The following is a 115,343-nucleotide window of genomic DNA, read 5'->3' as shown; positions in this document are numbered from 1 at the left end:
TATCTGGGGGAAGCCCTGTTCATGAGCAGCCGTATGTATTTTGAACTGGCTTACAATTACGGGAACGACAAAGCTGGTGTACCTATTGTAGACCGGACTAAAGAACCGGATCCAAACCCAATCCCAAGAGCAGCCAATGTAATGGAAAATTACAATTACATTGTTCAGGACCTGAAAAAAGCTGCAGACCTGCTGCCTTTCCAGGAACAGCTTCCTGCAAAGGATTATGGAAGGCCACATAAAGCGGCAGCATGGGCATTACTGGCGAAAGTCTATCTGTTTATGAAAGACTGGCAGAATGCAGCATATTGGGCTAATGAGGTAATGACCAAAGGAAACAGGAATCTTCTTGCCAATTATACCGATGTTTTCAAAGCAGAAAATAATTACAGTTCAGAATACATATGGTCTGTACCAAGCACTCCGAAATTCAATTCCATCGGAAGTATCCTTCCTGGCGTAATGCTCGAAAATAAGGGCTGGGGACAATACAACGGCTGGGGCTATTTTCAGCCTACCAAAGAACTCTATGATGAATATGAAATGGGAGACCTGAGGAGAAGTGCCACCATCCTGAAAATCGGGGACAAGTTTACGTTCAATGGAACAGAAAGGACATATGCCTCCACCAACTCCCTTACCGGCTATCAGTTCAATAAATATATGGATGCCTTTAAATATCCCTTGAATAGCGGTCATGTAAGTGCCAACGGTGATTATCCGTGTACGGACCTTGCAGTTCCTATTATGAGATATGCTGAGGTGATCCTTATCAAAGCGGAAGCAATGCTGATGATGGGCCAGAATGCTGATCAGGAAATCAACAGAATCAGGATCCGTGCAGGTTTAGCACCGAAAACAGGATGCACTTTAGCTGACCTTAAACATGAAAGACGCTGTGAGCTGGCCGGAGAATGGGCAGACCGTCACAGGGATCTTGTACGTTGGGGAGATGCGCAGGCGAATTATGCAAAACCTTTGCATGGCATCAACGGACAGGTTGTATGGGCGGCAAGGAACTTTAATCCTTCGGTACACAATGTATGGGCGGTTCCGCAGGTGGAAATCGTCAACAGCAAAGGGATAATCAAACAAAATGAAGGCTGGTAACTGGAATTAATATACGCCGATCATCACGGGATTCTGCGATGATATGGTTTTTAAAGAGGTAATATGAAGATATTAAAAATTTGGGCGGCATTAGCTGTCGCGGTCTGTGCTCAGGTTCAGGCGCAGAATTATGTAAACTATAGTGTAGCCAATGCGCATTCGCACAATGATTATATGCAGGATATCCCTTTCTGGGAAGCCTATTATGCTCATTTCGGTTCTATTGAGGCTGATGTTTTCCTGGTAAAAAACCATTTGTGGGTAGCGCATACGGAAAAAGACCTTAGCCCGGACAGAACTCTGGAAAGCCTTTATCTGGATAATATTTCAAAACAGATTAAACTGAATAAAGGAAATATTTACCCTGATGGGCAGAAAAAGCTTCAGCTGCTGATTGATATTAAACAGGATTATCAGACAAGTCTTGCAGCCTTAGTCAGCATATTGAAAAAATATCCGGAAATTACCGGAAATCCGGAAATTAAAATTGTCATTACAGGTGACCGGCCAAAGCCGGAGAACTTTAAAAGCTATCCGGAATATCTGTATTTTGATGGTGACCTTAATCAGGCCTATACTTCAGACCAGCTGAAAAGGGTAGGGATGTTCAGTGCCTCATTTACAGATCTGGTGAAATGGAGCGGTAAAGGCATTCCGAGGGATGAAGAAAAGGAACGGATCACAAAAGCGATTGAAAAAGCACATGCTTTACATAAGCCGGTACGTTTTTACGGAGCTCCCGATTTTACCAACGCATGGGTAAACCTGATCGATATGGGCGTGGACTATATCAATACAGACCATATTCCTGACCTTAAGAAATTCATGAATTCGATTCCGAAGAATTTTTATAAAAACACAAAAAACTATATACCCTATACGCCTGCTTATGCAACAGACGGAATCCGGAAGAAAGTAAAGAATGTTATCCTGCTGATCCCGGACGGCACTGCTTTACCGCAGTATTATGCAGCCTTTACGGCTAATCGAGGAAAGTTGAATATATTCAATATGAAGGCCACCGGACTGTCCAAAACCAATTCCTATAATGCGTATATCACCGATTCGGCTCCCGGTTCTACGGCATTTGCTACCGGGATAAAGACAAAAAATACATTTGTAGGGGTGGATGCTTCAGGAAAGGCATTAGCCCAGATCCCGGATATTATTGCCGGTAAAGGAATGGTTTCGGGATTGATTTCCACCGGTGACGTGACTGATGCCACCCCGGCAGATTTTTATGCCCATTCGGATAACAGGAACAGCTCAGCATCCATTCTGAAAGATTTCATTGCCTCCAAAACAAAAATCCTGATCGGAGGACCGACCAGCGGATTGACACCGGAAACCGAACAGAAATTTAAAGACGCTAACATTGACATTTACCGTGACCTGAAATCAGCAGGAAAGCTCAATAACCGAACGGTCATTATGGACCCACTGGCATCACAGAGAATAACCAATGGAAGAGGAAACTGGCTGTCGGATGCTTTTGACCTAACTTTAAACACCCTGAAATCCAATGATAAAGGGTTTTTCATGATGGTTGAAGCTTCCCAGACTGACGGAGGCGGGCACAGCAATAATATAGAACAGCTGGTTACCGAACTTCTGGACTTTGATACTGTCGTTGGGAAAGCGCTTAAATTCGCTGATGAGAATGAGGAAACCCTGGTGATTGTTCTCGGAGATCATGAAACCGGAGGGCTTACCCTTCTGGACGGAAGCCTGAAAGAAGGCTGGGTTCTCGGTAACTTCAGCACGAATGACCACACCTCAATTCCTGCAAGCGTATTCGCCTATGGCCCGAATTCTGGAGAATTCACCGGTGTCTTTGAAAATACGGAAATCTTTAACAAGATATTGTCCGCATACGGAATTCAGAAATAAACGATCAAACGTTTTATGTATAAATACCAAAGGCTACCGGATAAGGGTAGCCTTTGGTATTTTTAGCTTACAGAAAAGGTCATTCAGTCAGAAGGCTGTGGAGATCTTCCCAGAATGTGGGATATGATTTTTCAACGACTGCTTCGTCTTCGATGTTTAATTCCTGTATCAGGCAGAAAGGGGCGAAGCTCATGGCCATCCTGTGATCCTGGTAGGTTTTAATGGAGATATCATTCTGGGGTTCACTGAAACTCACGGAGGCAATGGTAGAGTCCGTAATTTCCGTTTCTGTACCCAGTTTTTTTAGTTCATGGTACAAAGCTAAAAGGCGGTCGGTTTCCTTTACCCTAAGTGTTCCAAGCCCTGAAATCTCAAACGGAATATGCAGTGCTGCTGCGGTCACGCAAAGCGTCTGGGCAATATCCGGGCAATTGTTCATATCCAGTACAATCTTTTCCGGGAAGATGAATGCCTGCACAGGTTCGAGGGTCACCTTATGCTCCTCTTCAGTAAATGTAGTATTGATTCCAAAAAATTCCTTATAAATTGCTGCGATTGCCGAGTCTCCTTGTGTCGATTCCCTGTAGAAACTTTTCAGGTGAATGGTTTTTCTCCCTAAGGCTGCAAAAGAATAGAAATAAGAAGCAGAGCTCCAGTCGCTTTCCACTTCGTAATCTATTATTCCTGACGGATCCCCGGCGAATGGCTCCACTTTAATCGTATTTCCGGTAAAATTGTTCTGAATTCCGGCTTTTGTCAGGATATCCAGGGTCATTTCAATATATGACCTTGACGTTATCTCACCCACAAGATGTATTTCCAGTCCGTTTTCCAGCTTCCCGGCAATCAGCAGAAGCGATGTGATGAACTGGCTTGAAATATGGGCAGGAACGTCCACCGCAGTTTTAACGATCTTCTTTCCGGTGATTTTTAAGGGTGGGAAGCCTTCATTTTCAAGATATTCTATTTCAGCACCCAAATCCCTTAATGCGTTGACTAGATATCCGATGGGTCTTTCCTTCATTCGTTTTGATCCCGTAAGCACGGTTGTTTTGCCGTCTATAATAGAATAATACGATGTCAGGAATCGCATAGCGGTACCTGCATGGTGGATATCTACCGTTTCCGTATTTTCGGATAATGCTTTTTTCAGCAATTGAGTGTCCTGGGAATTGGAGAGGTTTCCAATCCGTATATTTTTGAACAGGTTTTCAAGGATCAGCAAACGATTCGAAATACTTTTCGAGCCCGTGATCTGTATAACCATGTTTTCTTTTAATTCTGATTTTCCTAACTTCATTATTGTTTTTTTAAAAAAAAGACTGTTAGATAGCAGATATCAGATTCCAGATGTCTTTGTAAACTTTAAGTGATTAACTACCATCTATTATCTGATGTCTAAATCTAACATCTATCTCAACTTTTCATTATTCTGATGCCGTTCCTTATCGCGATCAGTTTTTACCTTCATTTTTCTGTCGAATGCTTCCTGGAGATTTACGCCGGTCTGGTTGGCCAGGCAAAGCGTCACAAACAGGACATCGGCCAGTTCTTCGCCCAGGTCTTTGGTTTTATCGCTTTCCTTTTCGCTTTGCTCACCGTATCTCCGGGCGATAATCCGCGCCACTTCGCCTACCTCTTCGGTAAGCATGGCCATATTGGTCAGTTCATTGAAATAGCGTACACCAATAGTCTTGATCCATTCGTCTACTTGCTGCTGCAGATGGGTGATTTCCATTATTGATAGGCGCCTAGGGTAGGGTTTGAAGTTCTGGATGCATTTACGATATCAAGAGGGACGGTTGCGGCTACGGAAACATTTCCTTTTCCGCGCGCTGGTGAGTTTTGCCGTACCCGTAAGTTCTGGTGGGCTATGAAATAGTTCACGAAAAGCGGATCCTGGTTTTTAAGGCTCTGTACCACATTCGGATTATTATCGAATGTGAAGCCGGCTTCTGATGTGCCTGAATATTTCAGGAGGGAATTCTGGATCAGAAAGTTAAACTGCTGTCCCATCGTAGGTTCGAAATTCACGGCATTATCCCGGTCAGAATAGACGATGCAGTTCCTGATATTCAGTTGTTGCAAAGCGCCCTGTTCTGTCTGTCCGGCATCATTTTTCCATTCATTGCCGGCAAAAATACCGTTCCTGTTGCGTGAACCCATGGTTCCGGAATAGTTGGCAATAGTGGCATGGGTATAGCTATGATTTCCGCCTTTGAAAATGCCGATGCAGGATTCCCCGCAGTTATTCATCACCAGGTTTCTGGCATTTACGGTAGACGCTACGGCATACAGCCCGTAATCCTGGAACGTATGGATAAACGAATTGCTGATGTTGGCATTCGCCTGTCTCATTTCAATACCATTCGTACCTCCGAAAAGCCTGGCGAAATTCATGTTGAGGTTGGAGTTGGCCTGCATCCGTATCGAATTCCAGTTTTTAGGGATCGTATCATAATAAGGATCGTTGCGGTCGCCGCGGAGGACCACTTCATTATTCAGGGCACCATTGATGTTCAGGGTGGCACCTGAAGAGACTTTCATCCCGCTGTTTTTATGGAAATATACTTTGGTTCCGGCCTGGATGTCTAATGTTACGCCAGAATTGATCGTCAGGTCACCATAAATGATTTTCGCTTTGTTATTGGTCCAAGTTGTATTTCCGCTGATGGTATTGGAATTGTTGGGCGTCTGGATAAAAAATTCTGCATCCTGAACTACAGAGAACAAGGTCACGTGCTGTTGTCCGGCGGGGCTGTCAAATAAGATCCTGTCTTCAGCAATCGCCTGGGGACCGGAAGCTTCAGGTGCAATTTCAACAAAAATATAAAGGCTGTCTTTCTTCCTCAGCGGAACATTTTTAAAATCATAACCGGATTTCCCGTCTACATTGATCTTATAAAGAGAGGATGCTCCTTTTTCAAGATTGATTCTTGGGATCAGCACATCTTTGTCTTCATTGTTATAAACCTTTACGGCATACGTTTCAGAACGTACCTGATGGTATACTGTATCACAGAAGACCGTATCCTTGGAAAACCTCAGTGCCTGGGAAGGCGTATCAAAATTAATGTCATCCTTATTACAGGATACCGCCATAACAAGCATCCAGAAAGAAAAAGCCAGTAATAGTTTGAATTTCATTGAAATTATGTTTAAACAGATTTCAAATGTAACGAAAATACTTTGAATTTCTTATTATGAAAAAATTATTGAATCGGCCGTTTGGATATTTAAAAAAATGTTGTACTTTTGCAACCTAAAATTAGCAGAGAAATATCCATTACTATTTCGAAAGCAAAATTTAATTTTTTCAAAGATTTTAAAAATTGTATTATGAAAAACGGAATTCACCCAGAAAATTATAGACTTGTTGTTTTCAAAGATATGAGTAACGACGAGGTGTTTCTTTGCAAATCTACTGCAGAAACAAAAGATACCATTGAATATGAAGGACAGGAGTACCCATTGATCAAAATGGAGATCTCTTCTACTTCTCACCCATTCTACACAGGAAAAGTGAAGTTGGTTGATACTGCAGGTAGAGTAGATAAGTTCATGAACAAATACAAAAAATTCGCTAAGTAATTTTTTGATGTTACCATATAAAAGTCTTCCGGATTCCGGGAGACTTTTTTGTTTCCGGATAATTCTCATCCAGGCAGGAAATTAGCGATAGTATTCGTATTTTTGTTTCTGCCGTAAAGCAGGAAGAACAGCAGCTATTATGAATGATCATGCTTCATTTTTTGTTTCAGGCTTAAAAATATTAAATATCTAACTTCTAATTTCAATAACATGCAATTGGTATTTTCAGATGCTCAATACTGGGAAGATTTTCTTCCACTGACTTTCACCCGCCCTGTGGCAGCCATGCGCTGCGGGATCCTCACATTTGCGGAAAGATGGCAGAAAATCCTCGATACCACAGAGGTGTCTTATTTTACGGAAACGTACCTTCAGAAGAAATTCCCGGAACCGGAAAAAAAGGAGAGCCTTTTCCTCGTAACCAATTTTTTACCGACAGAAACGGTGATCCGGCAGATCAAAGACCTGAAGCAGGGAGAAGCTCTGGTATACGAAGATGAACTGATTGCTGCAAAAATCAATATGGAAGGTTTTTCACTCCATCAGATTGAAAAAATGACGGATATTAAAGAGGAGCTGATCTTCTTTAAAAAACCCTCCGACCTTTTTACCTATAATAAACAAGCGATTGATTTTGATTTTGAATTGCTGACCAACGGGCGGACTTCACAGAAACTGTCATCAACCAATGGATTTTTAGGCGATAAGAAAGACCTGTTTATTGAAGAAGGTGCGGAAATCGAGTTTTCTACCCTCAATACGAAAACCGGGAAAATCTATATCGGGAAAAATGCAGAAGTGATGGAGGGCTGCCATCTCCGTGGCCCGATTGTTCTGGGTGAAGAATCCAAGTTTAACCTTGGGGCTAAAATTTATGGCGCCACAACCATTGGTCCGCATTGCAAAGTAGGCGGTGAGGTGAACAACATCATTATTTTCGGATATACCAGCAAAGGCCACGACGGATTCATCGGGAATTCCGTGATCGGGGAGTGGTGCAACTTCGGCGCCGATACCAATTCCTCCAACCTGAAAAACAACTACAGCCACGTAAGGCTCTGGAGTTACCGTACCAAAGCATTTGAAGATACAGGCCTCCAGTTTGCCGGCCTGATCATGGGCGACCATTCCAAAACGGCCATCAATACCCAGCTGAATACCGGAACCGTAGTTGGCGTAGCCTCCAATATCTTCCGGGAAGGCTTCCCGCCGAACCTGGTAGAAAACTTTTCCTGGGGCGGAAGGAAGGAAGATGAACGCTTCAAGCTGGATAAAGCCTACGAAGTGGCGGAACGTGCCATGGCGAGGAGGAAAGTCGCTTTAACGGAAGAAGACAAAGCGATTTTCAAGCATATTTTTGATACGTACCATTAACAGATAAAAAACCTCAGGATTGCTGAGGTTTTCTTTTTTATTTTGAATAGAGTAGATAAAGTTGATCTATAGATGTGTCCTGTGAAATAATGTCGGCTGCTTTTCCTTCAAATACAAAATACGGATATTCGGGGTTTTCTTTGTGCAGCTGTTCAAATTTTATTTGATCCATTCTTTTACCGTTAAAGTAATAATAGTTCGGGGGCGGGTCTTTTACGATGAATACTGCTCCCATTTCAAATACTTTATGGCCAACCTGAAATAGTCTGTTTTCAATGCGTTCATTTTTTGAAAAAATGATTGTTTGATCCCCGTAATTATGTCCGATTATCGTATCTTTTTCGTTGTGTTCTTTTCTTCGTTTCTCGTTTAAATTATCGAAATTAAGATACAATACATTTTCATCTTCCAAAAGATCATCGGGGATTTCTAATGAAAAATAGCCATTTTCATTTGTCGTTGATTTTAAAAATCTGTGTTTTGTAATAAAAAAAGCATCAGCATTTGGAATAGGTTGTTGGGTCTCTCCGAAAATTAACCTGCCTGAAATTTTCGTCATATGGGATGACGTGGCTTCTGTAAGAAATTCAGGATTACTCTTAGTCTGGGCTTGTACCAGGCTGAGATGAGTCACAAGAATTATTCCTGCCGCCACAATAGATAGGGGCTTTGTATAAATCCTGCCGCATATTTCTCTTTCCCCAGCATCTCCAATAATCTTATGTACCTGCTGATCTGTTTTATTTGTAAAATCAACCACGCATTTGGAGCACTTTTCGCAGAATTTTCCGTCAGGAGTATCCTGCATATGGTCCCAGACTTCAGGGCAGGGAGTTTGAATTTTAAACTGTTTTTTCATCGAATGTGGATAATAAGAGATTCAACTTTCACTTTGAAAATAGCAACTGGACAGTTTCGAGATAATTCTTTCCTGCTATTACTTCAGCCTCTTTACCATTGAAAGTGAAAAACTGATAGTCCGGATTTCCTTTTTTCAACTTTTCAAACTTGTTTTTACTGATGCTTTTCCCATCAAAATAATAGTAATCAGGTGGCCTTTCTTCCATAACAGCAATGCCTCCTACATAGGCATGCTGTGAATCTATCTGAAATTCCCTTTCTTTAATTTGTTCCTTTTTAGTAAAAATAACAGATGTATTTTCATAAATATCACCATTCATCAGACTGGAAGGTGCTCTGTCTAAATTTTTATAGGTTTCATCATTTAATTGGTTAAAACTAAAGTACAAAACATTTTTTCTCCTGATCAAATCATTTGGAATGTTTAAAACGAAATTTCCGTCTTTATCCGTTTTTGTTTTAATGTATTTCGATTTACAGATAAAGAATACCTCAGCATCCGCTATCCCCTTTTTAGCCCTTTTAAAAGTAAGCTTACCCGAAACTTTTGTAATACGGTCTATCTTTTGTTCAGTATTAACTCCGGGATTACTTTTAGTTTGAGCCTGTATGAATGTAAGATTGGTAATAAGAACAATTCCTGCTGTTGCCACAGATAATGACCGAATGGAAATTCTGCCGCATATTTCTCTTCCTCCAGCATCTCCTATAATCTTCTCTACCTGCTCATCTGTTTTATCTGTAAAATCAACCACGCATTTGGAGCATTTTTCGCAGAATTTTCCGTCAGAAGTATTCTGCATATGGTCCCAGTTTTCAGGGCAGGGAGTTTGAATTCTAATTTGTTTTTTCATTACGTCTGTATTTGTACTATACAAAAATTATTGCACTGAATAATAATATTTACATTTATTAAATGAAGCCCCATTTCAGGAGATTCGCATTATTGTCTTGTCAAAATAATATTTGAAGGCAGAGGTTCTGGTCTTTGTGAATAAGGAAGGCCATGATAAAAACATTCATTTTCTACCCAGTCATTATCTTGGGAATATTTCCATTCCAGCTTTGTTTTAGTTGCATCTGTAAAACTAATTCTTGCGCTGCCTGTCATATGACATAAATCAGGGTCAATATATATCAAAGAATATTTAGTCCCATATTTTCTAAAACTTACGCCTTCAATTTTAGCTTGATCATCAGAAAGATTTGTATTGTCAAATAAAATATTTCCATTAGAATCTTTTACAATAAACTTTCCTATTAAGTAATCTCTATAATGCTTAAAAGTCGTGTCATATTTATTAGTAATTTTCTTAAAAGTGATGGTAATAATTTTATTGTTCCAAGTTCCTACATAATCTAGAAGTTCATTATTAGTATCTTTTTCATAAGAATTTTCTGGAAGATCTATTTCTTTAGGTCTTAGAGAATAAATTTGTTGAGCTTTGCAAGATAAAGCAAAACTAAATAGTATTAATAAAAATATAATTTTCATCATCAGACAAAGCCCCATTTCCGGGGCTTCACATTATTGTTTAGTTAAAATAATTTCTTTAGGCAGCGGCTGGGGAAATTGATTGGCATTATAATATTGACATGAAGAATCAATAATATCGGTTGTATCTGAAAACTTCCAGTCTAATTGTGTTGAAGCATTATTTAAAAACTTTATTAATATATCACCAGTAGAATTACAAATATCTGGATCCAAATAAAATAACGAATATTTCTTATATGGTATAGAAAAAAAACGAGTTCCTTCAATCTTAGCATCATTATCAGATAGATTAGTGTTATCAAATAAAACTTGGCCATTGGAATCTATAACTTTGAATTTTCCAATTAATATATCTTTGTAATAAGGATTGTTTTCCCTATGATCCAAATATTTTTTTATTTTTTTTAAATAAATAAAAATGGTCTTATTGTCCCATGTACCTTTCCAGGTTCCTTCATATGGGATAAGTTCGTTATTAAGATCCTTAATATAAGCATCGGTTGGTACATCAGTATTGGTGTTCAAAGGGTACACCTGAGCACAACTTAAGAGTATCAAGTGAATGGATATGATTATAAGTATTTTTTTCATAATAATTTTTTTACTTTTAGGGACATGGAATAGAGACTACAGTATTATCATTATTCAGATTCAATTTTTGAGCCTGGCCTGTTGTCTTAGCTATCTGGTATAATTCTATACCATCTATTTTTACTTTTTCTTTTAAAAATCTTAAAAATAGGTTTTCAACTTTATTTTGATTGATTGTTCCATCTTCATCTTGAATTGCTTTTATTTCTCTTTCATACCATAACTTCCAAAACTTAATAGTATTGGATCCAATTCCAAAGCCAGAAGAACTACCAGTATACTGTAACATATAATTTCCTTCAGAAGTAACTACCATTGCAAAAGCGTCTCCAATACTTCCATGTGCATCTGCGTTAGCGACACAACTAGTTAAGAAAGTAGCTAAATCGGCAGGGGAAAAGATCTTTACAGGAATTCCTCCATTACTTTCGTTGTTATGTGTATGCATGAATCCAAAATATTGGTTGCCATCTGGTAATGAGACAGAATGTGAGCCTAATGTATTTTCCATAGGAGGATATTGTGTCCCGGTAACGCCTGTGTTAGCAGGCGGATATCCTGCGGCGTAACCCATTTCATGATCATAATTTAATACTTCAGGTTTATCCAATGCAGCTACTTTATTTTTAAAAGCCTGGTTCTGTGATTGATTCTTCAACTTATCACAGGGATTTTTAGGATTCTGCGGGCTTGTGCTTCCTCCTCCTCCCGGATAAGGGTAGGTAGGCTGTTCTCCGCCTCCGTTTCCGTCTCCATCGGTTGGCTCAGGAGGACAGGTAACAATATAATTGGTTTCCCAATGCCCGGCATTGGATCCGTATTCATCTGCAGGATACCACATGGATACCGCAGAGATCTGGCACTCTGTAATTCCTTTACTTTCAGCTGAACTGTAAGGCTCTGATTTTACAGCTTTTCTTTTTTTAGAAGCAATATACCTCTGGAAGAATTTAATATGTTCAGAGTCACGATCCTCCAGGAAAGTAACGTGATCTCCGTTTCTTGGAACCTGAAGACAGGCGGTAACTTTTCCTCCTTCTGCCAAAGGGACAATTAAAAAGCTTTCATCATAGTTTCCCATGGTCATGGCATAGTCCCATAAAGGTACGGCATTTCCTTTTTTAATCTCAGCTTCATGTTCAAAATAGATCTGCATTACATTTTTAATGTATTTTTCATCTTCTCTGAAGACACTTTTGGAATGGTATTCCTTAGAAGCCGGATCAGAGGCCGTATAGATCTCATCATGGACGCAGGAAAGCAGTACAAGGGAGAAGGCCATCATGAAAGACAGCCACGAAATTAATTTTCTCATCATAAGTTTTGGTTTTTAGTAGGTTAAAGATATATTATTTTTCTTATTCTACAAAGGTGTGAAAAACAATCTGAGAAAATACAGTAAAAAATTACTGATTTCCGTAGCCTTTTTCTGAAAGAAAAAAATATGTACTTTTGATAAAAATACATTATGCTATGACACTGGGAGAAAAACTGAAAAAAGCGAGGATCAATAAAAACTTTACGCAGGAATACCTGGCAGAAGTGCTCCAGGTTTCCCAGAAGACCTATTCCAATTTTGAAAATGATAAAACCAAACCGGATTTTCATCAGGTGGAAGATATTGCAAAGGCGCTGGAAGTCAGTGTGCTGGATTTCCTGAGCGGTGATAATATTACTATTAACAGTACTAATGGAGATCATAGTGGATTTATTTATCAAAATCAACACCCAGAAAAGCTAGTAGAACAGTATGAGCAGCGGCTTAAGGATAAAGATGAGGAGATTGCATTCCTCAGAAAATTGCTCGGTAAATAAAAAAAAACTTCAATTTTTTTGAAGTTTTTTTTATTTATGGTGTAATAAGATCTTACTTCTAATTGTCTTACCTATAGAAGCAAAACTCATGACCCAGGAAATTTTCAAGGCTACGGTATTTATTCTCAAAGACGATATGTATCGTTTTGCGAAAAGATTCGTCATGAGCAGTGATGAGGCAGAAGATGTGGTACAGGACCTTATGATTAAATTCTGGCAGAAAAAGGATGAACTGGGGCAGTTTGGGAATCTGAAATCCTATGCCCTGAAGGCGGTCCGCAATGAATGCCTGAATCGTCTCAAGCACCATGAAGTAAAGCAGGGTTTTGCAGACCTTCAGTTGCACCGGTCTGAACTGTACAGTATGGATGTGAATAACCTGAAGGAGCAGATCATAGGGTTTATCAGCCAGCTTCCGGAAAAGCAGAAAATGGTGATACACCTGAAAGACGTAGAAGAATACGAGGTTTCTGAAATTTCCGAAATCCTCGATATGGAAGAAAACGCTGTAAGAGTGAACCTTATGCGTGCAAGACAGAAAGTAAAAGAACAAATCTCACAACTGATGAGCTATGAGCAAAGACCAATTTCAAGATAAATACAACGAAATCTTCCAGAGTATCAAGGAAGAAAAAATGGACTGGGATTTTGATGACTTCCTGGAAAAAGCGGAAGGAACCCATCAGGATGATCCGGGGACGCCAATCATCACAATCGGAACTAAAAGTAAACCTTCCTTTCCGAAATGGTTCTGGATGGCTGCAGCATTAGCTTTGCTGTTAGGGACAGGCTTTGTGGTAAGCTACCTCCAGAAAACGGATATTGATGACCGATCAAAAATGGTGGAACACCAGATCAGGCAGCAGAAAAATACCTTTATAGAAGAAAATAATGAACATCAGGAACAGGTAGCGGTCAACACTGTCAGCGATTCCGTTTCAGGAGCCAAAAAAGATTCTGTTTTTCAGGAGAACAGTATTGCCGAGAATGATGTGATGGATAAAATCCTTTCTAAAAGAGGACGGCTTAAAAAAGAAAAGAAGCCGAAATTTGTGAAAAATACTACTTATTATGCTCCGGCAAAAGATTCTACAGGCTATAATGCCAATTATGTGATTGTTAATGGTAAGCGTATTGAAAATGTGGAAGAAGCGATTAACGTAACCAAATATTCATTCCAGGTATTTGCCAACCACGTCAGTAAAAAACTGGCGCAAACGAAGGTAGTGGATGATAATTATTAAACTTAAATAAGGTAATGCAACCTGATCAGGGCATACTTACTCATAAATAAAATTGACTCATGAAAAAATTACTGATAATATTTGCATTAGCCTTTTCACACTTTTTCAATGTGTACGGGCAGGAAGATAAATTTGATAAACTTTTTGATAAGTATCAGGAGGTGGAAGGGGTAACCACGATTAAAATCGCGAAACCTATGTTTGGCATGCTGAGCAGCCTCAATATCGATGATTCACAGTTGGATCAGATCAAACCGCTGCTCTCAAAGATCAATGGATTGAAGATCCTCATTACGGAAGGTTCGGAAACGGGAACCGGAAAAAATAACCTTGTGAATCTGTCTGAGCTAAACAGGGATATAGCATCGTACTTGTCCAATCTGAAGTACAATGAAATCATGGCGGTTAAAAGTTCAGGAAGCAAAATCAAATTCCTTTCTTCAGAAGCCAAGAACGGCATTATGGACGACCTTCTTTTAAGCATTGACAGCGGGCAAGGTGAAAACATCCTGATCAAACTGGATGGGAAACTCTCCATGGATGATATCAATAAGATCATCAATTCAAGCGAAACCAATACCAGTACAAGAACAAATACCAAAACCAGCGTCTCTTCCGGTGATACGACTTCTTACCTTAACGGTGAGGCCAGGAATGTGCCGCAGTTCAGCGGGATCCAGGTAAGCACTGGCGTGAATGTGGTTTTCAGGCAGGAAGGCCAGACCAGTGTAAAAGTAATCGCAGATGCGGATAAGCTTCAGTATATCATTACGAAGGTTGAGGGCGGCATCCTTAAAGTTTATATCGATAATAAAGGTGTGAAAAACCTCAAGTTTAAGAATATCAGCGTTAATGTATCCTCTCCGAGGCTGAATGAGATTAAAACCTCTTCAGGAGCAAGTTTTGCCACTTTGAATACTATTGAAGAAAAAGATCTTGTTCTTGATGCATCTTCCGGATCCGTAATTAAAGGAAACTTCAATATTTCGGGTGCAGCAAGGGTTGAAGCCTCTTCAGGTTCAGATTTGAAAGCCGATATTAATGCAGGCACTATCACTGTAAAGGGTTCCAGTGGTTCCAGCACCTCTCTAAGCGGGGAAGCCCTTTCCGGAAGCCTTGATATCAGCAGCGGTGCAGTATGTAAAGCCGAAGGACTTAGAATAGAAAATGTGGAAGCGGAATCTACTTCAGGAGCGAGCCTGGGTGTCTTTGCTACCCGCAGACTTAAAGTTAAGGCATCTTCCGGTGGATCTGTGAGGTATTAAAGGAAATCCTGAGATCCGTTCTGATATCAGCAAAACGTCCGGCGGAAGTTTAAGATCAATCGACTAATACCCAAGTTATGAAAACATTTAAAAATTTAGTACTGGCCCTACTTGCTTTCTGGATGCTTCAGTCCTGTATGGTTTCAGAAAAGCCCAATATGGCTTTCTTTAATGATTCCGGCTATGATTTTAAAGAGGCTAAGTTTGTAAGCATCAATGTCCCGATGTTTCTGGCTAAACCATACATCAGGAAAGCTTTAAAAGAAGACGCGGACGATGAAGAGTTGTGGAAGATGGTGAAAAAAATCTCAAAAATAAGGGTAATGACTGTAGAAAATGGTGACCGGAAAATGCTGAAGGATTTTGCAGGCTATCTGAACAATAATCATTATGAAGATTGGGCGACGATAAAGCATGATGGAGATAATGTTAACATCAGGGTGAAACAAAAAGGAAATGCTATCAAGAATATGCTGATTACCATTAATTCAGATAAAGATCTTGTATTTGTAGATGTAAGAGGGAGTTTTACAGCCAATGATATTTCAAAAATGATCAATTCGGTTTCTGACAAATAATCTTACATTTACCAAAACTACATTGGTTATGGAAAGATTACTTAAAGAAATACGCATTCTTAAATTGTATTCTGCTGCACTTACCTTAGTGTGCATTGTATTCATTTTTCTGGCATTCAGGGGCAGTTCGGAACCGCATTTTAAAGAAATTGATGTCGAAAGGATTAATATTGTAGAAAAAGACGGGACGCTGAAAATGGTCATCAGTAATAAAGAAAGGCAGCATCCGGGAATGGTAAATCACACGATGATGAAACCCAGGGAAAGAGAAGCCGGTATGATTTTTTTTAATTCCAAAGGGGATGAATGCGGCGGTCTCGTTTATGATGGTGATGAAAAAGGATCCGGGATGGCATACTCTATAGATCAGAGAAATACGGATCAGATCATGCAGCTGCAGTATTCTGAAACAGTTGGAAAGGAGAAGAGAAGAATTTACGGGCTGAAGCTCTGGGACAGACCGGATGATTTCACCTTGGAAAAACTGATAAAAGTTGACGATTCACTGAAGAAACTTAATGATCCTGTACTGTACAAAAAAGCATTTGCTAAGCTGAATGAGGAAGGGAAACTGGGTAGTGAGCGTTTTTTCGCCGGCAAAACGGCAGATGGTGATGTAGGTCTGTTCCTGCGGGATAATAAAGGAAAAGTCCGCCTAAGGATTTATGTTGACAAAAATGACAAGACCCATTTAGAGTCACTGGATGAAAACGGAAATGTTGTAAAGAATAATTTATAGCACGCCGGCCATATTTTAAGCATATAAATATTTTGTTGAAACCATTCGCTGCGGATGGTTTTTTCATTTAAATCATTGATTATTAAGTTTTATTTAAACTATTAAAAAGCATTTTCGTATGTCAGCAAAATACCTTAATTTTGCAAGAAAGTAAAGATGTCTATTCATAACAAAATTGTAGAGACAGCCATCACTTTCGATGACGTTCTTCTAGTCCCTTCTTATTCAGAAGTTTTACCTAATCAGGTTTCATTAAAATCAAGACTTACCGACAAAATTACCCTCAATGTTCCGATTGTTTCCGCTGCTATGGATACGGTTACGGAAGCTGAGCTGGCTATTGCTCTGGCAAGAGTGGGAGGATTGGGTTTCATCCATAAAAATATGACCATCGCTGAACAGGCAGCACAGGTGAACAGGGTAAAGCGTTCAGAAAACGGAATGATTTCAGATCCTGTTACACTTTCTAAAGATCACACGCTTGGAGAAGCCAGGGAACTGATGGCAAAATATAAAATTTCCGGATTGCCTGTAGTGGATACAGAAAATACCCTGATCGGGATTATTACCAACAGGGACGTGAAATATCAGGAAAATCTTGATATGAAGGTGGAAGAGATCATGACCAAAGAAAATCTGATTACTTCCGATAAAAATACGAACCTGGAGAAAGCTAAGGAAATTCTTCTGAAGAACAGAGTGGAAAAACTTCCGATTGTAGATTCAGCCAATAAACTGGTGGGATTGATTACCATTAAAGATATTGATAATCAGCTTGAATATCCTAATGCCAATAAAGACCAGAACGGGCGCCTTATTGTAGGAGCCGGCGTTGGAGTAGGTGAAGATACCCTTGAAAGAATCGAAGCTTTAGTGAAAGCCGGAGTGGATATCATCGGGATTGACTCTGCTCACGGCCATTCAAAAGGCGTACTGGATAAAATTTCTGAGATCAGAAAAGCGTATCCGGATCTTGACATTGTAGGTGGGAATATCGTAACAGCTGAAGCTGCCGAAGACCTTATTAAAGCCGGAGCCAACGTGCTTAAAGTAGGAGTAGGGCCTGGTTCCATCTGTACGACAAGAGTAGTTGCCGGAGTAGGGGTACCTCAGTTATCCGCTATTTATAATGTATATGAGTATGCACAGTCTAAAAATGTAGCTGTAATTGCTGATGGGGGAATCAAACTTTCAGGCGATATCGTCAAAGCGATTGCAAGTGGTGCCGGAGCAGTAATGCTGGGATCACTCCTGGCCGGGACAGATGAAGCACCGGGTGAAGAAATAATCTTCCAGGGCAGGAAGTTCAAGACCTATCAGGGCATGGGAAGCCTTTCAGCTATGAAAAGAGGCGGAAAAGAAAGGTATTTCCAGAGTGAAGCCAAGAAATTCGTACCGGAAGGAATTGAAGGACGTGTACCGAGCAAGGGAAAATTGGAAGATGTTATTTTCCAGCTGACGGGCGGATTAAGAGCCGGAATGGGGTATTGCGGAGCTAAAGATATCGAAGCATTGCAAAAAGACACCAAAATGGTAATGATTACGGGAAGCGGATTGAAAGAATCCCATCCTCATGATGTAATTATTACTCAGGAAGCTCCTAATTATTCTTTGTAGTAAGTAAAAGTAAATAATAGATCAGGCTGTATGGTACTACCATACAGCCTTTTTTATTTTACGACTATCGCTAAAATGTGTTAATATCTTTAAGTCTTTATTTCTGAATGTAGAAGAGGATGCATTTTGATATGTTGTTCAGTTAATTTTATTATTGTCGACGTTTATACTGTTTTTAAGGAAAAGAAAATTTTTGTAACCAATATTTAATTTTTGTTGTCTTTAGTTATAGAAATAAAATAAATATGAGGTTTATCACCGGAGCCGGGAGTGCAGATCTGATAAAAAAGGCAGATGTCATTAAAGTTCTAGAGTAATAAGCTAAATGTTATTAGTTTTTAGTAATAGCTAGCTGACCCCCTTAGTGTCAGCCAGATCTCAAAACATAAAAAATATTAATACAAATATTATCATGAAAAAGTATCTACTTACTGTAGCCTCTTTAATGGCTATCATAATCAACGCCCAGGATAAAAATGAGATCCTTAAAAAAGATTTTGCAAAACAGAATCAGGAAAATAACCGGAAATTTGATACTTACGTGGCTAAAAAGTATGGGAATGACAAATCTCCGGAATTACTACGGTCTTTAGAAGAAAAAAGAAGCAATCTAGCAGGATTTACACCCGATGGAAAGCCTTTCTTTTATAAATCACAGGATATCCGTCAGGGAAAGAATGCCAATGCAGACCTTATCAATACAGCAGGAGGCGTAACCGGCCTTACCAATGCCTATAATGGTGAAGGCATAAAGTATACTATTTTTGATGGCGGCAGGGTTTATGCAGCTCATACTGCATTTGATAATATTCCAGGAAGAATTACGAACAAAGAAGCTTCCTCCCAGATTTACAGTTCGCACTCTACCAGCGTAGCCGGATTTATCGGTGCCAAAAGTAAGACTATAAGCGGTACCATCAATGGAACACCTGTTTCAGGTGACATCAAGGGAGTTGCTTCCTCATCTACTATGGATTCGTATATGTTTGCCACCACCATTTTACCTGGAAACACAGCTCCAAGCACAGTATTTGATAAAATCCTGACTGCACAGCCTGCTATTTCCAACCATTCCTATGGAAGCAATCTTGGTTGGGACATCGGCATGGTCAACGGCACTGTTGCCTGGATATGGATGGGGGACTTCACCAGTCCTTCAACATCTTATGACCTTCAGGGAACATATTTGGATAGTGACCAAAATTATGATAATATCGTCTATCAAAACCCTTCTTATGTTATCGTGAAATCTGCCGGGAACACATACGGTATGGGACCGGATTATCCTAACGCGGGTTCACTTCCTAAATATTACGAAGACGAGAATGGAAACGCTGCGCAGTTTACATCCACCGATGTACTGCCACAGACCAACTGTGCACAGGGCTTCGATTGCATTGGGCCTGGTTCACTGGCTAAAAACATTATTGTTGTAGGAGCTACGGATGTGATCTCTACCAATAACTACAGATATACCTCTGCTGCAGATGTAGTACATTCCAGCTACAGCAGTGCAGGGCCAAGGGATGACGGTGCTATAAAACCGGATATTGCTACTACCGGTACCGATGTATTCTCTCCGGCAACGGCAGAAAATACTACAGGAAGTAATACATATGATTATGGCAGCGGGACCTCATATTCTGCACCGGTAGTGACAGGGGTTATTGGGCTCTGGATGCAGATCAGCAAAGATCTTTTCTCCGGCCAGTCGCTCAATGCCGCCAGTGCCAAGACCCTGATGGTGCATTCTGCTTCCGAAGCAGGTAATATAGGTCCTGATCCATGGTTCGGATGGGGATACATCAATGCCAAAAAAGGTGCTGAAATCCTGGTAGGAAAAGCAAACAACACCGTTATTTTCAAGGATGAAACCTTAACCAGCGGTACGGTCAATGCCAAAAATATCATTGCATCAGGCAGCGAACCGATTAAAGCTACCATTTCATGGATTGATCCTGAATATGTAATATCTCCCAATTTAGATTGGCAGACCGCCCATAATGATAGGAGTTCAAGGCTTGTCAATGATCTTGACGTAAGGATCATCGATACGACAACCAATACCGTGTATTACCCATGGAAGCTGGATGCCAACAACCCGATGACTCCTGCCACCAAAGCAGACAATAAAGTCGACAATGTAGAACAGGTAGTTATCGACAACCCGGTAGCCGGAAGGAAATACAGGATAGAGATTACCAACAAAGGTACTTTGGTGAACAATTCAGGAGCTGCCGCACCACAAAACTATTCTGTTATCGTAACGGGATACAGCCAGTTGCTGGGAACAAACGACACCGGCACGGTAAAAGATGGCATAGCTATAGCCCCATCCGTCACCCATGATGTGGTTAATATTTTAAAAGCACCTGAAAAATCTGTATTCAATGTATATGACACATCAGGTAAAAAGCTACAGAGCGGAAGCATCCGTAACAGCAAGGAGCCAGTTGACCTGTCATCCTATCCTAAAGGTATTTACATCATTGAAATTAAGACAGAGCAGGGCACTGTTTCAAAGAAAGTGATCAAAGAATAATTAGAGATTTTTATATAGTTAATCATATAAAACAGATTTCATACAGAAGTTATACATAAGCAAGCAATTGTTTAACTAAAGAGTCCGGTACTTTGCCGGGCTCTTTTATTATATGTTCCCTATATTGTTTAAAATCGTATTTGTAGCAACATCTGCCTAAACAGAATACATTATTCTAAAAGCCTGATAAAAAACTTTAAAATTTGATTAATGAAAAGAACAATTATTTATGGAGCACTTTTATTCAACGGCTCAGCAACAACAGAGGCTTTTGCTTTTAATATGTTTGTAAAAGATCAATATTATGCTGATCCTTACTTGTTAAGGGTATCTTTAAAATCATCAATCCGGTATTCCGTAAGGGCATTGCCTTTTTCAATTTTCTCTTTAGCATAGAGACGGAAATCGTTTTCGGTTTTTTCCAGCAGATAATCATAAGGACCAATGTGAGAAATCAGCTTAACCAAAACCGGGGATATTTCCAGGCAGATGAAAAGTCCCATAATGAAAGTGGCTGCGAGACCTATAATTGCAGAATTCTTTCCCAGCTCGTCCAACGCCTGAAGCCTTGCAGCAAATCCGTTGAATTTATCCTCAAAAGTTTCCGTAGACTTCCTTTCCGTTTCCAGGTTAGTATATACCTTTGAGATTTCCTGATCAAGATAGGCCAGTCGCGGAGCGGCCTGTTTCTGATAATTTTCAAGGTCCTGTCTTCTCTGCTCTTTCAGTTCCTGTTTCCTTTTGGCATTCGGCCCGAAACCTTCTTTTCCGCTGGTCAGACCCGATTGTTTTCCCAAAATTTCCTTTTCCAACTCTACAGATGCAGAATCATAAGATTTCTGGTATTGTGCGATCTTATCCGAGATCTGTTTTTTCTCGGTCTCAAAAGGCCCGCTTTGCTGAAGGATCCTTCCGTTCATTTCCACCTGAAGCTGCTTTTTGTTTCTCTGGATAATGGTATTCAGCTGTTTGTTCACTTCTTTCTCAAAAATCTTAAGCTCAAGCGGCTTAGAGATGATAATCCCCAAAAAAGTAGCCAGGATTAGTCTTGGTATGGCCATCAGGATCTGGTTCCACCATGTTCCCGTCTTTTTGATGGAAGAAACAATATAACGGTCCAAATTGAAGATCATAAGTCCCCACAGGGCACCAAAACCAATGGATGCCCAGATAGTATCGAAAACTGTATACATGGCATAGCCGGCGGAAAGTGTAGCAAACACTGCCGTAAAAAGTACAATGCCTCCGATACCGGCAAATTTATTCCATTCACTGGGTGTTTTTCGCATGATGTGAATGTTTCCTCCGGAGCAGATCATTAGAAATTTCTGAAACCAATTAATGGAATGACTGGGTTGATTTATAGTTTGTTGGCTGTTTTTCATAATTGAAAATTTAGAACAAAGGTAATACAAAAAAAGATACCAATGCAAAAGATAGTATTATGTTTTACCAAGTATGCTGTGGCTTTTATTCTTTACGGCTTAAATGCTTCATGAATGATGATTCAAAATTCCAGAATTCTAAATAAAGTGAATTTTTTGAGATTTATTTTTATACGTCAAGTTTTGTCGTTACACACGCTGATATTTGCTTCAGAAAAATACAGACAATGAAACTCGATATCAAAATATAAGGTGGATATCTTCGCCGGAAACCACCTAAAAAAATAAGGCTAAAACCTGAATGGGCTTAATGAAAAAGCCTTTCAAATCTTAACCTCAAAAATATCAAAACAAATTTACAAAATGTCAACAAATAATACAACATATACAGAATTTACTGTAGGAGAGTCTGTTATTGGGAAAGGCATTATCAACACATCAAACAATAGTATGGAACCAGTAAATAATGCGTCGCAGACGCTTTTCAGATTTGTCAGCTTGAGAAATCCACAGTTGACCGAGACTAAAAAAAGAAACCTTGGATTTATTCACAGGCCAAAGGAAGTAACAGGTGATTTTGATACGGCCGTAAGTACAAGAGCTGCCAAAACCTTAAAATTAGGCGCCATGCAAAGGACTGCCGCCAGTTTCAGCACAGCCGGATTCGAAACGGAAAAAGTGATTGAAGAAGGGGTTTTCGGGCAGCTTCTCATCGCTGGACGTAAAATATCGAAACGGGAAGCATTGAGTGATAATGACTGGATGTATATCAAGAATTATTACGCAAACCTTATCGATTCCAATAAAGAGCTTACTGCTGATGGTATTAAAATTTTCAAAACGCTCTGGGATAATTATATTTTCCAGATTGTAACCCAGCGTGATTTCTACGTAAAGGAAGCCATCAGCCATATTTTAATGGCGCTTCATCTTGCCTTTGCCAACACTCTTGATATTTCTTCTGATGAAATGATCAAAATCAATGGTGAAAAGCCCATGGAAAAAGCGAAAGAAGCTAAGATTGTCCTTCCTCAATCGCTTTTTGTAGAGGATGACGGAGTTGCAGGATCGGGCAGTACTTCCAGAGGCTCAGGAGAGATTGATGGTTTTATTCCGGACGCATTACCTGCTTTATCTGCAAGAACGATTCAGAGGCTTGAATCTGAAGCCAGAGCCAACGGATTGGTTAGCAAGGCTGTTCAAAGAAAAGCCGCTTTAGAGAAACTGAATTCAGAACTCGAAAAGGCCCAGAAGAAATACTATAAATCCAGCCATCAGGCTTATCAGGAGGCGTATGCTGCTTATATTACAGAAAACGGAGCCCGTTTGGAAGAATACAAAAAGAGACTGCAGGAAGTGGAAGATCAGATCAAGCCTGAAATGACCGAAGAAGAAAAGGATAAGCTGTATGAAGGCCTCTTAAAGTATGTAGTAGAGCCATTTCAATTTACCTATAAGAAAGAAATTAACCTGTCAGATTTACAAAGGCAGCTTACACCAGAGTCCTATGATCTCTTCCTGGAGCTTTTCGCTGAATCTGACGGAGAGCTGAAATTCGATGCATCAGAGGCGTCAAAAGCCGAGATCGTTTCTGACGATACGATGAGAATCGGTACCCAAAGCCTGGTCCTGGATAGTGATGTAGCGACTTACGCAGATGCCATGAATGCGGTCAATACTCATATTTCCGATTCAATACAGACCGCATTGGAGAATTCTGTTTTACCGGAGCAACAGTATGTTAATGTAGGTGGTGCTTCCGTACCTGTTAATAATGCAAGAGCAGTAACACCGATGGCCTACAGTTTTTGGGCCCACAACAACGCCAGCCTTTTCGGGAGCAGAGGATTTGTGGATTTTTCTTTTGAAGTGGAAGATGTTTCATGGAATGTCACCAGTGTTAAAATTATCGCCACTACGGATACTGCGGGATCGTTTGTGGAATATTTTAATGACATCCCGGTCGTTGACAACAAAATTACCATACCTGCAAGTGTAATTAACAAATTCAGGGGCAGCCTGGCTTTCAGGATAGAAATTATCTTTGAAAACGGAAGAGAAGCGTATGCAGATCTCGGCCAGATGTATCCTAAAGAAGATATCCTGCGTACCGGTATGCTGACTTTAAAACCCGTTGCAAATGATGCTGAACCGGTTACCGTTCAAAAGCGTAAAAACTTCGGGATCAAGAGACTTGGAGTGGCAGATTACCTGAAAGTGGTACAGAGTGTCCATGCGTACGTTCCCGGGGAAGTTTCCAATGTGGAAAACGTTATGGCCAGCGAGCTGAGGCATAAATCTTCCGTATCAAGAGAATATTCTGAAATTACGGATACCACATCCAAATCTCAGGAAACCGAGAAAATTTCTGATACTACCAAGACTTCCAGAACGGACATGCAGACAGAAGTTGCCAAGGAAATTGATAAACAGCAGAGTATTACAGCATATACAAGATTCAGCTACGGTAATGATAGTGGCATGAAGTTTGAGATCGGAGCTGATTATGCTAACAATACCGCACAACATGACAGTACCAGACAGGCCATGATGAAATCTCAGGAAATTACGGAAAGGGCCATGGAAAGGGTTCTGACTAAAATTTCAGAGGAAAGGGTTCAGAAAATCATCAAAGAATACACCGAAACTAATGTGCATGAATATGATAACAGAGGTAAGATAACCGCTACTACGGATTCTTCAAATGCAGCCCCAAAACACATTACCGGTGTATACCGATGGATCGACGTCAAATATAAAAACCAGATCTATAACTATGGTATGCGGACCATGTTTGAATTTATGGTTCCTGAACCTTCAAGATTACACCGTCTGGCGCTTACCGTAGCGAAAGCCCAGGTGCTTACGGCACCGGTAGATCCCCGAAGAGCGCCGGAACCGTGGACGATGGCTGACCCGAAGTCTGCTACAGTCCCACAAATCCAGCACTGGGCGGACATCTATGGAGTACAACTGGAAGCATTCTTACCTGCAACCAAACAAATCATCCATAATGCGGCGAGCGTCCCTCAAACCAATGATGATTTCGGAGTAGATTATACAAGTTTTGTGATCCCGGATAATTATGCTGCAAAAAATGCGAGCTTCCATTGTGATTCTGCCCGAAACAGAGGTGGCGGTTGGTCAGGAGCCCGTTATTCCGAAGTGACTTGTTCTGATTTGAAAGGAGGATTTACAGGAGACAGTTATTATGGTGATATTGTCTTTGACCGGTCATCATCCGGACTAAACCTTACAGGAACAGTTTCTTTCCAGGTTAAAGGGCATAACGTCAGACATTATAACGTGAAAGCAACGGTTAACTGTGAGCTGAGTGAAGACTACATCAATAAATGGAAGACAGAGAGCTTCAATGCCATTATCAAGGCCTACGAAGATGCTTATGCTAAATTCCAGGAAGAGCAGGCCAAACTGGATGCTGAACAAAAAGAAAAAGAAGCAGCAGCGAAAGAAAGACAGGGGAATTTCTACCGCTATATGGAACATGATACACTGAAGCATAACTGTATTGCTTACCTGTTGCAAAATTACCTGGATTCAACAACATTAGGCAGGGAAACCACCAATGCAACAGCAGATACGACCAGAATGGATAATTTCCAGGTATACCTGGGTGAAGAGCTTGATAAATATACTGCACTGGCAAAATTCATGGAACAGGCTTTTGAGTGGGAGATCATGGACTATACGTTCTATCCTTACTACTGGGCCAACCGTAAGAGCTGGCAGGAATTCTACCTGACGGAAAGCATGGACCCATTGTTCAGAAGTTTCTTACAGGCAGGAATGGCCAGGATTATCGTAACTGTGAAGCCCGGTTTTGAAGCCGCTGTACAGTTGTTTATGGAAACCGGACTGATCTGGAACGGAGGAGCGGTTCCGGTAATCGGAGACCCGATGTACATGAGTATCGTTGACGAGATGAGAAAACCTACCGGAGAACCTCAAGGGAAATACTGGATCACCAGAATGCCGACTACATTGACCATCCTTCAGGAATCTTCTACAGGTTTACCGGTGAAGCAACCGCTTCCGATTTTCCCTGAAGATGATCCGAAGAACTGTGAGAATCCGAAAGAACTGGAATTTGAAACAAGTTTCACTTTGGATACGACTGCGCAGCTGTCGCATAGTGGTGATTCTACAACATTACCAAGAGAATTAACAACAATCATCAATAAATAATTAATCTAATCTTTTCAAAACCTCTTTTAAAAGGAGGTTTTGGAAGGATAAAAAAATGAAATTATGTATAATTATAAACCAATAGGAATATATGCTGCTAAGGCTTTGGCTGATGAAGAAAAGAGAAGTAATAGTATCTCTGTCCAAGGTGAAAAAAAAGTTATTAATGTTTATTTTTCTATACCTACAATTAGCGATTCTGAAAATAGCACAGCTGGACAACTGAAGCAAAAAAAGTTTTTTCCTGAAATCCATAAAGCTAATTTAGGTGAAGAAATATTTTTGGTCGCAATAACAGAAAACTTGATAGGCAAAAAGCTTAAAATTGAAATAAGGCAAGCAAAAGAAAACCAGATTACAGATAAAGATAAGCCTATAGTTTTTAAGAATCAAGACAGAGTTGGAAGTATTATTATTACTGTAGGAAAAGGTACAAAAGATAAAGATGAAAATGGACAAGACTATTTTTCTAAATATGCAAATGCTAATAGATTGGAAAACTTAGCTTGGAAAAGTTTTTTGTTAAAACCTGAAAGTGACAGTGAATTCGAAAGATGGAAAAAAGTTATAGAAAACTCAAGAGAAAAGAAACTATATTTGTATTTTCATGCAGAGGTACTGGATGAGCCAAATACGGAGATTAAATTCTCTAACTTTGATCATTCTCAGGGAGAGCAAAATTTTTCTAATTCTGAAGGAACTTATTTTGAGATAGGGAACGGAAGTGAAATTATAACGCTGAAACAACTTGAAGATATTTTTGGTATTTATTCTAAACATCGAAAAATTAGACAAGAAATAGTAAACTTTTTAAATACGTTTGGTGGCAGCCCAATTCATTTGGATACGCCTTTAAGAAAAGCTCATTTTTTTGCTCAAGTAGGTGCAGAAACTTTAGGAATTAACCCAGATTGGATGGTCGAAACTGATGTACATAGATATACAGTAGCTAATTGTAAAGCCGTGTTTGGAGATAGGGCAAAAAAATTAGAAGCAAAAGGATTATTAAAAATTTATTGTAATGATAATCCTCAGAAAAGGCTATTGAACTTTATGTATGCTGCGGAAAATGGTAAAGGTAATGGTAATGGTAATGAAGCAAGCGGAGATGGCTATAAATATAGAGGGAGAGGCTTAAAACAACTTACCGGAAGGGGGAATTATGAGGATGCTTCTGAGATTTTACAAGAAATTTTCCCAACAGAATATATTGATTTGGAAAAATTTCCGGATAAAATCAAAGAACCAAAATATGCCGTACTTTCAGCATTAGCATTTTGGGAAAAGCATACAATATGGAAAACAGCAGATACACTTAAAATTTCAAGTGAAGAAAATATAAAAAAAATAAGACGAAGAGTTAATGGTGCTACTACAGGCTGGAAGGATGCTAAAATATTCTTTGAAAAAGGATTAAGAGTTTTTAAGGTTTAAATAAAATTGATATTTATGAAGAAAATTATTTTTTCTATTTTAATTATGGTCTCATTTACTGGTAAATCTCAAGAAAAATTAAGTAATGGTGAGTACAAGTTGAATTGTAATAATCCGTATCAAATATTAGATATTTCCAACGATAAAGCTTATATATCTGTGTACAATAATATATTTGTTAATGCAATAGTAAAGAAAAATAAAATGATTTATGAATTATTTTATTCTTATAATGAACCTATTCCTAAATGGGAGAAAGAAATTGATTCATTAAATATTTCCAAGACAGTTTCATTTGCAACTATAAAAAAAACAAAAGGAGGAATAATTATGCAATGGAAAGGATTATATAATACTCAGACAGGAAAGAGAGATTTTTTTAATAATGCAATATTTGTAGAGGATAATGATAATCATAAAAAGACTATATTTTTAAAAAAATGTAAATAATTATCATGGATAATTTTTAATATAATTTTTTCAAAGCTAAATATTAAATTTAGTTTTATACTTTATTTCTATAAGCTGCTAATGGAATATGCTGAAACATGGCAGAATTATCTGCTATAAAATTATTATTAAAATAATTTAAACAAGCTTATAGATTTATGAGAAAAATTATACGTCATGAAAAATATAGTTTTAGTTCTTATGCTCATTCCATATGCATATTTTTCACAAGAAAAAACTTTACAGGATTTAAGAAGGTCTTATTGTATCAAAGACTGTAATAAGTTTCAAATAGAACAGAATTGGATAAAGCAAAATAATCCACCTCCACTGCCTAAAGTTGGTGTTTATCCAAAATTGAAAAGAATATTTAATATCCAATTTAATGATAGGATGAAACTTTATCCATTCAATAAGTATGATTCAATTTATGTTGTAAATCCTGTTTATGTAAAAAATGTCAATGAACCTAGAAACTACATAGATGAAAAATACCACAATGTAAAACGACTACTTTCAAAAACCGAAAGAGATAGACTTTCTGATATTTTATTTAATCATTATTATTTGAATTCCTTCGGAGCAGTAACTAGCTTTCATGAAGATATTGGTTGTGACTGTATTCAGTTTGAATATCCTAAAATAATTTTCTTATTTAAGAAGAATGGAAAATTTGAAAAATATATGGCGTTTCCGGATAATGGTTTAAATAGATATAATTTCTCTAATGATGAATGGAATTATATAGATTGGTCGATGGAAAAAGAAAATCTGATTTTGAAAATGTTTAAAAAAGACATTTTACCAGATGAAAATTGTAAGGGAAAAGTGTATACTCCGCCGCCTTCACCAAATAAATAATAGATTTTAAACCGCAACTTTCCCAGTTGCGGTTTTTTCAAAGAAGGCATCAAAATATAAAAACAAGTTTGCTCAAATTATATAATATGCTTGATAAAGACGATGTTTTGACAGTTGAAAAAATTAACGGCTATAGTATCGAAATTTGTACATTTATCAGCAAGTTATACGGGAAGATTAACAAAAGATCAAATGGATAAGTACTTCGGCAGTACAATCTCTGATAGGCTTGATCATATCGGAAGGTTATATGCTAATGAACCTCGATTTAATGAAAACCAAAATGAACGTGCAATACAACCTTACAAACGTTTATTCTACACACCGAAATTATGTAAATAAGATAAAATTAACTCTCATTAGTGCCTTTCTTACTGTGAGTTGTAGTAAAAATACTGAAAAACAAATTCCTGCAGACCATTACAATTGGTCTGCAGGAATTTCTGCTCCAAAATTTTACCCTGCGAGCAATATACTTGTAAAGTTTAACCAAGGAGGTGCTACGGCAAGTGTCCTAACAGGAATAGATCCCGGTTGGGGGGATACTGCAGGAAATTTTATAACAGGAGATAAATACAAAGTATTACCTGAAAATGTATATATACATTATTCTAGCGGAGAAAACAATTTTATTTATGAAGGAGTATTGCAATTGCCTAAGAAGAAAATTTTTTCTCTTTTTAATGAGCGATCTCGTATTAAACACAAAATAGATAATAAAGCGAAAAAATTAGATAACTCTAATTTTCAGTTGATTGTAGGAATGGCGCCTAAAGGTTGGATAAAAATTTGGTTCGAAGGAAATGGAGACTTTGACAAGGTAGAAATTTTAAAAGCACAATTAAAAGGGCGATACGATAGTACTGCTAATGATGAATACCAGTTAAGAAATTTTAAGAATTGGGGTAAATATTATACCTATTGGCAACATCATGGAACACCAGCCAAGGCTTGGGCTAATAATGAAAAAGAATATTATTATGACATAAAATTTGTGACACAAAATAAGGATGCAAAATTAGATAGGAGTTACGTTGTTTCAGCAGATGGATGGTATTCTTCATTTTATACAGAAAAACTATCAGAAGATATTAATGACTTTAGTAATAATGGTTCCAAAGGTAAAATTCCAGTACATTTATCAGTTTCATGGCAGGATAAATCCACTGGAACGTATTATGATACTAACATAGTAATGCCTGAAACATTAAAAAGATTATTTGATGAAACTTATCAGGCTAATGAGAAATTTGCGTATAGTAATTTCATTATCGAGTTAGAAAAGGATAAACAACATGCTGTTGTTTATTTAAAAACAAAAGATAAAATCATAAAACTTTTAAGATTCAAGGGAGAAATCTCATCTAAAGACAATCAGGATTTTGGCGACTATGCTTATGCTAAAGAAATAGAATACTTTATTCCTTAATAAATAAATAGCTGTCTTACAGTCCGAATCTTATAGATTTTAATTTATTTTAGCATAGTATTATTCTCCTGTCTGAAGGAAGGCAAGGGTTTAAAATTTAAAATTAAATCTTATTTCAGGTAATGCAATCTTTTTTTTCTTATTGAAGATATGGATTTTCACAAATAGCATATCAGCATTTCTTTTTGTTTGGGTAAATGACTATGGTATCCATGGCGTTGTGAATTATGATACAATTCTATTTAAAAAAGAGTTTTGGCAGGCTGTTCTTTTTATTGCCATGATGGGTTTAATGTATTCAATCCCGGCAATGCTGATTTTAGGTTTACTCATTAGATTGTGGACAAGAAATAAAGTGATATTAGCTTTTATTTCTATACTCTTAGTTGTGGGTACTTTTTACTGTACAGGTTCTATGGCTTTAAAAAATCCTGAAATGCATATTCCCAGTCCCCCTATTATATATGCCATAGTTACTTCAATATTAGTTTTGATTATAGGATTGGACAAGAAACATACTAAATAATTGTAATAACCTCCAACTCATACCTATCCGCAGAATTTTTCTTATCTTTAGTCATCAATCCACAAAAATCAGAGTATGAAAAATTTAATCAGGGTTTCGGCGGCCTGTCTGGTGTTGGCCTTAACCTCTTGTACCAAGGAAAAGGCTATTGATGATGAACTGAAAGAAGCGGCAGCCAATATGAACAAGCTTACCCCCCAGGTGCTGAGTGATGGCATCCGTTTCGACAGCGTTACGACGGGAAATAAGACATTGAAGTACAATTACACGCTTACTGAAGATACCAAAGAACAGGTAACACCGGAGGAGATCGGGGATTTCAAGCAGGAAGCTAAAAACGGTGCACTAAACAGTTTGAAAACTTCTGCCGAAATGAAGGACCTGAAAGACTATGGGGTAACCTTCAAATACTCTTACTACGACAAAAACGGCAAGCCACTAACTGATTTTACCGTCAGTCCGGAGGAATATAAAGGTAAGGAAAAATAAATCCTGAATCCGGACTGTTATTTAAGGCGGTCCGGATTCTGTTTTAAGAAACTTTCCCATCCCGTATAGGATTTCGTATCTGCAATGGTTCCGGAGTTAAAATGATGGCAAACCGCTACGGCCAGTCCGTCTGAGGCATCAAGGTACTTGGTTGGAAATTCTTTCAATTTCAGGAGGTTTTGCAGCATGCCTGCCACCTGTTCCTTACTTGCATTTCCGTTGCCTGTGATGGCCATTTTGATTTTTTTTGGTGAATATTCCGTAATCGGGATATTCCTGTATAAACTTGCAGCCATGGCTACTCCCTGCGCGCGCCCAAGTTTGAGCATACTCTGGACATTCTTTCCGAAGAACGGAGCTTCCAGGGCTACCTCATCCGGGTGGAATTCGTCGATAAGGGCCAGGGTCTTATCAAAAATATATTTGAGTTTCGTTTCGTGGTTAGGGTATTTTTTCAGCAACAGTTCATGAATGGACACCATTTCCATTACGCCTTTTTTTACTGAAATAAGGCCAAAACCCATCACTGTAGTCCCGGGGTCAATTCCTAAAATTATTTTTTCTGCAATCACTGTCCAAAGATAGTACATCTGTTTTTCTGCTGAAAGTATTCTTTATTGTATCCTTCTATCTTGTTGATTATCAATTCATAAATAATAATTTTTGAAAATAATATATGCATAAGAAAATTATGCATATATTTGTAAGGTATTGATCCAGAATGAAAAAGAATAGTCTCTATAAAGGAACGCTTCAGAATATCATTTTAAAACTTCTCTCCAGAGAAGTAAAAATGTATGGCTACCAGATTACGCAACGCGCTAAAGAGCTTACGGAAGGTGAGCTTCAGATGACGGAAGGTGCTTTATACCCGCTGCTTCATAAACTGGAAAGTGAAGGCATGATCATGTCTGAGGTAAAAGAAATCAATGGGAGAAGCAGGAAATACTATTTGCTGACTGAAAAAGGTAAAACGCAACAGGCGGAACAGGAAACGGAAATGAAGAACTACCTACTGAATTTAGGAAACATTTTTAATATTCAATAATTTAACAACTATGCGCCAAGAAGAAATTCTTCAAATCGAACAGTATTTGAAAAAGAGAAAACTGAGTTCCCAGCTTTACGATGAAGTTCTGGATCACTTTATTATTCAGATCTCAGAAAATATGGATTGTGAGGACATAAGTTTTCAAAAAGCTTTTTATCAGGTACAGCTGGATTGGGCATATGAGCTTGAAATGGTAAAGGCAGATATTTTTTCTTTCAGGAAAATTACCCGTCTAGAAAAGAATACCTTACAGCTGAGATTCAGGAATATCCTCATTTCTTCATTGCTGATATCAATATTGGCCGAATGGATGTCTGTTAGATTTCCTGATACACAATTCTATGTTCAGATAGCTTTGCTATTGACTTTGACTGGTTTTTTAATCTTCAATTTCGCATTCAGGAAAATGAAGTTTTCAGATTATATACAATTGAGTTTCCATCCTCTTCTTATACGGAATATCGTTCTGATTTTTCTTTGTATAGGGACAAGATTTTTCATACTGCCTTACCTGGGAGTTTCCAAAAATCTATTCGGTCATATACCTATGGTTTTCGGACTGATTGTTCAGATACAGCTGCTGTATTTCAATTCCAAAAAGATAAATGTGCTGATATAAAAGTCAAAAAAGAAATATCATTCTAATGATTAACCAAATGAGAACTTTTGTTTAAATACCGGACACAAAAAGGACGGAATCCTATAGCTTTGAAAATCAACATTACATTATTCTGTAAAATATATTTACATTTGATTCTGTTGATGAACATTCATTTCTGAAATAACATTTTCCAAAGCATCGGTAATTTTCTTAATTTCCACATGCGGTCTGAAAGTAAATCCTTTCCCTCTTTCTTCATCCGCGATATTAGACAGGATGATAACAGAAGTTTTTGTTTTAGGATAAAAAATATTTAAAGACGGGGAGCCTTTTACGTAACCGCTGTGAAAATATGTGGCGGGTGTTCCGGGATTGGTCATAATTCCGTCACCATAGCCCATCTTTCCGAAAATAGCATGGTGTCTTTCTGCACTATTGGCCACGAACATCTTCAGGGTTTCAGGACGGAGGATTTTTCCGCTATATAAGGCATTGTTCCATTGATGAAGATCATCGATACTGGACAGGACACCGCCTGCGGGAATACCAATCTCTCTACTGGCAAGCCTTTCCGGCATAGGATGTACCTCTTCAACGATCTTTCCGTTACCCAGATGAGCACCGGCAAAGTTTCCGTTTTGATTTTTAAGTGAACTGCCGGTAGAAGAATGGTTCATGCCTGCTTTTTTAAACAGTTCAGAAATATTTTCGTCATAGGATTTTCCGGTCACCTTTTCCAGAACTTTCCCCAGGGCATTAAACCCGTCATTGGAGTATAGGAATCCTGTACCGCTTTTAAAATGAAGTTTTCCGCCCATGGTATTGAGTCCGGAAGTATGGTTTAAAAGCTGACGGATAGTAATGTTTTCATATTCTTTATTCTGAAAAGCCGTTAAGTATTTTGAAACCTTATCCTCAACATTGAGTTTGCCCTGTTCTTCCTGAAGCAGGATCAATACAGCCGTAAACTGCTTGCTGACCGATCCTATTGCAAAAATGGTCTGGTCATCAATGTCTATTTTTTGTTTGAAATCTGAGAAGCCCTGGTTTTTTCGGTAAAGTTCAACAGAATCTTTGAAAACGGCAACACTTCCGTTAAACTGATATTTCTTAAAAACGGAATCAATCTGATTTCGAAGGAGAGCTTTTTCAAAGGCTGTAACAGTACTGTCGATCAAAAGCTTTCTGTTTGTATCCGAAATTTTTGCAGGCTTAATCTCCTGTTGACAGCTTGTTAATGCGTTCAACAGAAAAATAAATGCAGTAAGTAAGGATAATCTTTTAATCATTGGGTGTTTTCAATCTTCCAGCAATATGTATGCCCTGAAAACTTTATGACTTTTAATCAGGATTTATTCAACGAGAAACTTAGTTGCAATCGTAGTGTTCATATTAACTTTTCCCGTCTAATCACTTTTTATAAGATCACTAAACCAGAAAACATACTCTCCTGATTCTTCGTCTTCATGAGATTTTGGTTTAGGATAGGTTTTTCTGACGGTTTCTCCGATATCAAATGCAACAGGATTTTTAAAAATAGGGCCGTCAAAAGTGAAGGTGTGGAATTCTCCGTTTTCCCCGCATGGATCAACATCATCAGGAAGGTCTTTAAGGAAATCCTGATCAATGATCCTTCCTGCAAAACCTGAATCCAGATAGGTTTCATTGACACAGGTAACAATCGTTTTGAATCCTAAGTCAAGAAATTCATGGATCAGCCGGGTGGTATCCTGCTGCCACAGCGGAAAAACAGCCTGTATCCCCATAGCCTGTAACTGGTTTTCCCGGTATTTCCTCAGGTCTTCCAGGAAAATATCACCAAATATCGAATGGGTAACTCCCATATTCAGGACTTCTTTCATCGTGGTATCCATAATCTGCCGGTATTCCTCCATGGATGGTTCTTTAGGAAGTTCAATTTTGATAAGGGGAAATCCCAGGCTTTCTGCCTGCTGCTCCAAAAGAGCCACCGGAAGGCCATGCATCGAAACACGCCGGAATTCTTTGTTGATACTGGTCAGCAAAGCGGTCATTTCATACCGGTCTTCCTGTAATATCTTGTATAAAGCAAGGGCAGAATCTTTTCCGCTGCTCCAGTTGAAAACAGCTTTTGGCTTCATATTAAATTTTTTAAGGCTTTTTAAACTTACGGCTGGGGAGCGGTTCTTTTATTACCAACCTCTTTGAGCGGTATGAAACCTCCGTTCATATAGTCCAGTTTCTGTTCGAACAGGGTTGAAGAAGGCCCTGAAGCAATCAATCCACCGATAATTCCGAAAAATGCCGATGCCAGTACCACATCTCCTGTTTTCGCCGTAGATTTTATTTTTCCGGTAAAGTAAAAATCTCCATCCTTTTTTTCTGCTGGCGTGAAGGCATCTTCTATGGGAAGATGCAGATAAGGAGTGCCTTTATATACGATCGCATAGATATTATTTTTCCTGATTTCTTTTTCCTTTCCCTCTTCTGCCTCATAGATTTTGATGATTTTAGACGATTTACCGTAAAATTTTACATTGGCAATTTCCTTTGCAGGCTTTTGATCTCTGAATGAAGCATAATCAGGGTAGATTCCGTCCTGAAGTTCAGAAGCATTGTACAGAGTTAATTTCTGTTTTTCTATGTTATCGAAGTTTTTGAGATCGGTAAAAGAATACTGATCTGTTGTTGCTGCTTTCTTTGAAATATTGCGGCTGATAAAATTGCTTACCATATCACTGCCCTTTTTCATGGTGGCTTTAGTTACATCCATAGAAGAATGATCGATCACAGAATCTATTTTATCCAGGTACGAATAGGTGCCGTCGTCATTTTTAGCAAACAGATAGGCCTGGAAGTAACAGTAGCCATGCTCGCTGAATGCTCCCGTAAGTTCTGCAAAATACAGCTGTTTTAAATACATGACAACCGTTCCGTCTTCAGCATTTCCATTATCAAGATCAGTCAGTAAATTCTGGAACTGTCCCGAAAGAGGTGTTGCGGGAACTACTTTTGCCTTGGTATTAAACGCCCCTTTCTGAACGATTCCCAGTGAAGTGGTATCAGTTCTGGCATCGATCAGTTTGAGTTTTTTGTAATAACTTTTTTCCGGTTTCTGATCAGGAAGGCTGATGGAAAAATCCTCGGTTTTTTTCTGGGCAGTCGTAAAAGATGCGGTGATAATACCGCAGAAAAGCAGAATGTTTTTTAAAGAATACTTCATATTGCCTTGAGTTTAATGATTAGCTGTTTTATATTACACAAAAATAGGATTTATATTTTGTATGGCTATCTGCTGTATCTAATATAAAAGTGTTTATTTAAACCTTCAAGATTTTCAAAACCTTGAAGGTTTAAGATGAGGTTAAAATTCAATAATAAGTTCATTTATATCTGAATAATCTTTATGATCAGCATGATAAAGCCTGAAGTATTCCTCACTTTTAAAAAGTTGATAAACAAATTTTCTATTAAGTTTAGTGGGGCTATGGGAAATGATGCTTTTGTAAGAACTCCACGGGTAATCCCAGGTATAGTCTGAAAATCCGTGTTTGACAGGGTTAAAATGGATGTAATGTATTAATTTTTTGAGATAGGCTGGTGAAGAAACTTCTTTTCTCTCAAAATTTTTTTCCAGTAAACTTCCAGTCCTGTTATATCTTTTATTGACAGCTTTAGCGTAAGAATTGAAAAAGTGTCCGAATTGTAAATGGATGTCAATTCTTTTCGGTTTTTAGGTAGCTGTATAGTGCAATTTTTCAATATTAATTTCCTCTGTAGGTTTTACGTAAATGAGCAGGTGAAAGTGGTTTTTCAGTAAAACCCAGGCAATTGTATCACAAAGTGGTGATAGGTACTGGTCATACCGGTTGAGGAAAAATGTATAGTTTTCATTATCAAAGAAAATATTCTGTCCATTATTGCCTCTGTTGTAAATATGATAATATTTCCCTGCTTCCAGAAGAGGTTTGTGATTCATTTTTATTCATGTATTTGTGTGTAAAGTAACCCTTCAAGATTTTCAAAACCTTAAAGGGTTGTATTAAAATTAGCCAGTCTGGCTAAGTACTACATATTTCTTCTATACTTTCCACCCACTTCAAACAGGGCAATTGGTAATCTGGCCTAATGAACAGTATTTTACGGCGTCCATCATCACCTCAAACAGGTTCTGCTGATTGATGGCGGCATACTGTAAATTTTTCAGGGCTTCCTCAGATTTACCGGAATTGGCATTCTGGAAATTATGCAGGGCTTCAATCTGTGCCTGTTTCTCTTCTTCCGTAGAACGGATAACCTCTCCCGGGCGGACTGTTGGTGAACCGTCTTTTCCTAAGAACGTATTTACCCCGATAATCGGATACTCGCCGGTATGTTTCAGCCATTCGTAATGCATGGATTCCTCCTGGATTTTGGAACGCTGGTACATGGTTTCCATGGCACCCAGTACGCCGCCTCTTTCCGTAATACGGTCGAATTCAGCATAAACGGCTTCTTCAACCAGGTCTGTTAATTCTTCAATAATAAATGAGCCCTGAAGCGGGTTTTCATTTTTGGCCAGTCCCAGTTCTTTGTTGATGATCAGCTGGATGGCCATTGCCCTTCGCACGGATTGTTCCGTAGGTGTCGTGATTGCTTCATCATACGCATTCGTGTGCAAGGAATTACAGTTGTCATAGATGGCATAAAGTGCCTGTAAGGTAGTTCTGATATCATTAAAATCAATTTCCTGGGCATGAAGTGAACGTCCGGAAGTCTGGATGTGGTATTTCAGCATCTGACTTCTTTCATCGGCGCCGTATTTCAGCTTCATGGCTTTGGCCCAGATCCTTCTGGCCACACGGCCGATCACAGAATATTCAGGATCGATTCCATTGGAGAAGAAGAAAGACAGGTTAGGGGCAAAGTCGTTGATATCCATGCCTCTGGAAAGGTAATATTCCACATAGGTGAATCCATTAGCGAGGGTAAAAGCAAGCTGGGAAACCGGATTGGCGCCCGCTTCTGCAATATGGTATCCTGAAATGGAAACGGAATAAAAGTTCCTCACTTTTTCTTTGATGAAGTATTCCTGAACATCACCCATAAGCCTCAGTGCAAATTCAGTGGAGAAGATACAGGTATTCTGAGCCTGGTCTTCTTTTAAGATATCCGCCTGAACTGTACCGCGAACCGTTGCAATGGTTTTGGCCTTGATTTCAGCATATGCCTCTGCCGGGATGATTTCATCTCCGGTGATGCCTAAAAGTTGTAAACCTAAACCATTGTTGGAAGGGGGAAGTTCCCCATTATATTTCGGTCTTGCCAATCCTTTCTCATCGAATTTTGCTTTTAAAACATCTTCAACTTTAGATTCCAGTCCGTTTTCTACAATATATTTCTCTACATTCTGGTCAATGGCTGCATTCATGAAAAATGCCAGCAGCATCGGTGCAGGTCCGTTAATGGTCATCGAAACGGAAGTCAGGGCATTTACCAGGTCGAAGCCCGAATATAGTTTTTTGGCGTCATCCAGAGTGGCGATGGAAACTCCTGCATTTCCGATTTTTCCGTAAATGTCCGGCGGAAGGGCAGGGTCCTGTCCATATAAGGTAACAGAATCGAATGCAGTGGAAAGACGTTTGGCCGGCATTTCAGCAGAAACGTAATGAAATCTCCTGTTTGTCCTTTCGGGACCGCCTTCCCCGGCGAACATCCGGGTGGGGTCTTCTCCGGTTCTTTTGAACGGATAAATTCCCGCGGTGTAAGGAAAGCTTCCCGGAAGGTTTTCCTGGCCTTTCCATTTGATCAGGTCGCCCCAGTCGTTGTATTTGGGCAAGGCTATTTTAGGGATTCTCAAATGTGACAGGGATTCAGTTGAAGTCTCTACTTTGATTTCTTTCCCTCTAACAAAATAAGAATAGAACTCAGCATGAAAAGCTTTTTTAGTGTCGTCCCAGGTTTTCAGGAAGTCGATATTCTCCTGCTGAAGCTCCTTTTCAGCCTTCTGGTACTCGGCATCCAGAGTTTCGCTGGAAATAATTTTCTTTACTCCGTCAATATGATACAGGGTTCTCGCCAGTTCTGCCTGTTTTTCAACGGCAGCGTCATATTGCCTGTTGTTTTCCACAATTTCAGAAAGGTAGCGCACCCTTTTTGGAGGGATAATCGTTACCTCTTCCGTGATTTCCTGTTCTGAAAAAGGTTTCAGATTTAAATCAGCAAATTTATCGTTGATTTTAGAAACCAGCCTATTGTAAAGTTCCGTAGTCCCATGGTCATTAAACTGGGAGGCCTTGGTAGCATAAACCGGCATTTCATCCAATGGCTGTTCCCATAAAAGATGGTTTCTCTGGAACTGCTTTCTTACGGCCTGCAGGGCATCCAGCGCGCCTCTTTTGTCAGATTTATTTAAAGCGACCAGGTCTGCATAATCCAGCATGTCGATTTTCTCCAGCTGTGTGGAAGCTCCGTATTCAGGCGTCATCACATACATGGAAACATCGGCAAAATCAGAAACTTCCGAACCTGATTGTCCGATACCCGAAGTTTCCAGGATGATTACATCCGGATGGGCCAGTTTCAGGACATTGAGTGCCGACTGAATGAATGGGGAGACGGAAACATTGTTTTCCCTGGTTGCCATGGAACGCATGTAGACTCTCGGATCATTGATTGCATTCATACGGATTCGGTCTCCTAAAAGTGCCCCTCCTGTTTTCTTTTTGGAAGGGTCAATGGAAATAATGGCGATCTTTTTATCGGTATTGGAGCGTAAGAAACGTCGTACCAGTTCATCTGTTAAAGAAGACTTTCCGGCACCTCCTGTACCGGTAATCCCGATTATCGGGATATGCAGGTCTTTCGACTGCTCATCAATGGCTTTTACCAGCTCCGGTTTTTCATCGGAGAAATTCTCAACCGCTGAAATGATTTTGGCAATGCTTGTCGGGTTTTCAAAGCTGATGGAGTTGAGATCTTCCGCTGTTACTTCCTTACCCGTTGCGAAATCTGACCTGTTTACCAGATCGTCAATCATCCCCTGAAGGCCCAGCTCACGGCCGTCATCCGGGGAATAAATCCTGTCGATTCCGTAATCCATGAGGTCTTTTATCTCTTCAGGAAGGATTACCCCGCCGCCACCGCCGAAAATCTTGATCTGCGGTGAATTCTTCTCCCTGAGAAGGTCATAAATATATTTGAAATATTCATTATGCCCTCCCTGGTAGGAAGTCAGGGCAATTGCATTAGCATCTTCCTGAATGGCAGTGTTTACCACTTCTTCAGCGGATTTGTCGTGACCGAGGTGTATGACTTCACATCCTGTTCCCTGGATGACACGGCGCATGATATTGATGGCAGCATCATGGCCATCAAATAGCGATGCAGCCGTTACAATTCTTACTTTATTGTTTGGAGTATATTTTTGGGTTTCCATAAAAATCTAAAACATTTCTGAATTCTCAAATATAATAATAAAATAACAACCTTTGTTTTATGTTTAATATGTTAATTTTCAATTTGTTATATGTGTAATTGTTTGCGTCTGTTGACCGTTAACAAACATTTGTTAGAAGTGGGAACCTGAAATACACCATGGAATCAGAACTGTTTTAATAAAACCGTCAGTTCATTCTAAATATCTATTCTCAGATTAATTTCTCTATTTTTGCATCCTATTAATATGGGTATGAAAAAGGCTTTATTATATTTTGCTTTGGGCACAGTGATCAGTTTTCTGATCAATTATTTCTTTTACAGTTCAGAGAATATCGCACTGGATATTTTTTATGCAGTTGCTTTCGGCTTTGCCTGGGGTATTGCCTATTATCTGGATACGCCAGATTTTACATTGCCTCAGAAACTTGGGCTTTCATTCGCGGCTATGGCAATATTGGTTTTGATCGGTACCCTTATATTTAATCTTGAGCTGGCTATCCCATCCATCCTGAAATTCTCAACAGTATTTGTCGCCTACTATCTTATTGCAAGCTTCAGGGGCAATAAATCACTTAGAGGCTAAGCCGTAATTTTCCAGATCATGTCCTGCATACCCTGGTCAGATTTAAGACATTACTTTCTTATGATTTGAATGCTTATCATTAGGTTTTAATTTCCAGCTTTCATGTCTGTCATCAGGTTGAAATCTGATCCTATGTCAGCCAATACATAAAATAAGTTTTTTCGTTACAAAAATAATTCATACCTTTGCACACCCTTTTAGGGGGAAATTATGTTTAATCTTTAACTAAAACGTGTGAATACATTAAGTTACAAAACTGTTTCAGCGAACAAAGCTACTGCGAATAAAGAATGGGTTGTGGTAGACGCTGAAGGACAGCCGTTAGGAAGACTAGCTTCTACGGTTGCAAAGATTTTGAGAGGTAAGCACAAAACAAACTTTACACCTCACGTAGATTGTGGTGATAACGTTATCGTTTTGAACGCTGGGAAAGTTACCCTTTCCGGAAACAAGTGGGACGACAAGACTTACATCTGGCATACAGGATATCCTGGAGGACAGAAGTCTATGACTGCGGCTGAACTTCAAAAGAAAGATTCTTTAAAAGTATTGGAAAAATCTGTAAAAGGGATGTTGCCTAAAAACAGATTGGGAGCTGCTTTACTGAAGAACCTTTACTTATATGAAGGAACTGAGCACAAACATGAAGCTCAACAGCCTAAAACAATTAATGTTAACGAATTTAAATAATTAATATGTCTACAGTTCACAAAATCGGAAGAAGAAAAACTTCTGTAGCAAGAGTTTACGTAAAGCCAGGAACTGGTAACATTACAGTAAACGGTAAAGATGCTAAGGAATACTTCTCTACAGATGTAATGGTTTACAAATTAAACCAACCATTTATCCTTTCTGAGACTGTTGGTCAGTATGACGTTACCGTAAACGTATTCGGTGGTGGAAATACAGGACAGGCAGAAGCAATCAGATTAGGGATTTCAAGAGCTTTATGCGAAATCAACGCTGAGTTCAGATTAGCATTGAAACCAGCTGGTTTACTTACAAGAGACGCAAGAATGGTGGAAAGAAAGAAGCCAGGTCAGAAAAAAGCGAGAAAGAGATTCCAATTCTCAAAACGTTAAGAATTGCGATAAGCTTAAAGCAATATGCAATAAGCTTTTTGAAAAACTTATTAAAATTTTTAATTCGCTTCAAAGCCTACGGCTTACTGCCTGAAGCTTAAAGCAACAATTGCCCGTTACGTTTAGCATCCAAACGCTTCTCCCATCTAAAGAAGTTGTTGATTGTTTAAAAGACGGAAAGTAAACTAACAAAAAACAAAGACATGGCAAAAGCAAATGTAAAAGACCTTTTAGAGGCTGGTGTACACTTCGGTCACATGACCAGAAAGTGGAACCCAAATATGGCTCCATACATTTTCATGGAGAAAAATGGTATTCACATCGTAGATTTACATAAAACAGCTGTTAAATTGGATGAAGCTTGCAGCGCTTTAGAAAAATTAACTTCTGCAGGTAAAAAAGTTCTTTTCGTAGCTACTAAGAAGCAGGCGAAAGAAGTGGTGGCAAAACACGCTTCTGAACTGAATATGCCTTATATTACAGAAAGATGGCCGGGTGGTATGTTAACGAACTTCGTTACGATCAGAAAGGCTGTTAAGAAAATGAACTCTATCGACAAAATGAAAAAAGACGGTACGTTCGAAACTTTATCTAAAAAAGAAAGATTACAGGTAGACAGACAAAGAGCTAACCTAGAGAAGAACTTAGGTTCTATCGCTGACATGGTGAGACTTCCTTCTGCAATCTTCGTTGTAGATATCATGAGAGAACATATCGCTGTAACAGAAGCTAAGAAATTAGGTATTCCTGTTTTCGGTATTGTTGATACAAACTCTGACCCAAGAAAAGTTGATTTCGTAATCCCAGGAAACGATGATGCTTCTAAATCTATTGATATGATCCTGAATATTGTTTCAGATTCTATCAAAGAAGGTCAGTCTCAGAGAAAAGCTGACAAAGAAAAATCTAAAGAAGAAGGAGAAGTAGTATCTGCTGATAAAGATGCTGACTTTGATGCTGAATAATTAAAGATTTTCTTTAAAATATTAAAACCATTGGATCAATCCAATGGTTTTTTTGTGATTGAGTAATTCAGAAAATAAGAGAAATGTTCTTCGCATTGAATGCATTTCTGGTCTGCGGTCAGTTTGATAATGTAATGCGGGATGGGCCTGTTATCAGCTTAGTTTTCTGATATACAGCATCACAAACCATTCCCGAAAGATTATAAGTCTGGTTTTTAGGGACCATGACTACTCCGTTTTTCCCGGCCCCAATCGGAATCTTTTTAAAATAATTATTGCCACTGATGGTTAACACAATATTACACCGGGATTTATTTTCGATCATAAAAGACGTTGTGATGCTGTTGGGAGAATCATTTAACAGATCTGTCAGCACAGCGGCTGTTTCAGGCTTATAGGTCTTGCTGAGGTTCTGGTATTCTCGTTCTACCTGGGCTGCAGGAGAGGTGCTGCTACCGGTACTATACGTCCTTGTGACAGGTTTTCTTACAGGATACGTTCTCACGGGAGTATTTTTATTGCCACAGCCGTATGCTATTGCAGCGGCAATGATATAGAGACAAAAACTGAAATGCTTTTTCATAAACTTGCTTTATCAAGTAAATGTAAGCTTTTACTTTTTTATTTCAGCATGTGCGTTTCCGGATGGTGCAGGATTTTGGATCGTAAGTAGCAGGCTTGATGTAATATTTTTGCTGGAAGAGTATATAACATCGCATACATTGCTGGTAAGCTTATAATTTCCTTTGTTGATGACCATAAAATTATCGCCCTTTGCCGGAACGGCCAGATTATAAAAATCCTTTCCCTGGATTCTTAAAATCATATTACAGTCTGAGAGATTCCTGAACAGGATGATAACTTCCTTACTGCTTATATCCTGGTCAAAAAGCGTATTGAGAAGCTTTAGGGTCTTAGCGGTATGCCCTTGTGATGTTGCAGTGATCAGGCGCTTAAACTCTTCTGCTTCAGCAGAACCGGAATTTTTAATGGCATTGCCGGAGATTTCATACATCACAGGCCTGGCTTCCATAGGTTTGGCATCTTTCCTGCCTTTTGTCCATGCCGCATTCTTTAACGCAATGAGCTTAGGCTTCAGGATGCTTCTTCTGGGATCATCAGGATAGGTAGATGCAAGATATTTTTCAATCCTGCTGATGTCTGTTGTCGTCAGAATATCCTCGTTTTCCTTTCTGGCTTTGGTAGGGGAACAGGCTGCCAGTAAAGAAATGAGAACCATCAAAATTGTATTTTTCATCAAATGTTATTTCATCAGTGGATCCGGAATTTTATATAGGTTATGGTTTTGCCTTTCGATGAGAACAGTTCTTCGTAATATGTCCTGATGTCTCGCAGGTGTTCTGTTTTCGGATCGTATTCCGGAGCACCGTAAATATCATGGTGAGCCGTGATGATCTCATGTCCTGCACCCTGAAGATAACCCAATGTATATCCGTGAAGGAATTCGGAGTCGGTCTTTAAATGGATAATTCCGCCTGGCTTAAGAAATTTCTTATAACGTGCTAAAAAATCCGGGTGCGTCAATCTGTGTTTTGTACGCTTGTACTTGATCTGCGGATCCGGGAACGTGATCCAGATTTCATCCACTTCGTTTTCTGCAAAGAAATAATCTACAAGCTCAATCTGGGTTCTTAAGAAGGCAACATTATGCATATTGTTTTCCACTGCTTCCTTAGCACCGAACCAGAACCTTGCGCCTTTAATGTCTATTCCGATAAAGTTCTTTTCAGGAAAAGTCTTGGCAAGACCTACGGAATATTCTCCCTTCCCGCATCCCAGCTCCAGAACGATGGGATGGTCATTTTTAAAGAAATCAGTTCTCCATTTGCCCTTCAGGTCAAAGCCCTGTAAAGCTTCTTCCCGGGTTGGCTGGATGACATTCGGTAATATTTTATTTTCGGCAAACCTTGCTAATTTATTCTTTCCCATGATTGTATAAAAACCCTGCAAAAGTACTAAAATTTATGCACATATGGTCATTACCGATAGGTACAGGATTATTTTGAGGCTGATGTGCCGAGAGAAACCATCACGGGTTTCTGAATGGTTTTCTGGGAAGCATACTGAGCACCACATACGATACTGGTAAACAGGTAGTCACCTTTTTGCACTACTATGGAATTATCACTGCGGGCAGGGATAGGAAGCCTGTATTTAATGGTACCGATACCTTCCATCCGCATGATAATGTTACAGTCTGATTTATTTTCTATCAGGACAATACATTCTTTGCTCATCGGATCATTATCAAACAGGGAATTAAGGATCTTAACCGTTTTATTTTTGTGTTCTACCGGAGATACGGTCATCAGCATATTGAATTCTTCTGCTTCTGCATCCGGTATAGCCGCAGTACTCGCTGCTTCTGCCCCGGTAACAATGGCATTGCTGGGATTGCTGGGCGTGTATGCTACTGTAGGCTGTTTGGCAGCCAGCTCAGCTTTATACTTGGCGATCTGTTTCTGCCTAATGATCGCATTCATCTCATCAAAGGTAATTTTTGTGGACGGCCTTCTTTTGAGCATCGCCAGCCATTCCTGCATCTGTTTGACTTTCTGGTCGGCAGGATGGGCATTTTTGATATACTCCTTCATCATTTCCATTACCCGTGGCTTTAGGACAGACCTGCGGGGATCATCGGGATGGGCATCCCTGAGAAAGGCATTGATTTCGTAGATATTTTTGCTTTTTAAGATATCACTGTAGTCCTTGCCCTTTTTCTGGGCAGAAAGACCGGTAAACAGTACCGTGCTGAAGATTAAAATAAATTTTCTCATTCAGGTCAAATTTTAAGAGATTAAAAAGCCTTGTATTTTTGACCATAGTTTTAAAAGCAACAGTAATCAATGACAGTTTTACATCCCTTCGGTTGAACAAATTTAAAAAAATAATCTTTATGCCAGACAAGTTAACAGTAAATTACATGACAGGACATCAATTCATCAATTCAATACCCTTAAGGTTTACTGATCACTTCCTGAAGGTGAGAGTTCTTTAATCTCCGCTGATAGATCGGTATATATTTTTCGATAGGGACCTTTACGGCTTCAAAATTTCCCACCGATACATAAGGTTCAATATTTTCTGAAGTGTATACAAACTGAAGGAAATTGTCAATAAGATTCTCCGGTATTTTGAATTTAACAAAATAATCCTTGCCCAGATAGTTTTTAATCTGTGTAATGGAGGTATTCATTTTTTCGTAAGCCATATACCGCTGTTTTTTCTTTCTTTCCCCTGAAAGAATGTCATAGATGCTTTCCAGACTGAAAGTCAGTCCGCCATCCCTCAGTCCTGCCACAGGCAGCTGAGGCGGTGTACCGTCTCCTTTAGGTTCAGGCAGCCCGATGACTTTTTTAATGGCCAGTCCTTTATCTTCTTTTCTCAGTGCATTCACATCATATCTGAGGTTGCCGGTAGGTTTGAATCTGCTGATGACAACTTCCTGGATATCGTGGTAGGCAATTTTCAACTCAATCAGGTTCTTCTGATCCAGCATCTGTGGGGATAGTTTAACATCTTTCCTTTCCGTAACAATAGAGGTAAAGCGTATGACATCTCCCGGAGCAGCAGCTAGGGTAAAATTTCCGTTGTAATTGGTCAGAACGGTTTTCTGGGTGTTAAGATTTGTAACATATACCTGATTGAGATAGAAGACAGAATTGTCTTTCATAAAAACTTCTCCGGAAAATTGTTGCGCATTGATTTTGATCAGAAAAATCAGCAGCAGTAGGGTGATACACTTGTTCATATAATGTGGCAAAATTACACAGAAATCCATCAAGTTATATGCATTGAAAACTTTTACAACGGTTAAAGTTATATTAAACTTTTTCCGGTAAATGTTAACGTATGTTATGAGAATGCATACTGTTTACGGATTGATGCAAATTCCCGACCAATAAAGACTTATCTATGTTTTACCAGCAGCCAGCTGGTATATTTAACCGTGGTGGTTCCGCCAAGTTCCGTCCAGCTGATAAAGTACCAGTATGTTGCTGTATTTACAGGTCTTCCGCCCATATTGCCATCCCATGTATACCAGTTAGAAGGTGTGCCCCTGAAAACTTCTGCACCATACCGGTCAAAAATTCTGAATTCAAGGTTTTTATTGTTCATCAGGGCAGAATAGTCTATGTCATCATTAGTACCGTCACCATTAGGCGTGATGGTATTGATCAGGTTAATGATCACGAAGGTTCTTGTCACATCCTCGCAGCGTTTGGAATCCCTGACATACAACGTATGGTTTCCTCTCGGTACATTATTGAAAACGTTCGAACTCTGCCATGTCACTCCGTCCAGTGAATATTCATACGGAGGATTACCGCCGCTTGCGCCTACCGTTACTACCTGGCCATTGATTTCTATAGACGTAATTACCGGAAGCTGAGATTCGGTAACCGATACATGTTGCCGGTATACACATCCCTGATAGGTAAGGTCTACCCAATAATTTCCGGCAGGAACATTGGTGATAGACTGTGACGTCGCTCCTGTGCTCCAATGATAGCTTTCAAAATTTGGTCCTGCATCCAGGTTGGTCTTAGCTTTGGGGCAGATCACCTGGTCAGTGAGAAGATCGGATTTTTTAGGGATTTTAATGGTAACATTAATGGAAGCAATATTAGGGCAGACACCGGTTTTTTCAAATCTTACATATATAGTCTGTGATCCTGTCAGATTGATAGGATTGTTCAGCGGATTCACATCATTCTGTGCTTCCTGAAGACTTCCATGATAAGTTACTGTAACGGCGGGGTCTGTAGTAAACTGGCTGATATAAGACGAAAGGCTGACCTGTTTTATCCCATCCAGGTCATCATCACAGACACTTATGGACAGAGAGGTTTTCTGTAATGGAATTTTCGATCCTATCGTAAAATTCAGTGGTTTAATTACCGGTGCACATCCGTTCGGAGACTCTACCCGGATGTAAATCGTTGTCGCTGTCGTATAGCTCCAGGTATTGGGCAGGATATTATTATTGCCTGCTGTAGCGTCGCTAAGATTAGCATAATACCGGACATTGGTAAAATACGAAGGGTTGTTCAGGACAATAGCAGTAATGTCTGATAGTGTTATGGTAACGGTTCCGTCAAGGTTATCATCGCAAAATGCTCCTGTGTAGTTTTCTGTTACTACTGCCAGAGGGAAGAGGGTAAGGGTAATCTGGGCAATGCTTTTACAGTCCAGGTTATTTTTTACCACTGCATATATGATCGTACCGTTAGCGGCTGTGTACGCTGTAGGGGTTGTGATCAGTGCAGCTGGATTTTCGTTCTGTGCATCTGTTAATGTAGGGTAATAAGTAACGGTTGTCCCGGAACTGGAGGTGACATTGGCGGTAGTCAGGTTAAAAGTTCCCTGGCCATTGACTGTGCAGGCAGAGAGTGAAGCGTTGGTTACGGTTAGGACCTGAATATTGATGTTTACAGTAACCGTTTCACAATCCGGAAAGTCGATGTTATTACCGCAGAAAGTGTAGGTAAAAGTGTCGGTTCCGGTTGTTCCCGGATTATTTACGATGTAGGTGATAACACCTGTCGCTGGATTTACGGTAGCTGTTCCCAACGTTGGAGCTGTGGTAATCGCAGCTGTGGAAGGAACCGGAGTCTGTGTTGAACTGCTGAATGCCGGAGTTATGGTTTTGGAAGTACATACATCATAGATGGCAGTACTCTGTTTGGTGCAATTTAAGACCTTAAATTTTTCAGTGATCAGCGGGGCACAGCTTCCCATGGTTACCGAACAGGTATAATATCCGGATTGGGTAGGCGTGTAGGAAGATGATGTAGCCCCGGGGATGGGCGTATTGTTTACAAACCACTGGTACGTGTCGTAGATTATAGGGTCTACAGTAAGAACTATCCCCGGCGCACAATCGCCACCGGATTTCAGGATGACTGGCTGGGTAGGAAAGCCCGCAAAGAAACCGCCGTAACCCACAGCGTCTGTTCCTGCCGTAATTCCTGCTGTAATCGCTTTGGTTGAAGTAATCGTAAGTGTCCCTGTTACATTGGGGATTCCGTAGGTAACCCAATTATTGGTTCCTGTCATATCAAAGGGACCTGTAGAAACAGGAGGTACGGCACCATTGACGTTAACGACAGCGCCTCTTTCGGTGATCAGGTTCAGCTTAGTGGGAATATTCAGGATACCAGAAGGGTTATTGATAGAGTAGACAAAATTTTCATTGATCAGTCCCAATTCGTCAATCTTCTTGGGCAGGTAACAGTTGAGCGCAGGAATAAAATTAAAGCCGCCGGTGGCCACTTCATTGGAAGGATTGGAATCGCCAGCCAGGATCTGATACACATAAGCATTTTTGGAGGTCCTGATGTACAGGTTGTAGTGACTGCTGCCGTGAAGCTGGTATTTTGAATCCGGGACAACAAAATACTGCCCCGTATTTAAAGTGGTCAGCGCAACCGTTTCGTTATTGACGAATATTTGGGTATTATCTTCTGTAGCAATGATGATGGCACCTTCCATATTGGAGCCTATACTTCCGTTTCCTTTTACCAGGGCAAATTCATTCCCCAGCCTTTCCACAGGGACGGACTGGTCCATCAGGATGTCCGAATTGTTCTGGAAACTTCCTGCATATTGACCGTTAAAATTTCCGTTCGTAATATTGACCGGCTTGGTGGAAGTAATATGCGCTCCGATAAAGCCATTGAAATTTCCTGCAATAGTACCAATACCGTCTATAATGTAAGACTGGCCTTTATTCAAAGTAAATGTAAGCGTGGGATTGGTTGCTCCGGTTGTTCCGTTGGAAAACTGAACCGTATTTTTATAGCCGGTTATGGTTACCGTGGTATTGTCCTCCGTTGCCAGCACGCTGGTCATAAAATTCAGGATCTGGTTGTTTACGCTGATAGGAGCAGTAGCTACATAGAAATTTTTACCGGTAGAAGGAATTCCTTTGGATGTAATGATTTCGGCATGATTCATAACAGAAAACCGGAGGTTGGCGTAAAAAGGAAACTCCGCTTTCAGATACAGTCCTTTTGTTGTAGGAGTAAAAAGGTCCGTCTGTAAAGTAGTAATGATATAATTCCTGAGTACGTCAAATTTCTGAGGATTGTTTTTACTGATTGTTACCGTACCGATTAGGATATTATTGTTATAAATGCTTACCGGAAACGGTGTTGTTCTGTTGGTGGACAGGTACAGTCTCTGGTAAGGATTCGTCGCTGTAGTCCTGTCTACCATAGGTGCAAACCAGTGTTCCCTGTCCAGCTGGGCAAAAGTACAGATGAAAACAAAAAACAGGAATATAAAAGATAGAATTTTCTTCATTCAGTGACCGCTTTTGTCACAAATTTAATAATAAAAACGGTTGATCGCCTGAAAAATAATAAAAAACCGCGGTAGGTATACCGCGGTTTTTAAAAGTAAGGGGAATATTTTCAATCCCTGTTTTTCACCATGATCCATCCGGTGTATTTTACAGGTGTCTTTTTGTCATTATTTTCATTCCAGCTGATGTCAAACCAGTAGTTTCCGGTAGATACCTTCTTTTGTCCGTTGATGTGCCCGTTCCATTGGTATCCGTTGGTTTTATTGCCCTCGTGGATTTTGGTTCCGTAACGGTCATAGATGCTGAACTTGAAATTCGGTTTATGCGCCAGTGCCGAATAATCCAGGATATCGTTGATACCATCGCTGTTAGGGGTAATCACATTAATAAGATTAGGAACTGTGATGGTTACATGGATGGGCTCACAGTCATAGGCATCTTTTACATACACGGTTCCATCTCCTCGCGGTACTTCGTTAAAAACATTAGACTGCTGCCAGTGGATATTATCCAGTGAGTATTGGTATGGTGCAGTACCGCCTACAGTATATACCGTGACGGTGCTATTGCTGATTTCTATATTTGAAATCACAGGCTGCTCTGAAGCATATACTTTGACCGTCTGAACAGCTACACAGTCTCCGGTTTTAAGCTTTACCCAGTAAGTTCCTACGCCCACATTACTTATGGAAGATGTTGTGGCCCCTGTGCTCCATTCATAGGCAGCAAACCCTGTACCTGCATCCAACGTCGTTTTGTCTTCTATGCAAATAATTTTATCCATAAGCACACTGGAGGTTACCGGAGGGAGAACCACAAGGGTAACTTCAGCGACCCTGTAACAGCCATTGGCATTGATCACTTTGACATATACGACTCCATTAGGAGCAATATAGTTGGCCGGATTGCCGATCTCATTGGTCCCATTAACGGCGTCTGTAGGAGATGGATAATATTTTTTGGTGATGCCGTTTTCAGTAGTTACTCCTGCAGCGGTAAGATTGAACAATGCCGTAGCCGGATTGCTTTCTATAAAGCATGACCTTAGCGTAGCATTGTTGACAACAGGGCTTTTGGAAACGGTAAGGGTTAAGGTCACCTGTTCACAGTCGACAAACTCAGGGGCATTGCCGCAGAATTTATACACAAATGTATCATTTCCGAAATAACCGAAATTCGGTATATAAGTGATGACGCCATTAGGATCAATGCTAGCTGTCCCGTTTGCAGGAGGAGTTACGATGGTTACCGATCCTGGCACATAGGTTTGTGTAGAATTTGTGAAATCAGGAACGATTGTTTGATATCCTTCACATACCGTCATAGACTTATTCGTTTTCTGGAGGCAGGTAAATACCTTATATACCGGCGTAATGGCGGGCGGGCAGGATCCTACCGTAATTTTAACGGTATAATTCCCTGCGACTGTCGGCGTGTAAGTATTACCGGTTGCCCCGGAAATAGGGTTTCCGTTCAGGTACCATTGGTAGGTATCATAACTGTCATCCACTTCCAGCTTAATTCCGGGAATACAATCTCCGGTTTGTTTAGAGATTAACGGAATAGAGGAGAACCCGGCAAAATATCCGCCATATCCTGCAGTGCTGTAACCGCCGTTGACTCCTGCTGTTACAGCTTTTGTGGAAGTAATGGTTACATTTCCTGTAATTCCCTGCATGGCATATGTCACCCATTGAGTATTTCCCGTAAGAGGAAAAGGCCCTTGGGCCGCTGTAGGTGTAACACCGTTTACAGTTACTGCTGCACCGGCTTCTGTAAGAATGTTGAGCTTTAATGTTACATTGCCGTTGTATGAAGGCATTTCGTTGATCTTTCCTATTTCATCGATTTTTCTGGGAAGGAAGCAGTTTAATGGTGGAATATAATTATATCCTCCGGTATTATTGGCAGAGCCCGCTCCTATAAGCTGATATAGATATACATTCTTTGTGGTACGGATGTATATATTGGAGTGACCTCCTGCCTGTGTAGCATATGCATTGGCTAGAATACGGTAGTATTCGCCTTCATCAATCGTGGCGATAGGGGTTGTGGAATTGTTGATATAAATCCCTGTATTATTTTCCGTAGCAATAATGATCCCGCCTTCCATATTGCTGGGGCTCGTAGATATGCTTTTTACCATGGCAAATTCGTTACCCAGACGCTGGGTCGGGACAGACTGGTCCATAATAAGGTCCGAGCCGTCACTGGAAGTGGTTGTTGCATAAAATCCGTTGGAATTACCATTAGTAACAGATATAGGTTTATCGGCAACAATTTTAGCACCAATGAAACCTTCCCGGTTGGCAATTACATTTCCCAGGCCGGCTAAGATATACGATTGCCCTTTATTAAGGGTAATAGTAAACGTAAGCGGTGTAGGTTGGGATACATTGATAAACTGTATATTAGGATCATACCCGGAAACGGTTACTGTCGTATTGTCTTCTGTAGCCATGATCCCTGTAGTGAAATTATTCGAAGAGGAGCTTACGGTCATGGGTGTCGCAGCAGCATAAAACTGTGTTCCGATGCCTGCTTTACCCTTGGAAGTAATAATCTCGCCATGAGAAGAGTTATAAATCCTGAGGGATGCAAAATAAGGTCTATCCCCTTTTGTATATACCCCGAGATTAGTAGGTACTGCAGCGCTTGAAGAAGCTATTGTCCGTATGTACTGAGCCCCTAATGAAAACATCTGAGGATTTCCCTTGCTTATGTTTACCGTTCCTATTACAGCATTATTGCTGTAAATCTTTACTTCAAACGGTGTGGTGGAGTCTGTAGAGAAGTACAGTCCATGGATGTAATTGGTTGAAGAGGTAGACGAGCTGTCATAATAGGGAGCAAACCAATGGTCAGTATCCCTTTGGGCAAAAAGTATATTAGCAGTAAAAAAAATACATAGAAAAGTGAATAAAAATTTTTTCATAGGCTGGAATTAGGATTTGTATTGTATTTGATAATTTACGTATAGTAATAAAAACCACGATTGGTGTAATCGTGGTTTTTATTTTAGTGGTTATTCTATGTTTTTCACCAGGATCCATCCGGTATATTTCACCGGAGTTTTCTGTTTATTCGGTTCAGTCCAGTTAATGTGATACCAATAGGTTCCGGTAGAGATCTTTTTCCCGAAATGCTTACCGTCCCACTTGTAATTATTGAACCGGTCTCCGGTAAATATTTTATTACCGTATCGGTCATAGATTACAAAAGAAAGGTTGTCCTTGTAGCCGAGCTCACTATAATCAATATAATCATTTTTGTTATCCCCATTCGGAGTAATGACATTGATGAGGTTCGGTACTGTTATTTCAACGGAAATCGGAGTAGTACAGTCATAGGCATCTTTAACATGGAAGGTATGCTGACCTCGGGTAAGCCCAGTGAAAACATTGGATTCCTGCCATGTGGTCATATTGTCTACGGAATATTTATACGGTGCTTTTCCGCCCGTTACTATTACAGTAGCTGTGTTGTTGGAAATTTCTATTTCCTTGATTACCGGATCTTCAGCTTTTCTGATATTGACAGTCTGCTTAACGAAGCAACCGTTATCTTTAAGGATAACCCAGTACGTACCTACAGGAACGCCCTGAATTGCCTGCGTTGTCGCACCCGTACTCCACTGATAAGACTGGTAGCCGGGACCTGCGTCTATGGTTGTCCTGTCATCGATACAAATGTACTGGTCTACCAGTAACGCGGATCTTTTAGGAGGAATGACGTGAAGGTTGATTTTTGCAATTGAATAACAGCCATTGGAATTAATAACCCTTACATACAGTACTCCGTCCGTAGATAGATAGCTGTTAAGGTTGTTCATGATGACATTAGTCCCGTTGCTTGCATCAGTAAATGTCGGATAAAACATTTTAGTTACAGGAGTTTCTGCAGTAACATTGGCTGTAGTTAAATTAAATACGGCCATGTTTTCTTTATTCTCTACAAAACATTCATTTAGAGTAGCCTCATAAACTACAGGGGAAGGCAGGAATGCAAGAGTGATTTTGGCAACGCCTGTACAGCCCTCATTGGTAGTTACTTTTACGTAAACAAACCCTTCTGCCGAAAAATAATGATCCGGATTGCTGATTTCAATTGATGCATTGAGGTCATTGAGGGTCTTGTAGAACTTTTTGGTTACAGGAGTATAATTGGTAACATCTGCTGCTGTAAGGTCAAAATAGCCATTTCCGCTGTACTGACAGGCTTTCACTGTTGCATCGTTCAGGGTAAATGGTACTACATTCAGGTTCAGGGTCACTTGTTCGCATTCTATGAATTCAGGTGCATTACCGCAGAATTTATACACGATCTGGTCCGGACCTAGATATCCTGCCTGCGGAATATAGGTAATGGCCCCTGTTGATGCATTTATGGATGCTGTTCCATGAGTAGGATAAGTAATAATGGTTACGGTTCCTGGAACGGGAGTTTGTGAAGTTGTATAAGAGAATGCCGGGTTGATCACTTTGGTAGCACATGCATTCAGTGACGTTGTCGTTTGCTTAAGGCAGGCAAACACTTTGTAAACAGGAGTGGTTACAGGCGGGCATGTTCCCATTGTTACTTTTACGGTGTAATTACCGGCTACGGTAGGTACATACGTATTATTGGTGGCTCCGTTAATTGGAACTCCATTCAGGGACCACTGATAGGTTTCATAGCTATCATCTACTTCCAGGGTGATGCCCGGAATACAGTCTCCGTTTTTCTTGGCAATAACAGGGATAGATGAGAACCCTGCAAAATAACCTCCGTATCCTGCGGTACTGTATCCTCCGTTAATTCCTGCAGTTACCGCTTTGGTAGACGTGATGGTTACATTTCCGGTGATTCCCTCAATAGCATAGGTTTGCCACTGGGTATTCCCGGTTAAAGGATATGGTCCCTGTGCAGCGGTCGGTGCTATACCGTTAACCAGAACCGAAGCTCCGGCTTCCGTAAGGATATTCAGTTTCAGGCTGATTGCACTGGTAATATTCGGCATTTCGTTGATCTTTCCGATTTCATCAATTTTTCTCGGTAAGAAACAGTTCAGAGGCGGAATATAGTTGAAGCCGCAGGTAGCATTACTGTCACCTACAGCAACCAGCTGATAAAGATATACGTTATGGGATGTGGAAATGAACATATTGGCATGGGTGCCGGCTCCGGGCTGCGTGATATAATTCGTTTCATTGATCCTATAGAACTGGCCCGCATTAATGGTTGCGATAGCAGTAGTAGATCCGTTCAGGAATATTTGCGTATTGTCTTCTGTAGCAATAACAATTCCCCCCTCCATATTCTCACTGGGTACAGTGGATTTGGTTTTAACCATTGCGAAGGTATTGCCAAGTCTTTCTACGGGTACTGACTGATCGAGAACTGCATCAGAGCCGTCTGAAGAACCTAATCCGAAATTACCGTTGCAGCTACCGTTGGTTAGCGAAACAGGTTTTGTAGCTACGATTTTGGCTCCCATAAATCCGGATAGATTGGGACTCGCTGTTCCTGGACCGGCCAATATGTAAGATTGTCCTTTGTTTAACGTAAAAGTCTGGGTATTTCCTCCCGGAGATCCTCCGAAAAAGGTTAATCCCGGGTTATTCCAGGTTACCGTAACAGACGTATTGTCTTCTGTTGCCAAAATACCGGCAGTAAAGTTGTATAATGTACTTGTGCTGGTATTAGGGCTGGTAGCGACATAAAACTCTTTACCAATACCGGCTTTTCCTTTACTGGTAATAATTTCTCCGTGGGCAAGCTGTGCCAGCCTTAAACTGCAGTAAAAAGGTTTGTCTGCATTAAGATAAAGCCCTTTGTTAATAACGGTAAGAGCATTTGTAGCAGTAGAGGCCAAAATAAGGGTGTTGTTAACCGTATATGTTGCTGGGCTTCCTTTACTTATGGTTACTGCGGCAATCTGGTTATTATTGCTGTAAATCTTTACTTCAAACGGTGTGGTTGAATCTGTAGATAAATATAAAGCATTGGTGTACCCTCCAGACGAATCATAGTAAGGGGCAATCCAGTGCTCAGTATCCCTCTGTCCGAACAGGGGCAAAGCCGTAAAGAAAATTAAGATCAAGCTTAGTAGAAATCTTTTCATGAAATGAAATGTTAGGATTCCTACAAAATTAAAATAATATTTGAAATATATTTAATTATATGTTAACAAATTTAAAAATTATTCACGATTTTTAATTAATAGCCATCCTGAATATGAAACCGGCAATTTAGTGTCAGGTTCTATCCATTTCAGAATATACCAGTAAGTGCCGGTGGATAAAGGCCTGCCTCCGGATTTACCGTCCCAGACATAATTCTTACCCGAAGATTTGTAGACCGGGGCACCGTAGCGGTCCACCACCTCTATAGAGACATTTTGTTTGATCATCAGATCCGAATAATTCAGGACGTCATTTATGCCGTCGCCATTCGGGGTGATAGCATTGACAAGGTTTAGTACCAGAAATTCCTTAATCACCGGTGAGCATCCGTCTGATCCCAGGACATAAGCCGTATGAAGTCCTCTGGATAAGCCGGTAAACACATTAGAAGTCTGGTAATCTATACCATTCAGGGAATACTGGTATGGTGAGGTTCCTCCGGAAACATAAACTGTCGCATTGAATCCGGAAACATCAATTTTGTTGATAATCGGAGCCTGTGCGGTGAGTATGCTAACCTGTTGACGGTAAGTGCACCCATTAAAACCAAGATCTACATAATAGTTTCCGGCTCCTGCAGTTATCGTCTGTGTAGTGGCTCCGGTACTCCATGCATAGGAACTGAATCCGCTTCCCGCATCCAACACAGCCTGATCGTTGGCGCAGACAACCCTATCGTGGAGGGTATCAGATTTTTTCGGTCTTTTCAGGTTGATATTGATAACTGCCGTATTAGGACATTCGGTAGAACTTACCACCCTTATGAAGAAGGTTGACGCGGTAGTAATGATTTGTGACGCGGGAATTGCATTCGTTCCTGCCTGTGCATTGGCCAGTGAAGAGTAGAAGGTCAGTGTTGCTGCAGGATTGGCAGTAAGTAAATTTTTATAATCGTTAAGATTCACATTTTCAGATCCATTCAGGTCATTGTCACAGATGTCAGTAGTTGCTGTATTGGTAAGCAGAGCAATCTTATTCCCGATACTGAAATTAATCTGTCCGAAAGCAGGAGGGCAGCTGTTATTGCTGTCGGCGCGTACGTATACGGTAGTATTTGCAGTGAATGTCCAGTTGGTGGGTAATGTATTATTATTACCGGCATTGGCATCGGCTTGGGTGAGATAGTATCGTACCGTAAAGTTGCCTGAGTTGGCAACGATCTGTGGTGTAACAGTAGCAAAATTAACACTGATGATCCCGTCAAAATTATCATCACAGAGTATTCCGTTAAAAGCGGATGTATTTACACTTGGTCCCGGGTTGGCAGTGAGCGAAATCGGAGTCGTTTTCGAGCAGCCGTACTGCGATGTTACATTGGCATATACCGTTCCGGTAGGTCCGCTGTAGGCGGAAGGTGTTGCAATAGGCCCGGTAAGATTGGAATTCGTGAAATAAGTGGTTGTAGTTCCTGTATCAGGAGAAGAGGTTAGGGAAGTCAAGTCAAACGTTCCGTTACCATTAGATGCAGAACATGCGGTCAGGGCCAGTCCGGTGTTTACCTGTAGCACATCAATATTAATGATGATTTTAAAATATTCGAAATCAAAGGGGTTTGCGTTACCCTGAATATAATAGATAAAGCTATCGGTAGTGTCTGTAGTAAGGCCGGGATTCGGGGTATAGGTAATCTGACCGCTGGCAGGATCCACTGCAGCTGTCCCGGAAACAGGAGCCGAGATAATGGCCGTATTGGTGGGAACAATGGCTTGTGTTGAATTGGTAAAAGCCGGTGAGATCGTTTTAGTACCGCAAGACCCTATATTGTAGGTTGTCGTGGTGATGGGTGGGCACAAGGTATATTGGTAAGGATTCGTCATCCTGGATTCACAGTTGTTTTTGGTCACAAGGCAGGTATAGGTTCCGGCGCCATACAACTCAGGATTAACAGAATATGATGTGGCTCCCGGAATAGGATTTCCATTGAGGTACCATTGATATCCGTCATAGGTATTATCTACCTGCAACAGTATGCCAGCATAACAGTCTCCGGTTTTGGTAATGGCCGGAACTGAAGAAAATCCGGCAAAATATCCCCCAAATCCTACCGCGCCGCTTCCCGCAGCGATACCTGCAGTTACTGATTTCGTGGAATTTACGGTGATATTTCCGGATACATTCGGAACAGAATAGGTAACCCAGTTAGGGTTTCCCGTTACCGAATAAGGTCCGTTGGCAGAAGCTATAGGATTTCCGTTCAGCGTTACCGTTGCGCCGGTCTGTGTGATGATATTAAGCTTGGTATTGAATGTGGAGCTTCCTATTTTATTGATAAATCCAATTTCATCAATCTTATTAGGCATGAAGCAGCTGAGGGGAGGGATAAAATTCATGCCCCCGGTAGCATATTCATTGGCTGAAGAACTGGCTGCAATTCCGGCAAGCAACTGATATACATAAATATTTTTTGAAGCCGAAATACTCATGTTAAAATTGTTGTTCCCCTGATTAATATAGCTGGTTGTAGGAACCATGTAATACTGGCCGGCGTTCAGCGAAATGCCGGTATTCACTCCGTTAATTGTCAGTGCGGTATTATTTTCTGTAGCAATGATCAGCGCGGTTTCCATGCCTGTTGCAATGGTTCCGTTGCCTTTTACCACTACAAAATCTTTCCCGAGTTTTTCTACCGGGACAGACTGATCCATCAATATATCATTATTGGTGAAATTCTGATTGGTATAAATACCATTGAAGTTTCCGTTCGTTACAGAAACAGGTTTGTCAGATTCAATTTTAGCACCTACAAGACCGGTGAGGTTGTAGGGCGAATCAATGCTTTTCACATCCATCGTGTACGATTGCCCCCTGTTGAGGACGAAAATCTTGGTAGGTGTGGAGCTGCCGTCGGAAAATACAACATTAGGATCGTATCCGGAAACTACAACTGAAGTATTGTCTTCTGTCGCCGTTATGCCGATGGTAGAATTAACGTAATCTTCAGATGCGGTATTAGGGGCCATGGCAGCATAGAATTTTTTCCCAAGTCCCGCCAACCCTTTTGATGTAATAATTTCAGCGTGGTTGGGGACGGAAAAACGGTAATTGGCAAAGAATTTTTTAGATCCTTTCACATACATTCCCATAGAAGTGGGCGTAAACAGGTCGCCCTGATTGGTCACCATTAAGAAATAAGCAGGAATGCTTACCTGAACGGGATTTCCTTTGCTTACCTGAACCGTATTATAAAGTATATTATTATTGTAAATCTGTACAGAGAACGGAGTGGTTTCGTTGGTAGAAAGATAGAGGTAACTCTGCAGTCCTGTGATGCCGGATCTTACAGCCATAGGGGCAAACCAGTGTTCCGTATCCAGTTGTGCATGAGCAGATATGCAAAAAATCGCAAAAATAATTGATAGAAATTTTTTCATACTTTAAAATAGGGCTGCAAATGTAAGCATTAATGACGAAAATTTCCTGAAAGATATTAAGATGTATTAAATATTATGTCCATTTGTTGAATATTTAATATTATTTTAATTTTAATACCAGTGTTATAGCAAATAAAAATCCCGGTGAGTCATTCACCGGGATCAAGTATATTTTTAAAGAAAGGATTAAGACAAGCTTACTCTTACGAATCCTGTAACTTTTAAATCTCCGTTGGCAGATTTTACATAGTCAGCAACAGACATGCTGCTGTCTTTAATAAAATCCTGGTGTACCAAAGTATTGTCTTTGTAGAATCTCTGCATTTTACCTTTAAGAATGTTATCGATAATGTTTGCAGGCTTACCTTCTTCCGTAAGTTTATGTCTTTCGATTTCCAATTCTTTGTCGATTGTAGCCTGAGAAACCGCATTCTCGTCAAGAGCGATAGGGTTCATCGCAGCTACCTGCATAGAAACTGTTTTCGCTACTTCATCAGCACCGTCTACCTTAGCAGAAAGTGAAGTGATGGCAGCAATTTTGTTCCCTGCATGGATATAAGCACCTAAGAAAGGCCCTTCAAGTCTTTCGAAAGCACCGATCTCAATTTTTTCACCGATAACACCGGTTTGCTCTACCAATTTGTCAGCCACTGTAATTCCGTGGAAATCTGTTGCTAAAAGCTCTTCTTTAGAAGCAGCGAAGATAGCCATTTCAGCCAATTCATAAGCCAGTTCGATGAACGCTTCATTTTTAGCAACGAAGTCAGTTTCGCAGTTAAGAGAAATGATAGCACCTAAAGTGTTGTCTTCATTTACTCTTGCGATTACCGCTCCTTCGGTAGATTCTCTGTCAGCTCTGTTAGCAGCCACTTTCTGACCTTTTTTTCTTAGGATCTCGATTGCTTTTTCGAAGTCTCCTTCAGCTTCCACTAAAGCTTTTTTGCAGTCCATCATTCCTGCACCTGTCGTGTTTCTCAATTTTGCTACGTCTGCAGCAGCTGGTGTATAAGACATAATATCTGTTATTTTTTTGTTGTAAAGTTATTATAGATTTTTTAGCCTAATTTTAGAGCTGTGCAAAGATAATGATTTTAATGATAAACTAAAAAACGACTTTTTGCGTTATTTGATTATTTAATAATATTTTATATTTCATTCATGAAAAAAATCTTCCTCCTTATATTCTTGTGCCTTTTTACACTGGGGTTTTCGCAAAAAAAGAAAAAGGCAACAAAATCTAAAGCCATTGTTGAAAAAGAGACAGTCATCATCTATACGGAAAGCGATGCGGAAAATACCAAGGAAGCAAGGGTTATTGCCGGATTCCTGAAACAGAATCCCGGTCATGCCAAGACCGATTATTTTAAGAGGAAGCTTATTGCAATCATTACAGCAGATAATTCCCCTGAGGCGAAGCCCGTTATCAAGCCGCTCAGCAAAAATGAAATTGCGAAAATCACCAACAACAGTGAGCTGAACAGCTCAAAAACACTGGCTTCTAATACCAAGGCGGGTTCATCTGGTACAGCAAGGACGGTTAATTATGCATCGGTGGGAAGTACCTCCAAAAAAGCCGGGCCCAGCGAAAAAGATAAAAAGACAGCTTCCATGCTGACGCATCTTTTTAATAATGATCCTATGGATAGAGAAGCTTACATCAATATAAAAAACAGGTCTAAATGTAATCTTATCGTAAAGATCAGCGGTTTAAAATATTACAATCTGGAAGTTCCGGCCAATGGGCAGAACTACCTTTTGGTAGAGAAGGGAGAATATGTACTGACCACTATGGTGTGTGATGCCAAATATTCTTCCCTGAAAAAAATCAATAAGGATATTGAGATTGAGCTCAACTTAAGAGATTAGCAGAAAATAATTCGTGTATAAATAATTGGTAAAGAAAAAGGTTAAGAAGAGTATTCTTAACCTTTTTCGATTTTTATCCTTTAAATTGCCCCATGGCAATGAATTTTTCCTGTCTTTGGGTTTCCAGTTCCTGTCCGGTAAACTTTGAGAAAGCCTTAATATTCTGCAGAATGGAGTTTTTCAGATTTAAGAACGTTGTTTCCGGATCATAATGGGCACCTCCCAGAGGCTCCTGAATAATTCCGTCAATGAATTTTTCCCTTAATGCATCAGCCGGAGTGAGGTTAAGTGCATTGGCTGCATCTTCCTTATGGTCCCAGTTCCTCCACAGAATGGAAGAACAGCTTTCCGGTGCAATTACAGTGTACCAGGTGTTTTCAAGCATATACACTTTGTTTCCCACACCTATTCCCAACGCTCCGCCGCTGGCTCCTTCACCAATCACGTAAGTGAAGATAGGGGTTTTCAGCTGTACCATCTCAAAAATGTTTCTGGCAATCGCTTCTCCTTGGCCTCTTTCCTCTGCTTCAAGTCCCGGATAAGCTCCCGGGGTATCCACTAAAGTTACTACAGGAATATTGAATTTCTCAGCAAGCTTCATCAGTCGTAAAGCCTTTCTGTAACCTTCAGGGTTGGGCATTCCGAACCTTCTGTGCTGTCTTTCTTTGGTGGTTCTTCCTTTTTGGGTTCCGATGATCATTACCTTATGGCCATCCAGAGTTGCCAATCCACCAATCATAGCCGGGTCATCAGCAAAATTACGGTCTCCGTGAAGTTCAAGGAAACTGCCTTTGTCGGTCATCCCGTTGATATAATCCAAAGTATACGGACGGTCTGGATGGCGGGATAACTGTACTCTTTGCCAAGGCGTGAGGTTGCCATAGATTTCTTTTTTCTTTTCTATGATTTTATCCTCTATCTGGCTACATGCTAATTTTACATCAACACCACTTTCTTCTCCTACCAAAGAACAGGTCTGATATTGATCCATCAATTCTTTAATAGGCAGCTCGAAACTTAAATATTCCATTCTTGAAGTAAATTAAATCTTTCAAATTTATGAAAAATTATGAAACTGACCGCTTAAAAATAATCTTTACAGGTCTTTAGCCTGTATAATTTTCTTAATATTAAAGGATATAATCCTTTTACGGCACTCAGGTCAGGTTTGATTATTTTAATTGCTCAACAGCCGTTTTGATTCTGGCTAAACTTTCTTCTTTACCAATGATTTCCAGGATATCCGGAACATCAGGTCCCTTCAGCTCACCTACCAGTACAAGGCGGAGAGGCATCATCACTTTTCCCATCCCCAATCCTTTGCTTTCTGCAAAATCATGGATGGTTTGCTTTACGGCTTCTGCGTTGAAATCTGAACCTTCAAGCCTTTCTGCAAGTTCACTTAAAACAGAAGAGGTCTCATCGTTCCAGGCTTTCTTCAGCGCTTTTTCATCATAGGAAGCCGGCGCTTCAAAGAAGAATTTTCCATTCTCATAAATATCTTTCGGGAACGTAGCCCTTTCTTTCATGAGACGGATCACTTTAAGAAGTTTGTCATCCGAAGCACCTCCAAAATCAAAGCCTGACATTTTCAGGATCTGAAGCAACTCTTCATCCGGTTTTGCCTGCATATATTGATGGTTGAACCATTCCGCTTTTTCTTTACTGAAACGGGCTCCTGCTTTATGAACTTTATACAGGTCAAATTCTCTGGTCATTTCTTCCAGCGACAGGATTTCCTTGTCATCCACCGGTGACCAGCCTAGCAATGCGACCATATTGATGAATGCTTCAGGTAAATATCCGTTTTCTCTGTATCCTTTAGACACCATTCCGGTTGCCGGATCTTTGAAGTCCAGCGGGAATACAGGGAATCCGAACTTATCGCCATCTCTTTTGCTCAGTTTGCCTTTACCTTCCGGTTTTAAGATAAGAGAAAGGTGGGCAAATTTCGGAGCGGTCCATCCCATAGCTTCATATAATAATGTATGCAGTCCTAATGAAGGCAGCCACTCTTCGCCACGGATAACATGGGTAATTTCCATTTCATGGTCATCGATAATATTGGCAAAATGATACGTAGGCATCCCGTCATTTTTTACGAGTACCTTATCGTCCAGCGTATCGGTATTCACCGAGAAATTCCCCCGGATAATATCTTCAAGGTTAAGCGTTCTGTCCACGGGCATCCTGAACCGTACCACATATGGAGTCTTATTGTCCAGTAGTTTTTGAACTTCCTCTTCAGAAAGTGCAATGCTATTCTTTAAGCGGTTCCTGGTTTTGTTATCGTATGAAAAAACGTCTCCACGGGCTTCAAATTCGGTACGGATGGCATCCAGTTCTTCCGGAGTGTCAAAAGCAAGGTAAGCATAATCCGTTTTCAGGATCTGCTCTGTATAGCGGTCATAGATATCCCTTCTTTCAGATTGTCTGTAAGGTGCGAATTTTCCTCCTTTTTTAGGGCTTTCGTCAGGAATGATGCCACACCATTCCAGGGCTTCCTCAATATATTCTTCAGCACCCTCCACATATCTCGCGGTATCGGTATCTTCAATTCTCAGTACAAATTCACCCCCCTGGTTTTTAGCAAAAAGATAATCATATAATGCAGTTCTTACGCCTCCCAAATGCAATGGTCCCGTAGGACTTGGAGCAAAACGTACTCTTACTTTCTCCATTTCAATTTAAATTTCTGCAAATTTAGGCAAAGGAAATGAATTGCTGTGTAATAAAGAGGCTATTCTATTTCTGATTATTTCAATTTTTATTCGTGTGCCTACAGCTATAAAATTGAATGAATACCAGGTTTTTTATCTTTAAACCATCTTCATATTTCCTTATTAAATATAAAACTCATTGTATATATCTGTAATCTTATTTATACTTTTGTACAAATAAAAAATACATTTTATGCTAGAAATCGGAGAAAGGCCTTGGGGTAAATATTATGTGTTGGCAGACGAGCCGAATTATAAACTGAAAAGGATTGAGGTAAATCCTGGACAGAAATTATCGTATCAGTACCATCATAAAAGACAGGAACAATGGACTGTTATTGAAGGAAGTGCTACGGTAGTCCTTGAAGACCAGGAAATTAATTTAGAATATGGAGAGAGCATATTCATTCCTCTTGGTGCCAGACACCGTATGATGAATCTTTCTGACCAGCCGGTTGTTTTTATCGAGGTCCAGACAGGTACCTATTTTGGTGAGGATGATATCGTCCGGGTAGAAGATGAGTACGACAGGAAATAGTTTATTAGGTATTTTTTTCTGCTGATATTTAGAATATTTATATTAAAAGGTAACGATTTAATTGTTACCTTTTATGTTATTTATAGATAAGGGTTATGTTTATCTGTTATAGTAAAGAAAATATTTATTATTCTTTTTTGAAAGAAAATACTACTTAGAGATTATATCTTTCCAAATTTCCATGGTATCTTTAGTTTCGTGCTCAAGACTGTAATTTTCCAATATAAACTCAGATGCTGCCTTGCCTTTTTCAAGTATTTCTTTGGGGTTGACTTCATATATTTTAATAGCTTCTTCAATTTTTTTAACAAATTCAATAATATTTCCATCTTCAACATGTCTAGAAAAATCTTTTTTAAAATATTCTTTACCACCTTGTCCTGTGTATCCAATTACATAGCACCCACATGCCATTGCTTCAACAGGTGGCAAACCAAATCCCTCCTTATGGTTAAAACTTAAGAAAATTATACTTTTTTTCATAATTTCTGCCACTTCAGTTTCTGTTTTATTGTCGATAGAAACAAGATTCCAATTCTTCAAAACGTTTCTTCCATGTAAGATATTAATGACCTGATTTACATCATCGCTGAGTTTTCTAGGCATAAAACAAATTTGCCTCTCTTTATTAGGGTAATAATTAAATATTAAATTATCTATACCAAGCCGCATTTTATATATTTTTAATTGAGGAAATGAATAATTCATATATTTCTGAGCATCATCTGAAGCTACAATAGTGGCCAATGTTTTTGGATGATTATAAATATTTGATGAATAATCGGTATAAATTGAAAAATAACTAAATGTGTAATAACAATTTTGATTAAATATTACCTTAGATATTTCTGGCTCGATTTTGTAAATTTCAGGGCCATAGATTTCAGGAAAAATAAGAATAGAGTTTTTTTCAATGCTTTTACTTTGTAGTTTTAAAATGCTTATGATCAATTTTCTTATAAAATTTAATTTTTTGCCTTTATATGAGTATTTGATTTGTTTAAATAAGCTGGGACTGTATAATATGGGAACATTCACATTAAACCATTTTTCACGTTTCCCTATTTTTTTATGTAAAATATAGGCATCAAATCCATTGTTATTTAATATCTGAACCTGACGATAGATTTGTTTGACGCCACCGCTAGCAAATTTGTTATTTGGACAAATAAAATATAGTTTAGTTTTCATTATATGATAATATAGTTCTTATCCAGTTCTTAATGTGATACTTTTCTTTAATTTTTTCTGTAGGCTGTTGATATTCGCTTTGTAAAAAAGAAAGTGGTATTGTAATATTTTTTACATCATCGATAACAAGAATATTATTTGGATTATAAAAATCATAATTAATAATTTCTTTATTCGTGGTAATTATTTTTTTTTGCAATCCAATAGCTTCAAATGGCCTAAATGATAATCCCTTCTGATGAGGATGAGCAATATCCAATATAATTTTACTATCCAAATAATACTTATAGGATTCAGCAAAAGGAATAACTTGGTGAATAACTTCTATAGCCTGAGGTAGCTTTTCTTTTAAAGGCATTGATTTATACGTAAATATTCTACCCTTAGCAGATATTCCTTGTTGTTTGAAATATTTGAAAAAAGATATACTTTCATTAATTCTTTGATCATAAGTTGCTAGGTAAGAAACATCATACTTTATATTAGAACTTTTTTCTTTGACAAAATAAAAATTGGTAATATATTTTAAACTATAATGATTACAATCATCAGAATCAAAACTGCAACAAATATCAAAAAGGTTAATGAATTTTTTTTGAGCAGGAATTTTCTGTATGCTATCCCAAAATAAAACTATAGAAAATATTGACTGATTAATTGCTAAACTAAAATCATCTTCACTTAGGACATCAGGTCGGTTTACAAGTAATAAATCATATTTGTGCTTAGCAATAATCCTTTTAATATGCTGCCCTCTTTTGATATCCTTTATATTTTTTTTTAGAAAAAGTTTTAAGAAAAAATTATAAATTTTTTCTGCCAAATTTTTATACCTGTAAGGTTCTGTAGAATTAATGTGGATAACATCATAGCCGCTATATTCTTTAAGTCCGTTGTATACAACTTCATTAAAACCATAGTAACCTGGTGCTATGAACAATAATTTTTTTTTCATTTTATATTCAGTTTAAATACGTGTGTTACCCAATAATCCAAGGTGTAAGTACGATAGATTTCTTCCGGTACCTTTTCGTAGGCTGTTTCAAAGAAGGATGCGTGAATGTTGCTGAGGTCTTCATTCAGAACGAGGATGTTGTTAGGATTATAAAAGTCATACTTTTTGATAGACTCATTATCCGTAATCACTTTCTTTTCAAGTGCCATGGCTTCAAAAATCCTGAAGCTGAGTCCATATTGTCCTTCACGCATCAGATCCAGTAGAATTTTTGAATTCATGTAATACTGAGGAAGCTGTTCATGAGATACTTTTTTAAGGCTGAAAATCAGGAAAACGTTCTCAGGAATTTGTACCAGTAAATTCTTAAGCTGGTGCTTCCAGGATTTTTTTCCAATAATCATGATCTGAAATTTCATTCCCATTTTCATGAGTTTCCTGGCCAGCCGCTTAATAAGAGCCACTCTTCTGTTGTCATAAGAAGTAATGTAGAAAAGGTCCATCTCAGGATGCTGCTGTTCTTTTGGTTTATAAGGAAGGTAGATGTAATTGGTCAGTTTCTTAAACCCATATTGGTCAATATCGGAATCGTCAAAAGAAAATATGGTATCGAAAAGGCTTAGCTTATCGCATTCTACAGGAACACGGTTAATGTTATCATACAGATATGTAATCATAACATCTGTATTTTCCCGGATTTTCTGTAAGGTTGGCAGGTCAAAGGTATCCGGGTTCAGAACCAGGATCTGATCCTGATGGCCCAGTTTCTCTAAGGAATCGAGAACATATTGTTTCCTTTTTTCCTTTTTCAGGTTCCTGTTCAGAAAAGTTTTGCTGATGGCATTGATCACTCGTTCCTCAAAGCCGGAATGTGTAACCGAAGTGATTTTGATATGATGCGCATCAATGCCTTTACGACGCAACGCTTCAACAATATATTGGTCATAATCCCAGAAATCATAACTAATTACACTAATCCTCATCAATTATTTTGTTCTTTTTTTAAAGACTCATAGGTTTCAAAAACGCTCAGTGACTGCAGGTAGCAAAGTAGATAGCCTGCTTTCCCGTCAAGGATACCCAGTCTTAAAATATATGATTTGAAAAATTTAAATATTGTTTTCAGGTATTGCATAACAATATTAAATCTTTTGCCTTTTGAAGCCAGTTCTTTTCCTTTCAGTATCCCGTAATGAATCATTTTTTGTCTGTAAGACTCATAGTCGGTTACAGAATAGTGGAGCAGTTTGTTCTTCAGCACGCCTATTGTTCCGTTTACTTCCAGGGTCTCGTGAACTTTTTTTCCTGAAACATAACGCGCCTTTGACTTCCTGAACAGCCTGAAGTTTTTATCCGACTGTGTGCCGGAGTAATCTAATGGCTTGCCTCCAAAAAAAAATTTTCGGTAAAAGTAATAGGCATCTTTTTGTTCTGATGCGTTCATTTCCCGGATAATTTCTTTCTTCAGTTCCGGAGTAATTCTTTCATCACCATCCAGAAATAATACCCAATCATTACTCGCCGCATCAAGTGCGACATTCCTCTGTTCGGTAAAGTCTTCAAACTTATGCAGAATAACCCTCACGTTCGGAAACTGCCTGGCTATCTCAATGGTCTTATCTGTGCTGAATGAATCCACCACAATAATCTCATTGCACAAATCAAAACATTCCAGTACCTCTTTTATATTTTTTTCTTCATTATATGTTATGATTAAACCGCTTATCTTCATCATATCATTTGGATCATAACTTTATACTATAACGGATATATACCTAAAATAGTTTTAATTTTCCAAAGATAAGTTTTAATTTAAACTTTATCATGGAGTCTCCTCCTTTTATGTCCACCCTGCATAAGGTGTACGGAGGGTCTGAATGAAAACTGTTTATGCTGTTTCCTATCCTTACCGCAAACAGTATGCCCATATCTTTTAATTTATTGAATAATTCACGCTGTCTGCGCTTTTCTTTAGGATACTTTCCGTATGGGTAGGCTAATACTTTTGAATAGCTGATGCCTTCTTTTTCAAGAATGTCCATATTTAACCTGAGGTCCTGTTGTATGGTGTCATTTGAGATGGTCCTGAAATTTTGATGGTTATGGCTGTGCAGCCCGATCTCGAAGTAATTTGCGTTCAGGCTTCGCAGATCTTCAAAGCTCATCATTCTGTATTCTTTATAGCCCTCCTGAATGAATTTTGTAGCGATGAACAAGGTTGCCTTCAGATTATATTTTTCCAACAGCCCTGGCAGATATTCAAAATTATTGAGGTAGCCGTCGTCAAAAGTGATGATAATGCTTTTTTTGCAGGGATCGTCAATTTCATTAAAAAACTTTGACCGGTATTTCTTCCTTGTCAGATAGCTGAACTGCTTTTCCAGGTTTTCCGGAGTTACGGTCAGATCGTCCGGCTGATCTGAGATCTGATGGTACATCAGAATAATAAGCCTGTCTTTTGGGTTCAGCAAAAGATGCAGCCTGAAATGCACCACTATAAAAAAACAGATAACCGCTATAATAATAGATATAATCATCATGTTTTATTGAGGCTTTTTTGGATTTCATCCTGCCTGATTTTTTCACGCAGCTTAATGTATTTCAAAAAAGTATAGTATGACATGGTTTTAGCTACATAAAATCCCCCAAATCCATCCAGTATGCCGAGTTTGAATATAAACACTTTGGTAAATTCAAATGCAGGGCTGAATATCACCTTAAACCGTGTAATTCTTTTTCCTCGATCATACATTTTTTCAGCCATCATATCAGAATACCTGTTGATTTTTACGATATGGTGATGAATGCTTTTGTAAGTGTAATGATTGATTTTTCCTGCCAGTATTCCTGTTTTACCCTTGTAAGTAAGGAATTCATGTACTTTATCGTCAGAATACCGGGCACCGCATCTTTTAAACAGCCGTTCACGGAAAACGTTTCCCCAGCCACCAAATTTAAGGGTGTAGACCCCTAGATGATTGGTGAATCGGGCATGATAAATATCAAATTCGTTTGTACCATTATGAATAATGCTTTTGATGGATTGTTTTAAAGCATCATCAGGAACCTCATCTGCATCCAGGAACAGTACCCATTCCATGGTACAGAGGTCAAGGGCGTGGTTTTTCTGTTCACCATACCCGTTGAATTTTTTTTCAGAGAATTTTACCTTAGGATGCTTCAGGCAAATCTCCTTGGTGCGGTCTGACGAGTAGCTGTCTACAATAACAATCTCATCAACCATATCTGAAACCGAATTTAAAAGCCTTATAATGTTGTCTTCTTCATTATAAGTAATTACTGCTAAAGAAAGAGACATTACGGCTTGAATTCAGAAATGGTTTTTTCTATGATCAAAACACAATCCATTAATTGCTCTTCGGTAATCACCAAAGGCGGAGCCAGCCTGATAATATTCCCGTGGGTAGGCTTGGCCAGTAATCCGTTTTCTTTAAGTTTCAGGCAGATGTTCCATGCAGTAGAGCTGTCAGGGGTATCATTTATTAAAATGGCATTCAGCAGGCCCTTTCCTCTTACTTTAGTGATCAGGTTCGTTTTTTCTATCAGCTTTTCAATCTCAGAACGGAAAAGTTTTCCCAGCTCTTCTGCACGTTCAGAAAGGTGCTCTTCAGAAACTACATCCAGAGCAGCCATAGCTACTGCACAAGCCAGCGGGTTTCCGCCGAAAGTAGACCCATGCTGGCCCGGTTTGATTACATTCATGATAGAATCATCCGCCAACACAGCTGATACAGGATACATGCCTCCGGAAAGCGCTTTTCCTAAAATCAGAATGTCCGGCTGTACATTTTCGTGGTGGCAGGCTATCAGTTTTCCTGTACGGGCAATTCCTGTCTGTACTTCATCAGCGATAAAGAGAACATTATATTGTTTGCATAATTCGGAAGCTTTCTTCAGGTAATTGTTCGTCTGGTACGTAAACGCCCGCTTCTCCTTGAATGGGTTCTACAAGGAAAGCGGCAATATGTTCAGCATCCTGTTTCAGTACCTCTTCCAGCACTGAAAGATTATTATAAGGTATTTTGATGAATCCCGGTGTGAATGGTCCGTAATTCTGGTTGGCATCCGGATCATTGGAAAATGAAACAATCGTAGTTGTTCTTCCATGAAAATTATTTTCACAAACAATGATCTTTGCCGAATTTTCTGCAATGCCTTTTACTTCATAACTCCACTTCCTGGCCAGTTTCACAGCTGTTTCCACAGCTTCAGCACCCGAATTCATAGGCAGCACCTTGTCAAACCCGAAAAGTGAAGTGATCTTTTGTTCATATTCTCCCAATTTTGAATTGTAGAACGCTCTTGAAGTCAATGCCAGCTTTTGAGCCTGGCTAACTAAAGCATCAACAATCTTAGGATGGGAGTGCCCCTGGTTTACCGCGGAATATGCCGAAAGAAAGTCATAATATTTTTTGCCTTCCACATCCCATACAAAAACGCCTTCCCCGCGATCCAAAACTACAGGAAGAGGGTGGTAATTGTGCGCTCCGTGCTGATCTTCGAGATCAATAAAATATTGTGAATTCTTTGCCGTTTCTGCTGTTGACATATCGTTTTGGTTTTCGGCAAATGTAAGTATTATAAATGAAATCTTTCAACAGAATAAGATACTGGTAAGGTACCGATATGAGAATTTTTCATTTCAAAGAAAAAAGACTTGCAGAAATTATCACTTATGTATATCCTTTATGGAGTTATAATATCTTTAGGGTATTTTTTTTGAGAGGATTAAATTATCATTAAAATAAAAACCGTTTCCGAGGAAACGGTTTTTATATTGGTTAATTTTAGATCTGAGTAAGCTATGATTTCAGGGTAACCTGATTTTTGCTAAGGTAATCATCAACGTAAGCTTTTAATAAAGCTTTTCTTTGCGGGTCTTTTACCAGATCATAGATAATGACAAGGCCATGATCACCAAAATCTATCAGAACAGAATTTTTCTTTGTACAGGTACTCTGCCATTTGGCAATTTCAATAGTTGGAGCCTTACCGCTGAAACTGTACATGCCTGCCATTGCCTCAGAAGCATCACCACCTCTGGTTCTGTAATAAACTTTTTTATCATAATTTTTTGCGGCATCCCGGGCATCAATGCTATTGGGTTCAAATCCAGTTTTTATCCCTATACTTGCAGCACGTTCCCGATCAGGATTGGTTGTCTTTGCCTGGAAAAGGATGTCCATCTGCGCGCCTAAATAAATGTCTGTGGTAACATGCGTCCCATATTCTGCCACAATCTGTTCAGGTGTTTTATTTTGGATATCATTTAGGAAATCAGGGGTAACGTAATTGCTAAGTTCACTTGATGTTGCGAAAAAACGATATCTGCTGAATTTTATTGTAACATTACGGCTGCCATAGATATATTCTGGGTTAAAGTTCAGGTCATTCAGTAGAGCCGTTCCAAAAGCTGAATAAATGGTTTTGCCAAACATTCTCAATGATTGGGTAGCAGTAACTTTTCCGGACAATACTTTTGAATAGGCCACCGCATCTTTCCCATACTGCTCGTTATATTCGGCGGATGACACCAATTCCTCATCAATATGTCTATATTCAGCATTGAATTTATCGGTATCGATAACCTGTAGTCCAACTGCATTTACATTGCCGTATTCTCCTGTAGCATTATAGCCATAGCCCAGTGCATCATACGTTCCGAATTGTCTTGAATTTTCAGTAACAGGAAGTTTGGTATGCTGTATAAAGTCAGGATTCTCTACAGGTTCAATATCTTCCGATGAACAGGATATCATTGAAGTGGTTAGTAATGCACAAAATCCGATTAATAATTGTCTTCTCATAAATTTTTGTATGGAATAAAGATAAATCAAATAATTGAGAAATATATTAATCTGAGAAAAATCATGCATAAAAAAACCGTCTCGATGAAGAGACGGTTAATCATTTATAGTAGCATCAGCTTAATGATGGTCATACTTTCTATCCATAACAAAATCTTCCATGAATTTTGTCGTATAGTTTCCGGCAAGGTAATCTTCATTATCCATCAACTGCCTGTGGAAAGGAATAGTAGTTTTTACACCTTCAATGTAGAACTCTTCCAAAGCTCTCCTCATCTTGGCAATGGCCTCTTCACGCGTTTGTGCTGTTGTAATCAGTTTCGCAATCATGGAGTCATAATTGGAAGGAATCGAATATCCGGAATATACGTGGGTATCTACTCTTACTCCGTGTCCGCCCGGAATATTTAATCCGGTAATCTTACCTGGAGATGGTCTGAAATCCATATAAGGATCTTCCGCATTGATCCTGCATTCGATCGAGTGAAGCTTAGGGTAGTGGTTAACCCCGGAAATAGGAGTTCCTGCGGCCAGAAGGATCTGTTCCCTGATCAGGTCATAGTCAATTACCTGTTCCGTAATCGGGTGTTCTACCTGGATTCTGGTATTCATTTCCATGAAATAAAAATTTCTGTGTTTGTCTACCAGGAATTCGATCGTTCCAACCCCTTCGTATCCGATAAATTCTGCAGCTTTTACAGCAGCGTCACCCATTTTTTCACGAAGTTCATCTGTCATGAACGGAGATGGAGTTTCCTCGGTCAGCTTCTGGTTTCTTCTCTGAACGGAGCAGTCTCTTTCAGAAAGGTGACAGGCTTTACCGAACTGATCTCCAGCAACCTGGATTTCGATGTGCCTAGGCTCTTCAATCAATTTTTCCATGTACATACCTCCGTTTCCGAAAGCCGCTACAGCTTCCTGAATGGCAGAATCCCAGTGGTCTTTCAGGTCTTCGGCTTTCCAAACGGCCCTCATCCCTTTTCCACCGCCACCTGCAGTTGCTTTAATCATCACCGGATAGCCGATCTCTTCAGCCGTTTTGGCTGCCATTTCATAAGATTCTATCAGTCCGTCTGAACCCGGTACACAAGGTACGCCGGCAGCTTTCATAGTAGCTTTGGCATTGGCCTTGTCCCCCATTTTTTCAATCTGTTCAGGAGTTGCACCAATGAATTTGATTCCGTTCTTCTGGCATATTCTGGAGAAATTGGCATTTTCAGATAAGAATCCGTAACCGGGGTGGATGGCGTCAGCATTGGTGATTTCGGCTGCCGCAATAATATTAGGGATTTTTAGATAGGAATCCTTGCTCATGGCAGGACCTATGCAGACTGCCTCATCAGCAAATCTTACGTGAAGGCTGTCTTTGTCTGCCGTAGAATATACTGCAACGGTTTTAATTCCCATTTCCTTACACGTGCGAAGGATACGCATTGCAATTTCGCCACGGTTGGCGATTAATATTTTTTTGAACATCTTTCTGAAATTTTAAATTATAAATTTTGAATTTTAAATTATTTTAAATGATAGTATCATCTAAAATTTATAATCTTTAATCTAAAATTCCTTAAGATGGATCTACTAAGAATAATGGCTGGTCGTACTCTACCGGAGTAGCGTCATCCACTAAAATTTTAACGATTTTTCCGCTTACTTCAGATTCGATCTGGTTGAAAAGTTTCATGGCTTCAATCACGCATACCACTTTACCGTTAGATACTTCATCTCCAACGTTAATGAATACGTCTTTGTCCGGAGAAGGCTTTCTGTAGAAAGTTCCGATCATCGGTGATTTGATGGTTACATATTTGCTGTCATCAGACGCAGCTTCCTGCTTTTCAGCAGCCGGTGCGGCAGCCTGAGATGGAGCAGGGGCAGCAGCAGGCTGTGGAGCGGTATGATAAACCGCAGGCTGAGCATATGATACTTCGCTGCCGGCTAATGGGGTCTTAATGGTAATTTCGAAATCTTTGGTTTTGTATTTTACTTCAGAAACCTCAGCTTTAGAGACAAACTTGATCAGATTTTGTATGTCTTTAATATCCATAAATTTAGTATTTGATTTTGGGCCAAAGATACCAAAAAAACGCAAAAAACAACAAAAAACCGCTTAATTTTATTAAAATTGAGCGGTTTTTGTATTAAAATGAAGTTTTTTAGAAAAAAAGACTTCTTAGTTTTCTTCAGTAGTTTCAACTGCTTTTTCCAATACTACTTTACCTCTGTAGTATAATTTTCCTTCATGCCAGTGTGCTCTGTGGTACAGGTGAAGTTCACCGGTAGTTGCATCTTTAGCTAATTGAGGAACTACAGCCTTATAGTGAGTTCTTCTCTTATCTCTTCTTGTTGACGACTGTCTTCTCTTTGGATGTGCCATTGTGTAATAACTTTTTTAATTGATGAGCGATGAGATTCATCATCTCATCATATTCAAATTATTTTTAATTTTTATCTTTTAATTTTCTCAGAGCATCCCATCTTGGGTCGCTTTCATGCTCCTGATCTTCGCTTTCCTCTATATCTTTAGGACTGTACTGATCGAGAAGCTCCAAGTCTTCGTCTTTGACGGCAGGGGAGATTTTCTTCATCGGAACCGAAAGCATCACATTTTCATAAAGGAGTTGTGCCACATTGAATGCATGGTCTCCCGAATGAATAGTAATAACATCCTCTTCGCTGTCATCATATTCCTCTCCGAATTTTACCAGTACCTTGATCCGGTTCTTAATAGGATGATCAAAATTTTCATTTGTAATATCACAAACCAGCTCGATCAGCCCATGTATTCTGATTTCAAATTCCAGAAAAGTTGTATGCTTATCCAAAAGGATGTCTGCTGCTATTCTGGGATTTGTAAATTCCTGCTCGGTGTCAAATAATTGAAAGAACGTTTTATCTATCTCAAACTTGAACTCGTGCTTTCCGTTTTTAAGTCCGGAAAAGCTTACCTCATAGTTTCTTAACTTGTCCATAAAATGAGTGTGCAAAAATATGCAATTTTTTTATAATAACAAATAAAAATGAATAACAAATTATTTTAAAGCTAAATATTTGACATCTAGGCATCCTGATCCTCAGGAAGGTCTTCGTCAATTCCATTGTCCACAACCATTTTTCTAGGCTGTAGCCTGTGTGACCTGAGGTCGTTATATTCACTTCTGTTTTTAAATATTTTCACGGCTGTAAAGATAGCTTCCATAAAGCTCTGTTCATCAGCAATATTTTTTCCGGCAATATCATAGGCTACACCATGATCCGGGGAAGTCCTGATGAATGGGAGTCCGGCGGTGTAGTTCACGCCTTCCTCGTAAGCCAGTGTTTTAAACGGAGCAAGTCCCTGGTCATGATACATGGCCAATACGGCATCAAAGCTCCTATATTTATTAGGCTGGAAAAAGCTGTCTGCCGGAAAAGGCCCGAATGCCATGATTCCGTTATCCAATACCTCCTTAATCGCCGGTGCTATAATCTCAATTTCTTCGTTACCGATAATTCCGCCGTCTCCCGAGTGAGGATTAAGTCCAAGCACTGCAATTTTCGGTTTCTGGATGCAGAAATCTTCTATCAGCGTCTGGTTAAGCATTCTCAGCTGTTTTTTAATCTTTTCCTTGGAAATGTTTTCTGCAACCTGTGCAATAGGAATATGATGAGTGGAGACAGCAACCTTAAGATCTTCCGTAACCAGGAACATCAGTCCCTTTTTACTGAATTTTTCTTCGAAGTAACCTGTATGCCCTGCATGTTTGAAACCCGCTTTCATCATTTCGTCTTTATTGATCGGTGCCGTTACCAAGACATCGATTTCTCCGTTCATTAAAGCTTCCGTAGCCAATTCCAGGGACTGGATGGCCAGTTGGGTAGATTCTTCAGTAGGGGTTCCCAGTTCAACCGTTACATTATCCTTGACCAGATTAACCATATTAAGTTTACCGTCCTGCGCCTGTGATGCCTCATTGATGTAATTAAAGTTCAGATTGAGCTTGAATATGTTTTTCTGATAGGTAAATAATTTTCCCGAGCCAAAAATTACCGGAGTAAAAAAGTCCGTAATCGTTTTCTCTTTCAGCGATTTCATGATGATTTCCGGACCAATGCCGTTAAAGTCACCTATTGAAATTCCTACCCGTACCTTATGGTTTTTTGGACTCATTTTGATTATCTTTGAAGATTAAACTACAAATTTAGCAAAAAATAATATGTTCACAGGAATTATTGAAGCAGTTGGTGTAATTGAAAAGATGGAAATAAGAGGAGGCAACATTGATTTCACACTGACATGTCCTTTCACGCAGGAACTAAAAATAGACCAGAGCCTTGCTCATAACGGGTGCTGCCTTACCGTGGTAAATATACAGGATGACCGGTATGTTGTTACAGCCATTAATGAAACATTGGAAAAAACCAGTCTTTCACAATGGGAAATAGGTACGGAAGTAAACCTTGAGCGATGCGTAAAGATGGGGGGCAGGCTGGACGGGCATATTGTTCAGGGACATGTGGATACCACAGGAAAGGTAGTGAGCATAGAAAATAAGGACGGAAGTTATTTTATTACCATTTCCTATGAATCAGATGATTTTGTTACTGTCCCTCAGGGATCTATCACAGTAAACGGGATCAGCCTTACGGTAGCTAAAAGTGAAAATTCCGGTTTTTCTGTGGCAATCATTCCGTACACCTGGGAATTTACTAATATGAAACATTTGCAGATAGGTGACAAAGTTAATCTGGAATTCGATGTGATTGGTAAGTATATTGCTACCATAATAAAAAAACAGATTGGCAATGAATAAATACAAAGGATATAGCTTGAGAAACCGTGTATTTTTCGGTTTTCTTCTGGTATGTCTTTTATGTGTTGTTGCTACTTCATTGGTTCTTTACTTTGTGCTGAGGGATAACTCTCTTAAGCAAAGCAGGACAGATATGCAGGAGAAAACCAATGCCGTGATGCGGTATCTGGATTATGCGGTGAGTCGTTCCCTGATAGAAACCAAAGACCTGCCGCAGGTTTTAGGAAATAAAATCTATGAAATTGCTGATATCAATCAGCATGACATCATCATTTATGATTTGCAGGGAAACTACATCCTTTCCAATAAAGAAAGAGATATGGTCGCACAGCAAAAGATACCGGTAAACATTGTCAATAAAATCCTGAGTACTGATGCCCGGGTAGATATAAAAGGTTACGACCGTGTAAAAGATGTAAGCCTTACATCCAGTTACCTTATCCTTAAGAATAATGAGCTGCAGCCGATTGCCATTATTTATATTCCGCTTTATCATAATGAATCGGCCTATCTGGATATTGTACACGACTATGTTAAATACATTCTCTTTGTAGATATTTTCCTTATTCTTTTCAGCATCTGGGTAAGCTGGGTGACATCCAACAGTCTTGCTAAAAACATCACGAAATTTTCTGATATGATCACCAGGATCACCTTGTTTGAGAATGATATGCATCCTATCAGGTATTATAAAAATGATGAGCTCAATGCCCTGGCAAGAGCTTATAACAGGATGATCCTACAGATTCAGGACCAGAAAGAAAGACTCCGTTTCAAGGCTTCTGAAGAGGCATGGAGAGAGATGGCGAAGCAGGTCGCCCATGAGGTTAAAAACCCTTTAACACCTATGAAGCTTACCATTCAGAATTTTGAAAGAAAATTCAATCCTGAAGATCCCAGTATTACAGATAAGGTAAAGCAGATGAGCAAGACCATGGTAGACCAGATCGACCTTATTGCTACGGTTGCTTCCGCATTTTCAGAATTTGCAAAACTGCCGGAGAAAAACAATGAGGTCATTAATATTAATGCAGAAATGGAGGATATCCTGAGGGTTTTCAGTGATGATAATGTTTTTCTTCATGCCAATAAGAGCAAGATTATGATCAATATGGACAGGATCTACCTTTCCAGGATTATTACTAATCTCGTAACCAATGCAAGACAGGCGAAAAGCGATGACCGGAAGCTGATGATCAATGTGGATGTAGAGCAGCACCAGAGGAGAGTGATCATATCCGTACAGGATAACGGAATAGGCATACCTGAAAATATGTATGAGCGTATTTTTGAACCTAATTTTACTTCCAAAAACAGTGGTATGGGGCTGGGGTTAGCTATGGTCAGAAAAATGGTAGAAGATTACAAAGGCGAAATCTCCGTTAAGTCTGAAGTAGGAAAGGGCTCTACTTTTACCATTACGCTCCCTGTGAATATGTAGGATGAAAGCATTCCGTTTTAAAAACTTCGATATACAGCAGTCTCAAAATGTATTTAGGGTAGGCACTGACGGCGTATTGCTGGGTGCACTTGCGCAGGTAGAGCAGGCAAGGCATATTCTGGAAGTTGGTACCGGTACCGGATTGATTTCCCTGATGCTGGCTCAGCGGAACCCTACAGCACAATTTCTCGGTATTGATATCAATGAAGAAGCAGTGCTCCTGACCAGGCATAATTTTCAGCATTCTCCTTTCCGATCAAGGATGACCAATATGCATCTGGATTTTAAACAGTTCGTAAGCGATCATAAATTTGATGGTATTGTGTCCAATCCGCCTTATTTTGAAGCTTCAGATTCTTCCAAAGATAAAATTGCCCGGCAGACGGTGGAGCTGAATTTCCTCCAGCTGATCACCAGGTCCGCAGAATTGCTTACTGAGGAGGGGATATTTTCCGTCATTATTCCTTATGAAGCAGGCGGAAGTTTTATTGATATTGCTCAGAAGGCCGGATTATTCGTCATTAGGAAAATAGAAATCAGAGGTATGCATCAATCAAAGCCCAAAAGATTGATTCTGGAATTTTCTCTCAGTGAAAAACCTTTAACGGAACTTGATTTTACCATAGAAAAAAGTCCGAGACAATACTCGGACCAATATCTTGAACTAACCAAAGATTTTCATGTATTCAAAGGAGACTGAAATCAGGGGTTAGGATCTTTTATAGCTAATTCTAATTACTCAAATAATTCCGCAGTATTCAGTACGAATACTTTTCCGTCTTCGCAACGGATGGCTTCACCTGGGAAATTCTGAATCATATGATAATCGTGCGTTGCCATAATAACAGCTGCGCCGTTTTCCATAGCAACCTGCTTCAGCAGGGTCATGATTTCATTGGATGTTTCAGGGTCCAGGTTACCGGTAGGCTCATCAGCCAGAATAAGATCAGGATGATTCAGAAGGGCTCTTGCTATGGCTACACGCTGCTGTTCACCTCCGGACAGTTCATGAGGCATTTTGTGCTTTTTGCTTTTCATGTTAACGCTGCCGAGAACTTCATTGATGCGGTCTTCCATTTTCACTTTATCATTCCATCCTGTAGCTTCCAAAACGAATCTCAGGTTTTTTTCAACAGTCCTGTCGGAAAGTAGCTGGAAGTCCTGGAATACAATACCAAGTTTCCTTCTTAGATTTGGGATATCTGAGGCTCTCAGTTTCGCAAGATCGAAGCCAACAACTGATCCGTGTCCCGCTACCAAAGGAATATGCCCGTATAAGGTTTTCAGAAGAGAACTTTTTCCTGAACCTGTCTTACCGATCAGATAACAGAACCTTCCTTTTTTGATGTTAAGGTTAACATCAGAAAGAACAGTGAAGTTTTTTTGCGCAATTTTGGCGTGTTGCAGCTGTATGATGTTCTCTCCGGAAATATGTGTATGTGGCATAACTCAGTGGTATAAGGCTTTTCTAAAAGATTTCAGTGTTTAAAAATAAATAAAAGAAACGTAAAAGACGTTAATTTTAGTAAATTTTAACAACAAAAAATGCCTGAAAAAATACTTTTCAAGCATGATTTGTATATGATAATATTGAAATTATCTCTTAGCGCGTGATGCACTTACAGTTAATCTCTTTCTGCCTTTAGCTCTTCTCGCAGCCAAAACTCTTCTCCCATTTGGCGTAGACATTCTTTCTCTGAAACCGTGTTTGTTTCTTCTTTTTCTTTCTGATGGCTGGAATGTTCTTTTACTCATTACTATATGTTTAAATCGTAATTATGTGTTTAATTTTCAGGTTGCAAAGATATGTAATTTTTTAGAAGTTGCAAATTTTAATTATTTTTTTTTGAAATTATTTCGGTCTTCAGGATATCTGTGATTCACCCTGTTTTGCCATGCACTCCGTTCTTAATGTGTAAAAATAATATTTACGGTTGATTGAAAAGCTCTATCTTTGGAAACTCAAATTTAAAGAAATAAACATCATGATGTTTACCCCTGCAGAACTTTTAGAAATCAATACTTTACTTATTCCGGAAAACAAAATCGTTATTCTTACCCATTACAACCCGGATGGGGATGCTATAGGTTCAAGCTTAGGGCTGAAACATTATTTAAGGCAGAAAGGGATAGAGGCTAACGTAGTGGTCCCGAACGATTTTCCTAAGTTTCTGAAATGGATGCCCGAAGCCAAAAAAGCGATTATAGCTGAATACAAAAGAAAACTGGCCTTTGAGATCATCCAGTCTGCAGATGTTATTTTTTGCCTGGATTTCAATTCACCTTCAAGAATTGGCCTGTTAGGAGACTGGCTGATCAATGCAAAAGGAAAGAAGATCCTTATTGACCATCATCAGCAGCCTGAATCATTTGATTTCGTTTATTCCGATACGGTGATTCCCGCTACCTGCCAGATGGTCTATCATTTCATAGAAGCAATGGATGATGAAAAACTGGTGAACCACGATATTGCAGAATGCCTCTATACAGGAATCATGACCGATACGGGCGGGTTCCGTTTCCGTTCTACAAGTGCCACAACCCACAGGATTATTGCCAACCTCATTGAGAAAGGAGCCGATCCTTCCATGATTACCTCCAATACCTGGGATACGAATACCGTTTCCAGGCTTCATCTTCTGGCACTTATTCTCGGCAGGATAGAAGTGGTGCATGAAGGCAAAGTTGCCGTATTGTACCTCACCAGAAAAGAACTACAGGAATACGGGTTCCAGAAAGGGGATACTGAGGGCTTTGTGAATTACGGGCTGAGTATTCTGGGTGTTAAGATGGCTGCATTTTTCATGGAGGACCTGTATGATGATTTTATTAAGATATCGTTCAGAAGCAAGGATGATGTGGATGTGAACCAGTTTTCACGCAAATATTTTAGCGGCGGAGGGCATATCAATGCAGCCGGCGGAAAATCATATGAATCTTTACAGGGGACCATTGAAACCTTCAAAAAAAGGATCGAGGAAGAGAGGCTGTAAAGGAAAAGATTTGATTCAGGACCTGATCAGCCAAGCTAAATGATAATTTATCCGGGATAATTTGCGCAGAAAGTTATTCCGGAAACTACTGAATTTATTTCCAAACCTGAAATGTCCATTTAGCACAATACACACTAAAACGACCCAACTCCCAGGCATTCCAACGCTCAAACATTTCCTCCCTCTGCTCTGCGATATCCTTTTTCCTCAAGCTCCTTACAGGTGTAGGCATATACCTCATCGCACATCACATCGATGAATTTTTTATTGAACAGGCTGAATTGCGTCATTTTGGGAGGATCAAGGAAGATATCGCAATGTTTTACTTTTGAGTACACCGATTTAGCAATTGCTAAGTGTAAAATCCTGTCAAATTCTTTCATCAGGCTCATGTGGGTGAGTTCATCATAAGTAATGGAATTAACATGGGAAGCGATCAGAAAATCGCATTGGTCCATGATCGGCTCTATCGGCAGGTTATCCAGGACTCCACCGTCTACATATATCTTTTTGCCTATCCGTACAGGCGGCAGTACAAATGGGACACTGGAAGAAGCCAGAAGCGGAGCGAAAAGCTCGCCTTCTGAAAAGAAATCAACAATGCCGTGTGTCATTTCTGTGGCAGCAACATATACCGGCATGTTCAATACGTTGAAGTTGTCTTCCGGAAAATGTTCTGCCAGAAGTTTAAGAATAAAATTGGAACTGAAAATACCGTTTTTTGAAAGCCTGAGGTATGAACGGGAGAAAAAAGTGGTTTTTCTTACAATATCGAGCATCTCGTCAGGCGTTTTCCCGAATGCGTAAAAAGCAGCGATCAGCGAACCTGCACTGGTGCCGGAGATAATATCCGGCTTCAGGTTGTATTCTTCCAATGCCTTGAGTACTGCAATATGCGCAATGCCCCGCATTCCACCACCGGAAAGCGTGAGCCCGATGACCGGTTTCTTTTTCTTAAAGGAAAACAATCCCATGGTCTGTTATTAAAGCACCAGTTTTTTAGGTAAATTATGGAGCAGTTCCGTATTAATGATCTGCGCGCATATTGCTGGTTTTTCCCAATGTCCGTTGTGGCCGCAGTCCAAAATGTAAGATTTGATATTGGTACGGTCCGGCAGCCCTTTGATCACGGTTTCTGTTTTTACAGCCTGATCATGCTTTCCTGCCAGAACTAAAATTTTAGCTTCAAGAGAATCCATGATGTGTTTCTTATCTGTTCTGGCCACCATGCCCTTTACACAGGCCAGGGCACCTAGAGGATTCGTTGCCAGGGCAGTTTCCAAAGCTGTTTCTATTTTGCCTTCAAGAATATCTCTTTCATTAGGATTAAACAAATTCGGGATACCGGCTTTTACATAATGATTGAATGCATCTTTAATGATGCGGTAGCTCTTGATGCGTTGTTCCTTCTTTTCATCATCATCAGCCAGATAGCTTGAAAAGAACAAGGTCAGGCTTTTCAGGCTTTGGGGATATCGCTCTGCAAAGGCGAGGGCTGCATAGCCGCCCATGGAGTGCCCTAAAACATGGACTTTTTCCAAATGATGCAGGTCCAGAACATTTTTCACCTCCTCGGCCATGAGTTCCATCGTATGGACATCTTCCAGGATATCAGACTGTCCATGTCCCGGGAGGTCTATCTCTAAAAGTGAGAAATCTTTAGACAGATAAGGTTCCATATCTTTCCACACCGAGAGGTTTTCCATGAATCCATGCAGGAGGACCAATACCTCTTTTCCGTTTCCTTTCCTTTCAAAATTCAGCATATCTTTATTTTAAAAATGAATATCGATATAATCAACAAATCCCGAACCATTAACCATATCCTGAAGCCTGTAAGTTTTGCCGCCATCCTTGGACAAAAATGTTTTGGTGCCTTTTCTGATGTAAGGTTTTCCATCTTCACTGATATCCTGAGAGATTTCTCCCGTGAAGTTCATGTGCTTGTCCGAAACAACTGCCATAAAGCCTTTTATGGTTACGGTACTTTTACCGGATCTGATCTCTCCTGAAACATCATAATGGTCTGCTTCCCCGCTGATCTTACTGAATTCCACGGATCCCTTTTTTTTGATCAGGTTATGGGTAAATTGATGGCTTCCGCTGAAATCCTTAAACCGGTTTTTTGACCGGATGCTGTCATTTATTTTAGTTCTTGCCTTGTTGATGGAATCTATGATTTGTATACTGTCTTTCTCCTTTGAGCCGGGTTTTGCTTCTTTTTTGGAACAGGAAAAGATCAGGGCTGTAATAGCCAATACAGATAAAAGTTTTTTCATCGGTTAAAAATATCTTTATCAAAAATAAACAAAAAAGAGCATCTTTAAAAATGCTCTTAGTGGTTATTTGGTTAACTCTTCATAAACCTTCTTTTCCCAGGGCTTGATGTCTGTAACACCATACTGCTCTTTCTTGGAGATGGCGATATTGTCCAGCATGTCTACAAAGTTTTTGTAATTGGCGTCATCGGTAGGTTTGATGATGATGGTGAAAACATCTTTGTTGGGAGCATGGTCATAAGCTTCTGAAATAATCTTTGAAATATGGATCCCGTTAAAATCGGTTTCTTTAAGATTGCCTGTATTCAGATCATTGCTGTTGCTCTGATGGTAAAAAACCTTATTGTCTTTGCCGAGAATAAAAGTAACCTGGTTTTTGTCATTAATAACAACATTTTTTTTAGGATATGGATCAGGATCCTTAGCAGGCAGTCCTAAATCCATTACATTCGGTTTGGTAAAGTTGGTGGTGAACATAAAAAATGTAATTAACAGAAAGCCCAGGTCCACCATTGGCGTCATATCTACTCTGATGAGTTTTTTTCTCTGTTTGCCTCCCTGTTTGTCTTGTGCAATAATTTCAGCCATAATTGTATTTTTTAAATGTTAAACTTTTCTTATTGAACGGTAAATAAATCATATTTATTTTATTTAAAAAATGCAAATTTGATACCTAAAATAAAGGATTCATGTTTTGTGTTTAATTTTAATGTGTCCTCTGGGAGATAATTGCATTAAAAAGCCCTGTCGTTGAGACAGGGCCTGGTTATAATCTTTTGAAACAGATTTATTTGTTTTTTTTGTAATAGCTCACACCACACTCCAGGAATTTTTTAAACTTCTCCTTCTCCATATATCCTGAAACCGGGGTATTGATCACTTTTCCATCCGGAGTCAGCAGTACATAATGCGGCTGCGAATTGTTATTAAAGTTAGCTGTCTGGAACAGGCTCCAGCGGTCCCCGATGGTCTGTACTTTTTTCATTTGTCCGTCGCCAAGGTCAATTTTGGTCTTCTGGTTTTCCGGAAGTTCTTCTTTATCATCTACATAAAGTGAAGCAAGGACTACATCATTCTGAAGAATCGGAAGGATATCCGATTCGCTCCAGACGAATTCCTCCATCTTCCTGCAATTTTCGCAGCCATATCCTGTGAAGTCGATCAGAATAGGTTTACCTTCTTTTTTGGCAATTTCAATTGCGGTAAAGAAATCGTGTTCCGGATGCATGCCCAGGATACCATCCTTTTCATCATGGAAATAGCTTACATTCAGCGGAGGTAAGATTCCGCTCAGCAACTGTAGTTTAGGACGTTCGGCCGGAATAATCCCCTGGATCAGGTAGATCACAAAACCGATCCCGAGCAGCCCTATTATTTTTCTTGTCAGGGAAATCTTAGGTTTCTTATCATCATGCGGGAATCGGATCAGCCCGAAAAGGTAAATTACCAGTCCTATGGCGACCACAATCCAGATGGCGATGAAAAGTTCCCTCTTAATGAAGAATGTTTTTGAAACAAGATCCGCTTTGGAAAGGAATTTCAGGGCAAGGGCCAATTCTACAAAACCTAAAACCACCTTTACCGTATTCATCCAGCCACCGGATTTCGGAAGGCTCTGCAAAGCCTGAGGAAATAAAGCGAGAAGTCCGAAAATCACAGCCCACGCCAATCCGAAACCTGCAAGTGCGAAAGTAAGCAGCATAGGTACATTCGCTGAACCGGTAATTGCACTTCCTAACAAGCTTCCAAGGATAGGCCCGGTACAAGAGAATGAAACAATCACAAGCGTTAAAGCCATAAAGAAGATCCCGATGATCCCGCCGGCTTCCTCTGCTTTGGAAGATTTATTGGCAATAGAGCTTGGAAGGGTAATGTCATAATATCCGAAGAAGCTACCCGCAAAGAAAATGAAGATGATGAAAAATACAATATTCAGCCATACATTGGTGGATATTTCATTGAATACATTTCCTGCGATACCGTCAATCAGGTGGAAAGGTACGCTGAGCAATACAAAGATCAGCAGGATAAAGAATCCATAGATCAGTGCGTCACGCTTTCCTTTAGCCTTATTTTTATTACCCTTGGTGAAAAAGGATACTGTAAGAGGAATCATCGGGAAAACGCATGGCGTAAGCAAGGCGATCAGCCCTCCGATGAAACCCAGCAGGAGATAAGTCCAGTAATTTTCATTAATTTTTGAAGATCCTGTACCACAGTCTGTTAATGGATTCTTGATGTCAATAGACTGTATTTTTAGCTGTTTTGGATCGAGTGCTGAACTTTCTGTAACGGTAATGGTTGTCTTTGAGGGATTTTCCGTAACGGTTTCTGTTGTTGCTGCGGAATCTTTTGTTTCCGGGGTTGCCGCTGTAACGGCAGGTTCCTCAACCGCTCCTTTAGGCGTTACTTTCTGGTTGAACTCCAGGGTGTTCGGTGCAAGACACACCCGGTCGTCACAGGTCTGATACATGATTTCAGCCACAACTTCTCCGGGCTTGGCAGCATCTTTAAGTTTGAACTTCTGCTTAAACCCTGCGGAATTGGAGTAATAGACAATCGTACCACCAAAGGCTTCAGAAAACTCTTCATGCTTTTTCCCGGTTTCCGTAAACTTTCCTACCAGTTCGATATTTTTTCCGGAAACCTTATATTCAGTAGGGATTCCTGTGTCTTCAGGAAGGTCTTTGGAGTAAATATGCCAGCCGTTTTCAATTGTGGCATTCAGGACTGCTTCGTATTGGTTATTGCCTAAATCGTTGACTGTCAGTTTGAATTTTACAGGATTTTTTATCTGTGCATTAATCCCCGTAGCTAAGAATAAGAGGAATAATAAAAACCAGTTTTTAAATTTCATTTTGTCTTTTGTTAAAAATTTTGAGAATCTTATTGGTCTTCTCATCACCTTCATATCGCCTGTCCTGCCTTAAAGGAACGATTCCGAGTACGGTATTGTCACCATCGGCCAGGATCCATATTTTTTGCCTCGCTAAAATAGATAATTTTTCGTCCCTAAAAAACTTGGAAACTTTCTTTTTGCCGGAAAACCCAGACGGGAAAAATTCGTCACCATCCATCTGCCTTCTCAGTTTCAGGGGGAGCTTTAGTTTTTCTGCGTCAAAGTACCATTCAAAAGCAACATCCATTTCTTCCGTACTTTTTATATTATCTTCGAGATTAATCACCATCCGGTTTTCAGAAAAGTCAAAATTTTCAACCAGGATAACCCTATCATCGCTCTTATTATGCTTTTCATCTTCAGGAATAAAAGTAAGTTCATCCCTGTATACGGTAAGCTGATAGTCCTTTGAAAAGAAAACGCTTCCGTTTTCAGCAGTGAAAATTTTGGGTATTTCTTCTTCAGCTGTAAAACCGTATTTTTTCAGGATTTCAAATTTTACGAAATCACTTTGCCGGCTGAGCTGTTTCTTGGATAAGATTTTACAGCCTTTGTTAAAAAAAGAGATCTGTTTTTCTATCGCAGAGATCTGTTCATCCACAAAATCCTTAGCCTGGTTCAGATAAAAAATGCTTTTCCTGAAATTTCCCAGGAAATCATCATGTGTTGTCATCAGCTTCGGAACAATTTCATTTCTGATGCTGTTTCTCAGATAATCGTTTTTAGCATTGGATTTATCCTCCCGGTATTCGATCCCGTTGATCTGGGCAAAACGGTAAATCTCTTCTTTTGAAAAAGAAAGGAGCGGCCTTATGATTCCATTCGCAGAAGCAGGGATGCCGCTGAGTCCCCTGATTCCGGCTGCTTTGGAAAGATTGATGATGAATGTTTCCAGCTGGTCATTCAAGTGATGGGCGGTAACCAGGAATTCAAGTTGGTGCTGATCCTGTACTTCCCGGAAAAAGCGGTACCGGATTTCCCTTGCCCAGAGCTGGATGGAGTGCTCAGGCTTCCGGTCTTTTTCCGTAACGGTATAAAGGTGCAGGTGAATATTAAACCGGTCACAGAAATCCTGTACGACCTTCTGGTCCAGCTCCGAATCTTCCCCGCGGAGCCCATAGTTAATATGGGCAATCGCAAACCTTTGGCCCGTGAGCTTAAACAGATGGGCAAGGACCATAGAATCTGCCCCGCCGCTTACCGCCAGAAGATAGGTATGCTCTGATGGGGAAGCGACCAGGTTTTCTAACTGCTGTACAAAATTCCACTTTTCCAACATGAAACTGCCTGTTTCTTTCTGCAAAGATAATTCTTATAATTAAAATGAATTTCCATAACTTTGGTTCGTCTAAAAAGATTATTTATGAAGATTTTTAAAATTTTAGCAGCTTCTGCAATGGTGTTGGGAATGACATCTTGTATCAGTAAAAAGCAATATGATGCTTTGAGCAGCAATTACAAGCAGTGTATTGAAAATGTAGGTGAAAGACAACGGGAAATCCAGGACCTTAAAGCACAGAACTCCGCTTTAACCGGGGAAAATAATTTGCTGAAAAGCCAGCATGATGCTTTGAAATCCTCTCTGGATGCCTGTCTTTCCAATACCGGTAAAAGTTCAGCCAATATTGACAAACTGGTGGGAGAGATCAATGCTTCCAATTCATACATCAAACAGCTGATCTCCACCAATGCTAAAAACGACAGTCTGAACCTTGCTTTATCAAACAAGCTGAAAAGATCCCTGGATAATATTTCAGATCAGGATGTACAGGTGAAAGTGCTGAAAGGTGTGGTAATGATTTCCCTTTCAGATAAAATGCTGTATAAAACCGGAGATTATAATGTAATGCCTGCGGCTATGGAAGTTTTAGGGAAAGTAGCGAAAGTAATCAATGACTACGATAAATATTCTGTACTGATTGAAGGGAACACGGATAATGCTCCTTTAAGTTCAGCCAACCTGCCTAAAGACAACTGGGACCTTTCTGCTTTAAGAGCAACATCAGTAGCTAAGATTTTACAGGGCCAGTTCGGGGTTGATCCTTCAAGAATTACTGCCGGCGGACGTTCAGAATACAATCCTAAAGCGACGAACATGAGCGTTACAGGAAGAGCGGAAAACAGAAGGACAGAGATCATCATCATGCCTAAGCTGGATGAGTTCATGAAGCTGATGGATATTACGCCTAAGAAATAAATAGAGAGTTTATCCTAACGATATAAATAAATCCCGAATTGCTTCGGGATTTATTTTTTGATCAAATCGTTCTTTGTAATAAAAATGATTTGCTGCAAAAATGAATAAGATATTTCGGTCGGTTTTTTTTCTTACAGAAACAGCATTGCCCGAAGGCAATGCTTGTTTTGATTCTTAGTTAATTTTGTTTTTTTCCCCTGCATTAAGTTCCTCATTGTTTTTTACCCGTTGTTCTTTTGCAAAGGTATATCATGGAATAATACAAAACCATCCGGGTTTTTACGGTATTTTGCCTCCGGGTTTTCCCGGTTTTATGAAAAAATTGCTGCTTTTTAACCGTATTACCGTTGAGGTTATGCTCCTTCCTGCTTTTTTTAAGTACATTTGACTGTTCAAAGAATAAATTAAAATGAGCTTTTTTGAAGAGAAAAACCCGGAAATGGACCGGTACCTCGAAACCCATGCTTCTTCGGAACCGGAAATCCTGAGGAGGTTACGACGCGAAACCTATCACAAAACCACCCAGCCGCATATGATTTCCGGCTATCAGCAGGGAAGGCTCCTGACAATTATTTCCCAAATGCTCAATCCTGTGAATGTATTGGAAATAGGGACTTTTACAGGATATGCCACACTATGTCTGGCTGCCGGTCTTGCCAAGAACGGAAAAATCACCACTTTGGATATCAATGAAGACCTGGCTTATCTTCCGCGTAAATATTTTTCAGAAAGCGAATATGCAGACCGGATTGATTTCAGGCTTCAGGATGCCAAAGGATTCCTGAAAGAAACGGAAGAGGTGTTTGATCTTGTATTTATTGATGCCGACAAAGAAAACTATGCAGAGTATTTCAGGCTGATTAAGCCCAGGCTGAAATCCGGTTCTGTGGTCATGTTTGATAATGTACTCTGGTACGGGAAAGTGCTAGAAGATCAGCCGAAACAAAAAGCAACCCGGGTAATCAAGGAGCTTAATGATTTGGTTGCAAAAGACGAGGATTTTGAAAATCTTATTTTACCTTTGCGGGACGGGGTCAATTTTCTGAGAAGGAAATAAACTAAAGATTAAAGGATACTGAGATTTGGAAGTTAAGAAAAATACAGTTTTTTTTTCTCCAAATGTTTTAATCTCTAAATATCAAAGATGGATAAAGGAATTTGTATGGTTACGGTAGCACCGGTGCGTGCGGAAAACTCGGATAAGGCAGAAATCGTTACAGAGATTTTGTTTGGGGAAAGCGCGGATATTCTTGAGGTAAATAAAAACTGGACCCGGATCAGGATGCATTACGATGGATATGAAGGATGGATGGATACCAAACAGATCCGTCCGGTGCAGGAGGAAGAACTCGCCAGGCGAAAGGTAACGCTTATTACAGAAGATTTTGCTTCCGTAATGATGAAGGATGGTAAAACCCTCCTGTCCATGGGATCAGAGGTGGAATTTCCCGCAGTAGCTTCCAGGAGAAGCCATGATTTACGTGAAAGTATTGCCTTAACGGCAAGAGAATTCCTGAATGTGCCTTACCTGTGGGGCGGAAAAAGCTTTTTTGCTGTCGATTGTTCCGGTTTTACCCAGCTGGTCTATAAAATCCATGAGGTTAAATTGCCCAGAGACACTTCCCAGCAGGTTGAAGTAGGAGAATCACTCACCTTTGTTGAAGAAAGCCGGCCCGGAGACCTTGCCTTTTTTGAAAATGCCGAAGGGAAAATTATCCATGTAGGAATCATGCTGGAAAACCAGAAAATCATCCATGCATCCGGCAAAGTAAGGATCGATACGCTGGATTCTACAGGCATCTTCAATAAAGAATTAAACAAACATACACATAAGCTGAGGGTCATTAAAAATGTTTTATAAAAGAGCCTGATATGGATTCCTTATTCTTAATTTTCGATATTGTTAATCTGGGGCTTGCAGCACTTCTGTGGTGGATTACAATAAAGAATTATTCAGTTTTGCCGGACACAATTCCTACTCATTTCGATTTCGAGGGTAAAGCAGATCATTTCGGAAATAAGAAATTTTCTTTTTTACTGCCCGTATTAGCGATTGTTTGTTATATTGCTTTTGCCATCATTCTGCACTATGCCGGAGCAGGCAGTAATTCCGTAGTGATTACTGATAAGAATAGGGATGCACAGCTATTTATCATGATGTTTTTTATGAGATGGCTGCTGATGCTGATTTTTCTGATATTTCTTAATATCCAGGATTATACGATCAGATATACGGCAGATACTGATGCTAAACCAAGATTTCCTCTGATGGCTTCTGTATTTATGATTATTGCAAGCGTAATCGTTCTCTTCATTTTTGTAGGAGTATTTAAGTGACATAAACCGTTTCTAAAATAAAAACTAATGAATAAAACTCTACTTGAAATTTCACAAACTAAAAATTCAGGATTAGCTGAAGTCCTGTCTGACTGGAAAAACTATGATGACGAAACAGTGTTGCTGTGCTTTTCTGAATTAAAAAGAAGGAATGTTCCCATCAATGAGCAGATGCAACATCTGATGACAGCATTTGCGATCCATAAAGGTGTCCCTTTATCTGAACTGGAATCTGATTTTTTCAATCGTAAAGGCTTCAGTAGTTATGAAGAATATTATCATACCCAGATTCAGGTTCTGGAAAAAAGTGATGAGGACAAGGCTTATGTACAGCAAATGAGGAGAGAGAGAATTGTCCAGTTGGAAGAGATAAACAAAAAACAGGCTAAAAAAGACGTATTGTACGGAGGCTTATGGTTTGCCGGAGGCCTTCTGGTTACATTAATCAGCCTCAGCAGCGGACACGGCGGGATTATAGCTTACGGTGCCGTAATATTTGGCGGAATTCAATTTTTTAGAGGTTTAATAAACAGCTGATGTCATCTCTGTACAACATATTCATCCATCTGCTCATATTCGGGATGAAGGCATTCTCGCTGTTTAATGATAAAACTAAAAAGGGCGTTGAAGGCAGGAAGGAATCTTTGCAGAAAGTAACAATCGGCTTTCAGCACTTCTGATAAAGTGATCTGGATGCATGCTGCCAGCCTTGGTGAATATGAACAGGGGCTTCCTGTCCTTGAGCAGCTGAAGCAGCAATGGCCGGAACATAAAATACTGGTCACCTTTTTTTCTCCTTCCGGTTATGAAAATGTGGTGAAGAAAAAACATATCGCAGATGTAATCTGTTATCTTCCGTTTGATAAAAAAGATCTTGTAAAGGAATTTACATCACAGTTTCAGACCGATCTTTTTTTTACCGTAAAATATGATTACTGGTACCATCTCCTTCAGGAGTTGAAGCATCAGAAGGCTAGAGTATACGTTATTTCGGCTCTTTTTTATGACGGTCAGCCTTTCTTCACTTCCTATGGCAAGTGGATGGTTGAACAGCTACAGCAGAATGTTGACTGGTTTTTTCATCAGACCGAACTTTCATGGGCACTGGCTAAAAGCATTGGCCTTAACAGGTCTTCCGTAACGGGAGATACCCGTTTTTGACCGAGTAAAGCAATTGAGAAACCGCGATAATCATGTTAAGCATATCAGAGAATTTATCGGGAAAGATTATAAAGCGGTTGTTTTCGGAAGTTCATGGCAGGCAGAAGAGAAAATAGCCGAAGAGGTACTGCAGAGCAACCCATATGCTAAAATCATCATTGCTCCGCATGACCTGAAAAGGGTGGCGTACCTGAGACAGGTCTTTCCTAATGCTGTTTTATACAGTATGATTGACGGTTCACAGCCTGCCGATTTTTCATCCCGGGTGTTGATCATAGACAGCATCGGACTATTGTCCAGGCTTTATTCTTATGCAGATGTTGCTGTTGTAGGTGGGGGCTTTCATGATGCAGGACTCCATAATATCCTTGAGGCAGCTACTTTCGGGGTTCCCGTGCTTTTCGGGAAACATTATAAAAAGAATCCGGAAGCGGATGACCTCATTGCTGCGGAAGGCGGAAAAGCATTTGAGAAGGAAGGCCAGGCCGCAGATTTTGTGATGTTCCTTATCAATAATGAAGATGCACTTGATTCAATGGCCGGTAATGCACGGAAATTCATCGATAGCAAACCTGATGCTACCCGGCAAATCATGGAAAAAATATTATTTTAGGAAGCCCTGGTTCCTAATGTCTTTTACGATAAGGTCCATGTGATCAGGGATTTGGTCTGACCTGAGCCAGTTAAAATCAAGCCCGTTGTTGATGCAGAGTTTTTTAAGATAAGGAATACTGTGGATTTTGTTTTCAGCTTCCGTAAGTAGTGTATCGATTTCCATCCAATAATCTTCATCCAGCTTTTGTGTTAGAATCAGCGCTCTGAATATTTTATTGATGAGGTACATATGAAGTTTGTAAACCGCATCTAACCTCTGGCTGTTAAGGTCTTCACTGTAATTCAGTACTGTGTTTACCAACAGCAGGTTAAGGGAAACTTCCCCAAACTTATCGGTAGTGATTTTTACGTGTTCTGTAATTTCAGCACTTATCTTACGGATGATGCTCAGGAAATATTTGGAATTCCGGATGTATTTGGAAGCCAGCTGTACTTTTTCCCGGACAATTTCTTCCATTGCATCGCGTTTGTCATCCGTAGTTTCAGGATCTATAAGCTCAAAGTACAGTTTTTTGGACAGCAGTTTATCCTTTTTCAGGAGCCTGAAAATAAGCCGGTCCTTTTCAATGCTGGAAAATGCGCTTAAAGCGGCTTTAAATTCTTTAGAATACTCCATCAGTTAAAAAATTTAGAATACTTCATAAATCCGTTAGCGGCCCAATTGATTGTATAATAAAGTGATTTCAGGGTAGAGAAACCCATGAAATCCTTGTATACCAGATACTGATCCTTAATGATGTTTTTCTTTTTACGGGACACGCTGTTCTCCCTCATTCTGTACTTAGCCAGGGTTTTCTGTATAGGATACCCTTCAGGAATTTCCTTCAGGAGATTCAGCCACATGACATGATCTTCGCGCTTGCTTCTGATCGGAAAAAAGAATTTTCCTACCCTTTTGGTATCATACATGGTAGAGACCGGAGCCAGCCGGCAGGTTTTCAGCAGATTCTGAAAAGTAACGGGAATGTCGGCAACGAAGTCCTTCAATACAGGCTGAAGCTGTTCATTGCATCTGGAATAGTTACAGTATACCAGCTCCTTTTGCTTGTGCTCCATTGTACTGACCATAGTTTCAAGGTATTCCGGGTACCAGTAGTCATCTGAATCCAGGAATGCAATATATCTCCCCTTTGCTCTTTCTAGGCTTTTATTGCGTGCATTCCCGGCGCCTCCGTTACGGTCAAGAATCATCATTTTTATTCTCGGATCGTTATATTGCCTCAGGATTTCCACCGTACGGTCTCCGGAAAGGTCGTCTGTAATGACCCATTCCCAGTTTTCATAGGTCTGGCTGAGAACGGACTGGATGGTCTCTTCTATAAATTCCGCAGAATTGTAACAGGGAGTGATAATGGAGACGAGTTCTTTCATACTGTGGAGTCTGTAGTCAATATTTGGGGTAATGCCGTAAAATTATAAAAATCTTTTTTCATACAGGTGCCAGGAAGCGATCCCTATGGCAATCACTACCAGCATGCAGACAAAACTCATCAGGAACGGATTATAATGCTCGAAAAGGCCTAACGTAGTAAATGTCCTGATAATAGGGAAGTGGAAGATATAAATTCCATAGGTAAAATCCCCGTATTTTCCGAAATTGTTCAGAAAACGGAATGAGTAGGCAATATAAAGGACGATAATACTGATCATGATGGGCGAGAAAAGCCTGATGTTAAAGATCAGGTCGATCCATACCGTAACCATGGCAATGATGAAAAGAATGTTTTTGTTTTTTATAAAGGTATCGAAGTTGAAATAAATCAGCATTCCTCCAATGAAGTAGCACAGGGAACCGGGGATCTGCCTGGAAAGTTCTGCGTGTCCGGTCAGCCGGAAATAATTCAGGTATACGAGGGAAAGGAAATAGAGTACAATAAGGCTGGTATTCCTGTATTTATTATTTTTTCCGAACAGTAGAAATATCAGGGGAACCGCAATATAAAAGCATACTTCGATTTTAAGTGTCCATAAGGCTCCGTTCACTGCTCCGTTACCGAATACGCCGGGAAGATATGGAGCCATAAAATTCATGAACAGGGAATTCCAGAATAGGTATTTGTAAACCTGCGGGTGGGCAAAATATTCGGGAATGGAATATGTACTTACCAGGCTGAGCAGAATGGCACAGAGAAAGACAACCAGCAGATAGGCGGGCACGATCCGGTTGAACCTCTTTTTGGCATAGCGTAATAAGGTGGATGTTCTTTCATAGCTTCTGGCAATAAGAAAACCACTAACAATAAAGAAGGCAAAAACGGCAATCTCTACAGGGCTGTTTTCAAGAAAGGCAAGTTCTTTCGAGGCACTGAGGGTGCCCAGGTGACCCAGGAAGACAATAAACGCGAGGAGAACACGAATGAAGTCAAAATTATTTTTCGTAATATCTTGCATTTGTATTTATTTCTTTGCAAAAATAACTTTTTTACGGTAAGGTATACCGCTCACCGGCTTCAATATTTATTAAAGACCGGTAATATTGGGATTCAAGACCTGTAAATAATCAGAAATAAACCGATGTTGAATAAATTTTGATAAAATATTATTAATTCAATCAAAAAAATCATAATTTTAGCGCTTGAAAAATTTGATACATGAAGAAATTAGCATTACTATTTGCAGGCCTGTCATTATTTGTAGCTACGGGATGTAACGATGATGACAACACCACCATGGAATATCCGATTGTAGGCACATGGCAGCCTGTAAAACAAGTGGTAACCGTTGTTCCTGCTTCAGGTACTCCTGTTTCAGACGGGATTTCTTTTGATACAACCTGCCAGAAAACTTCCAGATGGATATTCAAAGAAGGGAATACAGGTAAAAGGACCGATAATGGAGACAGCGCCACGCCGGGCCAGTGTCAGGCTACTTTCGACCGTAACTTTACATATACTTATGACAAAAGCAGTAAAGCGATTGAAATGAAATATCAGGGAATTGTAGCACCGGACAAAGGAAAAGTGGTTACCTTAAATGATACGACCCTTAATATAGCTTTTGAGGATACTACGGATCCTAACGAATATAAATCAGTAACCTATACCTTGAAGAGAATCCCTCAATAAGGAGCAGGTGATAGCATACCAGTCAAAATCTCATCCCCGGATGGGATTTTTGCTTTTATATTGATTTAATTTAAAATTAAATTTCGATTTCTTTTAAAATTATTATTTTTGTGCATCTTGATTTCAGAATTTAATATCTGGCTTCAGGCTTAACATCTAATATCTACAACAAAGTGTTTTACGATCATCAGCAGATAGAAAAAAAGTGGCAGAAATACTGGGAAGAAAACCAAACTTATAAAACTTCCGATACTCCAGAAAAACCTAAATTTTATGTTCTCGACATGTTCCCGTATCCTTCCGGTGCAGGGCTGCATGTAGGACATCCGCTTGGGTATATCGCTTCGGATATTTATGCACGGTATAAAAGGCATCAGGGATTCAATGTACTTCATCCGGTAGGATATGACAGTTTCGGGCTGCCTGCTGAGCAGTATGCCATCCAGACCGGGCAGCATCCGGCCGTAACTACGGAACAGAATATTACACGGTATGAAGAACAGTTGAGAAAGATAGGCTTTTCTTTTGACTGGAGCAGGGAAGTGCGGACTTCAGACCCTTCATATTATAAATGGACACAATGGATTTTTATCCAGCTGTTCCATTCATGGTACAATAAAACTGCCGATAAAGCAGAATCAATTGAGACCTTGGTACAGCATTTTGAAGCTAAAGGTACCCAGGGACTGAATGCCCAGCAAAATGACGAGCTTGAATTCACTGCAGAGGAATGGAATGCTGCGTCTGAAATAGACAAAGAAGATATCCTGCTTAATTACCGTCTCGCCTACAGAGCGGAAACCACAGTAAACTGGTGCCCGGCGTTAGGAACAGTTCTGGCAAATGATGAGGTGAAAGACGGAAAATCTGAAAGAGGCGGGTATCCGGTGTATCAGAAAAAGATGATGCAGTGGAGCATGAGGATTTCAGCGTATTCAGAAAGGCTTTTGCAGGGGTTGAATACCCTTGACTGGCCACAGCCTCTTAAAGATGCCCAGGAATACTGGATCGGGAAATCACAGGGGGCACAGGTGAAATTCGGTGTGGAAGGCCACAATGAAATTATTGAAGTGTTCACCACCAGGCCCGATACTATTTTCGGGGCGACATTTATGGTATTGGCTCCGGAGCATCCTCTGGTAGATACCATTACAACGGCAGAACAGAAATCGGAAGTTGATCATTATATAGAAGAAACATCCAAGAAAACGGAACGAGACAGGATGGCTGATGTAAAAAACGTGAGCGGTGCCTTTACAGGAGCATATGCGGTAAATCCGTTCAGCGATAAGGCGATGCCGGTTTATATCTCAGACTATGTTTTGATGGGCTACGGAACAGGAGCTGTAATGGCGGTGCCGGCCCATGATGAGCGCGACCACAGATTTGCGAAGAAATTCAATCTGGAAATAAAGAAGGTCGTGGAAACGGATGAAGACATCCAGGAAAATGCTTTCGATTCCAAGGATTCCGTTTGTGTAAACTCTGATTTTTTAAACGGGTTGAGCTACAAGGAAGCCAAAGCCGTAATCATTACCGCAATTGAGAAAAAAGCTATCGGAAACGGAACAACCAATTACCGCCAGAGGGATGCGATCTTTTCAAGGCAAAGGTACTGGGGTGAACCTGTTCCTATATATTATAAGGATGGGATGCCGTATACATTACCGGCTTCTGCATTGCCTCTTGAACTACCGGAAGTGGAAAAATACCTTCCTACAGAAGATGGGGATCCGCCTTTGGGTAATGCAAAAATGTTTGCATGGGATGAGGTGAACCAGAAAGTGACGTCTACAGACCTTATTGATGAGAAAGCGGTTTTCCCGCTGGAATTATCTACCATGCCGGGCTGGGCGGGAAGCTCATGGTATTTCTTACGGTATATGGACCCGCACGATGATGAGGCGTTTGTTAAAAAAGAACTGGCGGAGTATTGGGGACAGGTAGACCTTTATATCGGAGGAAGCGAGCATGCCACAGGGCACCTGCTGTATTCCCGTTTCTGGAATATGTTCTTAAAAGACAGGGGATACATCAGCCATGATGAGCCTTTCCAGAAGCTGATCAACCAGGGGATGATTCTTGGGATGAGTGCTTTTGTGTATAGAGTTGTAGGCACAAATCAATATGTTTCTAAAAATCTTATAAATAATTATATAACTCAGGTATTACATGTAGATGTATCTTTATTAAAAGGAACTTCCGATGAACTGGATACTGAAGCATTCAAAACCTGGAGGCCGGACTTCGCGGATGCTGAATTTATACTGGAAGACGGAAAATACATCACTGGCCGCGAAGTGGAAAAAATGTCCAAGTCCAAATACAATGTGGTCAACCCGGATGATATCTGCAAGGAATACGGAGCAGACGGATTGAGATTGTACGAAATGTTCCTGGGACCTCTTGAACAATCCAAACCATGGAATACCCAAGGGCTGAGCGGAGTCTACGGTTTTCTGAAAAAATTCTGGAACCTTTATTTTAATGGCGAAGTTTTTGAAGTGTCTGATGAGGAACCGACAAAAGCGGAATATAAAGTACTGCATACCTTAATAAAAAAGGTAGTATATGATATTGAACATTTCTCATTCAATACTTCTGTATCGTCATTTATGATCGCCGTTAACGAACTTCAAAAAATAAAATGCAATAAGCGCAATATTTTAGAACCGTTGTCCGTTATCATTTCTCCATATGCACCGCATATCTGTGAAGAACTATGGAGCCTGCTGGGGCACGAAACTTCCATTGAGTTTGAACCGTTCCCGGCATTGAATGAAGACTATCTGGTGGAAGATGAAATTGAATATCCGGTAAGCGTAAACGGTAAAATGAAATTCAAATTGCCGTTGTCTGCTCAGTTATCGGCGAAAGAAGTGGAGGAATTGGTGATTCAGGATGAGAAAATACAACAGATTCTGGAGGGCAAAACCCCTAAAAAAATCATTGTAGTGCATCACCGGATCGTAAATATAGTAATTTAAATAAAAGTTAATATTGGTGATTTAAAAAAAATGTTGTCTTAAATTTTATGATTTTTTAATGTATTTTTGAAAATGAGAAAATATTATTAAAAATACACATGATAATTGAAATATCGGAATCGTATTGAAATTTCTTTGTCAAAAAAAAGTAAAATGTTTATTTAAGACTCTTGCATTTTAATTAATTTTGCCTTTAATTTACATCCTGTAAAATTTTAAAACAATATAATTTAGTTAAATATGGAAATGAATGTTTCAAAAAATGATGAGCAAGTAGTTGCTAGAAAAGCGGGAGGTTTAAACCCAGCTGTAATTATTCCTATTCTGTTTTTAATAGGAGTTGCTATTTATTTATTCGTTCTTGGTAATCCAGGAAATTTCAAGGATGCAGGTAAGCTGGGAAGTGGCTCTGTAGCTTTTTCAAGTGTTGAGGGGAAGGACATTCACCCAGAATCGTTTTTAGGAATTATCTACAAAGGAGGGGTAATTGTACCTATCTTGATTACATTTATGATCACTGTAATCGTTTTCTCTTTTGAAAGATATTTCGTGCTTAGCAAAGCTGCCGGAAAAGGAAACTTAGACAACTTCGTTATCCAGGTAAGAAACCTGTTGAACCAGAACAGAGTTGACGAAGCTTTGGAAGAGTGCGACAGACAACAAGGATCTGTAGGTAATGTTGTGAAAGAAGGTCTTACTACATACAAAGCCCTTTCTCACGATACTACATTAAACAAAGAGCAGAAGATGGTAGCGCTTAACAAAGCCATTGAAGAAGCTACTACTCTTGAAATGCCAATGTTAGAAAAAAATATGATGATTCTTTCTACATTAGGTACTGTTGCAACGTTAGTAGCACTATTAGGAACTGTAATCGGGATGATCAAGGCATTCTTCGCGTTAGGTTCAGGAGGTGGTACTCCGGATGCTGCTGCACTTTCTACAGGTATCTCCGAAGCATTGATCAACACGGCTTTAGGTATTGGTACTTCAGCAATCGCAATCATTCTTTACAACTTCTTTACTTCTAAAATTGACGGATTAACTTATAAGATCGATGAGATCGCTATGAGCATCCAGCAGTCTTTCGCTGAATTCAACTAAGAATCGGCAGGAGATTGGCCATCCATCCAATCATCAAAAGAAGTTTAATCAAAAAATCATAAATAATAATGGCGAGAGTCAAACCTAAAAGACATGGAGTAGTGACGGATATGACGGCAATGTGTGACGTTGCGTTCCTGCTGCTTACATTCTTTATCCTGACCACTCAGTTTAAAAAGCCTGACGTGGAGCAGATTAAACCGCCATCTTCAATATCAGAGAAGTTACTTCCAGATGCCAGCTTGATGACCATCAACGCGACACCAGACGGGAAATTCTATTTCCAGCCGGTAGAAAATGCATCAGAAAGATTACAGCTTTTAGACAATATGGGTAAAAAGTACGGAATTACTTTTGACAATAACGAAAAGGCTGCATTCCAGAAAGTACAGGCAATTGGGGTTCCTATGAACCAGCTGAAGAGCTATCTCGATTTGTCAGATGAGGAGCAGAAAAATTTCAAGAGTCCTACCGGGATTCCTATGGATAGTACAAATAAGCAATTAGTAGATTGGGTACAGCAGAGTCTGAGCGTTAATCCGGATTACAAACTAGCAATCAAAGGAGACGTTACTACCCAGTATCCTAAAGTTAAAAGCTTATTTGAGGGTTTAAGAGATATTGATTTTCTTAAATTTTGGTTGATTACATCACAAGAAGGTAAACCTAATGAATAATATCGTTTAGAAATGGCAGAAGTACAAGTACAGGAAAAAGGCGCCAAAGGCCGGTAAGGTACGCTCCAAGAAGCAGAGTACCAGAGTTGATATGACTCCGATGGTGGACTTGGGTTTTCTATTGATTACCTTCTTTATGTTTACCACGACATTCTCTAAACCGAATGTTATGGATTTGGGTCTTCCGGCAAAACCGAAAGATGAAACCAAAAAACCACCTCCGACAGAAATTAAACTTTCAAACTCCATCTCTTTATTATTAGGTAAAGACAACAGGATTTTCTGGCATCAGCAGGATAATACATCCCTGACAGACCAGAACCTTAACGAAACTACCTTCGACAGAGACGGAATCCGAAAGGTGATTGAGCAGGCAAAAGCCAATGCAGCTGATAAATCGAAATTTACCGTAATTATCAAGCCAACTGACGATGCCGTATATAAGAACTTTGTAGACATTCTTGATGAAATGGCCATTACCAAAAGTGAGCAGTACGGGGTTACTGACCTTAAACCATGGGAAAAAGCTATTTACGATAGAAAAGTGGGTAACACAGGAGCTGCAGCAGCTGCTACAAAGTAATTTAATCCATTAAATTGTAAATCTATGGCAGATGAAAATGTATACAATTCCAATCTTACTTTAGATGAAATTGTATTTGAAAATAGAAACAAGGAGTATGGTGCGTATGATCTGAGAAGTCAGTATCCTAAACTTCTGACAAAATCTTTTATCATCGGGACTGCGTTATTTCTCGTTGCGGCTTTATCTCCTTTTATTTATCTTACCATTCAAAGGCTTAATGCCCCTGAAAAGCAGGAAGTTAAGGCGGATCTTGTAGAGGTCCTTCAGGAAGATAAAATTATAGAGCAGCCAAAAGAAGAAGAACCACCACCACCACCGCCTCCAAAGGAAGAGGAGAAAATTGAAATTATCCAGAACGTGGTTCCTGAGCCGGTAAAGGCTCCTAAAATTGAGACACCACCACCGCCAATTTCCAAGCAGTTGGAAACTACAACGGGTCTGGTAAATCAGGAAGGGGTGAAGGCTCCTGCTTATACGCCACCACCACCACCGCCATCTACAGGAACAAGAACTTCCACTGCGGAAGTTAAGCCTCAGGTAAGCGATACTCAGGTATATACGGAGGTAGAGCAGACAGCTGAGTTCCCTGGAGGAATCAATTCCTTCAGAAGTAAAGTGGCCAGCAACTTTGACGGTTCAGCCATGAACGGTGATGAAGGTACAGTAAAAGCTGAAGTAACTTTCGTAGTAGAAAGAGACGGAAGTATTACTGATGTTAAAGCTTCAGGAGGAAATTCAGACTTTAACGCTGAAGCGGTAAGAACAATCAAATCTATCAAAAACAAATGGACTCCGGCTAAGATCAACGGCCAGGCTGTACGTTATAGATTCAGATTACCGTTAACAATGAATTTTGAAGGATAATTATTATCCTATCTTTAAATAAAGTTTAAAAAAGAGAAGCATATGCTTCTCTTTTTATTTTTTTTGGTATTTTTGTTATATGATGTTCAACTGGTTGTCCCTGGTAACAGGAATATTTTATATCGTCCTCGGAATTGTAGTCATGGTCTACAAATTCTTCTTCACTATCTTGGAGCCTACAATTGCCTATCCTTTGGGAGGACTGCTGATTATTTACGGGATTTTCAGAATTATCCGGGCTGTTACAAGAATCAAGAAATCTAAAGATGAAGAATAGTTTTAAAGCCCTGTCATTATTGCTGTGCAGCTTCGTATTGCTGAACTGTAAGAAAGAAGAAAAATCACCCTCTTATTATAAAGGAGAAATGACGATCCTTACGGATGAGTCTTTTAAGAGTGTAACTGAGGCCCTGGCAGATGGCTATATGATCAGTTACCCCGATGCCAAGATCAAAGTGGTTACCAAAAAGGAAGATCTCGGTTTTATCGACCTGCTGAATGATAAAGCGAGGGTTGCGGTGATGTCCAGAGATCTCAGCCCGGAAGAAATCAAAACCTATGAAGAACATGTGGAGCTGAAGTTCCTGCCAGCAAAATTTGCAGCCGACGCTGTGATTTTCATCGTTCCAAAAGAATCTGCGAAAGAAAGTATTTCTATGGATGAGATTAAAAAAGGAATGATGTCCGAAGCCAAACCGTTCATTTTTGACGGAGCTAATTCCAGTAACCTTAATTTTGTCGCTCAGAAACTGAAAAAACAGCCGAAAGACCTTCAGTTTTCTGTTATACCGGGTAATCGGAATATCATCGAGGAACTGAACAAATATCCTGATAAAATCGGGGTCATAGGGCTCAATACATTCAGCCGTCCTTATGATAAATTGTCCGAAGAGCTTAGGGATAAAGTGAAAATACTTCCGGTGCAAAGCGGTAAGACGTCATATCTGCCCGACTCTGAAGGACTCCGGAAAATGAAATATCCTTTCACCAGAGTATTGTATTTCCTCACCAATGAAGGTAATTTCAATATCGCCAACGGATTCATCAGGTACTCCTGTACACAACTTGGACAGATGATTGTGCAGAAGGAGGGTCTTCAGCCTTATAACCTCTACAGGAGAGAGGTGCAGATGCGTTAAAAAATATTAAAGTATCACTGTACTTCAAATAATTACAGTATTTTGGTCTGAAAATTGCGAATATATAATTCGTTTATAAAATATAAAATGAAAGATATAATGAATATGAGTATGAATGTAAAGAAGATTGCTTTAGGAGCAGCAGTGGTATTTTTTACCGGTTTTGCTTCTGCGCAAACATTACAGGACGGTATCATCAGTATTGATAGTGACAAGTTTGCCCAGGCAAAAACTAACTTTACTGATATGGTTGCAAAGGCACCAACAGCCGAGAATTATTTCTATCTTGGGAATACGTATCTGAGACAGTCTGAGCCGGATTATGCCAAAGCAACCGAAAGTTTCAACAAAGGTCTTGCCGCAGACAGCAAAAGCTACCTGAATAAAATAGGATTGGCTGCTGTAAAACTGGGTAAAGGCGATAAAGCAGCTGTTGCAGAAATACAGAAAATTGTTGCCGATTCCAGGGAGAAAGATGCGGAAGTGCTGTTCAGAGCTGCTGAAGCGTTAACACTTTTCGATAAAAATAACTCTCCTGACCTGGCTATCCAGTATCTGAATAAGGCAATTGAAAGAGCTAAGAAAGATGTTCCAGCGTACTATTATTATACGTTGGGTGATGCCTACCGTTTAAAAAGAGTTCCGGGAGATGCGATGACTGCCTACGATAAGGCTTTGCCTTTGGCAAAAAACAAAGCTTCCGTTTACACCAGAATTGGTACATTATGGATGGCTGCACAGCAATGGCAGCAGGCTAAGACCAGCATAGAAAAAGCTATTGCAACCGATCCTACTTATGCTCCGGCATATAAAGCTATGGCAGCCTATGATATCAGATACCAGCAAAATGCGAAAGCAACACAGGATCTGATTAACTATACAAAATATGCTGACGAAGATCCTTATACACAGCTGGAGATCGCTAAGCTTTATTTTACGAATGAGGATTACACAAATTCTAAGGCTATCTTAGATAAGATTTTTGATAAGATTGATGATCCTATCAAATTTAAGCTAAGAGCTTATCAGCTTTATGCGGAAGGTAAGTATGCAGAAGCTAAGCAAAACATGGATAATTTCGTATCCAAGGCTGAAAAGTCAAGGATCCAGCCGGCTGATCAGGGTCTTCAGGGTCTTATTGCAGCAGGATTGGCCAAGACCGAAACTGATGCAGCTAAAAAGACAGCTTTAACGACAGAAGCACAGCAGAAAATTGCGATTGCCAAAGCCGCTAAAGACGAGACTATGAAATGGGATATGGAGCTTGCAAAAATTTCAGGAGGGGTAGCTTCCCAGGCTGATGTTGATGCAGGGCCTACCAATCCTACTATCGAAGGATTGAAGCAGAAGGTTGCTGCTAATGCTCAGGATACGGATTCACTGTTTAAACTGGCAACTGCATATCAGGATGCTAAAAACTGGAACGGAGCTATCCAGACATGGCAGAAAATGAATGCTCTTCTTCCTGATTGGGCTCCTGGCTACTATAGCTTAGGATATTCTTATCAGCAGGCAGGTAATAATGATGCAGCTAAAGCAGCATACGAGAAATTCATAAGTACTGTTAAGCCGGCAGATGTAGAAGCCAATAAACAGACATTAGCCTATGCCTATTTCGCTGTAGCATATATGAACAAAGATTCAGATCTTGCTAAAGCGAAAGATTATGTAGCAAAATCAGTACAGTTGGATCCTAACTATCAGGATGCAGTTAAACTTAATGCTGAAATTAATAAATAATTTAAATCATATATAACAGAACTTCCCAATCGCAATGTTTGGGAAGTTTTTATTTTAAGGTGTACATTTGGATTTATGAAAACAGATATATTAGCTTTCGGAGCACATCCGGATGATGTAGAGCTGGGATGCAGCGGAACGATTGCCAAACTAATTTCGGAAGGGAAAACCTGTGCGATTGTTGATCTTACTAAAGGAGAACTGGGAACGCGGGGAACCGATGAAATAAGAAAAGAAGAAGCCGCGAGATCAGCAGAAATCTTAGGCGTGTCAGTAAGGGAAAACCTGGGAATGAAAGATGGCTTCCTGGTCAATTCTGAGGAATACCAGATGAAGATCGTTAAAATGATCCGCAGATACCGCCCTGAAATCGTCTTAGCTAATGCGATTGATGACAGGCACCCGGACCATGCAAAAGCGGCGAAATTAGTGTCGGATGCGTGCTTTTTATCCGGTTTGAGAAAAGTGGAGACGGTTGATCAGGGGGGAAATCAGGAAGTATGGCGTCCCAAGCATATTTTTCATTACATCCAGTGGAAAAACATAAGGCCTGAATTTGTTATTGATATTTCTGACCATCTCGACAAAAAGATTGAGGCATGTATGGCATTTAAGACCCAATTCTATGATCCTGATTCTACAGAACCGATAACACCGATTGCGACCAAAGATTTTCTGGAAAGCCTTACTTACCGGGCTCAGGATCTCGGCAGACTTTCCGGGGGTTACCTATGCAGAAGGTTTCACGACTGAAAAGCTGATAGCGCTGAAAAATTTTGAGGGAATTGTTTTGTAGTTTAAAAATTATTCCTATATTTGCAACCACAAAACGGTGATTGTAGCTCAGTTGGTTAGAGCGTCGGATTGTGGTTCCGAAGGTCGTGGGTTCGAGACCCATCATTCACCCAAAACTTTAAATCCTGTCAGCAATGGCGGGATTTTTTGTTTATCAGATACTTCCTGACATGATCTTTAAAATCTAAAGCCCTATAAAAGATTTTTTTAAAATTTATATACATTTCTTTGATATTCATTCCCTTGTGCCACCTGTTAAGTCGGATTTTTATAAATAGGAATGTCTCTTTGGATGACTAATGAATGTATCGAAGTTATGAAATAACAGGTTAGCAATGATTAATGATATGGAGATTCAGGAGAAAGTGACATTGAACAGGTGAAACTTGTACAGAAAAGTCAGGTTGGTATAAAGGAACGCGCAGTTAGTAAGATCCTCGCTGTTTTAAAGAGAATGTTAATGGCATAAAAAAAGCATCTTTCTTCAGATGCTTGTGTTTTTAGATATTGTTTTGATTTAAACTTCTTCGTCAGAATCTATCGTGTAAGATCTGCTTTTAAAGTCTTTATCATGCTTTTCTGAAATAACATCTTCTCCTTTTTCGTTAATGATGAAATCTGTGGACTCATTAAACATTTCCTGGAAACTTTTAAAATCCTCTTTATAAAGATAAATCTTGTGTTTTTCAAATGTAGCTTCTCCATTGTCTCCGAAGTTCTTTTTACTTTCGGTAATCGTAAGATAATAATCTCCCGCTTTCGTCTCGCGCACATCAAAGAAATACGTTCTTCTTCCTGCTTTTAACACCTTCGTGAAAATTTCATTTTCGTGGCGTTCCTTGTATTCACTCATTGTTAGATAATTTTTAATCTTGTTAAGAACAAATATATAAGTTTTCTTTCAATCACAAAATTTTTTTTATGATTTATTTAACAATTGAAAATGAATTGACTACGATGTTACAGAATTGTTAATTTCCGTGAGATTAATAATCTGGTGAGCTTTCTGTGCGCTAGACTCTCTATGTGTGATAATTATGGAAGTGGCATTCTGTATTTTGGCTTCGATATTTTCAAGGATATTATGTTCAGTTTCCGTATCCAGTGCAGATAGGGAATCGTCAAATATAATAATATTCGGGTTCTTGATCAGGGCCCTGGCAATACATATCCTCTGTTTCTGTCCGCCGGAAAGCATGACGCCACGTTCGCCTACCATGGTTTTATATTGTTCTTTGAAATCAATAATATTCTTATGGACGTCGGCGATTTTAGCATATTCCACAACGCGTTCATGGGAAGGATGGTCAATGGCAAATCCGATATTGTTTTCTATCGAATCTGAGAACAGGTAGCTTTCCTGGGGAATATATCCGATGAATCTCCTGTAGTTATCCAGGTTGTGCTCTTTAAGGTTTTTCCCGTCAACGAGTATTTCACCCGAACTAGGGTCGATAAGGCGGCATAATAACAGGGCAATTGTAGATTTACCGCTTCCGGTTTTACCCATAATGGCCAGGGATTCCCCGGCTTTTACCTTGAAACTGAGATTATCAAGTGCTTTTATACCGGTATTCGGATAAATATAGGATACATTTCTGAATTCGATATCTCCTTTAATCGTATACTCGTCAAAATTGGTGTTGACAATTTCAGTTTTCTTATCCATAAATTCATTGATCCTTTGCATGGAAGCTTCGGCCCTCTGGTTTACAGAAGTTACCCATCCTACCATAGAGAACGGCCAGATCAGGATATTGATATACATAAAGAAATCTGCAATTTTACCTACGCTGAGATGTCCGCTGATGTATTTCTGCCCTCCGATGAAGATGATGACCACATTCAGCAGACCAATAACGAAAAGGATGATTGTAAAGAAATACGCTTCAGTTTTAGCAAGATCCAGGGCTTTGTTCTGATAATCGGTTACCTTTATCCCATAGTTCTTTTCAATATATTTTTCGCGGGCAAAAAATTTAACGACCCGGATGCCTGAAAAACTGTCCTGTACAAAAGTAGAAATAGCCGACTGGCTTTTCTGCATGATCTTGGATTTCTTATTGATGATCGAACTCACTTTAAATATGATATAGGATAGGACAGGAAGAGGAAGTAAGGTCCAGACCGTCATCGATACATCCGTCTTCAGCATATAAATGCTCGTAATAACCAGCAGGATAACGAGGTTAACCACATACATTACACCCGGCCCGAGATACATTCTTACAGCAACGACATCTTCACTCAAGCGGTTCATGAGGTCACCAATAGTAGTCTGCTTATAATCTGTCAGAGACAGCTCCTGGTAATGCCGGTAAATCTTATTCTTAAGCTCGTACTCAATCCTTCTTGAGGCCACAATGATGGTCTGCCGCATCATAAAGGTGAAAAAACCTGTAAGAAGCGAACATCCTACAATAATCGCTACATAGATGAGTACTTGCCGGTTAAAGCCCAGATTCCCGCTTTTGGTAAGTTCATCCACAGATTTTCCGACGAACTGAACTTTATAAATATTGAAAAAATTACTGGCGATGATGAACAACAACCCCCAAAACAATAATAATTTATGTTTCCAGAAATAGGGATTTAAGGTTTTTAGTGCTTTCATACAGAATGGCAAAATTACAAAAATCGCAGCAGACTACGAATCCGTCAATTTTAAATTTTGTATCTTTGCCGCCATATAAAAGCTCTTTGAATGTTAGGAAGACGACAAATCCGTGAAAAAGTGGTAGAGAGTGTGTACTCTTACTACCAGAATCCTATTAAGTTTGATGTATTAGAGAAAAACATGTTCTCCAGTATAGAGAAAATCTATTACCTGTACATCTATCAGCTCAATTTTCTGGTTTCTTTAAAAGAACTGGCTGAGAATCAGATTGAGATCGGTAAGAATAAATTTCTTAAAACCGACTCTGATATCAACCCGAACCAGAAATTCATCAACAATCAGATTCTGATCAAGCTGGAGGAAAACCCTGAACGTCTGTTTTTCACAGGCCAGCACAAGCAGCTGAAATGGGACCTTCATGATGACCTTCTGGTAAAAACATTCCAGAGAATTACTGCAGGAAAAAGGTATCAGGATTTCATGAAAGAAGAAGGATATTCCTTTGAAGCTGACCAGAAGTTTATCGGGAAGCTTTTTCTGCGGTATATCGCCGAAAATGATGATTTTCATGATTATATAGAAGATAAGGAACTTTCATGGTCGGACGATATCCACATTTCTAATTCCATGGTTCAGAAAACCATAGGTTTTATGAGGGAGGATGAAGAGAGCAGGACCCTTATCAAAATGATCAAAGATGAAGATGATAAGACTTTTGCAGCCAAACTTCTGAGAGATACGCTGAACAACTGGGAAAACAATGAAAAGAAACTCTCCGAAAGGCTGGAAAACTGGGACCTGGAAAGAGTTGCCCTGATGGATAAAGTAATCCTGTCTACTGCAATTTCGGAACTGGATAACTTCCCTTTCACACCTTCAAGAGTCATTATCAATGAATATATTGAGATCGCTAAGGTATTTGCTACAGAACGTTCCAATATTTTCATCAACGGAATATTGGATAAATATTGTAAAGATAAAAACAGAATATAAATTACTTATATGAAAAAGAAGTTATCAATAATCGCCTTATCTATCATAGGCTTTGGTTTAGTTTCTTGTAAGAAAGAGCAGAAAGAGACTGCGGGTACTGAAACTGCGGTTACAGATTCTGCCAACACAACAATGTCTGCTGCTCCCGGCGATTCTGCCACAGTTCAGGCATCTGAGGTTTCAGGTGAAGCTGCTGCAGCAAAATCCAATCAGCCTCTAACAACGATTGCCTTATCTGAAAGCAACTTCGATTTCGGTAAAATCAAAAAAGGAGACAAAGTAGAGCATGTATATGAAGTAACCAATACGGGAAGCAATCCTTTGGTTATTTCCGAAGTAAGACCGGGATGCGGATGTACTGCTCCGGACTTTACCAAAGAACCTATTATGCCTGGTAAAAAAGGGAAAATCACATTACATTTCGATTCTTCCAATTTTGACGGGAATGTGAACAAATATGCAGACGTTTTTGCCAATGTGGAAAAAGCTCCGGTAAAATTAACGTTCACCGCTAACATCCAACCATAATATAATGAACACACTATCCATATTTTTACAGGCACCTGCCGCAGGAGGAAGCTCGCCAATGATGCTGATCATGATGGGGGTAATGTTTGTCGGGTTTTATTTCCTGATGATCAGGCCTCAGATGAGAAAGCAGAAACAGGAGAAAAACTTCCAGGAAAGCCTTAAAGTAGGCGCCAGAGTAGTGCTTACTTCAGGCCTGCACGGGAGGATTGCCCAGGTTCAGGATGATGGTTTCGTGATTGAAACCTTATCCGGGAAGCTGAAATTCGAGAAAGCTGCAGTTTCCAGGGAGTTTACGGAAGCCCGTTTCGGAGATAAAGCGAAAGCTGCTGAAAAAACAGCAGAGAAAAAAGAAATTGAAGCGGATAAGAAGTAATTTCTTATCGTTTAAAATATCTCGTTTCGGCGGGGTGAGCTTCGCTCACCCCGCCGAAACTTTTATTACCTGCTAAACAGATTTACTACTGAGCCTGTTTGTATCTTTTTCATTAGAAAACTACATTTATTTCACAGGCATCCGCAAAATTTGCACTTAGCTTGTAAAATGGAATATCTTTGCTCCATGGAGCAAAATAAAGCCAAAAACGTTCTCATTCTGGGTGCCAATTCAGATGTTGCCAAACAATGCATGAAGCAATATGTTCAGAAGGGATTTTCTGTTATGGCTGCTTCCAGAGACACCGGTTCTTTGGAACATTTCGTCCAGGAGAATAAGCTGCATTCAAAAGTTACAGTACTTAGTTTCGATGCAGTGGATTTTGCTGCCCATCAGAATTTCTATGCCGCACTTCCTGCTAAACCTCATATTGTAGTGTATGCAGCCGGATTCCTGGTGGATAATGCATCTGCTTTAGAGGATTTTGAAGGAGCTCAGCAGATGATGATGGTCAATTATATGGGGGCAGTATCCATCCTGAATATCGTTGCAATGGATAAGGAAAACAAAAATCTGGAGCGGATCATAGGTTTATCTTCGCTTTCGGGTGTCCGGGGAAGAAAAAGCAATTTTGTCTATGGAAGTACCAAAGCGGCTTTTACCACTTATCTGGCCGGATTGCGGCAGGAGCTTGCTTCCCGGAATATTACGGTCAACGCTTTGGTGATTGGATATATCAGGACCAAAATCAATGCAGGTTTACAGCTGAACGAATCGCTGATCATGGAACCGGATTATGTCGCAAGATATATTGTGAATGCCGGAAACTCTTTTACGATTGTCCCTAATTTTAAATGGAAGATTATTTATTTGATCCTGAAAATATTACCGGAAAGTCTGGTGGCGAAACTACCTTAAAAAATTGGAATGAAGTTATTATTATTTATAGTCTTTACGACCCTGTCATCAGGGATGTTTTCACAAAGATTGAGTGGACCGAAAAAAAGAAAGCTGTCATTTGATGATTTTAGAGGTGAAATTGGTGTGAGTACGGCCGCGGCAGTTTCATCAGTTATCATTAGATATGAAATTGTATCTCAGTCAATTTGGACAGGAAGAATTAAAATTAAAATATTTGCTGCTTTTGATAGGTCTTCTTCCTGGATAAAACCTGAATTTAAATCCCCACCGCTCCTGGCCCATGAGCAGGGCCATTTTGACATCACCGAAATATTCTCAAGAAAACTGCAAAAAAAAGTTGATGCAGAGATCAAGGGCGTAAAAGATTTTTCACAAAAATTTCAGCAAATGTATGATGATTTATATAATGAACATTATCAGTATCAGACTCAATATGAAATTGATACTGATAATGGACGTCATGAAGAAAACCAGGAAAAATACAATACATTGATCAGAGAAATGCTGCTTTAATTTATGCCAACATTTCAAGTGCTGCCATCATATCAATCCCTTTTCCTAAAACAGGTTTAAACAAATCTCCTTTTTTCTTGATTCTCTCCAGGGCATTATGAATGGTAAAATCTGTAGGCATCAATCCGGGTTTCAGTTCATTCCATTCCAGCGGCATGGAGACGGAGGCCCCTTCTTTCGGCCTAATGCTATAGACACTAGCGAGCGTCTGTCCTTGCCTGTTCTGAAGGTAATCCAGGTAGATTTTATTGCTGCTGCGTTTTTGCAGGCTTCTTTCAAGGGTCGTCAGTTTTGGAAGTTTTTCGTTCACCTGCTTCATTAAAATATGGGCAAAATCTTTTACTTGGTCGAAATCATATTTGCCTCCCATCGGAATATAGATGTGAATGCCGGTGCTGCCTGAAGTTTTGCAGTAACCTTCTACTTTGACGGCATTCAATACTTCATGGACCTGCAATGTGGTTTCAATGACATCATCAAATGTATTCTTCTTTGATGGATCAAGATCCAGTACCAGGTAATCAGGATGCTCCAGGTCGGGGAGGGAGCTGTTCCATGGGTTCATATCGATACAGCCTAAATTATTCAGGTAGGCGAGGGTGGCTTTATCATTACAGATGATGTAATCGATATATTTGTCCGTAGAATCGGAAAACACTTCAGTTGTTTTGATCCAGTCCGGAATATTATCACTTGCGTCCTTCTGATAGAAACCCTGCTTTTCAATGCCGTTTGGAAAACGGTTGAGCGACAGCGGACGGTTTTTCAGGTGCGGCAGGATGTATTCGGCAACAGATTGGTAATAATCAACTATTTCACCCTTGCTGATGTCGTCTTCAGGAAAGTAGATCTTGTCCTGGTTCGTCAGTTTCACTTTATGGCGGTTCAGTGTGATTTCAGTTTCATTATCAGTCTTCTTCGTAGAGGAGGTTTTAGGTTTCATATCAGCAGGTTTTTTGGTGATGGATGGGGCAGTTACTTTGATTTCTTCCGGTTCTTTATCCTCACGGATTGTTACAAAAACCGGATGACGGAAAATACCATCATTGGTAATTTCTGAATACTTAATTTCACAGACCAGCTCCGGTTTTATCCAGGTGACCGGTGAATTGGTTTTAGGAGTATTTTCAAACGGCGATTTCTTAATGGCCATTTTTTCCAGCCTGTCGCGCAGTTCCAGCAATGTTTCTTGGTTGAAGCCAGTGCCGGTATGGCCACAGTAAATGAGTTCATCATCTCTATATTTTCCCAGGATCAATGCTCCAAAACCCTTTCTGGATCCTTTAGGTTCGGTAAATCCGCAGATAATAGTCTCATCCGTATTGGAAAACTTTACTTTAAGCCAGTCTGTAGTCCGGTGGTTTTCCACATAAACGCTATCGGACTTTTTAGCGATCATCCCTTCCAGCTTTAATTTCTGCATTTCTTTAAAAAAGCTGATGCCTTTTTCTTGCACATGGTCACAGTAGCGGATGACATCAGTTTCTTTTAATGCTTCTTTCAGCAGTTCTTTCCGCTGGATCAGGGGAAGTTTTTCTGTAGAATGCCCGTTCAGCCATAAGAGGTCGAAAACCTGATAAACCAGTGCAAGATCAGGATTATCCCCAATCTGCTGCAATAGCTGGAAATTTGGCCGTCCCTGGGCATCGTAAGCCACGATTTCACCGTCCAGGATCATTGCATGTTCCTGCCGGCTGAAATCCCTGGCTACCTTTTCAAATTTGGACAGGAATGAAATCCCGTTGCGGGAGTAAAACTGAGGTTCATCTTTGCTGAGATCGGCAACAGCCCTGTACCCGTCCCATTTGATTTCAAAAATCCAGTCTTTATGGTCAAAGGGTTCGTCATGAAGCTTTGCCAGCATGGGATGGATAAAATCAGAAAGCTTTTTTTCTCCGCTTAATCCGCTGGGATCATGAAAGGCTTTAGGATGTGCTATGCTGTTTTTTGGGCTTTTTTTTTCCTCAAGGAATTCAGTAACGAGCGATTTTGACGAAGTATGCTCCTCTGCATCATAGCCGATTTCGGCATATTGGTCTTTGTGCTTGATCAGAAGCCATGCATTGCCTTCTGAGTTTTTCATTTTAACAAGTGCAAATTCCCCCTTCAGTTTCTTTCCGTGAAGGATGAATTTTAGGGATCCTGCTTTAAGTTCTTTCAACAGTTCCTTTTCATCAGATAATTTACTGGTATTATCCAGCGGTTCATAAGTCCCGGTGTCCCATACTTCTACCTGTCCGGCTCCATAATTTCCTTCCGGGATATTGCCCTCAAAATCTTTATAATCATACGGATGGTCTTCAACCATCATTGCGAGCCGTTTATCTTTGGGATCCAGCGAAGGACCTTTAGGAACCGCCCAGCTTTTGAGTACGCCGTCCATTTCCAGCCTGAAATCATAATGCAGGCGTGAAGCAGCATGGCGCTGGATTACAAAAATCAATTGATTTTCGCTTTTCTTCACAGAACCTTCCGGTTCACTCGTTTCATCGAATTTTCGCTTGTTATGATAATCTTTAAGAGCCATCAGGATGCATTTTTAGATTTGGAATTCTGTAAACTGGCTTTCAGCTGGGCCATCAGGT

The 115,343-nt window shown here is 39.7% G+C and carries 102 protein-coding genes, 1 tRNA gene and 5 pseudogenes (2 of these 108 running past the window's edge); 53 read left to right on the top strand and 55 right to left on the bottom strand.

Going from position 1 to position 115,343, the window contains the following annotated elements; genetic code table 11:
- Together QE404_RS14765 and QE404_RS14760 are read left to right on the top strand one after the other, a co-directional pair.
- Positions 1-1,110, top strand: partial view of a RagB/SusD family nutrient uptake outer membrane protein gene (locus tag QE404_RS14765; RefSeq protein ID WP_307451722.1) — the 3' portion only. 399 nt of this gene lie to the left of the window's left edge; the window shows 1,110 of its 1,509 coding nt (coding positions 400-1,509); its start codon lies off the left edge, out of view; the stop codon is at positions 1,108-1,110.
- A 63-nt stretch (positions 1,111-1,173) separates the two neighbouring features.
- Positions 1,174-3,000, top strand: a complete 1,827-nt coding sequence (locus QE404_RS14760) for an alkaline phosphatase (protein ID WP_307451720.1) — start codon at positions 1,174-1,176, stop codon at positions 2,998-3,000.
- 79 nt (positions 3,001-3,079) lie between these two features.
- Here the strand turns inward: QE404_RS14760 and QE404_RS14755 are convergent, their stop codons facing one another.
- From QE404_RS14755 to QE404_RS14745, 3 genes are all read right to left on the bottom strand, one after another.
- On the bottom strand, positions 3,080-4,300 hold the full coding sequence (locus QE404_RS14755) for a 3-phosphoshikimate 1-carboxyvinyltransferase (RefSeq protein WP_307451719.1): 1,221 nt from the start codon (positions 4,298-4,300) through the stop codon (positions 3,080-3,082).
- Positions 4,301-4,411: 111 nt separating this feature from the next.
- Positions 4,412-4,738, bottom strand: coding sequence for a nucleotide pyrophosphohydrolase (locus tag QE404_RS14750; RefSeq protein ID WP_307451717.1), 327 nt, complete (start codon positions 4,736-4,738; stop codon positions 4,412-4,414).
- Positions 4,738-6,147 carry a hypothetical protein gene (locus tag QE404_RS14745; RefSeq protein WP_307451715.1) on the bottom strand — a complete coding sequence of 470 codons (1,410 nt, stop codon included), beginning with the start codon at positions 6,145-6,147 and terminating at the stop codon, positions 4,738-4,740. Before QE404_RS14745 ends, QE404_RS14750 begins: the two co-directional genes overlap by 1 nt.
- A gap of 192 nt (positions 6,148-6,339) precedes the next feature.
- Here QE404_RS14745 and QE404_RS14740 point away from each other — a divergent pair, with 192 nt between their 5' ends.
- The gene (locus QE404_RS14740; protein ID WP_002976190.1) at positions 6,340-6,591 is read left to right on the top strand and encodes a type B 50S ribosomal protein L31; all 252 of its coding nucleotides are present in this window, start codon (positions 6,340-6,342) and stop codon (positions 6,589-6,591) included.
- Between the two features lie 210 nt (positions 6,592-6,801).
- Entirely contained in the window at positions 6,802-7,965 is a 1,164-nt protein-coding gene (locus QE404_RS14735) for a GlmU family protein (RefSeq protein ID WP_307451705.1), read from the top strand.
- 37 nt (positions 7,966-8,002) lie between these two features.
- Here QE404_RS14735 and QE404_RS14730 read toward each other — a convergent pair whose 3' ends face one another.
- The 5 genes from QE404_RS14730 to QE404_RS14710 form a co-directional block, all read right to left on the bottom strand.
- Complete coding sequence (locus tag QE404_RS14730; protein WP_307451703.1) at positions 8,003-8,824, bottom strand: hypothetical protein; 822 nt, start codon at positions 8,822-8,824, stop codon at positions 8,003-8,005.
- A 28-nt stretch (positions 8,825-8,852) separates the two neighbouring features.
- On the bottom strand, positions 8,853-9,680 hold the full coding sequence (locus tag QE404_RS14725; RefSeq protein ID WP_307451702.1) for a hypothetical protein: 828 nt from the start codon (positions 9,678-9,680) through the stop codon (positions 8,853-8,855).
- Positions 9,681-9,769: 89 nt separating this feature from the next.
- The gene (locus tag QE404_RS14720; RefSeq protein ID WP_307451700.1) at positions 9,770-10,324 is read right to left on the bottom strand and encodes a DUF6705 family protein; all 555 of its coding nucleotides are present in this window, start codon (positions 10,322-10,324) and stop codon (positions 9,770-9,772) included.
- A 30-nt stretch (positions 10,325-10,354) separates the two neighbouring features.
- Positions 10,355-10,915 (bottom strand): DUF6705 family protein, encoded by a 561-nt coding sequence (locus QE404_RS14715; protein WP_307451699.1) that lies wholly within the window; start codon positions 10,913-10,915, stop codon positions 10,355-10,357.
- Positions 10,916-10,931: 16 nt separating this feature from the next.
- Positions 10,932-12,233: a hypothetical protein gene (locus tag QE404_RS14710; RefSeq protein WP_307451697.1), complete on the bottom strand. Its 1,302-nt coding sequence runs from the start codon at positions 12,231-12,233 to the stop codon at positions 10,932-10,934.
- Positions 12,234-12,367: 134 nt separating this feature from the next.
- Between QE404_RS14710 and QE404_RS14705 the strand changes: the two genes are divergently transcribed.
- From QE404_RS14705 to QE404_RS14670, 8 genes are all read left to right on the top strand, one after another.
- Positions 12,368-12,730: a helix-turn-helix domain-containing protein gene (locus tag QE404_RS14705; protein ID WP_307451695.1), complete on the top strand. Its 363-nt coding sequence runs from the start codon at positions 12,368-12,370 to the stop codon at positions 12,728-12,730.
- A gap of 88 nt (positions 12,731-12,818) precedes the next feature.
- Positions 12,819-13,328: an RNA polymerase sigma factor gene (locus QE404_RS14700; protein ID WP_307451693.1), complete on the top strand. Its 510-nt coding sequence runs from the start codon at positions 12,819-12,821 to the stop codon at positions 13,326-13,328.
- Entirely contained in the window at positions 13,303-13,974 is a 672-nt protein-coding gene (locus QE404_RS14695; RefSeq protein WP_307451691.1) for a hypothetical protein, read from the top strand. Before QE404_RS14700 ends, QE404_RS14695 begins: the two co-directional genes overlap by 26 nt.
- Before the next feature lie 59 nt (positions 13,975-14,033).
- Complete coding sequence (locus QE404_RS14690) at positions 14,034-15,239, top strand: DUF4252 domain-containing protein (RefSeq protein WP_307453967.1); 1,206 nt, start codon at positions 14,034-14,036, stop codon at positions 15,237-15,239.
- 77 nt (positions 15,240-15,316) lie between these two features.
- Entirely contained in the window at positions 15,317-15,817 is a 501-nt protein-coding gene (locus tag QE404_RS14685; protein WP_307451688.1) for a DUF4252 domain-containing protein, read from the top strand.
- A 28-nt stretch (positions 15,818-15,845) separates the two neighbouring features.
- Entirely contained in the window at positions 15,846-16,556 is a 711-nt protein-coding gene (locus QE404_RS14680; protein ID WP_307451686.1) for a hypothetical protein, read from the top strand.
- 156 nt (positions 16,557-16,712) lie between these two features.
- On the top strand, positions 16,713-18,173 hold the full coding sequence (gene guaB / locus QE404_RS14675) for an IMP dehydrogenase (protein ID WP_307453405.1): 1,461 nt from the start codon (positions 16,713-16,715) through the stop codon (positions 18,171-18,173).
- Positions 18,174-18,585: 412 nt separating this feature from the next.
- Positions 18,586-20,715, top strand: a complete 2,130-nt coding sequence (locus tag QE404_RS14670) for a S8 family peptidase (protein ID WP_307451685.1) — start codon at positions 18,586-18,588, stop codon at positions 20,713-20,715.
- 314 nt (positions 20,716-21,029) lie between these two features.
- Here QE404_RS14670 and QE404_RS14665 read toward each other — a convergent pair whose 3' ends face one another.
- Complete coding sequence (locus tag QE404_RS14665; RefSeq protein ID WP_307451683.1) at positions 21,030-22,100, bottom strand: DUF4407 domain-containing protein; 1,071 nt, start codon at positions 22,098-22,100, stop codon at positions 21,030-21,032.
- Positions 22,101-22,463: 363 nt separating this feature from the next.
- Here QE404_RS14665 and QE404_RS14660 point away from each other — a divergent pair, with 363 nt between their 5' ends.
- The 7 genes from QE404_RS14660 to QE404_RS14630 all read left to right on the top strand — a co-directional run bounded on the left by QE404_RS14660 (position 22,464) and on the right by QE404_RS14630 (position 31,495).
- Complete coding sequence (locus tag QE404_RS14660) at positions 22,464-26,306, top strand: hypothetical protein (RefSeq protein WP_307453965.1); 3,843 nt, start codon at positions 22,464-22,466, stop codon at positions 26,304-26,306.
- Between the two features lie 63 nt (positions 26,307-26,369).
- Complete coding sequence (locus QE404_RS14655) at positions 26,370-27,740, top strand: glycoside hydrolase family 19 protein (protein ID WP_307451678.1); 1,371 nt, start codon at positions 26,370-26,372, stop codon at positions 27,738-27,740.
- 15 nt (positions 27,741-27,755) lie between these two features.
- Positions 27,756-28,190, top strand: a complete 435-nt coding sequence (locus tag QE404_RS14650; protein ID WP_307451676.1) for a hypothetical protein — start codon at positions 27,756-27,758, stop codon at positions 28,188-28,190.
- 177 nt (positions 28,191-28,367) lie between these two features.
- On the top strand, positions 28,368-29,051 hold the full coding sequence (locus QE404_RS14645) for a hypothetical protein (RefSeq protein ID WP_307451674.1): 684 nt from the start codon (positions 28,368-28,370) through the stop codon (positions 29,049-29,051).
- Between the two features lie 271 nt (positions 29,052-29,322).
- Positions 29,323-30,480, top strand: a complete 1,158-nt coding sequence (locus QE404_RS14640; protein ID WP_307451672.1) for a DUF2931 family protein — start codon at positions 29,323-29,325, stop codon at positions 30,478-30,480.
- Positions 30,481-30,622: 142 nt separating this feature from the next.
- Positions 30,623-31,006: a hypothetical protein gene (locus QE404_RS14635; RefSeq protein WP_307451670.1), complete on the top strand. Its 384-nt coding sequence runs from the start codon at positions 30,623-30,625 to the stop codon at positions 31,004-31,006.
- 75 nt (positions 31,007-31,081) lie between these two features.
- Complete coding sequence (locus QE404_RS14630) at positions 31,082-31,495, top strand: hypothetical protein (protein WP_307451668.1); 414 nt, start codon at positions 31,082-31,084, stop codon at positions 31,493-31,495.
- 17 nt (positions 31,496-31,512) lie between these two features.
- Here the strand turns inward: QE404_RS14630 and ruvC are convergent, their stop codons facing one another.
- Positions 31,513-32,067, bottom strand: a complete 555-nt coding sequence (gene ruvC / locus QE404_RS14625; RefSeq protein WP_294205823.1) for a crossover junction endodeoxyribonuclease RuvC — start codon at positions 32,065-32,067, stop codon at positions 31,513-31,515.
- A gap of 149 nt (positions 32,068-32,216) precedes the next feature.
- Here ruvC and QE404_RS14620 point away from each other — a divergent pair, with 149 nt between their 5' ends.
- On the top strand, positions 32,217-32,543 hold the full coding sequence (locus QE404_RS14620; protein WP_307451666.1) for a PadR family transcriptional regulator: 327 nt from the start codon (positions 32,217-32,219) through the stop codon (positions 32,541-32,543).
- Positions 32,544-32,589: 46 nt separating this feature from the next.
- Entirely contained in the window at positions 32,590-33,165 is a 576-nt protein-coding gene (locus tag QE404_RS14615; RefSeq protein WP_307451665.1) for a hypothetical protein, read from the top strand.
- Between the two features lie 125 nt (positions 33,166-33,290).
- On the opposite strand, the gene QE404_RS14610 is transcribed toward QE404_RS14615, so the two are convergent.
- The 5 genes and pseudogenes from QE404_RS14610 to QE404_RS14590 all read right to left on the bottom strand — a co-directional run bounded on the left by QE404_RS14610 (position 33,291) and on the right by QE404_RS14590 (position 40,543).
- Positions 33,291-34,436: a serine hydrolase domain-containing protein gene (locus tag QE404_RS14610; RefSeq protein ID WP_307451663.1), complete on the bottom strand. Its 1,146-nt coding sequence runs from the start codon at positions 34,434-34,436 to the stop codon at positions 33,291-33,293.
- A 117-nt stretch (positions 34,437-34,553) separates the two neighbouring features.
- The gene (locus tag QE404_RS14605; protein ID WP_307451662.1) at positions 34,554-35,267 is read right to left on the bottom strand and encodes a diphthine--ammonia ligase; all 714 of its coding nucleotides are present in this window, start codon (positions 35,265-35,267) and stop codon (positions 34,554-34,556) included.
- Positions 35,268-35,293: 26 nt separating this feature from the next.
- Entirely contained in the window at positions 35,294-36,349 is a 1,056-nt protein-coding gene (locus QE404_RS14600) for a hypothetical protein (protein ID WP_307451660.1), read from the bottom strand.
- A 510-nt stretch (positions 36,350-36,859) separates the two neighbouring features.
- Positions 36,860-37,105, bottom strand: coding sequence for a hypothetical protein (locus QE404_RS14595; protein WP_307451658.1), 246 nt, complete (start codon positions 37,103-37,105; stop codon positions 36,860-36,862).
- Between the two features lie 89 nt (positions 37,106-37,194).
- Positions 37,195-40,543 (bottom strand): annotated as a pseudogene (locus QE404_RS14590) (methylmalonyl-CoA mutase family protein).
- Positions 40,544-40,795: 252 nt separating this feature from the next.
- On the opposite strand from QE404_RS14590, the gene QE404_RS14585 reads away from it, so the two are divergent.
- The 4 genes from QE404_RS14585 to rpsB all read left to right on the top strand — a co-directional run bounded on the left by QE404_RS14585 (position 40,796) and on the right by rpsB (position 43,175).
- Positions 40,796-41,128: a hypothetical protein gene (locus QE404_RS14585; RefSeq protein WP_307451654.1), complete on the top strand. Its 333-nt coding sequence runs from the start codon at positions 40,796-40,798 to the stop codon at positions 41,126-41,128.
- A gap of 234 nt (positions 41,129-41,362) precedes the next feature.
- Positions 41,363-41,818: a 50S ribosomal protein L13 gene (rplM, locus tag QE404_RS14580; RefSeq protein ID WP_100075799.1), complete on the top strand. Its 456-nt coding sequence runs from the start codon at positions 41,363-41,365 to the stop codon at positions 41,816-41,818.
- 5 nt (positions 41,819-41,823) lie between these two features.
- Positions 41,824-42,210, top strand: coding sequence for a 30S ribosomal protein S9 (gene rpsI, locus QE404_RS14575; protein WP_072883409.1), 387 nt, complete (start codon positions 41,824-41,826; stop codon positions 42,208-42,210).
- Positions 42,211-42,413: 203 nt separating this feature from the next.
- A complete protein-coding gene (gene rpsB, locus QE404_RS14570) occupies positions 42,414-43,175 on the top strand; it encodes a 30S ribosomal protein S2 (protein WP_100075798.1) in 762 nt (253 codons plus the stop codon).
- Positions 43,176-43,293: 118 nt separating this feature from the next.
- Here rpsB and QE404_RS14565 read toward each other — a convergent pair whose 3' ends face one another.
- The 10 genes from QE404_RS14565 to tsf all read right to left on the bottom strand — a co-directional run bounded on the left by QE404_RS14565 (position 43,294) and on the right by tsf (position 61,054).
- Positions 43,294-43,758 carry a DUF6759 domain-containing protein gene (locus QE404_RS14565; protein ID WP_307453964.1) on the bottom strand — a complete coding sequence of 155 codons (465 nt, stop codon included), beginning with the start codon at positions 43,756-43,758 and terminating at the stop codon, positions 43,294-43,296.
- 30 nt (positions 43,759-43,788) lie between these two features.
- Positions 43,789-44,433, bottom strand: coding sequence for a DUF6759 domain-containing protein (locus tag QE404_RS14560; protein ID WP_307451647.1), 645 nt, complete (start codon positions 44,431-44,433; stop codon positions 43,789-43,791).
- A 14-nt stretch (positions 44,434-44,447) separates the two neighbouring features.
- Positions 44,448-45,125 (bottom strand): tRNA (guanosine(46)-N7)-methyltransferase TrmB, encoded by a 678-nt coding sequence (gene trmB, locus QE404_RS14555; protein WP_307451645.1) that lies wholly within the window; start codon positions 45,123-45,125, stop codon positions 44,448-44,450.
- Positions 45,126-45,193: 68 nt separating this feature from the next.
- Positions 45,194-45,973, bottom strand: coding sequence for a DUF6759 domain-containing protein (locus QE404_RS14550; protein WP_307453962.1), 780 nt, complete (start codon positions 45,971-45,973; stop codon positions 45,194-45,196).
- Positions 45,974-46,152: 179 nt separating this feature from the next.
- Positions 46,153-46,947, bottom strand: coding sequence for a hypothetical protein (locus QE404_RS14545; protein WP_307451640.1), 795 nt, complete (start codon positions 46,945-46,947; stop codon positions 46,153-46,155).
- Positions 46,948-47,105: 158 nt separating this feature from the next.
- Positions 47,106-50,504 carry a T9SS type B sorting domain-containing protein gene (locus tag QE404_RS14540; protein ID WP_307451638.1) on the bottom strand — a complete coding sequence of 1,133 codons (3,399 nt, stop codon included), beginning with the start codon at positions 50,502-50,504 and terminating at the stop codon, positions 47,106-47,108.
- A gap of 110 nt (positions 50,505-50,614) precedes the next feature.
- Positions 50,615-53,440, bottom strand: a complete 2,826-nt coding sequence (locus QE404_RS14535; protein WP_307451636.1) for a T9SS type B sorting domain-containing protein — start codon at positions 53,438-53,440, stop codon at positions 50,615-50,617.
- 90 nt (positions 53,441-53,530) lie between these two features.
- Positions 53,531-56,608, bottom strand: coding sequence for a T9SS type B sorting domain-containing protein (locus QE404_RS14530; protein WP_307453961.1), 3,078 nt, complete (start codon positions 56,606-56,608; stop codon positions 53,531-53,533).
- 78 nt (positions 56,609-56,686) lie between these two features.
- Positions 56,687-60,040, bottom strand: coding sequence for a T9SS type B sorting domain-containing protein (locus tag QE404_RS14525; RefSeq protein WP_307451629.1), 3,354 nt, complete (start codon positions 60,038-60,040; stop codon positions 56,687-56,689).
- 186 nt (positions 60,041-60,226) lie between these two features.
- Entirely contained in the window at positions 60,227-61,054 is an 828-nt protein-coding gene (gene tsf / locus QE404_RS14520; RefSeq protein ID WP_307451628.1) for a translation elongation factor Ts, read from the bottom strand.
- A gap of 144 nt (positions 61,055-61,198) precedes the next feature.
- Here tsf and QE404_RS14515 point away from each other — a divergent pair, with 144 nt between their 5' ends.
- On the top strand, positions 61,199-61,906 hold the full coding sequence (locus tag QE404_RS14515) for a DUF6759 domain-containing protein (RefSeq protein WP_307451626.1): 708 nt from the start codon (positions 61,199-61,201) through the stop codon (positions 61,904-61,906).
- 73 nt (positions 61,907-61,979) lie between these two features.
- Here the strand turns inward: QE404_RS14515 and QE404_RS14510 are convergent, their stop codons facing one another.
- Positions 61,980-62,936 carry an acetyl-CoA carboxylase carboxyltransferase subunit alpha gene (locus QE404_RS14510; protein WP_307451624.1) on the bottom strand — a complete coding sequence of 319 codons (957 nt, stop codon included), beginning with the start codon at positions 62,934-62,936 and terminating at the stop codon, positions 61,980-61,982.
- Positions 62,937-63,078: 142 nt separating this feature from the next.
- Entirely contained in the window at positions 63,079-64,587 is a 1,509-nt protein-coding gene (gene gltX / locus QE404_RS14505; protein WP_307451622.1) for a glutamate--tRNA ligase, read from the bottom strand.
- 232 nt (positions 64,588-64,819) lie between these two features.
- On the opposite strand from gltX, the gene QE404_RS14500 reads away from it, so the two are divergent.
- A complete protein-coding gene (locus QE404_RS14500) occupies positions 64,820-65,164 on the top strand; it encodes a phosphomannose isomerase type II C-terminal cupin domain (RefSeq protein WP_307451619.1) in 345 nt (114 codons plus the stop codon).
- Between the two features lie 150 nt (positions 65,165-65,314).
- Here the strand turns inward: QE404_RS14500 and QE404_RS14495 are convergent, their stop codons facing one another.
- The 13 genes and pseudogenes from QE404_RS14495 to pdxA form a co-directional block, all read right to left on the bottom strand.
- Positions 65,315-66,355 carry a glycosyltransferase gene (locus tag QE404_RS14495; RefSeq protein WP_307451618.1) on the bottom strand — a complete coding sequence of 347 codons (1,041 nt, stop codon included), beginning with the start codon at positions 66,353-66,355 and terminating at the stop codon, positions 65,315-65,317.
- Positions 66,345-67,310: a lipopolysaccharide core biosynthesis protein rfaS gene (locus QE404_RS14490; protein WP_307451616.1), complete on the bottom strand. Its 966-nt coding sequence runs from the start codon at positions 67,308-67,310 to the stop codon at positions 66,345-66,347. Before QE404_RS14490 ends, QE404_RS14495 begins: the two co-directional genes overlap by 11 nt.
- Positions 67,307-68,293, bottom strand: a complete 987-nt coding sequence (locus QE404_RS14485; protein WP_307451614.1) for a glycosyltransferase family protein — start codon at positions 68,291-68,293, stop codon at positions 67,307-67,309. The genes QE404_RS14490 and QE404_RS14485 overlap by 4 nt, the downstream gene beginning before the upstream one ends.
- A complete protein-coding gene (locus tag QE404_RS14480; protein WP_307451612.1) occupies positions 68,293-69,045 on the bottom strand; it encodes a glycosyltransferase family 2 protein in 753 nt (250 codons plus the stop codon). The genes QE404_RS14485 and QE404_RS14480 overlap by 1 nt, the downstream gene beginning before the upstream one ends.
- 40 nt (positions 69,046-69,085) lie before the next feature.
- Positions 69,086-69,850, bottom strand: coding sequence for a polysaccharide deacetylase family protein (locus tag QE404_RS14475; protein ID WP_307451610.1), 765 nt, complete (start codon positions 69,848-69,850; stop codon positions 69,086-69,088).
- The gene (locus QE404_RS14470) at positions 69,847-70,629 is read right to left on the bottom strand and encodes a glycosyltransferase family 2 protein (RefSeq protein ID WP_307451608.1); all 783 of its coding nucleotides are present in this window, start codon (positions 70,627-70,629) and stop codon (positions 69,847-69,849) included. The genes QE404_RS14475 and QE404_RS14470 overlap by 4 nt, the downstream gene beginning before the upstream one ends.
- A pseudogene (rocD, locus tag QE404_RS14465) lies at positions 70,629-71,880 on the bottom strand (ornithine--oxo-acid transaminase). Before rocD ends, QE404_RS14470 begins: the two are co-directional and overlap by 1 nt.
- A 253-nt stretch (positions 71,881-72,133) precedes the next feature.
- Positions 72,134-73,138, bottom strand: coding sequence for an MAC/perforin domain-containing protein (locus QE404_RS14460; RefSeq protein WP_307451606.1), 1,005 nt, complete (start codon positions 73,136-73,138; stop codon positions 72,134-72,136).
- A 120-nt stretch (positions 73,139-73,258) separates the two neighbouring features.
- The gene (gene accC / locus QE404_RS14455) at positions 73,259-74,614 is read right to left on the bottom strand and encodes an acetyl-CoA carboxylase biotin carboxylase subunit (protein ID WP_307451604.1); all 1,356 of its coding nucleotides are present in this window, start codon (positions 74,612-74,614) and stop codon (positions 73,259-73,261) included.
- Positions 74,615-74,705: 91 nt separating this feature from the next.
- Complete coding sequence (gene accB / locus QE404_RS14450) at positions 74,706-75,185, bottom strand: acetyl-CoA carboxylase biotin carboxyl carrier protein (protein WP_307451603.1); 480 nt, start codon at positions 75,183-75,185, stop codon at positions 74,706-74,708.
- Positions 75,186-75,311: 126 nt separating this feature from the next.
- On the bottom strand, positions 75,312-75,515 hold the full coding sequence (gene rpmF, locus QE404_RS14445; protein ID WP_100075768.1) for a 50S ribosomal protein L32: 204 nt from the start codon (positions 75,513-75,515) through the stop codon (positions 75,312-75,314).
- Between the two features lie 64 nt (positions 75,516-75,579).
- Complete coding sequence (locus QE404_RS14440; RefSeq protein ID WP_307451600.1) at positions 75,580-76,110, bottom strand: YceD family protein; 531 nt, start codon at positions 76,108-76,110, stop codon at positions 75,580-75,582.
- Between the two features lie 86 nt (positions 76,111-76,196).
- Entirely contained in the window at positions 76,197-77,288 is a 1,092-nt protein-coding gene (gene pdxA, locus QE404_RS14435) for a 4-hydroxythreonine-4-phosphate dehydrogenase PdxA (protein ID WP_307451598.1), read from the bottom strand.
- 46 nt (positions 77,289-77,334) lie between these two features.
- On the opposite strand from pdxA, the gene QE404_RS14430 reads away from it, so the two are divergent.
- The 3 genes from QE404_RS14430 to QE404_RS14420 are packed head-to-tail and all read left to right on the top strand — an operon-like array spanning position 77,335 to position 80,072.
- The gene (locus QE404_RS14430) at positions 77,335-77,931 is read left to right on the top strand and encodes a riboflavin synthase (protein ID WP_307451596.1); all 597 of its coding nucleotides are present in this window, start codon (positions 77,335-77,337) and stop codon (positions 77,929-77,931) included.
- Positions 77,918-79,372: a sensor histidine kinase gene (locus QE404_RS14425; RefSeq protein WP_307451594.1), complete on the top strand. Its 1,455-nt coding sequence runs from the start codon at positions 77,918-77,920 to the stop codon at positions 79,370-79,372. Before QE404_RS14430 ends, QE404_RS14425 begins: the two co-directional genes overlap by 14 nt.
- Before the next feature lies 1 nt (position 79,373).
- A complete protein-coding gene (locus tag QE404_RS14420; RefSeq protein ID WP_307451592.1) occupies positions 79,374-80,072 on the top strand; it encodes a tRNA1(Val) (adenine(37)-N6)-methyltransferase in 699 nt (232 codons plus the stop codon).
- Positions 80,073-80,107: 35 nt separating this feature from the next.
- Here QE404_RS14420 and QE404_RS14415 read toward each other — a convergent pair whose 3' ends face one another.
- A complete protein-coding gene (locus tag QE404_RS14415; RefSeq protein WP_307453959.1) occupies positions 80,108-80,818 on the bottom strand; it encodes a cell division ATP-binding protein FtsE in 711 nt (236 codons plus the stop codon).
- A gap of 150 nt (positions 80,819-80,968) precedes the next feature.
- The gene (gene rpmH, locus QE404_RS14410) at positions 80,969-81,127 is read right to left on the bottom strand and encodes a 50S ribosomal protein L34 (protein ID WP_076443849.1); all 159 of its coding nucleotides are present in this window, start codon (positions 81,125-81,127) and stop codon (positions 80,969-80,971) included.
- A 233-nt stretch (positions 81,128-81,360) separates the two neighbouring features.
- Here rpmH and QE404_RS14405 point away from each other — a divergent pair, with 233 nt between their 5' ends.
- Positions 81,361-82,365, top strand: a complete 1,005-nt coding sequence (locus tag QE404_RS14405) for a DHH family phosphoesterase (RefSeq protein ID WP_307453402.1) — start codon at positions 81,361-81,363, stop codon at positions 82,363-82,365.
- Positions 82,366-82,532: 167 nt separating this feature from the next.
- On the opposite strand, the gene QE404_RS14400 is transcribed toward QE404_RS14405, so the two are convergent.
- The 6 genes from QE404_RS14400 to tilS all read right to left on the bottom strand — a co-directional run bounded on the left by QE404_RS14400 (position 82,533) and on the right by tilS (position 88,846).
- On the bottom strand, positions 82,533-83,339 hold the full coding sequence (locus QE404_RS14400; protein ID WP_307451589.1) for a patatin-like phospholipase family protein: 807 nt from the start codon (positions 83,337-83,339) through the stop codon (positions 82,533-82,535).
- A gap of 9 nt (positions 83,340-83,348) precedes the next feature.
- Positions 83,349-84,131, bottom strand: coding sequence for an alpha/beta fold hydrolase (locus QE404_RS14395; protein ID WP_307451587.1), 783 nt, complete (start codon positions 84,129-84,131; stop codon positions 83,349-83,351).
- A gap of 9 nt (positions 84,132-84,140) precedes the next feature.
- Positions 84,141-84,644, bottom strand: coding sequence for a hypothetical protein (locus tag QE404_RS14390; RefSeq protein ID WP_307451586.1), 504 nt, complete (start codon positions 84,642-84,644; stop codon positions 84,141-84,143).
- A 63-nt stretch (positions 84,645-84,707) separates the two neighbouring features.
- Positions 84,708-85,232 carry a biopolymer transporter ExbD gene (locus QE404_RS14385; RefSeq protein WP_307451584.1) on the bottom strand — a complete coding sequence of 175 codons (525 nt, stop codon included), beginning with the start codon at positions 85,230-85,232 and terminating at the stop codon, positions 84,708-84,710.
- Positions 85,233-85,431: 199 nt separating this feature from the next.
- A complete protein-coding gene (locus tag QE404_RS14380; protein ID WP_307451582.1) occupies positions 85,432-87,501 on the bottom strand; it encodes a protein-disulfide reductase DsbD family protein in 2,070 nt (689 codons plus the stop codon).
- On the bottom strand, positions 87,491-88,846 hold the full coding sequence (tilS, locus tag QE404_RS14375; protein ID WP_307451581.1) for a tRNA lysidine(34) synthetase TilS: 1,356 nt from the start codon (positions 88,844-88,846) through the stop codon (positions 87,491-87,493). Before tilS ends, QE404_RS14380 begins: the two co-directional genes overlap by 11 nt.
- A gap of 60 nt (positions 88,847-88,906) precedes the next feature.
- Here tilS and QE404_RS14370 point away from each other — a divergent pair, with 60 nt between their 5' ends.
- The 6 genes and pseudogenes from QE404_RS14370 (at position 88,907) to QE404_RS14345 (ending at position 93,851) form a co-directional block, all read left to right on the top strand.
- Positions 88,907-89,740: an OmpA family protein gene (locus tag QE404_RS14370; protein WP_307451579.1), complete on the top strand. Its 834-nt coding sequence runs from the start codon at positions 88,907-88,909 to the stop codon at positions 89,738-89,740.
- Between the two features lie 409 nt (positions 89,741-90,149).
- Complete coding sequence (locus tag QE404_RS14365) at positions 90,150-90,797, top strand: O-methyltransferase (RefSeq protein WP_307451578.1); 648 nt, start codon at positions 90,150-90,152, stop codon at positions 90,795-90,797.
- An 87-nt stretch (positions 90,798-90,884) separates the two neighbouring features.
- Positions 90,885-91,601: a C40 family peptidase gene (locus QE404_RS14360; RefSeq protein ID WP_307451576.1), complete on the top strand. Its 717-nt coding sequence runs from the start codon at positions 90,885-90,887 to the stop codon at positions 91,599-91,601.
- Positions 91,602-91,612: 11 nt separating this feature from the next.
- Positions 91,613-92,077, top strand: a complete 465-nt coding sequence (locus tag QE404_RS14355; RefSeq protein WP_307451575.1) for a DUF1648 domain-containing protein — start codon at positions 91,613-91,615, stop codon at positions 92,075-92,077.
- A 27-nt stretch (positions 92,078-92,104) separates the two neighbouring features.
- Positions 92,105-92,614: a hypothetical protein gene (locus tag QE404_RS14350; protein WP_307451573.1), complete on the top strand. Its 510-nt coding sequence runs from the start codon at positions 92,105-92,107 to the stop codon at positions 92,612-92,614.
- Positions 92,614-93,851, top strand: a pseudogene (locus QE404_RS14345) (3-deoxy-D-manno-octulosonic acid transferase). Before QE404_RS14350 ends, QE404_RS14345 begins: the two are co-directional and overlap by 1 nt.
- On the opposite strand, the gene QE404_RS14340 reads toward QE404_RS14345, so the two are convergent.
- From QE404_RS14340 to QE404_RS14330, 3 genes are read right to left on the bottom strand one after another with little or no spacing between them, the layout of a single operon-like run.
- Positions 93,843-94,469, bottom strand: coding sequence for a deoxyuridine 5'-triphosphate nucleotidohydrolase (locus tag QE404_RS14340; protein WP_307451570.1), 627 nt, complete (start codon positions 94,467-94,469; stop codon positions 93,843-93,845). The pseudogene QE404_RS14345 and the gene QE404_RS14340 overlap by 9 nt on opposite strands.
- Positions 94,469-95,224 carry a glycosyltransferase family 2 protein gene (locus tag QE404_RS14335; RefSeq protein ID WP_307451568.1) on the bottom strand — a complete coding sequence of 252 codons (756 nt, stop codon included), beginning with the start codon at positions 95,222-95,224 and terminating at the stop codon, positions 94,469-94,471. The genes QE404_RS14340 and QE404_RS14335 overlap by 1 nt, the downstream gene beginning before the upstream one ends.
- Positions 95,225-95,266: 42 nt before the next feature.
- Entirely contained in the window at positions 95,267-96,244 is a 978-nt protein-coding gene (locus tag QE404_RS14330) for an acyltransferase family protein (protein WP_307451566.1), read from the bottom strand.
- Between the two features lie 200 nt (positions 96,245-96,444).
- Between QE404_RS14330 and QE404_RS14325 the strand changes: the two genes are divergently transcribed.
- From QE404_RS14325 to QE404_RS14275, 11 genes and pseudogenes are all read left to right on the top strand, one after another.
- Complete coding sequence (locus QE404_RS14325) at positions 96,445-96,918, top strand: lipocalin family protein (RefSeq protein WP_307451564.1); 474 nt, start codon at positions 96,445-96,447, stop codon at positions 96,916-96,918.
- A 173-nt stretch (positions 96,919-97,091) separates the two neighbouring features.
- Positions 97,092-99,905, top strand: coding sequence for a leucine--tRNA ligase (gene leuS / locus QE404_RS14320; RefSeq protein WP_307451562.1), 2,814 nt, complete (start codon positions 97,092-97,094; stop codon positions 99,903-99,905).
- 240 nt (positions 99,906-100,145) lie between these two features.
- A complete protein-coding gene (locus QE404_RS14315) occupies positions 100,146-101,009 on the top strand; it encodes a MotA/TolQ/ExbB proton channel family protein (RefSeq protein WP_307453957.1) in 864 nt (287 codons plus the stop codon).
- A gap of 68 nt (positions 101,010-101,077) precedes the next feature.
- Positions 101,078-101,686: an ExbD/TolR family protein gene (locus QE404_RS14310; protein ID WP_307451561.1), complete on the top strand. Its 609-nt coding sequence runs from the start codon at positions 101,078-101,080 to the stop codon at positions 101,684-101,686.
- Between the two features lie 12 nt (positions 101,687-101,698).
- Positions 101,699-102,269 (top strand): annotated as a pseudogene (locus tag QE404_RS14305) (ExbD/TolR family protein).
- Positions 102,270-102,293: 24 nt separating this feature from the next.
- Entirely contained in the window at positions 102,294-103,136 is an 843-nt protein-coding gene (locus QE404_RS14300) for an energy transducer TonB (RefSeq protein ID WP_307451558.1), read from the top strand.
- 79 nt (positions 103,137-103,215) lie between these two features.
- The gene (locus tag QE404_RS14295; protein WP_307451556.1) at positions 103,216-103,413 is read left to right on the top strand and encodes a DUF308 domain-containing protein; all 198 of its coding nucleotides are present in this window, start codon (positions 103,216-103,218) and stop codon (positions 103,411-103,413) included.
- Positions 103,403-104,275: a PstS family phosphate ABC transporter substrate-binding protein gene (locus QE404_RS14290; protein WP_307451554.1), complete on the top strand. Its 873-nt coding sequence runs from the start codon at positions 103,403-103,405 to the stop codon at positions 104,273-104,275. The genes QE404_RS14295 and QE404_RS14290 overlap by 11 nt, the downstream gene beginning before the upstream one ends.
- An 87-nt stretch (positions 104,276-104,362) precedes the next feature.
- The gene (locus QE404_RS14285; RefSeq protein WP_307451552.1) at positions 104,363-106,015 is read left to right on the top strand and encodes a tetratricopeptide repeat protein; all 1,653 of its coding nucleotides are present in this window, start codon (positions 104,363-104,365) and stop codon (positions 106,013-106,015) included.
- A 75-nt stretch (positions 106,016-106,090) separates the two neighbouring features.
- Positions 106,091-106,811, top strand: a pseudogene (gene bshB1, locus QE404_RS14280) (bacillithiol biosynthesis deacetylase BshB1).
- A 35-nt stretch (positions 106,812-106,846) separates the two neighbouring features.
- Positions 106,847-106,922: transfer RNA gene (locus QE404_RS14275), tRNA-His, on the top strand.
- 405 nt (positions 106,923-107,327) lie between these two features.
- Here QE404_RS14275 and QE404_RS14270 read toward each other — a convergent pair.
- The gene (locus QE404_RS14270) at positions 107,328-107,663 is read right to left on the bottom strand and encodes a DUF3276 family protein (protein WP_100075736.1); all 336 of its coding nucleotides are present in this window, start codon (positions 107,661-107,663) and stop codon (positions 107,328-107,330) included.
- Positions 107,664-107,762: 99 nt separating this feature from the next.
- A complete protein-coding gene (locus QE404_RS14265; RefSeq protein ID WP_307451548.1) occupies positions 107,763-109,424 on the bottom strand; it encodes an ABC transporter ATP-binding protein in 1,662 nt (553 codons plus the stop codon).
- Between the two features lie 90 nt (positions 109,425-109,514).
- Here QE404_RS14265 and QE404_RS14260 point away from each other — a divergent pair, with 90 nt between their 5' ends.
- The 5 genes from QE404_RS14260 to QE404_RS14240 all read left to right on the top strand — a co-directional run bounded on the left by QE404_RS14260 (position 109,515) and on the right by QE404_RS14240 (position 112,758).
- Positions 109,515-110,420, top strand: a complete 906-nt coding sequence (locus tag QE404_RS14260; RefSeq protein WP_307451546.1) for a transcription antitermination protein NusB — start codon at positions 109,515-109,517, stop codon at positions 110,418-110,420.
- A gap of 9 nt (positions 110,421-110,429) precedes the next feature.
- Entirely contained in the window at positions 110,430-110,948 is a 519-nt protein-coding gene (locus QE404_RS14255; RefSeq protein ID WP_307451545.1) for a DUF1573 domain-containing protein, read from the top strand.
- A gap of 4 nt (positions 110,949-110,952) precedes the next feature.
- Positions 110,953-111,324, top strand: a complete 372-nt coding sequence (gene yajC / locus QE404_RS14250) for a preprotein translocase subunit YajC (RefSeq protein WP_307451543.1) — start codon at positions 110,953-110,955, stop codon at positions 111,322-111,324.
- A 186-nt stretch (positions 111,325-111,510) separates the two neighbouring features.
- Positions 111,511-112,242: an SDR family NAD(P)-dependent oxidoreductase gene (locus QE404_RS14245; protein ID WP_307451540.1), complete on the top strand. Its 732-nt coding sequence runs from the start codon at positions 111,511-111,513 to the stop codon at positions 112,240-112,242.
- Positions 112,243-112,251: 9 nt separating this feature from the next.
- Complete coding sequence (locus tag QE404_RS14240; RefSeq protein ID WP_307451538.1) at positions 112,252-112,758, top strand: hypothetical protein; 507 nt, start codon at positions 112,252-112,254, stop codon at positions 112,756-112,758.
- Position 112,759: 1 nt separating this feature from the next.
- Here QE404_RS14240 and ligD read toward each other — a convergent pair whose 3' ends face one another.
- Both ligD and ku read right to left on the bottom strand, forming a co-directional pair.
- A complete protein-coding gene (gene ligD / locus QE404_RS14235) occupies positions 112,760-115,285 on the bottom strand; it encodes a DNA ligase D (protein ID WP_307451536.1) in 2,526 nt (841 codons plus the stop codon).
- A protein-coding gene (ku, locus tag QE404_RS14230; RefSeq protein WP_307451535.1) for a non-homologous end joining protein Ku crosses the window boundary here: on the bottom strand, positions 115,285-115,343 show its end. Its footprint extends 727 nt past the window's final position; only the last 59 of its 786 coding nucleotides appear in the window; its start codon lies off the right edge, out of view — the gene reads right to left on this strand; it ends in the stop codon at positions 115,285-115,287. The genes ligD and ku overlap by 1 nt, the downstream gene beginning before the upstream one ends.

The organism is Chryseobacterium camelliae (assembly GCF_030818575.1).
GTDB classification, from domain to species: Bacteria; Bacteroidota; Bacteroidia; order Flavobacteriales; family Weeksellaceae; genus Chryseobacterium; species Chryseobacterium camelliae_A.
Note: the sequence above shows the minus strand (reverse complement) of the source record. Positions and strands in the feature narration are given on the sequence as shown.

Coding starts and splice junctions, on each gene's coding strand:
- QE404_RS14655 (WP_307451678.1), top strand. CDS start 26,370: ATGTATAATTATAAACCAATAGGAATATATGCTGCTAAGGCTTTGGCT.
- QE404_RS14490 (WP_307451616.1), bottom strand. CDS start 67,310: ATGAAAAAAAAATTATTGTTCATAGCACCAGGTTACTATGGTTTTAAT.
- QE404_RS14660 (WP_307453965.1), top strand. CDS start 22,464: ATGTCAACAAATAATACAACATATACAGAATTTACTGTAGGAGAGTCT.
- QE404_RS14690 (WP_307453967.1), top strand. CDS start 14,034: ATGAAAAAATTACTGATAATATTTGCATTAGCCTTTTCACACTTTTTC.
- QE404_RS14350 (WP_307451573.1), top strand. CDS start 92,105: ATGAATAAAACTCTACTTGAAATTTCACAAACTAAAAATTCAGGATTA.
- QE404_RS14365 (WP_307451578.1), top strand. CDS start 90,150: ATGAGCTTTTTTGAAGAGAAAAACCCGGAAATGGACCGGTACCTCGAA.
- QE404_RS14390 (WP_307451586.1), bottom strand. CDS start 84,644: ATGAAAAAACTTTTATCTGTATTGGCTATTACAGCCCTGATCTTTTCC.
- QE404_RS14480 (WP_307451612.1), bottom strand. CDS start 69,045: ATGATGAAGATAAGCGGTTTAATCATAACATATAATGAAGAAAAAAAT.
- QE404_RS14335 (WP_307451568.1), bottom strand. CDS start 95,224: ATGAAAGAACTCGTCTCCATTATCACTCCCTGTTACAATTCTGCGGAA.
- QE404_RS14720 (WP_307451700.1), bottom strand. CDS start 10,324: ATGATGAAAATTATATTTTTATTAATACTATTTAGTTTTGCTTTATCT.
- QE404_RS14530 (WP_307453961.1), bottom strand. CDS start 56,608: ATGAAAAGATTTCTACTAAGCTTGATCTTAATTTTCTTTACGGCTTTG.
- QE404_RS14380 (WP_307451582.1), bottom strand. CDS start 87,501: ATGAAATTTAAAAACTGGTTTTTATTATTCCTCTTATTCTTAGCTACG.
- QE404_RS14495 (WP_307451618.1), bottom strand. CDS start 66,355: ATGAAAACTAAACTATATTTTATTTGTCCAAATAACAAATTTGCTAGC.
- rpmF (WP_100075768.1), bottom strand. CDS start 75,515: ATGGCACATCCAAAGAGAAGACAGTCGTCAACAAGAAGAGATAAGAGA.
- QE404_RS14645 (WP_307451674.1), top strand. CDS start 28,368: ATGAAAAATATAGTTTTAGTTCTTATGCTCATTCCATATGCATATTTT.
- QE404_RS14740 (WP_002976190.1), top strand. CDS start 6,340: ATGAAAAACGGAATTCACCCAGAAAATTATAGACTTGTTGTTTTCAAA.
- QE404_RS14255 (WP_307451545.1), top strand. CDS start 110,430: ATGAAAAAGAAGTTATCAATAATCGCCTTATCTATCATAGGCTTTGGT.
- accC (WP_307451604.1), bottom strand. CDS start 74,614: ATGTTCAAAAAAATATTAATCGCCAACCGTGGCGAAATTGCAATGCGT.
- QE404_RS14395 (WP_307451587.1), bottom strand. CDS start 84,131: ATGCTGAATTTTGAAAGGAAAGGAAACGGAAAAGAGGTATTGGTCCTC.
- QE404_RS14385 (WP_307451584.1), bottom strand. CDS start 85,232: ATGGCTGAAATTATTGCACAAGACAAACAGGGAGGCAAACAGAGAAAA.
- QE404_RS14310 (WP_307451561.1), top strand. CDS start 101,078: ATGGCGAGAGTCAAACCTAAAAGACATGGAGTAGTGACGGATATGACG.
- QE404_RS14470 (WP_307451608.1), bottom strand. CDS start 70,629: ATGTCTCTTTCTTTAGCAGTAATTACTTATAATGAAGAAGACAACATT.
- QE404_RS14405 (WP_307453402.1), top strand. CDS start 81,361: ATGTTTACCCCTGCAGAACTTTTAGAAATCAATACTTTACTTATTCCG.
- QE404_RS14240 (WP_307451538.1), top strand. CDS start 112,252: ATGAAGTTATTATTATTTATAGTCTTTACGACCCTGTCATCAGGGATG.
- QE404_RS14370 (WP_307451579.1), top strand. CDS start 88,907: ATGAAGATTTTTAAAATTTTAGCAGCTTCTGCAATGGTGTTGGGAATG.
- rpsB (WP_100075798.1), top strand. CDS start 42,414: ATGGCAAAAGCAAATGTAAAAGACCTTTTAGAGGCTGGTGTACACTTC.
- tsf (WP_307451628.1), bottom strand. CDS start 61,054: ATGTCTTATACACCAGCTGCTGCAGACGTAGCAAAATTGAGAAACACG.
- QE404_RS14440 (WP_307451600.1), bottom strand. CDS start 76,110: ATGGACAAGTTAAGAAACTATGAGGTAAGCTTTTCCGGACTTAAAAAC.
- QE404_RS14400 (WP_307451589.1), bottom strand. CDS start 83,339: ATGGGATTGTTTTCCTTTAAGAAAAAGAAACCGGTCATCGGGCTCACG.
- QE404_RS14605 (WP_307451662.1), bottom strand. CDS start 35,267: ATGAAGCCAAAAGCTGTTTTCAACTGGAGCAGCGGAAAAGATTCTGCC.
- QE404_RS14430 (WP_307451596.1), top strand. CDS start 77,335: ATGTTCACAGGAATTATTGAAGCAGTTGGTGTAATTGAAAAGATGGAA.
- QE404_RS14315 (WP_307453957.1), top strand. CDS start 100,146: ATGGAAATGAATGTTTCAAAAAATGATGAGCAAGTAGTTGCTAGAAAA.
- QE404_RS14710 (WP_307451697.1), bottom strand. CDS start 12,233: ATGATGAGAAAATTAATTTCGTGGCTGTCTTTCATGATGGCCTTCTCC.
- QE404_RS14685 (WP_307451688.1), top strand. CDS start 15,317: ATGAAAACATTTAAAAATTTAGTACTGGCCCTACTTGCTTTCTGGATG.
- QE404_RS14760 (WP_307451720.1), top strand. CDS start 1,174: ATGAAGATATTAAAAATTTGGGCGGCATTAGCTGTCGCGGTCTGTGCT.
- QE404_RS14670 (WP_307451685.1), top strand. CDS start 18,586: ATGAAAAAGTATCTACTTACTGTAGCCTCTTTAATGGCTATCATAATC.
- yajC (WP_307451543.1), top strand. CDS start 110,953: ATGAACACACTATCCATATTTTTACAGGCACCTGCCGCAGGAGGAAGC.
- QE404_RS14700 (WP_307451693.1), top strand. CDS start 12,819: ATGACCCAGGAAATTTTCAAGGCTACGGTATTTATTCTCAAAGACGAT.
- QE404_RS14485 (WP_307451614.1), bottom strand. CDS start 68,293: ATGAGGATTAGTGTAATTAGTTATGATTTCTGGGATTATGACCAATAT.
- QE404_RS14620 (WP_307451666.1), top strand. CDS start 32,217: ATGAAAAAGAATAGTCTCTATAAAGGAACGCTTCAGAATATCATTTTA.
- QE404_RS14680 (WP_307451686.1), top strand. CDS start 15,846: ATGGAAAGATTACTTAAAGAAATACGCATTCTTAAATTGTATTCTGCT.
- QE404_RS14735 (WP_307451705.1), top strand. CDS start 6,802: ATGCAATTGGTATTTTCAGATGCTCAATACTGGGAAGATTTTCTTCCA.
- QE404_RS14475 (WP_307451610.1), bottom strand. CDS start 69,850: ATGATGATTATATCTATTATTATAGCGGTTATCTGTTTTTTTATAGTG.
- guaB (WP_307453405.1), top strand. CDS start 16,713: ATGTCTATTCATAACAAAATTGTAGAGACAGCCATCACTTTCGATGAC.
- QE404_RS14715 (WP_307451699.1), bottom strand. CDS start 10,915: ATGAAAAAAATACTTATAATCATATCCATTCACTTGATACTCTTAAGT.
- QE404_RS14545 (WP_307451640.1), bottom strand. CDS start 46,947: ATGAACAAGTGTATCACCCTACTGCTGCTGATTTTTCTGATCAAAATC.
- QE404_RS14730 (WP_307451703.1), bottom strand. CDS start 8,824: ATGAAAAAACAGTTTAAAATTCAAACTCCCTGCCCTGAAGTCTGGGAC.
- QE404_RS14295 (WP_307451556.1), top strand. CDS start 103,216: ATGATGTTCAACTGGTTGTCCCTGGTAACAGGAATATTTTATATCGTC.
- QE404_RS14540 (WP_307451638.1), bottom strand. CDS start 50,504: ATGAAGAAAATTCTATCTTTTATATTCCTGTTTTTTGTTTTCATCTGT.
- QE404_RS14610 (WP_307451663.1), bottom strand. CDS start 34,436: ATGATTAAAAGATTATCCTTACTTACTGCATTTATTTTTCTGTTGAAC.
- rpsI (WP_072883409.1), top strand. CDS start 41,824: ATGTCTACAGTTCACAAAATCGGAAGAAGAAAAACTTCTGTAGCAAGA.
- QE404_RS14665 (WP_307451683.1), bottom strand. CDS start 22,100: ATGAAAAACAGCCAACAAACTATAAATCAACCCAGTCATTCCATTAAT.
- QE404_RS14510 (WP_307451624.1), bottom strand. CDS start 62,936: ATGGAATATTTAAGTTTCGAGCTGCCTATTAAAGAATTGATGGATCAA.
- QE404_RS14515 (WP_307451626.1), top strand. CDS start 61,199: ATGAAAAAAATCTTCCTCCTTATATTCTTGTGCCTTTTTACACTGGGG.
- QE404_RS14565 (WP_307453964.1), bottom strand. CDS start 43,758: ATGAAAAAGCATTTCAGTTTTTGTCTCTATATCATTGCCGCTGCAATA.
- QE404_RS14500 (WP_307451619.1), top strand. CDS start 64,820: ATGCTAGAAATCGGAGAAAGGCCTTGGGGTAAATATTATGTGTTGGCA.
- QE404_RS14535 (WP_307451636.1), bottom strand. CDS start 53,440: ATGAAAAAATTTTTATTCACTTTTCTATGTATTTTTTTTACTGCTAAT.
- QE404_RS14640 (WP_307451672.1), top strand. CDS start 29,323: ATGAAAACCAAAATGAACGTGCAATACAACCTTACAAACGTTTATTCT.
- QE404_RS14360 (WP_307451576.1), top strand. CDS start 90,885: ATGGATAAAGGAATTTGTATGGTTACGGTAGCACCGGTGCGTGCGGAA.
- accB (WP_307451603.1), bottom strand. CDS start 75,185: ATGGATATTAAAGACATACAAAATCTGATCAAGTTTGTCTCTAAAGCT.
- QE404_RS14245 (WP_307451540.1), top strand. CDS start 111,511: ATGGAGCAAAATAAAGCCAAAAACGTTCTCATTCTGGGTGCCAATTCA.
- QE404_RS14330 (WP_307451566.1), bottom strand. CDS start 96,244: ATGCAAGATATTACGAAAAATAATTTTGACTTCATTCGTGTTCTCCTC.
- QE404_RS14460 (WP_307451606.1), bottom strand. CDS start 73,138: ATGAGAAGACAATTATTAATCGGATTTTGTGCATTACTAACCACTTCA.
- QE404_RS14420 (WP_307451592.1), top strand. CDS start 79,374: ATGAAAGCATTCCGTTTTAAAAACTTCGATATACAGCAGTCTCAAAAT.
- QE404_RS14750 (WP_307451717.1), bottom strand. CDS start 4,738: ATGGAAATCACCCATCTGCAGCAGCAAGTAGACGAATGGATCAAGACT.
- QE404_RS14745 (WP_307451715.1), bottom strand. CDS start 6,147: ATGAAATTCAAACTATTACTGGCTTTTTCTTTCTGGATGCTTGTTATG.
- QE404_RS14560 (WP_307451647.1), bottom strand. CDS start 44,433: ATGAAAAATACAATTTTGATGGTTCTCATTTCTTTACTGGCAGCCTGT.
- gltX (WP_307451622.1), bottom strand. CDS start 64,587: ATGGAGAAAGTAAGAGTACGTTTTGCTCCAAGTCCTACGGGACCATTG.
- QE404_RS14630 (WP_307451668.1), top strand. CDS start 31,082: ATGAAAAATTTAATCAGGGTTTCGGCGGCCTGTCTGGTGTTGGCCTTA.
- QE404_RS14755 (WP_307451719.1), bottom strand. CDS start 4,300: ATGAAGTTAGGAAAATCAGAATTAAAAGAAAACATGGTTATACAGATC.
- QE404_RS14340 (WP_307451570.1), bottom strand. CDS start 94,469: ATGGAGTATTCTAAAGAATTTAAAGCCGCTTTAAGCGCATTTTCCAGC.
- QE404_RS14550 (WP_307453962.1), bottom strand. CDS start 45,973: ATGAGAAAATTTATTTTAATCTTCAGCACGGTACTGTTTACCGGTCTT.
- QE404_RS14600 (WP_307451660.1), bottom strand. CDS start 36,349: ATGAAGTATTCTTTAAAAAACATTCTGCTTTTCTGCGGTATTATCACC.
- QE404_RS14265 (WP_307451548.1), bottom strand. CDS start 109,424: ATGAAAGCACTAAAAACCTTAAATCCCTATTTCTGGAAACATAAATTA.
- QE404_RS14585 (WP_307451654.1), top strand. CDS start 40,796: ATGAAAAAGGCTTTATTATATTTTGCTTTGGGCACAGTGATCAGTTTT.
- QE404_RS14260 (WP_307451546.1), top strand. CDS start 109,515: ATGTTAGGAAGACGACAAATCCGTGAAAAAGTGGTAGAGAGTGTGTAC.
- ligD (WP_307451536.1), bottom strand. CDS start 115,285: ATGGCTCTTAAAGATTATCATAACAAGCGAAAATTCGATGAAACGAGT.
- trmB (WP_307451645.1), bottom strand. CDS start 45,125: ATGGGAAAGAATAAATTAGCAAGGTTTGCCGAAAATAAAATATTACCG.
- QE404_RS14325 (WP_307451564.1), top strand. CDS start 96,445: ATGAAGAAATTAGCATTACTATTTGCAGGCCTGTCATTATTTGTAGCT.
- QE404_RS14415 (WP_307453959.1), bottom strand. CDS start 80,818: ATGCCACATACACATATTTCCGGAGAGAACATCATACAGCTGCAACAC.
- pdxA (WP_307451598.1), bottom strand. CDS start 77,288: ATGAGTCCAAAAAACCATAAGGTACGGGTAGGAATTTCAATAGGTGAC.
- QE404_RS14695 (WP_307451691.1), top strand. CDS start 13,303: ATGAGCAAAGACCAATTTCAAGATAAATACAACGAAATCTTCCAGAGT.
- rpmH (WP_076443849.1), bottom strand. CDS start 81,127: ATGAGTAAAAGAACATTCCAGCCATCAGAAAGAAAAAGAAGAAACAAA.
- QE404_RS14285 (WP_307451552.1), top strand. CDS start 104,363: ATGAAAGATATAATGAATATGAGTATGAATGTAAAGAAGATTGCTTTA.
- QE404_RS14355 (WP_307451575.1), top strand. CDS start 91,613: ATGGATTCCTTATTCTTAATTTTCGATATTGTTAATCTGGGGCTTGCA.
- QE404_RS14290 (WP_307451554.1), top strand. CDS start 103,403: ATGAAGAATAGTTTTAAAGCCCTGTCATTATTGCTGTGCAGCTTCGTA.
- QE404_RS14525 (WP_307451629.1), bottom strand. CDS start 60,040: ATGAAAAAATTTCTATCAATTATTTTTGCGATTTTTTGCATATCTGCT.
- QE404_RS14300 (WP_307451558.1), top strand. CDS start 102,294: ATGGCAGATGAAAATGTATACAATTCCAATCTTACTTTAGATGAAATT.
- QE404_RS14725 (WP_307451702.1), bottom strand. CDS start 9,680: ATGAAAAAACAAATTAGAATTCAAACTCCCTGCCCTGAAAACTGGGAC.
- QE404_RS14270 (WP_100075736.1), bottom strand. CDS start 107,663: ATGAGTGAATACAAGGAACGCCACGAAAATGAAATTTTCACGAAGGTG.
- QE404_RS14650 (WP_307451676.1), top strand. CDS start 27,756: ATGAAGAAAATTATTTTTTCTATTTTAATTATGGTCTCATTTACTGGT.
- QE404_RS14595 (WP_307451658.1), bottom strand. CDS start 37,105: ATGAATCACAAACCTCTTCTGGAAGCAGGGAAATATTATCATATTTAC.